This window comes from Synechococcus sp. PCC 7335 (assembly GCF_000155595.1).
GTDB lineage: Bacteria > Cyanobacteriota > Cyanobacteriia > Phormidesmidales > Phormidesmidaceae > Phormidesmis.
In genome coordinates this window covers 3,567,612-3,682,954 of sequence record NZ_DS989904.1, presented here as the reverse complement: position 1 = coordinate 3,682,954, position 115,343 = coordinate 3,567,612, and the positions used below count along the sequence as shown (strand labels likewise).

Genomic DNA, 115,343 nt, shown 5'->3' with positions numbered 1-115,343 from the left:
TCAGCGGTGGAATTGATGCCGACTAGCATGTCATCTCCGCCTTCAGCGCTGGCTGCTTTTACCACCAGTTCTTCTAGATGGTCTAATACATAGTCGCGATCGCTCTCTCGCCAGCATAGATAGGTCGGCACGTTTGGCAGCAGCGGCTCCTCATCTAGGTAAAAGCGAATCATCTCTGGCACATAGGCATAGATCACCTTGTCGTCGCCGATACCAGCACCGATCGCATTTGCGATCGCCAGCTTCCCTTGCCGACACAGATCTATTAAGGTAGCCGTACTATCGGGATAGTCCTCTCCTAAATCCAGGTCGGCAAACATTTCAGTATCACCTCGCCGATATATTGCATCCAACCGCTGAGAACCCTTATCAGTGCGATAGCAAAGATATCCCTCTGACATAGTCACATCGTCTGGGACAATCAACGCAATACCCATCTGCTCGGCTAGAAGCTGATGCTCAAAGTAGGCAGAGCTATGAGCGCCAGGCGTCAACACAGCCATATGACTATTGAATTCAGGACTATGAGAATCAGACGTCATCAGATCCATCACCGATCTAAGTTGTTGAGCGTAGTCTGCTACCGGCCTAGGATCAAACGCTGCCATCAGCTCTGGCAGCACTCGCTCCATCGCCAGACGATTTTTTAGCACATAGGCAATACCAGAAGGAACGCGCAAATTATCTTCTAGTACATACCAGTTGCCGTCACTATTGCGAACTAAATCGATGCCGCTGATATGACACCAGATACCTTGAGGCGGCTTCATTCCCATACACTCAGGCCGAAACCGTAGAGCTGACTCAATTACGTCGCGAGGAATCACACCCTCATGGATAATGCGCTGATCGCCATACACATCGGCACAAAACATATTCAGCGCCGTGACGCGCTGCGTTAGACCAGCAGTCAAACGTTGCCACTCCTCAGCAGTAATGACTCGGGGTACAGGATCGAAAGGCAGTACCCGCTCTTCGTCATCAAGGCTAAAAGTTGCCCCTAACTCTTCAAGAACAGCTTCTAGCTTGGCCTTTATTTGGCTCATATTCTGAGATGGCAGCGATTGAAACCACTCCAAGATAGGCGCTAAATCTGGGCGAAGTTTCCCTGCTGCAACAAAGTATTCGTCATAAAGATCTTGAGGGTCGTAGGTATCGAAGTTCATTTCGAGAAGACACTAGGTAGTGTAAAATAGTGACAAGTTAGCATAGCGCTCAATGGCTGACTATTTCTGTATTGTGGTCGTATTAACTGACAGCAAGCGTTGTCTTTATCAGTGTCTGTCTGGCGAGTTCATAAGCACTAATCTCATAAGCACTAACTAAGAGCGAAAAGGTAGCATTCAATTATGAATATAAGATGAATATAAGACTCTTTTCTCAAGCGATTGGATCAGGTTTAGCAATAGTAGCTGTGTGTGGATCGGTTCCGTTTGAGGCGATCGCAAGATCAACCGCACAGCCAGAATTAACCTCCGCCATAACCCCTTTGTCTAGCTCAAAACGTGTTCGTATCAGTCAGCTAGCACAAACTCCAGAAGCTGAAGATGAGGTAACGAATCTACCTGAAGGCACACTACCAGAAGGTACATTAGTCTTCTCTCAGACTCCTGATATTGCAGTGCGAGTGTACACTCTAGACGGACAGCCTCGCCTCAATCTATACAACAAGCAAACCGGCATCACAGAGCTACGTGGCGTTCCAGCTACGGCTGAATCTACGGCATCTGGCACCACGTATCGCTATGCCGGAGAACTTACAGTAGAAATTGCGATCGCCCAGTCAGGCGAACAGATTATCACCATCAATGGCCAACCTCAACAGAAGGGAGAAACCGTTACAGGTACAGTTTCATACCTGCCTCGCATTGCTCTACCGCCAGATGCTGTTGTAGAGGTCAGCTTAGTAGAGATCGGCCAGCCAAATGAGCCAGTCAGCAGCCTCGCCTCTACACAAATTCTTTCTGGTGGACGGCAGGTTCCTTTCTCCTTTGAGCTACCCTACGATCTAGAACAAATTGACCCCTCGCTCTCCTATGGACTTAGCGCTAAGATCACAGTAGACAACACTCTACAGTTTGCCACTACGTCCGATCTTCCAGTAATTACCAATGGCAATCCTACCGAAGTTGCCGTGCAAGTTGAGCAAGTTGATAGCACGGAGGTAGTTTCTGAAGAAGGTACATTGATAGGAACGGTATGGCAGCTACAGCAGATTTCTTATAATAACGACGAACTTTTAGAAACCACTTCGCCTAGCAACTATACACTTGAGTTTCTGGAAGACGGACAGGTTGCTATTCGTGCCGATTGCAATCAAGTGAAGGGACGTTTTACTACCGAAGGCAGCAGCCTGTCTATCGAGCTAGGAGCCAGTACGCTAGCAATTTGTCCGCCAGAATCAATCGATCAAAGATACCTTCAAGCCCTGCAAGGGGGTGTTATCTACTTCTTTCAAGAGGGTGATCTATTTATTGATATCAAGTATGATACCGGTACCATGCGGTTCTCTCCAGCAGTCTGAGCCATAAAATAGTTCTAGAGTAGGTAGACTGAGTGAGTAGATTTTCTTCTCACGGCTCTGTTTACTGGGTGTCAAAAACCCGCTACAACAGTCCAGAGATGCCGCGACCTAGCCAGTAGAAGGCAAAAACAATAGTTGTTTCAATTAGATAGGTTGCGCCTAGTGCTTGATAGAAGTTGCGAAGAGGAAATCGGTGATCGCTAGAAGATAAGTCACGCTGTACTAGCTCTTTCCAAACGGTCCATTTGTTGTTGATGTATGCCGCTGTAAATAGCATGCCTAAGAATAAAACAGTCCACTGGGGAAATTGACTAAACCCACAGGCGATCGCAGTTATCAACAAACAAAACCCCAATAGATACCCTAATATCTTTTGAACTTTCATAATCTAGTCAAACTGTAGTCTGAGCGAAAATTGAGGTTAGAGCAGAAACGCGCTACTAGCTAAGCTCAGTAGCGCGTCACATTTATTTAGAACAGCTCAAACAGCTGCTTACTTGTTTGGCTGAGGCGTCATCCGTAGATATGGTTTTACTTCAGTCACACCCTTAGGAAACTGCTTTTTAGCATCTTCAGTAGAGATAGAAGGGACAACAACACAGTCACCGCCATCTTGCCAGTTGCCAGGAGTGGCTACCTGATGATAGTCAGTAAGCTGCAACGAATCGATTACTCGCAAAATCTCATCAAAGTTGCGGCCTGTGCTAGCAGGATAAGTGATGGTCAAACGAATTTTTTTATTAGGATCAATCACAAACACAGAGCGCACAGTCAAAGTGTTGCCAGTGCTAGATTCTGGGTGGAGCATACCGTAAAGCGTAGCCACCTTTTTATCGTCATCAGCCAAGATAGGATAGTTGACGCTTGTATTTTGCGTTTCGTCGATATCTTTGATCCAACCCTGATGTGATTCTACGCCGTCTACGCTAAGTGCAATCGTCTTGACATTTCGCTTTTTGAATTCGTCTTGCAAAGAGCCAACCAAGCCAAGCTCAGTTGTGCAAACAGGAGTATAGTCAGCGGGGTGAGAGAAAAGGACAACCCAGCTATCGCCTGCCCACTCGTGAAAGTTAATGTCACCCATAGAGGACTTCTGGGTAAAGTCTGGAGCTACGTCGCCTAGTTGAAGTGTCATGGTCTAAAGTTACCTACTCGATTACCTTGATGTGGTGTTGCTGATTGTCAGCTTTGCATCAGTAATTTTGCCATAATCCCCGGTATTCCGCTCGGAGTTTAGTAGATTTTTTAATATTAACTGTTACACTCGCTATTTCATAGCGGTCGAGCCTACAGTACTCACTCGATAGGCCACCATTCTCAGTAAGCTTACTATCAGTAGACCCACTAAGCTTACTATCAGTAGGCCTACCGGTAGATTGAACACTTCAAAGGCCGGGAATCTTAAGCAAAAGCGCTCCACATATGCTTGGATACTCGAGTAGGTTATGCCAGAAACCACAAACCAAACTACCCGCACACTTACTAATGCATTCGCGAATGCATTAGCGCATCTGAAGAATACGTTGAGACGGTTTTTCAAAAAAGGTAGAAGTGCCGCTAGAGTTACTCGACCAAAAAATGGCCCTACTAGCTCCTCGGCTGCACTATCAGCTGAATCCATCATAGAACTTATTGTTAGAGATACAGCGGCATCGACTGGGCAGAGCTTCTTTGAAGGGCTAGTTCGCAACTTGGCGCAGGCCTTACATGTACGACACTGTTTGCTAACCGAGCTTTTGAGTAATGGTCAGCTTCGAACACTCGCCTTTTGGCAAGATGGGAAAATATCTCCTAATATCACCTATGACCCAACTCCTGGGCCCTGCGGTGTGGTACTAGATAAAGATATCTATTACTGCAAGTACGGTGTACAGAAGCTATTTCCACATCAGCCCGCTTTGCCCTTGCTCGAAGCGGAAAGCTATGTAGGGGTATCGCTGCGAGATCATCATGGCAAGGTTCTAGGAAATATTGCGCTTTTAGATAGTTCTCCGATCCTAGAGCGCAAACTATATGAGGATCTTCTAAAGCTTTTTGCGGCTAGAGCAAGCGCAGAGTTAGAGAGGAAGCGAGCGATTGATGCCCTTCGAAGACTAAATGCAGAGTTAGAGCTACGTGTAGAAAATCGAACTGCAAAGCTAGCCCTACAAACAAAAGAGCTACAAAAGGCATTAGCTAACTTACAACAGACTCAGGCCAGCCTAATTCATAGTGAAAAAATGTCTGCGCTAGGCCAGCTAGTTGGTGGGGTTGCCCATGAACTTAATAATCCAATTTCTTTTATAAAAGGAAATCTAAGTCATGCACAAGAGTATTCTCAGCTGCTATTTGAGTTAGTTGAACTTTATCAAGAGCATTGTAGCCAACACAACATTGAACCTTCAGAAAAAATTCTAGCTAAGTCAAACAGTGTTGATCTTGACTATATTGCTGAAGACATGCCAAAGCTGTATCAGTCTATGGACGTTGGAGTAGATCGGGTTGAGAAGATAGTGCGATCGCTGCGAACGTTTTCTCGATTAGATGAATCAGACTACAAATCAATAGATCTCAATGAGAACATAAGCAGTATTCTGTTGTTGTTTCAAGATAGACTGCGTCGAGAATGTAGCGGAACTGATATCCAAATCATTGAAACCTATGGCGAAATTCCAGATATTACCTGCTATCCAGGGGAGCTCAATCAGGCATTTATGAATCTTTTGTATAATGCGATCGCAGCTGTAGAAGAGAAAGCCGCTTCCTGCAAGGACGGCTTTGACGAGAGCAACAGTCAGAACAATCAGTTTCGAGGAATTGTCCATGTGACGACGAAGCTAGCATCGTCTGACCAGGTGGCTATAGGCATTCGTGATAACGGGGTAGGAATCCCTGAAACAATTAAGAAAGATGTCTTTGATCCTTTCTTTACAACCAAGCCTGTGGGACAAGGAACTGGTTTAGGGCTCTCTACCGCCTATCAGATCATTGCTGAAAAGCATGGTGGAAGGTTAGAGCTTAGCTCATCACTAGGTCAAGGGTCAGAGTTTGTTATTTATATCCCGCTAGTTTCTAGGCAGTGCTAAGTCAGTGGTGAGCGATCGCATCATAGCGCTATTATCAATAGAGCCCCATTTGCATAAAAGCGTCCCACAAAAGACCTATGACAGAAGCACCTAGTAAAATTTTGCTTGTTGATGATGAACCGGGTCTGCGTGAGTCAGTGCAGGCGTATCTTGAGGATAGTGATTTTGAAGTACGAGTTGCCAGCAATGCTCAAGAAGGCTGGGAGCTATTACAGCAGGAAATTCCTAACGTACTGATCTCGGACATTATGATGCCGCAGGTTGACGGCTATCAGTTCCTCAAGCAGGTCAGAGAAGATGCCCGATTTCAGGCTCTGCCCGTAGTGTTTTTGACAGCACGGGGAATGACAAGCGATCGCATTCAAGGCTATCAGGCCGGAGCGGATGCCTATCTTCCCAAGCCTTTCGATCCTGAAGAGCTTGTCGCTATTGTCACTAGCTTGATAGAGCGACGCGCTGCACAAGCCCCAGACGCATCTGCTACGCCAGATATCGCAACAATGGCACGACAAATCGAAGAGATTAAAGCTTTGCTTACCCAACGCGGTAGCATGATTAAGCAAAATAACAGCGGTATTAAGATTGACTTTACTCCTCGCGAGCAAGACGTACTGAACCTAGTAGCCGAAGGGTTAATGAACAAAGAAATTGCCAGCCGCCTCGGGACGACCGTACGTAATGTTGAAAAGTATGTCAGCCGATTATTTGGCAAAACAGGTACGAATAGTCGTACCGAGCTAGTCCGCTATGCCCTAGAAAACGGCCTGGTGACTACTTAAGAGAAGATTGAAGTGCTTCTAGAGCAAGCTATCATCGATTCCTTTCGCTGATAGCTATTTGCTGGTAGCTATAGATGAGAAGAAGAGGAGAAAAGATCGAGAGGGAAATACCCATAGGTGCCATTGATATCCTCTAGTTCTGGTTCAGAAGTGTGATAAGTCACCAGGACTCCGCGAGCATCTCCACTGTAACTGTCTAAATACCAAGCATTCTTAAGCGTATTGAACTTTAGAAACACTGCGCCTGATTGATTCGGCAAATCCACAGAAATAGGCTGACTTAGGGCCGAGACGTATTCTTTTAGGGCGACTTCTGCAAAGGCTATCGTACTAGCGCAAATTCCTAAAGTTTGGTATTCACTCATCTGATTAAGCCATAGTAGATGGGCACAAACGGTTTGACGTTCTTGCTCAGATAGAGCTGTCTGGCTTGAGTCGAGAGTAGCTTTGACGAGCGATCTACGGACGGCTTTCAGTTTGATTGCGATCGCCTCTTTGGACATTCCATACAGCGCTTCTATAGACATAAGGGAGAACCTCTATTGATTTTCTAGCTTACGACAATACGCTAATGGTACCTGTACCTTTATGGCCTAATTGGCGTTTGCTTTTGGGCTCACTAAATATCAGCCACTTAACTACCAGATCATGACCTACTCTCTACGCGTTGCTGATATGCCATCTAGTGAGCGGCCTCGCGAACGTTTGCTGGCATACGGTGCTAAACGCCTATCCGCAGCCGAACTGATCGCAATAATGCTCGGAACAGGCCAGGGCCGTGGAAAGCTTTCAGCGGTTGGACTAGGCCATTTTCTGTTGCAAGAGTTAGGGAAAGAACACCCTGAGGGTGATGGCTTGCCAATACTTAGAAATATCACTGCTGAAGAGCTCATGAAGATTTCTGGTGTAGGACCGGCTAAAGCAGCGACGATTCTCGCTGCGATAGAGCTAGGAAGAAGAGTCTTGCAAAGTCAGCCACCTAGTATGACTGTTGTCGATGATCCTTCTGTTGCAGCCGCCGCGCTTAGCCACGAACTCATGTGGCAGCTGCAGGAGAGATTTGCAGTACTGTTACTAGATGTCAAGCACCGTATCATCGGTAGTAAGGTGATTAGTGTCGGTACGGCAACAGAGACAATTGCTCACCCGAGAGATATTTTCCGTGAAGTCATCAAGCGAGGTGCTACTAGGATTATTGTTGCTCATAATCATCCTTCTGGAAATTTAGAGCCCAGCAGCGAAGATATTGTCTTGACTCGCCAACTGCTCGATGGGGCAAAGCTGCTAGGGATTCCTTTGCTAGATCATCTCATACTAGGAAACGGTGATTGGTCTAGCATTCGACAAAACTGCGATCTGTGGAGTGAGCTAGCTGATTAGATTTCAGTCAAGTAGTACGGTATCGCTTTGTGGCTAGGTAGCAACCCTTACAAAACGGTTGAGTTGCATGTTTTACATTAGGGTATGCGGTTTGTGTGACTAGGGTAGGGGTCCTCTCGAACTTTTCAACAACAGCATAGCCCCCGTTTCATTTGCCCCTATGCGTTTAGAACAGTTGCAGGCTTTCTTGGCGGTTGCCGATACGGGTAGCTTTCAAGCGGCCGCTCGTCAATGTAGTGTGACTCAATCGACAATCAGCCGCCAGGTGCGCTCTATTGAAGAAGATCTGGGCGTACCGCTATTTCATCGAGCGGGACAGGTCAAGCTGACGCTAGCGGGCGATAGCCTAAAGCCTAGGGCGATTCGTATCTGTAAGGAATGGACGCAGGCTCAGCAAGAAATCGAAGACCTTGTGAATGGTAAGCAGACTGAATTGTGTGTTTCAGGCATTCATTCTGTCTGTGCTTACCTGCTGCCGCCGATTGTGACTCAATTTTGTCAGAGCCATCCTAACGTACAGCTACGGATCACTGCACTAGGAAGCGATCGCGCGCTCAAAGTCCTCCGCGATGGCCTAGTCGACATCTCGATTGTCATGCATAATCCGCTACTAACAAGCAACCAAGAAATGGTTGTCACGCCGCTGTATGAAGAGCCTATAGAGCTATTGATGGCCGCTGGACATCCTTTGTCTGAACATGATGTCGTGCCCTGGTCTGAGATTGCTCGTTTTCCGCAAGTGGTGTTTAAAGATGGCTATGGTATGCAGCGCGTTGTGCAAAGTCAGTTTAGAGAGTACGGACAAGAACTCAAGGTTGCCTTAGAGCTTAATACCCTAGACGCGTTTCGTGGGGTCGTTCGTCAAGGGGAACTAATCGCACTTTTGCCACAGTCAGCGCTAACTGAAAGCCGTCACGATCCCGATTTGGTAGTCCGCCCGATTGGGGCACCCGCCCTATCGCGAAAAGTTGTCATGGTCACGACTCATGACCGGCTGATGATTCCACCCATACAACAATTTTGTGAGCTGGTTTCCCAGCAGGTAGCTAAGCGCTTCAGGGACATCGATAAGATGGCTACAGAGAGCGGCCCACACTCTGCTTCTTTGGATGCTGAGCAACCGGCGCTAACTAGCGTTAGGATGCCTGAAGGCAATCGCTTTCTTTCCAAGCTGCCTTCTTAGCCACCTTGCGGACCTTTCTGCCTATGAGCAACCGACTAACGGATGAACAGCATATTTTGTTTAGAGATCTGCTTAAGAAAGTAGGCAGTGGAACTCACACGTCGAAGTCTTTGAGCCGAGAAGAGGCAGCAGATGCGACTGAAATGATGTTGCAACAGGCCGCAACGCCTGCACAGATCGGAGCGTTCATGATTGCCCATCGAATTAAGCGCCCAACTCCTATTGAGCTAGCAGGTATGCTCGATAGCTATGACGCGCTTGGACCTAGGCTGAAGGCAATCGATAGTGTGTATCCAGTCACTGTCTTTTGTAATCCTTATGATGGGCGATCGCGCACCGCTCCAATCAATCCACTCACCGCTCTGATCTTAGTAGCCGCCGATGCGCCGGTTATTCTTCATGGCAGCGGCAGAATGCCTACCAAACACGGTCTACCTTTGATCGAGGTTTTCAATGCAATTGGCCTCGATTGGACAGCTTTATCTACCCTCGAACAGCTACAAACCGTTTTTGCTCAGACAGGATTAGGATTTGTCTATCAGCCTATTTTCTTTCCTTTAGCTGAAGCGTTAGTTGACTATCGCGAGCAAATTGGCAAAAGGCCAACGCTAGCGACTGTTGAAATTATGTGGTCACCTTATAGCGGTCGTCAAAATGTAGTCAGCGGCTACGTTCATCCACCGACTGAAGAAAGAACACAAGTTGCCTTTACTGAGCGAGGGATTAATCTTTTTACAACCGTAAAAGGACTAGAAGGCAGCTGTGATGTGGCTCGCGATCGCACGGCTATCATCAGTCTCAATCAGCTAGAAGCCGGAAAACTAAAAACTGAACGCCTTTTACTTCACCCAAAAGACTATGGCTTTGAGGGTAGCGACCCAGCTATCCCTTCCCTTGAAAGACTATGGCTAGACTATCAAGCCGCGATCGCCGGAAGAACGAATGAGATTAGCTGCTCTGCAATTTGGAACAGCGGCTTTTACCTCTGGCGAGCTAGCCGAGTAAGCAGCATAGAACAAGGGTTTGAGCTAGCAAGGTCAATGCTAGAAAGCGGAGCTGTAGAAGAGAAACTACAACAGATTAAGTTGGCCTTAGATACTCAAACCACTCAGGCGTGCTTGGTTGCGCTTTGAGTTCTTAAGGCGTTTCTAAGCTTCAATCGCGCTGGTCACTAATACCCATCAAATGAGCGCAATCATCAGTATTGACTACCTGATTTTCGGTGTTGGATAGCCGTTATGCCTTCGGCTGCCAGCACGTCTCCAGCATCGACAACTGCATAGACGATATGGTGATCGCCGCAGTCTATATGGCCTTGGACCGTACATTCTAGATACGATAACGCCCCATCTAAAATCAAACAGCCGTTATCGGCGACTCGGTGTTCGACCTGGCTAAAGTCACTGGTTGATTGCGAAACGCTTTGGCTGCTGGGCTGAAAATGCCGTCTGAGCGATCGCCCTTCCTTGAGAAGATTGAGTACAAATGGAGTATCTGGCTGACCTAGGTACTGGGCGGCATCGTTTGAAGCGATCGCCATCATAATACCGGGTGGGCTGAACGTAGCTTGTGATACCCAAGTTACCAGCAGACCGCTATGGTGATCGCCTTGGCGCGTAGTCAGCACGCTGATAGATCCGACAATTCGACCTACTGCCTGCTCGGTACGCCCAGCTTGCACTTCAGTGATAGCCTGTCGAGGGACTTGCTTTTTCTTCTGCTTTCTAAGCTGTTGGGCAAACTGAATGCCAGCTTCAGCGCAAGCCTGTAGCGTTTCCGGTTGAGGACTAAAGCGAACTCGAAGCGTCTCGAAGCCAAGCCGATAGTTATGGTCTCTTAGCTTTTGCTCAAGCATGTCAATGGCTTCTCCGCTCCAACCGTATGAGCCAAATACACCCGCGAGCTTAGTTTTAACCGCTGAGGATAGTACCGTCCCTAGCGCAGTTTGAATCTGCACAGGTGCATGTCCAGCTAGGGTCGGCGAACCAATGATAAAGCCATCGCTCGATTCGACAATGCGAGTGAGTTCTGCTTGTTCAACCGATTCACAGTTGATCAGTTCAACGGCAACATCAGAATGGATGAGGCCTTGAGCGATCGCGCTCGCTAGTGTGGCAGTATTGCCATAGGCCGAAGCGTAGAGCAGAGCTACCTTTAGAGTTTGTTGGCGTTGCTGGTGACACCAGAGCCGGTAGTCATCCTTTAATCGGCTAAGACTATAGCGTACTAGCGAGCCGTGCCCAGGCGCTAAGCACTTGAGTGTGAGCCGATCGATATGATCTAGAGCGGCCTCTACCTGTTTTGTTTGGGTGGCGTGAAGACAGTCAAAATAGTAGCGCCGATCGGCTTCTAGCGATCGCCACTGCTCATCGAATAGTGATTCATCACATATGTGAACGCCAAACAGTTTGTCACTAAAGAGTGTTTGGCTCAGTGGATCATAAGTACACAGTCCATCTGGCCACCGAGGCGTGGGAATCGTGAGAAGCTGCAGGCAGTGCCCCCGGCCCAAGTCTAAATTAAACAACGGTGGCAAGATAGGTTGGATTCGAACCTGCTTCCCATTGGCAACTCCGTTAGGAAACGCCGCTTCAATTGCTTGCGCAGCAGGACGAGAACAGATGATGACCGCTTCAGGCTGTTGCTCTAGCAGAGCCGCTAGCGTGACCATCCGGTTAGGATTGACGTGGCTAACGACAATATAATCGAGTGGCGTTTCTTCTAAATAAGGCTGAATGGCCTGAAGAAAGATAGACGTAAAAGATGCTCCAGGCGGATCGATCAAGGCTGTGCGATCACTTTGGATGAGATAGGCATTAGCGGTAGTACCCTGACGGCGGCTATACTCTACCTCGAATTTGAGTCTTTCCCAAGCACGCGATCTTAGAACAGTTGTCTCTGCCCCGATAGAAGCGATTTGCACATCATGTGCAGGCGATGGAGAAGATTCTGTTGCGAATGATTGAGCTGAAGACGCATGATCTAAGTGTGTTGTAGATGGTGGAGATTGAGCGATTGGTAACAGCATGAAAGTAATCCTTGGGTAGTAGAGCAATCCTGATAGAATGCTTCTGCGCAGTTAGCGGACAGTTAGCAGAAAAGACAGTCAAAAAAAGTTAGCGCATAGATATCCTTGGGGGAAGTCATCTGGTTGTGTGAAGGACTTGATCGCTCGCTAATTCCGAGAGTTTCTAGTCTTTCTGTTTTGGCAAATGGTTGGCTTTAGTCAGTGGTGGTGGGGTTCATGGTAAATGAACCACTAATAATCACTCGATAATCTTGCAACTGGTAATCTTGCAACTTAGTAGTGGTTGCCTGCTTTACGGTGATGAACTGCTGTGAGTCCTTCTCTTTTGGCAACTCGCCCGGCTTGTACGGTGGCATAGACAATCATGTGGTCGCTACATTCATATCGGCAGGTGATATCGCATTCTATATAAGCTAGGGCTTTTGCCAAAATAGGAGCGCCGTTTGTTGCTGGATAGGTTTCTATCCCCTCAAATCGATCTGCGCCTGGTGCAAACCGCTTGAGAAAGTGTTTCATCAGCGGTTGATAGTGGCCTTCTTCTAGAATATTGAGTACGAAGTGATCGCCACTTTGTAAGATGGATTCAATTGCTCGATCTTTGGCAACAGATATGGCAATCCCCAAAGGTTCAAAACTAGCCTGCATGACCCAAGATGCAAGTAAAGCACCAGAGACATCGCCCTTTTGGGCAGTCACAATGTAGAGACCGCCGCTGAGCCGTCCTAAGGCTCTGTTCAAATTGGAGTCAATTTGTTTGCTTCGTCTGATTGTTTTGTCTCTCGTTAGCTGATGGGCCAAATCAACGCCAGCTTCGCTACAGATTTGATCGGTCACTTCGTTGGGGATCTGCTTGATGACGATAGGGGTAAAGGCTTCTTTTAGGCCTATCGCCTGGAGTTGATTGCGCAGGGGATAGATAGGTTCATCACGGCCGCCGCCTGTCTCGAACAGACCAACAGATTGGTTTTGACTTACAGAAGTTAACAACGTGCTTAAAGCAGGATGCATGGCAACGCCTTGTTCTTGCTGAGGCGGCATACCTATCACGATACCATTGGCACTATTCGCTAAGGCTCGCACTTCATGAGCATCAGCAACAGACATTTCAACAAGCTCTACATCAACGCCCGCTTTGGTAATGCCCTCAGCGATCACTTTGACGATGCGATCGCTATGCCCATAGTCTTCCATATAGAACAGTGCAACAAATGTCTCAGCTTTAGCTTGATTCTCACTCCAACTACGATACTGTTCGACCCACGCTTCTCGATGGTGTTTTAGCAAAGGGCCATGTCCAGTCGCAATCAGATCAACAGGGAACTTAGCAATTCGCTTAAGCGCCATCAGCACCGAGCGAGCATTTGGACCCATGAGACAATCATAGTAATATTGAAAATCTTCCTGGAGTAGATGAGGCGACTCATCTAGAAGCATATCGTCGCAATAGTGCATTCCAAATACGTCGCAGGTGTAGAGCACACGAGTTAGTGAATCATAAGTGAAAATAGTATCCGGCCAATGCAAGTTTGGCGCAGATACAAACGACAGCTCATGCCCTTTTCCTAAATCTAATGTATGACCGCTCTTGACCACCAACGTATTGAAGGGCTGGTGAATCATGTTCGTCAGAAACTGAATGGCTACTTTAGAGCCTACAACAACAATGTGAGGTGCCCAAGCCAAGATATCTTCAATCAGGCCGCTGTGATCTGGCTCGGTATGATTCACAATTAGGTAGGTAAGTGCTTGCGGATCAACATTTCGGAGAATGTACTCCACATACTGCTGGCGAAACTTGCTATGGGAAGTGTCAACCAGTGCAGTCTTTTCACCACGAATAAGAAAAGAGTTGTAAGTCGTGCCGTTTTTGAGTTCAAACTCGATATCGAATCTGTTTCGATCCCAGTCAAGACAACGTAAGGCTGTTGTATCGGCAGCAATCTCAGCAGTCTGAAGCGTGAGGCGTGGACAAGACGGGACTGGATGCAATGTAAGCGAATCGGAGGTATCAAGACGAGAGGTATCAACTAATGCAACCATCAAACTTCTCTCCTACATACGGGATTACCGTTTAGTTATCGATGAACTTATCTTGTCGTAGGTTAAGAGATATGTAAAATTCCAATTGCATAATGCATTCATAACTTTAGCCTATGAGTTATCGTTAAAAGAATAAGCTTAGTTGATTGACTTAACTAGTTTCGCAGCTTTACCGTCATTTTCTTTGCAACCTTCTCTCAATTCTTTTTGAGCTGTTCCGATGCTTAACTAAGTCGTATCTGTTCAGGGGCAAAATTCCGAAGTGTGTCCTGATATGAGTGACTTGTTTTTACGATCTTCTCTCACTATGATTGAGCTGCGATCATCTTTTGAACATAGCTTTTGTAGAGTTGATTGGGACACACTCACCGGCTATAACCGTTACAGAGCAACAAACAACTTTATCCTTGCGCCATGCAACGAGCAAGAGAATGCTCATCTCGGCAAAGTAAACACGCATTCTTGCTTCGCTAAAACATCTGTCACAACAACAAAGAAGGCTTGCTATAACAACAGAAAAGGCCAAAATCCTCAAGGTGGGAGAATTCTAGCCTTGCGCTCTATATTATATGACAACTGATTGGAAGAGTATTCGAATGCAATTAAATAGTAAAACGCTGATTGTTTGAAATACATCCACTAGCAATCATAGCTTCGGCACTCAAGTGCCTCGGGATTTTCGGCGCAGTAGTCGTCAAAAGAAGCCTGACATGACGGGATAGGTAAACGTGATTTGGCAGTCTCTAGCTCCTCCACCGTCTCCCAAGCGATCGCTACTTCAGTACTATAGTAACCATGCATTTCAGTCAGACGGCGGGCGTGTTCTAAAGCGGCTTTCAGACGGTTCTCGAAAGTAGATACAGGGATGCGAGGCTGTAGTTCAACAGTTGGAAGCGTTGTTTGCGCAATAGCAACAGTGTTCATAGCAGTCACCTAGCTAAAAGATATACTCGAAACTATTGACAGTCTATACATAACAAAACTAGATGGCAATATCCAAAGCATATAAGTTTAGTCTATCTATCATTAGTTTTCCTTAACCGATAGTTTTCAATAAAGGTAGGTATACGGATAGACAAGATGATGAGCGGTTCATTCCAACTCAATTACTCGCCGATACTTGCTAGTCTTTTTTGATTTCTGGCACGATATCAGGACGTTCATTACCTTCCCATCCGGTGGGACGCTTGGAGTTGTACCACGCGACCGATCCAATTCCTACGGCTGCTATGAATCCAACAACACCTACAATGTTTAAAAACAAAGAATAAGGCACACCACCTGTAGCCTCAGCTACTCCTTCTTGCATCAGTAGATACATAGTCCGACTCCCGAATAACGAAAATTAGCAGTCTCTACCATACCAGTTCTGCCAACCTGTAGGCTGTCGCCTTGGATCTACAGGCAGTTTTTGAATGATTTCTGTCAGAATTTCGCCTGATTCGACTAGACGAGGACCTGGCCGATTGAAGTATTGATTGCCATCTGTTATGTATACGTCTTGAGATTTGACGGCCTTTAGCTGCTGCCAGTAAGCGTGCTTGGACATCTCCTCAGTGGCCTTGCGGGTTTGGAGAAGATCGTAGCCACAGGGCAAAACGATAATGATATCTGGGTTGGCGGCGAGAAGATCCTCCCAGCTTATCCAGTTGGAATGCTGGCCTGCTTTGCCAAGGCAGTCTGAACCGCCCGCTATGCCGACAAGTTCTGGAACCCAATTACCCGCAGCCATCAGCGGAGCAGTCCACTCGATACAAGCTACCGTCGGTAAGGTCTCTTCGAGTGAAGGCTCTAGTTTGATTGCAGACAAACGCTCTTTTAGCTGAGCGATAGTTTGCTCGGCGGCGGCTCTCCTTTCAGAGGAACTATTGAGTGCAGAAGCGACTCGTGTCATGTCTGTCCACAGGTCTGCAAGTCGTTCAGGCTGTAGCGAGACGATCTGAATTGGCGAACCTGCTTCCCTATTTTTTGATTCGACAAGTTCCATAACAGCTTGCTCTACATCGCTAAGGCTAACGGCACAGACTTCGCATTGGGCTTGGGTAATAATATGGGTGGGGCGCAGCTTCGCAAGAACTTCTGTTTTAACTCTGTAGACGCTGAGTGCTGAGCTGAGTAGATCAGTAACGCGCCGATGAATTTCGCCACTAGTCCCGACAGGATCGAATTTAGGTTCGGTGCAGACCGGCAGCGCTTGTACGCTAGAAGGATAATCACATTCATGCGATCGCCCAACCAAACAATCTTCGTAGCCTAGTGCCGCAACAATCTCTGTAGCGCTTGGGATCAAAGACACGATACGTAAATCAGTGCGGCTCATACTTGTCTTATTGTTTGTGTATTATCAACGTTTAGAAATGATACCGCTACCTAAGGTAGCTTTCTGGTGCTTCTTTATCGATATGAGTTGGTGCGTTCCACATCAGTTCACCTCTACTGACTAGAAGAATGAAGAATCCATTGCTTATGCCTATGTTTGCAGCGCTAGAAGTATTGCATTTGACAGCGGCAGTGCTTAGCTTCAGCATACTTCTAAACTTTGGTTCTCCAAACTTTTGTCCTATACATAGGCGACGTGCAAAACCTTCCTATTTGTGTCTGAGCCTGATGAATTCGTAAGGTAGACCTCAATTGCGTCAATGCTTTAGGGCGAGAGCTTGAACGCTTCAATCAACAGGGGCAAACGCGATGCAAAGTAGGTTACAGAACACAGACCAACTATCCAGTTCTCTAGCCGAGACGATGTTATAGGACTAGCGTGAAACGTTAGCGGTTTCGTCAGCAAACCAGCCTTTCTGCGATTGTTGGCGATCGCCTCGTAAAAGCGTGTCCCCACGTTCATTACAGGTTGCCATCTCAGAATAGGCGCTACCACTTGAAAGACGGGAGACAGGCTGCATATGTATGCGATCGCTTCAAACTTAAAGTGGCGCTTCTGCTGCCAGTCAACCACCACCCAAGAGTTGTAGCTTTCCATATCTGCGCAGATAGAAGGATCACTTTGCGCGGTGGCCAGTGGCGCACTAGGCAAAACCAAGAGCGTCCGCAGAACGTGAACAACCTTCTTGCAAAATCCGCAATCCGCATCGTAGTAGATTGATATTCCTTGCCGCGCTGGGTTGCTGACGTACTCCGCCAAAGCTTCCCAAAAGGAATAGGGAAGATAGATTGTCCAAAGGGCGATCGCCAACAGGTGCAATACTGTTGGCTGACCCAAGGCTAAGATCGCGATCACGTGGATACAAACGAACACCGCGACTAAGACAGAACGATGGGAGTTCAGACGCAGAGAAATCAGCACAAACAAAGGCGACAAAAGTCCTATAACCCAGAGTAGGCTACGGATGTTCCCAACTGCTCCAGGTTCTGTGGTCTCAACAAGTGTTGACCAAAACAGCGCTTTAGGTAGCCAATAGTTGAGGCTGTGCTGAACCATAAGCACGACCGTAGCACCAGAAACAATGGCGGGGGGCAGTAAAACTTTTGCTGTATTCATAGCGCTGTCGAGCGAATACGCCGCTCCCAACGGTAAGAAGCAGCTCCAGAACAAAATCGGCAACAGGACTCCACTAATCAACCCGAACTGCCCAACGCCCAGGAGAGTAGCTAGACCGCAGGCGAGAAAACAAAGAACCGACACCAGCCTAGTGCGGTAGCCCACTAGTAGCAGCAGCCCCAGAACGCTGACCAATAACGCTAAGAGACCGTTCAAAAAGGGCGAAGTTTGAAGTGCGATTATCGATGAGTCGGCGTCACTTTTCTCGGTGAATACTGCTAGAACAATCGTCAGCGCCATAATTCCTCTGAAAAGGGCTAGCGACTTAAGAGCAACACTGAAACGCTTGAGGAAATAACGCATAGCTGTAGTAATAAGACAGGAAGAGTGATATCTTCTATAGAAAACCGTAAGCAGCGTGGGTAACTTTTTCTATATCCTGCACTCTAAGCAGCATCGTAATTGAAGCGTAAGGTAAGTGCAAGGAAAAAACCCACCTCAAAAATGAGTCTATGGCAGTTTCGTTGTCACAGCCTTCATAACAGTCAAGTCATCGCATCACTTAGTTTTTGTAGGGTTTGATGCCTCTCAACGCGACCAACCCTCCTGCTTTGAAGAACATCGCCGAAGGCATTCCTTTCAGCTCAAATCGTTTGGCCACTGTCTGTCTTCTGCCCCCTCTCTACTACCTGCTGCACCTTCACTAGCGGCTCAGAAGCATAGCGCAGACCCGCTTCCCTACACTCTGTCTGTTTCAACTACAAAGGGTAGGTCCCTGCAGTAGCACAGCACCTACCCTTTGTAGGTCTTCGTCGCTTAGCGATCGCCTGCCGCTCTTCTCTAGCAGATCTCCCATCAGCTGACGGGTCACTAGAAAGCCAGTCTCGCGTTCACTCCTACCTTCGCACTTCGCTGCATACCGCTTATATTTCAAAAATTCCTTGTAGACCCGTGCGTTCTATCAAATCCACGTTAAAACGAAGTAGCTTTGAGCATAAAAGATGTAAAATTCCCGTAAAGTGACTGTCCAGATCTAAGTAATCCCTCGCAGATCATTTAAGTTCAAAGGCACAGCTGCTTCGATGCATATACGGAGCCTCACGACATTTCCTGAGTCACAGCTCTCCCTTTAATTGAACAGAGCAGATAAGCTGGTGCAGCGAGTCATAAAAAATGAAACGTTTACTCGATTAAATTCAAGCTGCAAATCCCGTGATATAAGAGAATCTTAGTGCTAACCTCTGTCGACCATAGCGTTTCATTGTTTTGTATTTACTGTAATAGCTTGAATAAAAGTAGTTTAGGAATTAGCGTGATCGCGTTTTGGCGAAGGATACGCTATCGAGTCGAGAGCTTTTGGTATAGGAATTCAGCCTCATGAAATTCAGGGACTCCCGCTATTTTTTCTTGTTCTCATCAGCCTTATGCGCATGCCTTTGGATAGCATACGAAAGATTGATAAATCAGACCGCTATATTTTCCATGGGCATCTTCTTCGCTTTTGGCTTTGGTCTGATTGGCTGGATTCTAGTAGATCCTCGGTTCTCTAAGCGTTTCGTTGGCGAAGCGTCGGCTGAGTCTCTAGCAATTATCAGGATTATTTCATGCATTAGTTTGCTCATCAACGTTCTGTGGATCATTGATATCCCTTCTACAGCATATCTTCCAGAGATGATGATTCAAAGAACGGGCATGATGCACTATTTGAACAGCATTCCTGGATTCACTGAAGCCACTAGGAATGTTGTATTTTTGACCGCATTAAAATGGATAACCGTCTTGCTCTCATGTATGGGAGTAGTGGGTTGGAAAACGCGCTATGTGATCCCGCTGTGTACAATCCTAAGCATTTTGATTGGCGGTATTAATCGCCAATATTTTTACTTCTACCATCAAGGGCTGCTGGTATCCTATATGTTGCTTATTCTTTCCTTCACGCCCTGTAGTGACGCATTATCGGTAGATCGACTAAACGAGATATCAGAAGGCAAACCCGCTTTAGATCCAGGGCGCACATCCGATACTTACGGTTGGTCTCGATACGCCTGCTGGTCTTTGGTAGCGGTGGCATATTTAGCTTCTGGCGCTAGCAAACTATGGATTAGCGGGCTGCTATGGCTAGACCCGGTCAACCTGAGAGGGATGATGTACGGCTGCACGCTGCAGAGATGTAATAACTTCGACTGGGACATATCTTTGAGATATGGACCTCACATGCACGATGCGCTATTTACACTCTTTGGCATAGTTGGCTCAATCGGAGAAATTGCCTTTGTGCTTGTGCTTTTCTCTAAAAGAGCGAGGCAGTTCCTGCCTTTGCTGATGGTAGGCTTACATTTAGGAATATTCGTGTTTCAAAATATCCTATTTGTCGAGTTTATTTTGTTTCAGCTCATCTTCTATGACTACACCGAGCTGAAACAATGGATGAAAGCTAGCTTTACTAGCAGCAAAGAAGCTGACCTTAAAAGGTCAACGAGTATGCAAGGAATGGCTACGTCCCCGTCGAGCTCAAGGTTGTTTGCGCAGCTACCACAGGCGCCAAGCGCTTCAACCAGGAAATCGCAAGATGGCGGCGTTCGGCTCAATTCTGAGCAGGTGGGCAGAACGAAACGAATAGATGACTCATTTGAAACGTTTGCTGTAGATGAACTGGCTCATCAGCAGAAATCTAGAAAGAATTCAACGAGCAATTTTCGATTTCCGCTGATAATAGCAACCTTAGCGATGATCACTGCAACTTGCTGGTACTACAGCATCAAACCTTACCCTTTAAGTTCGTTTCATCTGTTTTCCTACCGCGATCTGTCAGGGGTGGTCACATACGACAAAATCTATGCGGATGTCTCTTCTGGTAGCACCGCTAGAATCTATCCTGAGAAAATAATACCCGCTCAGTTTGTCGCTTCTTATAGAAGAATTACAAGTACCTGTTTCCCAGATAACCTAGACGATGCAGATAGTCTGGATTACTGCCGAGAGTACTTTCAGGCAGTAGGTTCTGTATATAATTCCAAAGCTCACGATGGTAGCCGAATCGAGAGAATCAAGGTTCAAAGGTGGAGGTGGGATTTCTTATCTAATCCTTTAGATGACGACTATGGTGAATATGTAAATAGCCGAAGTATCGAAATTCAATAACAACCTTCAACTTAGAGATCTTAATAGGTAAGACGTACACGCTTCCTTTGCTATTCAACGCTTACGTCTTTATCTTTGTTTTCTTTCAATAGGGTTGTTTTGCAAAAATGCATTCCATTGCGCCCATAGGTTAATAGCATCCTCAGAATCTTTGGCGTAGCGGCATAATTGAGAGGAGAGCGGTAGAGTTTTCTCTTCACGGTTACTTTTTGCAACAGAACCGTTTTTAATTCCATCGATTGGATGACAGTCTGATCCTCCCTTATGAAAATCAAGCGGCTATTGATTATTGGGCTAATTTTGGTAGGTATTTACGCTCGCTGTGCCAATTTGAGTGAGAAAGTTTATTCCGTTGACGAAGTTAGGGGCCTGATGCGAGCCTCTGGCTACGCAGAATCAGCGCTGGTTGAGACCCTCTACACCGGTGAAATTATTACTGCCAGTCGCCTACAGCAGTACCAAACGCCCAGCGTCGAAAGTTCTTTGGGCGATGCTCTTGGTGCCTTTACTAACAACCCTGAACATCCACCACTGTATTATCTGTTGATGCGGTTTTGTCTGCAGTTGTTTCAGGTGCCGGTCGCTGCTCGCTGGCTGGCCGTAGGGCTTGGTTTGCTAGTATTGCCGGCTATCTACTGGCTGTGTTTGGAGCTGTTCGGGTCAGCTGCGGTGGGCTGGAGCGCGATCGCCATAGTTGCCGTTTCGCCGTTTCATGTGCTCATAGCTCAAGAGGCGCGTCAGTATACGCTTTGGGCACTACTCGCAGTGATTTCAAGCGCACTTTTGCTGCGATCGCTGCGGCAAAATCGTTGGGGACAGTGGTTAGCCTACGGCGCGGTAGGAGCTCTGGGCATGTATTCCCACTTGTTTTTTCTCTGGGTGCTGCTGACACACGGACTCTACGTATTACTCGTCGAGCACCGCCTGACTCAAAGGTTCCTGCGCTATTTAACGGTATCGGTCGGAATCGGCATTGCCTTTTTGCCTTGGGTATGGGTGGTAGCTACGCGGCTCTCTCGACTGGAGGAAACAACTCGCTGGGCCAGCAGCTACCAAACCAACTTACTTAGTCGCGCTGAGTCTTGGCTGCACAACCTGGGCATTGGCTTTGTCGATTTTGACTGGCCAGGTAGTTTCATTGATCCGCTCTCTTATCTACTGCTAGCAGGTGTTGCTTATAGTACTTACCAGCTATGCCGTCACACGCCCAGGCGAGTATGGCTGTTTGTGGTGCTCATGATGGCTGTAAGTAGCCTGGCGCAGGTTGTCCCCGATGTTCTCAATGGCGGTAGGCGATCAATGCTGCCACGCTATTCACTGACAGCGTATTTGGGTATAGAGCTAGCGGTAGCCTATGCGATCGCTCAAGTCTTTGGTTCTCGAAAGAGTGAAGGGTACAGATTTACCGGGTCGGCAATTCGCGTTAGAAAAAGCTACACAGACTGGCTTCTGTTGCGAAAAGCCAGTGCCATCCTACTGCTGCTAGGCGGTGTCCTTTCAAGCTTGCTAATCACACAGTCCCTTGGTTGGAGAAAGGGCGTCGCCGCCGCCGCAAATTTAGACATTGCGACCCAAATCAATCAGGTCGATCAAGTCGTTGTCACCGACGTTAAGTACTTTTATGTGCTGTCCTTAAGCTACCTGGTTTCTCCCGATACTCGCTTCATCGCGATCAACCATGAGCCGCCATCATCCAACTATGCGACAATGCTAAATCAGATTGAGCCAGGCGGTAGCTTTTTTGTCTATTCACCTTCCGAAGCGCTGGTAGAATTTATGCAGACAGCAGAAAATTTGAAGATCGATCTAACCGCTGACCAAGCCAACACAAATCTCCGAGGCCAGCTCTTTCGAGCCCAGTACTTACCAAGTACCTCCAGTCTCGTGCGGTAGTTCTCTAACCAAGCTATTTGATATTTCAACAACTCACTATATTTTGAAAGTGAGTCTTAGCTACGCCCCTATAGCGAGAACTTCGCAGGCCGCAGCTGGTAACACCTTGAGCAATCATGCTCTCGATACCAGCACGGTGACGATAGCGTTCTGTGACCTTCAATGGATTTGCTCAGCTTACCAACTTTCCAGGGCTTCTGGAGTTCGCCAACAGTGTTAGATAGACTAGTGATCAAGAATAGACCTGCTTGCGGGTCTGCCCTTTGATTGAAGCGCTAGGGAGATAGTTTTTAATGGTACAGACTTCACTGACACCAGCTGCGGCGAGTGCTGAAACAGCTTTTACCCTTAAGTTTGAGCAAGTGGGTATCCATGACGTTCCTATTGTGGGTGGGAAGAATGCTTCTTTAGGGGAGATGATTCAGCAGCTATCTTCCCAAGGCGTCCGCGTACCAACTGGGTTTGCCACAACGGCTGATGCGTACGACTATTTTATTAAAGAAGGCGATATAGAAGAAAAGATGCGATCGCATCTAGACACATTAGACACCGAAGATATTCAGGCGCTCAGTAACTGTGGTCAAGCTGTTAGAGATCTCATCCTAGAAACCCCTTTTCCCCTAAAGCTAGAAGCCGCTATAACAGCAGCCTATCTAGAGCTATGTGAACAAACTGGTCAGCCTACTTTAGATGTGGCTGTTCGATCGAGTGCTACTGCTGAAGATCTGCCAGATGCGAGCTTTGCCGGACAGCAAGAAACCTATCTCAACATTCACGGTGTCAAAGGCGTTCTAGATGCCTGTCATAAGTGCTTCGCCTCTCTATTTACCAATCGAGCAATCTCCTATCGAGTCACACAAGGCTTTGATCATTTCTCTGTTTCGCTTTCTGTAGGTGTTCAACAGATGGTGCGATCCGATCTGGCAACATCAGGCGTTATGTTCTCAATCGACACCGAAACCGGCTTCAAAGATGCAGCTTTGATCACAGCGGCCTATGGCCTAGGTGAAAATGTCGTACAGGGAACGATCACCCCTGACGAATATATGGTGTTTAAACCAATGCTGCAGCAGGGCTATCGCCCTATTCTGAAAAAACAGCTCGGTAGCAAAGCGCTGAAGATGGTCTATGACAGCGGTGGAAACAAGCTGGTTAAAAATGTTGCTGTAGAAGAGCGTGATCGCAATCGATATGCACTTAGCGACGACGAAGTTCTGATCTTAGCTAGATGGGCCTGCACTATTGAAGCGCATTATTCGCAGGTGCATAGCGTGCTTACCCCGATGGATATTGAGTGGGCCAAAGATGGCATCACTGGAGAGCTATTTATCGTACAAGCGAGGCCCGAAACAGTTCAATCTCAAAAATCTGCCTCTGTCTTACGCAGATACCGACTTCAAACAGACCCGCGCCAGATAGACAAAACCAAGCTAGCCCCCATCGCTGTCGGTCAAGCCGTCGGTGAAATGATTGGACAAGGTCCCGCTCGAATTATTCACTCATCTGCCAACATTGTTGATTTTCAGCCGGGGGAAGTGCTGGTGACTCAACGCACCGATCCAGACTGGGAGCCGATCATGAAGCAAGCCAGCGCTATCGTCACCGATCAGGGTGGTCGAACCTGTCATGCAGCGATCATCGCTCGTGAAATGGGCATTCCTGCTATCGTTGGCTGTGGTGATGCCACCCAGACGATTACGCCAAACCAAACGATTACAGTCACTTGCGCTGAAGGGGAAGTTGGCAAAGTCTATGACACGCTTATTCCATTCGAGGTAGAAGAAATTGCCATTGATAATCTGCCGCCTACCCGCACTAAGATCTTGATGAACGTGGGCAATCCAGAAGAAGCCTTTCGGTTAGCGGCGATTCCTTGTGACGGGGTAGGGCTGGCCCGGTTAGAGTTTATCATTGCCAATCATATTGAGGTTCATCCCCTAGCGCTGCTGCACTTTGATCAGCTAACCAATGAGCAAGATAGAAGAGCGATCACCAAGCGAACAGAGTTGTATAACCGCAAAGCTGACTACTTTGTCGAACGTTTGACTCACGGAATTGCGACTATCGCTGCGGCCTTCTATCCTAATCCTGTTGTAATTCGGCTTTCAGACTTCAAGAGCAATGAATACGCCAACCTATTAGGTGGAAAAGACTTTGAACCCACAGAAGAGAATCCAATGATCGGCTGGCGCGGCGCCGCTCGCTATACCGATCCTAGTTATCGCGAAGCCTTCGCCCTTGAGTGTTTAGCTCTCAAACGGGTAAGAGATCAGATGGGGTTGACTAACGTAATTCCGATGGTCCCTTTTTGTCGAACGCCTGAAGAAGGTCGAGCTGTACTTAATGAGATGGCCAGTCACGGTCTAGTCAAAGGAGAAAATGATCTCCAGGTCTACGTGATGTGCGAGATTCCAAACAACGTCATCTTAGTTGAAGAGTTTGCTAAAATCTTTGACGGCTTTTCGATTGGTTCTAACGATCTCACCCAGCTAACGCTGGGTCTAGATCGTGATTCCGCGCTAATTGCCCATCTGTTTGATGAGCGCAGCGCTGGGGTGAAGAAAATTGTCAGTATGGCAATTGACGGCGCGAAACGCTCTAGTCGTAAAATTGGCCTATGTGGTCAGGCACCGAGTGACTATCCTGAGTTTGCTCAGTTCTTGGTAGAAGAAGGTATTGACTCTATTAGCCTAAATCCTGACTCAGTGATTAAGACAACTTTGGCGATCGCAGAAATAGAACGTGCAATGTCTGTTGAAGCACCCTAAAGAACAATACATTACTAGATTGAGTAGTGGCAGCAGTTTGAAGAGGGCTTTTGGGGGCCTAGACTGCCTTGCTCTATCGATGTCAACTGATGTTCAACTCAGATAGAGACGCTTGTCACCAAAATAAAAGCCACAGCAATTAGCTCTCTTGAGGAATCCAAACCGAGACTGACCCTGCTAAACATCTAAAGTTGGCCCAGCCGTCTTCGTTAGTAGTAATAGGCTCGTCTATATGCTCAGTCAAGTCAACATAAGTTGTGTTGGGCCGTCCTACTTCCATCCACTTTGTTCCTTCCTCACCAGTACTCAAGACGACTGCCAGACCGCCGGGAAACTCGTCTGTACCTAAGCGTGTCCATCCGATAGTATTGGCGTGGTCAAAGTAGTCATACTGGTCGCCATAAGCGTATTTTTGTCGCGCTTGTAGAAACTTGTCTATAAGCCATTGGTGGCTATCCATCCAAATTTCGTATTCGTTCCCATCTTTTCCACTATCTTTGTAGTGGGCTCCATAGTAGTCAGCATAAAAAACACAGGGATAGCCATCGCGACGCATTAGAATCAGTGCATAAGCTAAGGGCTTGAACCAGGGCTCTACCACAGATTCTAAGGACTGCAACGGTTGAGAATCATGGTTTTCAACTAGTGTGACCGCTAAGGTCGGTTGGTCTTTGACTAAGGTTCCATCAAAAATAGTACGCATGTCATAGTTATTGCCTGTTTTGCTCGCTTCGGTGAAGTTGTAGTGCAAAGGCGCGTCGAACAGCGCAACATCGCCACCAGTCACATCAATAAAGTGGTGCAGCGCTTCAATATGCGATGACCAGTACTCACCTACAGCGAAGAGCCTTCTGCCGCTGTATCGGCGAGTGTTCTGAAGCCAGTCGGGAAAGAAACCTGCTTGCACATGTTTGACCGCATCAAAGCGAAAACCATCTACGTCTGTGGTATCAACTATCCATTCACCCCAGCGCATCATATCATCACGAATTTCGGGATGGTTGAAGTCAACATCACAACCCATCAGGTAGTCGAAGCCCCCTTTTTCCATGTCGACTTCAGTGTCGAACGTTTTTCCTTCAAAAAGAAATATCGCCTCAAAGTCTCCTTGCTCATAAGCGTTGTAATCCGCCGCGTTGAAGTGCCACCAGTGAAGCTCTAGCGCTGAGTACTTGCCTTGCCTACCTGGAAAGTTAAAATGAGTCCAAGACTTGATCGTAACTTCATCTCCAATTGGCTGTTGGCGGTTGCTAGGGGAGTAAGGGGTAGCTCTAAACTCTTCTTCAGCGTCGCCGCCAAGTCGATGATTAAGAACAACATCGGCATAAACCTGGATTCCAGCTTGCTTAGCCGTTTTAATGGCGTTGATATACTCATCTTTCGTACCATATTTAGTACGAATAGAACCCTTTTGATCAAACTCGCCTAAGTCATACATATCGTAGACACCATAGCCTACGTCATATCCACCCGCAGTGCCTTTGTATGCCGGCGGCAACCACACTGAAGTGATACCTGCTGCCGCTAATGCTTCGGCTTTATCGGCTAGCTCATCCCACAGTGTTCCATCTGGTTCGTTGTACCAGTGGAAATATTGCATCATCACGCCATTGGGTGCAGACATATTTTTCGTCCACGATAGTGGAGTAGAGGAAAAAGTGGGGGCATATCAATCATCGGCATAACAAAGATTAAATTCAATACGCCTAGGGGAATATCTTAAATTTTGTAAAGACTCCTACCCATCACTATGTGCCGTTTCGAAGCATCGTTTTACCGTACACGGGTATTACGGCGTTGAAAGTTTAATCAATAGTTTGATCGATATAGGATCGCTCCTTTCAAGAATTACGTTTGTATGTGAACGAACTAAAGCTTTTATGCACACGGTTGGTTACAGTGCTTTTGATGACGCATAGGGGTAGAATTTGTGTCTTGTTTTACTACTCTGACTCTATCTCTTGGAAGAGACGATGTTCTCTATCGCTACCTTATGATATTGAAAGCTTTAGAAGAGAACGCTTTTTGCATGCTGGTTGCTTACTCGCGATAGAGGACTTAGGTGATAGAGTTTAGGTCATAGGGAGCCCGCAAGCTCAAGAGTAATTCGCTACTAATGTTGCCTTGATTTGTTTAGCTCCTTACTATCCTTAATACACATACAAATACGCCTACAGTTTTGGAGCGATCGCCCGACTAAACACTTTTCACTTTCATTCAACCATTTCCATTCAACCATTCTCAGTAATTAAGAGAAGATAGTTCCATGATTAAACGTGTATTGGTTTCACTACGTGTCTGTGCAAAACACCTTACTTTTCTTTCTATCGGTTTGATTATGCTGATAGGTCTAATGCAACCTGCTGCCAAAGCTGCACCGTTGATATCAGATGAATCTACGCAGGTGTCAGCTCCAGATGAACTTGAAGCGATGCGGGCCCAGCGTAGAGCTGCCCAAAGCAAGGCCTCTATGGAGGCGAACGATGAAGTTCAGGCAGACTCTTTAGGGGAAGTGCTTAACGAGAAGCTGAATCTAGAAGAGATTGCTGAAGAGAACGTTGCTGTTGATAACGCTCCTGAGCTACCTGATCGCACGACTGTTAGCAAGTAGTTTGATTTTCTTGGTTAAATATTGTTTGGCTGTGAATATTACGTTCTACTATTGTCAGGTTGTGCCACTACTTATTGTTTAGATAATGTCTAGTCGCTTACAGCAGTCTGCGGCGTTCAGCCTTGACAGAACGTCTGTACTAAAAGCTAGAATTGGCGATATAGTAATGGCTACTGTAGGTGGAGGTGAGTCACCCATGAGTATGCAGCTAGACACTATCAGGTCTTCGTTTTAGATATTGCTCGTGCTAAGCATTTCTATCAAGATGCACTCGGATTAAGTCTAGAAGTAGACAGCGCACAAGAAGGTTTTCTGGTGTTGCGTTCAGCGGATGTTTCCATCGTTGTTGAAAATTCAGAAGTGTCAGACGACACGACTGGCGAGTTGTTAGTGGGTAGTTTTACAAGGTTGTCCTTTACAGTTGAAAATATTTCTGAGAGTCATAACAAACTGACTCGCTCAGAAGTAGAGTTCCTCGACCCACCTGAGAAGCAGCCGTGGGGCGGCACTATTGCATCGTTCAAAGACCCAGACGGCAACACCTTGACGCTTGTACAGTCGTGGTCTAGTTGTGCCCGATGCAACTATCAAAGTCCATCTGAGGCAACGAAGATTCGAGATGACTTGGCCGCCTGAGAGGTTATTCGCGCTTAAGTAAATAGGTCATAATAGGTTGTGTCTTGCAGTCGGTTGAACACAGCTTTCATGGAAACTACGAAATTGCTTACCCTCCCCGACAAGCGACAGTTAGCTTACGCGGAGTTTGGAAAGCCTAGTGGACATCCAGTTTTGTACTTCCATGGAGGGCTGTCCTGTCGGTTAGAACCCTTATTGTGGGGAGACGAAACCATAAAGCGATCCGGCTTATATCTCATTGCGCCTGATCGCCCAGGCATAGGAAGATCTGACCCACAACCTAATCGAAGCTTCTCTGACTATGTGAAAGACGTAGAATTCCTCGCAGGTGCCTTAGGTTGGAACAAATTCTCTACACTAGGTGTTTCTGGCGGTGGTGGGTATGGCGTAGCCTGTGCCGCCAAGATTCCTAATCGGCTTCATACTGTCGTCATGGCTTCAGGTGCATGGCAAGCGGACGCAATCAAGCATTTTCCAATAGCTCAGCGCTTAGCTTGGAGGCTGGCGCAAAGATTTCCTTTGATCAACCTGTTAACACTTAAACTGGAATTACAGTCTCTGAATGATTCTGCAGAACGCCGCTTGGCGAAGATGAAAAAGCGGGTTTCTCCAGTGGACTATGACTTTGTAGAATCACAAAATCGCGTAGAAACGGTGCGTCAGATGTCGGCTGAGTCGATGTGTCAGGGATTGAAAGGTGTCGCTTGGGATACTCAGCTCTACTTAAAAGAGTGGGATTTCAATGTAGATAAGATTCAGATGCCATTGACGTTCTTACACGGCGAACAAGATATTACGATTCCGATTGCAGTGGCAAAACAAGTCGCTGCGAGCTTGCCGACAGCCCAACTCACAACCTATCCGGCAGAGGGGCATCTGACCTTAATCGCGAATCAGTTTGAGACAATCGCCAGTAAGTTGATTGTCAAGTAACGACGCTTAGCTCATTAGAGCTTTTGAGAATCCTTCTTTGGGACATTTAAAGAGACTTATGTTTAGAGGGGGCTAGAAAGGTCTAAATTTTGCGACCTACAGATGTGCTGCATAAAACTTTCAAAACGAGTGGAACTTTACTTGTGTAGAAAAGTTGGTCGCTGCTTACATAATAGGAGAACTTCTTACCTATATCAGTGCTTAGTCGCGGTGACAGATTATGACCTCTTTCCGAACATCCGCGTTCGTTTTGGGATGTGTAGCGGCGCTAACTTGGGGCCTAACAGGTACATTCATCAAGCTGCTGCCCGGTTTCACAACGCTTGAAGTCCTTTCTATTCGCGTGCTAAGCGCGTTCGTATCCACTCTTGTAGTTTTTGTCTTTTATCCCTCGTTGTTGTCAACTGCTATACAGCTCATTCGCAGGCCGACCGGATTATTGCTATCTAGTCTGATGGTGTTCTACTACTTGTTCGCAGTACGAGCCTTTCAACTAGCGCCTGTCGGTGATGTAACCCTTGTCGTGGGACTCTCGCCCATCCTGGGTCTCATCATCAAAGCGGTCTTAGGCAAAGGAATAGTACGCACGGAAATAGTCGGCGTCTCTATCTCATTTATCGGATTACTATTGTTTATCTATCCGAAAGTGACAGGCCTTGGAGAAGAACAATCAATTTACCTAACAGGACTCTTCTTTGCTTTACTAGCAGCCTGCGTATCGCTTGGGTATGCAGCTTTGTTCAAACACTATTCTAGCTTAAACAAAAGCATAGACCCAGTTGCAGTATCTTGCGCGACGTTCGCGATTGGGTCTATGATAATTGCACCGATTACGGTAGCTAGCTCGCATCTGTTTCTTCTAGAGGTCGTCTCGGACAGTCGGGTTGCCGCCATATCATTAGGATTAGGTATTATAGCGACCGCTGTTCCGACTTTCTGCTACAGCTATGCTGCTAAGTACCTTTCTCCCATATTGACAACAGCACTAAATTTGGTTACGCCTGTCTCTGCTGCAGCAATTGCATTTATCCTATTGCAAGAAACAATACCGCTGCTCAGCATATTTGGTGCAGTTCTTATCTTTGTAGGTATTTTTCTACTCTCTACTGCGAAACCTGCTGTCTCCCAACAGTCAGAGCGTCTTTAAGGATATGCAGCTTAAAGACTGTACCTCGCTCCTTGGTTTTCAAAGGTACTCGGAGTTACAAACTGAGCAAAGATGAGCGATATCTGCAGTTAGCACTTTAAATTCGTACTGCAAGCGTTTTCCTATATCAGAATTATTTGTTGAACGTACGTTGCTTGCTGATACTATGCAAGAGACATACGCCTTTTAGAAAAGTCTACGTAGTGGTGTACGTCATTATCGGATTACGCACTGGTTTGTCCCTATGCCTTGCCCCATGCCTTGATAGTGTCTTCTTGAGCTGCCCTTCCTATGTCTGATACGCCCGACTCTGCGCCCCAAGAGCAGGCCCCACGTCCTCATTCTTCTCATCGCTTTCGAAAAACGCTCCTGACGATTGCAGGGGGGATGGGAGTCGTTGCCGTAGCAGGTGCAGTGGTCATTGCAGTTTGGGGCAATCGGATTGTGACTGCGTTGCTTCTACCTCGCGTAACGGCATCTGTCGATGAGGCAATTAACCGTCCAACTGAACTAGGAGACGTCACAGGACTGACTTTTTGGGGAGTGCGGCTAGGAAAGTCTGTGATTCCGCCCACAGAAACGGACCTATCTTCGATTACGGTAGACGAAATTGAGGTCAAAATCGGACTGCGATCGCTAATCCTACAGCAAATCGCCAAATCAGAGATCGTGTTAGTGCGGCCTGATATCTCTTTAGTTCAATCAGAAGACGGCACCTGGACTGATTTTGAGCTGCCAGAATCCGAGGAGGCAGAATCGAGAATCAAATCAGAGATTCAATCGATTAAGATTGAGGACGCTAGCGTCACGGCTGTTCCTTTCATCGATCCAGATCTGCCAGCGATCGTGCCACGTGAGATTGTCCAGGTGCGCGATACCGATGTGCTAGTTGAATTTTTCGGAGAAGGTGCCAAAGAATTCACTTTTGATGCCGCCGGAGAGCTCGACTCTGGCGATTTTGCGCTCAACGGCAACGGTAATCTCAATACTCAAACGGTTAAAGCCGCAGTGCGAGCTGACGATGTTCCGGTGACGGGCGTCAATATCTTTTTGCCTGATTCACTTGGGCTAGTCTCAGGTGAGCTAGACGGCAATCTGACGTTGTTGACCGCTCTGGTAGACGGTGGTCTTGACGAATCCGTGACTGACATCAAAGGCGTTGCTTCTTTGCAAAACGGAGAGTTTCTAGCCAGTCAACTGTCGGCGCCTGTTGAAGACATTCGTAGCCAGCTTGTCTTCAAAGGGCAAAGCGTCACCGTAGAAGATACGAGCCTAGAGCTAGATGGCGTGAGTGCGATCGCAACGGGTGATGTCGATTGGGAAGAAGGCTATGACCTCCGAGCGCAAATTCCGGCGGTTACCCTAGACAATGTGCAGAGGCTGGGTAATTTTGATTTACCGGTAGCTGCAAACGGTACGTTTGAACTTGATGTGCAGGTAACTGGAGAGATAGACGAGCCGCAGGCACAAGGTCAGCTAGCCAGCTTAGCGCCTTTGCAAGTAGACCGGCTAGATCTACAGGCGGCAACGGCTAACTTTGAGGTAACGCGATCGCAATTTGACCTTAATGAACTTCGGCTGCTGCCCCAGGTGGGTGGACTTGTGGTTGCTAGCGGACAGCTTGATCTATCCGATCTAGACAATCTGAGCTTTGCCTTAGAGGCCGAAGCAGACAATTTGCCCGCAGACACACTCGCCCAGATTTACGATGTCACGGTTCCAGAAGATCTGACTATTGGCTCTGTGAGCGCTGATATTCAGGCCGCCGGTAATTTAGACTCGCCTATAGCAACCGCTCAATTTCAGCTTTCAGACTCTGACTTTCCAGCTACCGGAGAAGTTGCGCTAGTAGACAATACGCTAGTGCTAGACAACACGCTAGTGCAGGTGAGTGGCGGGACACTGAACGCTGCTGCGGTTCTAGATTTGGACAGTCTTCTCTTTGAGCTAGATGCTCAAGCAACGAACATTGCGACAGACGCCCTTGCTCAAACCTACGGCTTTACTACACCAGAAGATCTTGTCATTGGCAACTTGAGCGCCGATATCAAGGCAGGCGGAGAGCTGCGATCGCCCACTGCATTCGCTGAGTTTCAGCTTTCTGAGTCCGACTTTCCAGGGACTGGGGAAGTTGCTTTTGCAAACAACATTTTGCAGCTGGACAACACTCAACTGCGAGTGGCTGAAGGTACACTGAGCGCCACTGCTCTTTTAGACCTAGACAGCCGCAATTTCCAGGCCGATGTAGCTACGCAGCGTATTCCGATTCAACAATTCACCACTCAAGCTCAAGGGCTATTAAATGCGAATGTTTCAGCTTCTGGAAACTTAGATGCGCTTGATGTTGGCAGTATTGAAGTCGTTGGAGAAGCCGCGATCACTAATGCTCAGCTTCAACTCACTGACACTAGCGAGCCTCTACTAGCGCAGGGCGACTGGACTACGGCTTTTGCACTTCAAGGAAACAGCCTTGCTATCGATTACTTTACTGCGCCTGGAGTTTACGCAGACGGTACCATTGGCATCGATCTCGACCAGCCTAATCCCATTGGAGATCTCAATCTATCTGTAGCGCTTGAGTCAGTTAACCTTCGTCCGTTCAACAGCTTTGCTCCTCAAACTGTCAGCGACTATGCCCAGGTGGATGGACGTGCTAGCTTTGAAGGTCAAGTGCTAGGAACGCTGCCTGATCCGCAAATTGTTGGCGACGCTAGGTTAAACAATTTTGCGCTTAACGATCTACTGTTTGAGCCACTTAGTGGGCCAGTTGCGTTCTCTCTTTCAGAAGGAGGCCGAGTCAATCTACAAGGAACAGAAGATCGTCTTCAGCTAGCGGTGGGGGGCTCCCCTGAAGCAGACCTGCTCGATCGGCCAATCTCTTTTGAAGTACGAAATTCAGGGTTTATTGCACAAGGGTCTGGAGAAAATAGTCAGTTCCAAGCTAGCTTGCTCCAGCTACCTTTAGAACTATTGGATATCCAACCAGCCGTACAGTATGGCTTTGGAACGATAGCTGGCCGCTTGGATGCTAGGGTGGAAGCCAACTTGAGTGACTTAAACAATCCCATTGTGTCAGGCGAGCTGGCGATCGCCGATCCTTCACTTCGTCCTGTTGATGCTGATCAACTTACCGCTAGTTTTGCCTACGCTAACGACACCGTCACGATAGAGCGAGGAGAACTTCTCTTTGATGAGAGTCAATACCTACTCGCTGGTAGCGCTAATCTCCCAAACTCTAGTCGAGATGATATTGAGTATGAAGGTGCGCTAACAGTCGCTAAAGGACGAATTGAAGATCTCGTTCCAATTATTGAAGCAGTTGACTTTAGCGCTTTTGGTTTGCCTGATCCTTCTGGACCACTGGGATCGGCCGCTGATCTCACCACAGTCTCTGTAGGATTGCCTGATGCCAGTTTGTTGGAGAAGCTAGAAAGTTTTGTTGCTTTCTTAGAAGAAAATCCTCCTGAAGAAAGTGAACCAGGTGACTTGGTACTCGCTGATATAGATGAACTGACTGGAGAATTTACGGGTTCTATCGAGGTCGCTGGTAGAACATCTGAACCCTCTAATCTCTTCGCCGACTTTGATATTCAAGGCAGCGATTGGGAATGGGGCCAATATACACAAGACAACAGCTTCTCAATTGCCGGGGATATTCAACAAGGTAGCGTTGATATTATTGCCAATGTTGACTCAGCCGAAACTCAAGTTGATCTAACTGCTAATGGTAATCTAGAACAGCTTGATGGGCAGCTAGTTGCCCAGAATGTTCCAGTAGAGCTAGTAGAGATCGTTTATCCCTTGCCTGCCGAGGTGGTAGGCACGCTAGATACAGTGACCACCTTTGGTGGTAGTCTTTCAAATCCTGCTGTAGTTAGCCAAATAACCGTTACAGAAGCGCAAGTAAACGGCTACGCGATTGACCGAATAGGGGCGAATCTCGACTATCGCAATGCAGTTCTGAACCTAGAGAGTGAGGTTGCGGTTTTGCCTGTGAAAGGCCAGGTGGAGGACCAAACGGAAGCTCAGATAGAAGATGGGGCGATCGCTCAGCTCAGTCAGCTTTTTGACGGTTTCGGTAGCAATCCTGTCACCATAGAAGGCAGGGTGCCGTACGCTTTCTCTTTTATGGATGTGGCTCCCTCTACTGAGCAAATAGATCTAAAGGCGGTTGTTCCCAGCGAGAATTTTGCTCTGCTGAATGCCCTAACAGATGATCAGGTCCGTTGGGAAGGAGGGGAAGGTGAGATTGTTGTACAGGTTGGGGGTAGCGTGGCTCAACCGCTTGTAGCCGGAGAGGCAACTATCAGAAACGGCGTTGTTGTTAGTGAGTTGGTAGGCGATCCGATTACCAGCATCAATGGGGATGTTCTATTTAATCTTGAACGAGTCGACATTCAACAGTTCCAAGCCCAGTTAAATAATGGTCGCATAGTTGCAGACGGAGCGCTACCGCTGCTGCTATCAGGCGAATCAATTCTTTCTTCTCAGATATCTGCTTCAGCAAGAACTCCTCAAGTTACTCGGCAGATCGCCCAAATAGGTCCCCAATTGGCCACACAGCTAAAACAGATAGAACAGTCAAATCAACCAGATACTAACGGCATAGTAATTTCCTTAGAAGATCTCCCTATTGACTATAAGGACATTTTGCAAGCTGATCTTCAAGGACAGATTTTGATTTCGGATGCTGTTTTAGAACCGACTATCAGTGGCGCTTTAGAAGTTGACAACGGAGAAGTCCAAGCTAATCAGCTACTGAGAGAAGCAAGTGGCTCTAGTCTGCCTACTGAAGAAGAACTAGAGGAAATCAATCCATATCGAGCTGAGTATTTAGGGATTGATCCACTTGAAGTACAACCGGATGAAGTGCCGCCAGGAATTTCAGACAATATTGTTATCCAAGACTTTACCTTGGCGTTTGGCGATCGCCTATCAATCATCGGTCAGCCTTTCTATAACATCACTGCTACCGGTGGACTCACCGTAAACGGCACTCTCAACAACCTACAGCCAGATGGGGTAGTTGAGCTAAGAACCGGCTGGATCAATCTCTTCTCGACCCAGTTTCGCTTAGACAGGAACGCGGCGAATACAGCAACATTTACACCTGAAGGTGGCCTTGATCCGTTTCTAGATGTCGTTATGCTAGCGAGGGTTCAAGAGACCGATATCACCAATACGCCTGTGGTTGCAGGTGGCTTTCTCAGTGCGGATATCAATGAGACCCCGATTGAAACTACAGGTAACGTTCAATACATTAGTGTCAGAGCCGAAGCTACAGGACCTGCTAGCGAAATTGATGAAAATCTTGTTCTTACTAGCGATCCTTCCCGTAGGGAGGGTGAGCTGCTAGCGCTCTTGGGCAGTGACTTGTTTACTGGCTTAACCTCTGCGTCATACCTCCAGGTCGCAGAGTTCGTTGGTGCGGGTCGTCTATCTACCTTTGGTGATCGTGTCGCAGACGCAGTTGGTCTACAGTCTTTTAGAGTCTTTCCCACTACTGATACCGGAGAAGATAGCACTGCCGACATTGGCATTGGCGTAGAAGCGACAGCAGCTATTGGCGAACGATTTAACATTGATTTCTTACAAGTTTTGAATAGCAGTAATGCGCCGCAGCTAGGTGTACAGTACGAATTTACAGATAGCTTACGAATCAGAGGCGCGTCTAACCTGGACGTAGAAGATACTGACTTTGAACTGGAATACAGGATTAGATTCTAAGCATTCAGTACAAATTGATCTGCAGTTGTGGAGCTGATAAGACAGCACAGTTCAGTTCCCGCTGCACAAGCAATAAGGTGTAGAATGGCTCTCTTCCCAGAAGTATTCTCAAAGGTATAGTTGGTGATAGATACAGCTTGCTCGTACTAACTTCAATCTTCGCAAAAATTGAAGTTAGGTCTTTTCGCTAGCTGCACAGTAGCATAACGCTGAAACGAATCCGACTCCCTCTTGATAACTAAGATTCTTGTTGCATAGTCTAAGTGAAACGTACAACAGGCGTTGGGTCTCTTTGTAGCCTTCGTTCTCTGGTATTAGAGATTTTGCTGAGAGTCTACAAAACCACAGTGAGGCTTTATACAAAAGCCAGCGAATACACGAATCTAGAAGAGCCTCAAAATAGCCAGAATGATGACATGTGATGGAGCGCATTTTCATGATTGGCGTATTAGCATTCTGCATAGGAACTATTTCTGCATTGCTTTGGTGGTATTCAGAATCCGTTAAGCAGATAAAGAAGCGGAAGGAACGGCGTATAGATGCTAATAGAAAAGATAGGAATTATAGACCACGACGTAGCATCAAACCTAAGTCACCATGGTTAAGTCGTGCAGCTAAAGACATGAAACGATTGCCTGGGTTTAATCGTCTCAACGGGCTCACTCGAAATGTAGAAACAACTCAGCGGATGATTGAATATGTTGCTATGAGACATCCAGAGAAAGATCAGCAGTGGTGCATTGAGAAAGCAATTTACGACCTTGAACGCGATCGCATGGCCCGCTAACCAATTACCCAGCTTAGCGAATGAGATTGAAAGTACGGCTGTGCTTTTGAGGTTGAAAAGATCTCAAGGCCCTCTTATGGATTGAAACGAAACCTAGATACACTAGAGAATAAGACGTTTCAACAGAAACATTCTTTAGTAGGCGCTGTTCGATGTTTCCTTTCACATGCTCTATTACTCTACTGCCGGTAAGCCAAAGAACCCGCCTCTTCTACTTCTTCATGGGTTTTTAGGCAACTGCCTCGACTTCTCACAAATTCTGCCTTCTCTCTCAGCTCACTTCTACTGCATCACACCTGATCTTCCCGGCCACGGTGATACATACACTGAACCAGGCCACTACACCTTTCCCCACATTGCCCAAGCCTTGCTAGATCTACTAGATCATCTCGACGTGCCTAAGACGCATCTACTTGGATATTCTATGGGAGGAAGATTAGCGCTTTATTTTGCCTGCGAGTTCTCAGATCATGTTGAAAAAGTCGTTCTAGAATCTACCTCCCCCGGCCTCAAAACTGCTGCGGAAAGGATGCGTAGACAGCAACAGGATGACCTTGTTGCACAGCGCCTACTTAAAACATCTCTGTCAAACTTTCTAGACCAGTGGTACAACAATTCGCTATTCACCGATCTAAAACAGCACCCTGATCTCTATACTGCTATGCTCCAGCGGCGTCTGTCTAATCGACCAGAAGAGGCGGCTAGGGCGCTGTGTGGATTAAGCGTAGGACGCCAATCTCCTTTGTGGGAAAAATTAGCCTCGTTAGAGAGTCCTTTGCTATTCGTAGTAGGAGAACTCGACCTAAAATTTGTCGCTATCGGCAAAGAGATACTTAAAACCTGCCAGCAAAATCGACGACAAGTGACGCTATCAGTTTTTGCACAGTGTGGACACAACGTTCATCTAGTTGCACCCGATGCATACACTGATGCTGTTATCAGATTCCTAAGTAGGACCATCTAGCAACATGTATTCAAATACCTTGATAATATACGGTTTACTATCTGCGACTAATCACCATCACTGTTGTTAGGTGGTGCAGCTCCTGTGCCGCCTAGTAGATATTGAGCCTGCAGACGACTATTCCTCTCTACAAAGTGGTGTTGCGAAAGTGGTGATCGCATCCCCTTTTCAGTCAGAATATTCCTCAACGGACAATAACGGAAATAACGGATATTATCTATGTTTGCCTGGCTTACAGCGCTTACGGTCGCCCAGACTGCGCCTTCTCAACCCCATTTAGCGACTAGCCCTCAAGTTGGTAGTCCTACCCCCACCCTGATTACACAAACACCAACGCCAGAGGAACTTGTGGTCGAGCAGTCCGTCAGACCGTTACCCGGCGCTCTAGATAACGTCTCTGTTTTTAATAGCAACAGCCCTGAGCTAGTCGAAGAACCAGGCATTCTACTATCTACCTTTCCATCAACAGGTATGGCTGTGCCAGAAGCTCACTTGAACTTTCCGTTCAGTGGACGGTTCGATGTCTTCGCCCACCACGTTTATAAGGCGCTAGATTACGACGAAGAAAATCCTGAACTTCTAGATAGCTTATACGTTGGCATACTCGTAAATAATCCTGGGACGGTGCCTATAACTGTGCGAGTAAACTCAGGAGCGAGCTACCTCAGTCAGCCGGACGCGCCTTTCGTTCAGCTACCGGATTTTGTACCTTTTAGTCCTCTAAATCCAGTCTATGCTGGCCCAGGTAGCCGAGTAGCCGCAGATATGCTTCAAGAGCGCCTGCAAGATGTTTTTCCAAATGTGATGACCATTCCGCCGGGTGAAAGTCGGATGCTTTTGAATCAGCCAATTCCGATTCGAGAGCTAGAGCTACCGATCAATGGCCGTTCAACGCTAGCTCGTCTAGAGAGTGATGGACCCGTTTATGTAGCGAGTATGGCTCAATTTGCCGTTGTAGAAGAAAGTGCGGATGGCAGTGTAGTTGAAAGTGCACCAACACTAACGTCCTGGGAAGCTTTGTTGAAAGAGAGTGGACTCGCCGGACCCCGGGATCTTGCTCCTGCTCCCTTACCTTTAGCGGAAGGCGATCGCTTGATCTATGGCCGCGTAGCAGGCGTCTCCCAAGGCTCAGAATGGAAGGCAACACTCACAGATGATCCCACGACAAATCAGCTCACTATTCCTTCAGCCGGTGAAGCCTTTTCATATGGCATTAGCCTACTGTACGCTGGGACAATGGGTACTACCCAAAATCAAAGTGCCGAAATGCTGGTGCGCTACCCTGATACTGCTTATCAAAGTCACGGGAACTATGGCGTACGCTACAACCTTACGCTTCCCCTACAAAATCCAACAGATCAAACTCAAACGGTCACGGTTGCGCTTGAGACCCCAATCAAAGAAGATATGCTCAGTGAAGACGGACTACGTTTTTTTGAGCCTTTACCCGTCCAGACCTTTTTCAGGGGCCCTGTACAGGTTCGCTATCAGAATGATCGCGGGCTCCCAGTCATTCGTAACATCCATCTTGTGATGAAACGTGGCCAGCAAGGTATTCCCTTAGCTACGCTTACCCTACCGCCGATGGCCACACGCACGCTCGATGTCGACTTGATCTACCCAGCCGATTCCACTCCACCGCAGATTCTGACAGTAAAAACTGAGCCTTGATCTTACCCAGTCGGAATCACTATGACCACTGAAGCTATTATTATTCTGACAGTGGGTGTCGCTTCCTTCATCCGAGGGGTTTCTGGCTTTGGCGCAGCGCTGATCATTATGCCTGTGCTATCTGGACTAACTAGTATCTATGTTGCAGCTCCGTTAGTCGCTATTCTAGGACTGACTATCGATACGCTGCTGTGTTTTTATTACCGACGCTCTTTCGATTGGGGGTTAGTCGCTAAGCTGTGGATAGGATCTATCCTCGGAATTCCCCTCGGCTTCGTGATGCTGCGTTTCATTCCAGGTAATTGGATGCTCTTGGCGCTAGGGCTAATGATTGTGGTCTATGCCATCTATGCTTTGTTTGACCCGGCAATGCCTATACTACAGTCGCAGCGATGGATGTATGGCACAGGATTCTTGTGTGGAGCGTTAGGTAGCAGCTACAACATACCTGGACCACCTATTATCCTTTACGGCAACAGTCAGCGATGGGGACAAGAAAAATTCAAGAGCAATCTTAGTGTCTTTTTTTGGGGAAATGCTGTCTTCGTCGTACTTGGGCATATTGTTCAAAACCGCTTGACTGAGACAGTGTTTCAACAGTATATGATTGCCATACCTAGCATGATCATAGGATTATTCTCCGGAATAATCCTGTCCAGGTTCTTTAACCCGCTGGTATTTAGAAGAGTTGTTCTAGTTATTTTGATCCTTGTCGGCATTCGACTCTTCGTTCTAGGGTTGCAGTCTTAGCGACTGTTGGACTGTGTGGGGTCCTTATCTCGCTAGAGTTTAGCATGTCTTTAAAGGCGCTGATTTTGAGTAATACTCGCTGCTCAAGTTGAGTCATCATCGATGGCCTGACCTATTAATTTTGTCGATTTCGAAGTGAAGGACTTTTCGACGATAGAGATTAGGTTATATACGACTAGAAGAGTCAGTCGACCAAGAGAGTCAGTGTACTGACCAAAAAAAATTTATCGATCCATCACGTTTTGTTTTGGATAGAACGCTATTGGAGCCGATATTTGTACTTTTTAGCACAAAAAGAATCTGCCTCCTCGTCAGAATAGTCGAAGTAAGAAAAAGAATCAGGGTCGTAGGATATGTTTTTTCGCCAACGGCTAGTGCCTTCAAGATTTTCTTGGTTTAGTTAACTGCCAAATCATGCCGTAAAGAATTATCACCGTGCATAGGAGTAGAACATGCAACAGATCAGGCGTTTTCTCAATCGACGTAGGTTTCTCTCAGCGACTACTGGATTGGCTGTTTGTTCATTAGTATTAACAATCGGCTGCTCACAAAATATGGACACGGCTACTGAGACAGAAGCTGCTTCCGATGGTGAAGTTGCCGCAGCGCCTTCCAGCGATATGCCAAAGGTCAAAGTGGGCTTTCAAACCGGAGACATCAACAATATTACGATGGTCGCTGCCGAAGAAGGCTACTTTGAAGAGGTTGGTCTGGATGTCGAGATGAGCCCTTATTCCTCGGGTGGCGCGATGGTCCCCGCGCTTGCTGCGGGAGAGGTAGATATTACTTGGTTCTTTCCTTTTCCTTCATTGACGGCATTCGCTACAGGTGTGGATCTTGAAGTTGTTCTGTTAGATCACGCTCCCCTAACCGCAGAGCGCTTGATTGCTAGCGAGTCAATCCCTGATATGAAGGCACTCAGCGGTAAAACTATAGGGGTTACCATTGGTACCTCCGGGCACCATTCTCTCTTGGCAGCGCTCGATCAAGCAGGTATTTCTCAAGATGATGTTACGCTTGTGAACTTAAAGCCGTCAGAAATGGCGGCGGCCTTCTCGGCTAAGCAAATTGACGCCGCTTGGACTTGGGAACCCGCTGCTGGAAAGCTCAATGAGCTAGGTGGTACAGATATCGCTACGGCTAAGTCAGTTGGCGCTTATGCGGTGGCACTATGGGGAGTGCGGAAGGAATTTGCGGAAGAAAATCCGGAGGTGATGCAGAAGTTTATGGAAGCCTGGGACTTGGCCCAAAAAGACTATCTTGCTGACACCAAGGCTGGACAGCAGTGGGAAGCTAAGCGGCTAAACCTGACGCCAGAAGAATTTGGAGCAATGGTCGATCGACAGGGTTCAACGGTAATTCCTATAGAAGATCAGCTCTCGGATCAGTGGCTTGGGCAGCCCGGCGAACCCGAGTCAACAGATCTCTATAAGGCCTACGAAGAATACGCGACTTTCCTTGTCGAGCAAGGTCGGTTGGATAGTGTACCAGAAGATCTATCTCCCCTAATCAACTCTTCCTACATCGCTGAATATCTTGAGACAAAGTGATATGACTCGATCGATCTCTAGGTCTTTGACAGATATTCAACAAACTGAGTCAACCGAGCAAGCTATGTCTCTAGAAGAGATTATTGGCTTAGACCGGGTGACGTTCGGCTACAGCCGAAAGCGGTTGGTATTACAAGATCTTACCCTGAGTATACAGCGGGGGGAGTTCTTGAGCCTATTAGGACCATCAGGCTGTGGAAAGTCCACTATATTAAACCTGATTGCTGGGTTTTATAAGCCGCTAGCTGGTTTGGTAACGCATGGTGGCAACCCTGTTAGGGGACCCTCGGAAGAAAGAGGGGTTGTGTTTCAAGGAAATGCACTGTTCGATTGGATGACAGTAGAACAGAATATTGCCTTTGGCTTTCGGTTTCAGCCGTTGCCAAAGCTAGAAAAGCAGCAAAAGGTGAAAACGATTATTGATCTAGTAGGACTACGAGGCGCTGAGCGTAAGTACCCCTACCAGCTCTCAGGAGGAATGCGCCAGCGGGTGGCCGTAGCGCGATCAATGGTAGTGCAACCGGAGATCTTGCTGATGGATGAGCCGTTTGCAGCGGTGGATGTACAGACCCGCGAGGGCTTGCAGGAAGAGCTATTGAGGCTGCATGAGCAGGTGGCGGGAGCAATCTTATTTGTAACGCACAGCATTGAAGAAGCGGTGTTTTTGAGCGATCGCATTATCATCCTAGACCGTAACCTGGGCGGTATTTACGATGAAACCGTTGTGCAGCTGCCAGAACCTCGCTATGCCCCAATGAACCGAGTCTCCGATGCTTTTAATCAGTATCGAACGGATCTGTATCTAAAGATGAAGGCCATCAGCTAAGGAGATCTCTCTATGCAGTTGAAAGCGTCAAAACAGGTCGCTCATGACGTGCCTGATTTTAAGGGGAGAGATCTTCAAACTCAAGCACTCAGAGAAAAAGGACTGTTGTTTTGTATAGGCATTGCCATGCCTGTTCTAATTCTCATTTTGTGGGAAACGACTACCCGGCAGGGATGGATTGATGAGCTATTTCTACCAAGCATTTCGGGAATTGTGACTGAGTTTTTTGCGATCGCAAATAAGGGCTATGCTGGCACTCCGCTTATCGCCCACGTGCTGGCCAGCTTGCGCCGCGTATTCACAGCCTTTGGCATTGGCAGCATCGTTGGGCTACTCCTAGGTCTATTGATGGGCTATTACAAATATATTCGTGCCGCCTTTTATGTAGCCACTGAGATATTGCGGCCCATTCCTCCTCTCGCTTTTATCACCTTGTTTATTCTCTGGTTTGGTATTGGTGAAGTTTCCAAAGTCTTAATTATTCTCTATGCTGGCGCTCTGATTGTTATGCTCAATACCATGGAGGGGGTGCGAGCTTGTCCTAAGGAGAAGATTCTCGCTGCTAGAACTCTGGGCGCAAACGATCTCGCCATCTTTGCCTACGTAATTTTTCCTGCCGCGCTGCCATACATTTTCACAGGGATGCGGGTTGCCCTCTCGGTAGACTTCGGCATTTTAGTCGCAGCCGAACTGCTCGCGGGAGATTTAGGCATGGGCTACATCATTCAAGATGCCAGCACCTTTTTTAACGTAGAAGCGCTGTTTGTTGGCATTTTGATGATTGCCTTTTTTGGTGTGGTGTCTGACTTTTTGCTCAGAATAATCTCTGCTCGCGTTGTTCACTGGCAGGGTTAATCCACTCTTTCTATTTCTATTCGCACAGCTACTCACGCAGCTTTTATTTATACATTCACCAGAGTAAGCCATATGGTACAGACCCTCTCTAATCCCGCCGAGATCAATACTTTAGAAGAACAGATTCTCTCAGAGATCACGGCTGAGAAATGTATTCAACTGATTAAAGACCTCGTACCGACAGGACAACCAGGCTGTGGAAACTCAATTGATCCAGAAGCTCCAATGGCTCACGAAGAGGATATCTCTAAGCAGGTAGGAAACCTGTTGAAGGCTTACGGATTGGATGTAGAGTGGGTAGCTGCCATTGAGGGACGACCTAATGTTGTTGGACGTTGGAATGATGGTCTGCCGGGGCCTTCACTTATTTTCAACGATCACTTAGACACCTATCCCTCTTGTGATCCGCGAGAGTGGCATATGTCTGGTCATAATCCTTATAATGCCACCCTGCATGGCAACCATCTCTACGGTCGCGGCACCTCTGATACCCGAGGAAATATGACTTGCCAGCTGATTGCAGTTGAACTGTTGCGCAAAGCTGGGGTAAAAATCAACGGAGAGCTGATTTGCGCCTATACGGTAGATGAAGAGCGCCATGGCAAAGCTGGCTCGATGCATCTATTGAATGAGTACGGTTTAACAGCTGACTATGAGGTGACGGCTGAGCCGACGTCTTGGACGAATGAGGATGAGTGGGGGATTGGGATTGCGTTGGCTCATTCAGGGCTATGCGTGGTGGATATTGAGATGACAGGCGTGCGATCGCATATCTGGCGACCCGATGAAGGCATCAACCCGATTCTCCACATGGCCCAGCTGATCGAAACTCTGAGAAACACTCCTTTCACCCACGAGCCGCCTGAAATTTATGGGCCGACGCAGCCCAGCATCTGCCCGGTGAGTATTCAGGCAGGCAAAGTTGGAGAGGGACAGTTCACGCCCCCCTCTTGCAAAGCCAGGGTGTGGGTAATTGGTTTAGTCCCTGGAATGACCTACGACTCCATCATGGCAGATATGCAAAAAGTGATTGACGATATGAAGTCAGCAGATCCAACTGTGCAGGTCACCATTACTCAAGTAGAAGGAGAGACTTTTGTGCCTGCCTATAAGGAGGTGTCGAAAGAGGCTGCTCATGTACAGGCCCTCTCACGCGCCTATCAAAAGATTCTCGGAAAAGAGCCGGTGCTCTATCGTAAAAACGCCTACTGCGACACGCTGCGATTTGCCCATAGCGGCATTCCTTCCATTACCTTTGGCCCGGGTGAAGATGGTTGGACTCCAGTAAATGAGTATATTGACATCGAAAAAGTGGTTGCTGCCACAAAAATCTATGCGCTGTTTTTACTGGACTTTTTCAAAGTAGAGAGCTAGCTAGTAGGCACTCAAAAAGATCTCTCAGAATTTCCTTTGATCACGCACCTATAAGTACCCTGGTTTCGCCGGGGTATTTTCTTTGAAATTATGCTTCCTTCCCACATTACAATTCCAGCTCGGCCCTATCCTATTGCCCTTAGCCTAGAACATACGGCCCTACTGGTGATTGACATGCAAAATGACTTTTGCACCCCTGGCGGCTGGGCCGATCTTAAAGGCTTCGACGTGAGGGAAACCCAACAACCTATTCGGCCGTTGAAAGCCCTACTAGCAGCTTTACGACAAACGCCCATAACGATTATCCATACGAGAGAAGGTCATCGTCCAGACTTAAGTGATTGCCCACCTCACAAGCTGGATCGCTCGAAACGACAAAAAGCAGAGATTGGCAGCGAAGGGATGATGGGTCGGCTATTGACGAGAGGCTCAAAAAGTCATGACTTTGTCGATGAGTTGCAGCCGTTACCGGATGAGATTGTGTTGGATAAACCAGGAAAAGGAGCTTTTGTTGCGACAGACTTAGATTTAATCTTGCGACAGCGAAACATTCGGCAATTAGTGCTCACGGGCGTGACGACTGAGTGCTGTGTGCACACAACCCTACGTACAGCCAACGACTTAGGCTACGAGTGCTTACTTTTGGAAGATTGCTGTGCCTCTTTGAACCCAGAATTTCATCGTATATCGGTAGAAATGACTCAGACAATCTTTGGCTGGGTGAGTGTCTCTACGAAGCTTTTGCAGGCGATAGACTTCTAGATGTTCGTCCTATTCTGGTGAGCGTTCTGTTGAAAGATGCACCGGATGGTAGAACCATGAATTCAGTAGAGGCAAGCAGGTTTCTCTTTTTAATAACTTTTTCAACAGAGTCACAAACTGTAGCAACGATAGCTACAGATACGATCTCTCCTCTGATATTAAACAGAAACTAGTGTTATTCCCGGTGAGATTGGAGCAGGTGTGATGACGAAGAATTGGAAGCTGCCCTGGCTTGGTTTTGCTTTGGCCTTGCTGGTGGTGTTTGTGGGCGCAACGGCTGTTCGTAGTCAAATTCCCCAACCCTTAGTCATAGAGCGGACGGGTGAGTTTTGTGTGGATGATCCAGCATGTTTCAACCGCTTCCATCCCGATATTCCGCCTGCGGCTACTGCTCAGCCGGGCCAACCGATTGTATTGGGCACCCGTGATGCCTTTGACGGAGCATTTAACCTAGCGTCCACGCCAGAAGATGTGGTTGCCGCTGATTTGTCGTTAGTGCATCCCATGACCGGACCAGTCTATATTGAAGGCGCTAAGCGAGGGGATGTGCTCGCGGTGACGCTCGAAGACATCGAGCCCGACCCCTATGGCTATACGGTGATTGCGCCTGGATTCGGGTTTCTGCGTGATTTGTTTCCCGATCCATACATTGCAAACTGGAGCCTTGATCGCAGCGTTGCGGTCTCAGAAGAGATCCCTCAAGTAGAGATTCCGTTTGCCCCTTTCTCTGGGTCAATGGGGGTACTGCCTGGCGATCCTGAGTTAGCAACCTTCCTAACCCGCGAGGCTGAACTCGCAGAAGTGGGTGGGATTTCGTTAACGCCGCTTCCGACTGGGGCTTTGCCCGCTGATCTCTGTGGCCCCGAAGGAGCTGACAAAGATCGCTGTATTCGGACGATTCCCCCGCGTGAAAATGGCGGAAATATGGACGTGAAGCAAATGCAGGTAGGAACGACGATTCTGTTTCCCTGCTTTGTTGATGGCTGTGGGCTATTTGCTGGGGATGTACACTATGCCCAAGGCGACGGAGAAGTCTCGGGGACTGCTATTGAGATGGGTGCAACAGTCACCGTGTCGACCGAGATTCGTGAAGGGCTGGGCGCGCAAGTCAAATCTCCCCAGTTTGAAGGTGGTGACCAGCTAAAGGCGTTGGCACCCGAGAAGTTTTATGCAACGACAGGGATTCCGATTAAGAAAGCGGGTGAAATTCCGCCTTATCATACCTATCTGAACAGTGAGGTGCTAGAGCCTTTGAGTAACCTATCAGAAGATCTGACATTGGCCGCACGAAATGCGCTGATCGATATGGTGGATTATCTTGTAGAAAACCATGGACTGACTCGTGAGCAAGCCTATGTGGTAGCTAGCGTGGCAGCAGACTTACGGATTGGGCAGCTCGTAGACGTTCCTAATTACCTGGTGTCTGCAATCATTCCGTTGACTATCTTTCCTGAGTCAACTGTCTCCCAGAATGGTTCTCAGAACAATTTCCAGAGTAATACAGAGGTAGCCGTTCGGTGAAGCGTCGTGATTATTTGAAGGGTATGGGTGCGATCGCATTATTCCCGCTGGGCCATACCCCCTTTCCCCAGTGGAAAGTGTATCGAAAGCTGCACCTGTTTATTGTGGTCAATCGAGACGACACCGTAGCCTATAATCTTGGACAGGCGATCGCTCACACTCTTGCCGAGGAGATTCCTGAGTCTAGAGCTATGGTGACCCGCGCTCGTAATCCACTGCGGCTGGCCAGTTTGATCAGTACACAGCAGCTCGACGTCGCCCTTCTACCTAAAACAGAATTAACCGCTTGGCGAACTCACCAATATCCCTATGATCAGCTGCAGTCTACAGACTTGAAAGAACTGTTCGAGGTAGAAGACTATGTTTTGATCAGCCGTAATGACTTTCGTGCGGAACACGCGGCCTGGATTCGGGAAACATTAAAAGCGCATTTATAGCCAGGTGCCCGTAATCAAATAGTCTTATGATTAAACAGTTTTTCAGCACGTTATTCGTACCATAACGTTTTCGAGATAAGGAATATGTTCTTGAAGCTGAAGGTTGACCGCTTCGGCGATCGCCTGTCCTTCTTTCACAGAAAGATTCTCAGCAATAACTACATCAAGTTCTGCGTAAAGCCGATGACCTAGCCATCTAGCTCGAATGGCTTCTACTGATCTGATATCAGTCACATGCTCAGTCAAGTGGCGAAGGGTGTCAACGAGCTCAGGTTCAACACCATCGAGCAGGCGAGTAAAGATAGTTTGTCCTGATTCCCACACAATCTTAAGCAACAAACCTGTAATCACCAAACCAACTAGCGGATCAGCCCAGGAATACCCTGCCCAAACGCCGATTGCACTCACTAGTACAGCTAAGCTGACTAAACCGTCTGCTAAAGCGTGCTGCCCATCAGCAACTAACGCTGCGCTATTAATCTCGCGACCCACACGCGTGCGAAAGATGGCGACAGTCTCATTGCCAACGAAGCCGATGAGAGCAGCCATTGCCAATGCGCCTATATGGTGAATGGGCTGGGGATGGTAAAAGCGATTGATAGATTCATAGGCAGTAATCAAGGCACTCAGCAAAATGACGCCCACAACGGCTACGCCTGCTAGGTCTTCGACTCGTCCATAGCCGTAAGCAAATCGCTTGGTTGGCTTACGTCGTCCTAGGATGAATGCCACGCCTAATGGTAAGGCAGTCATGGCATCACCTACATTGTGAATCAGGTCAGCTAAGAGCGCGACGCTACCCGACAGCCAGAATACACCCGCCTGCGCGATCGCCGTTACGGTGAGGCAAATGAGTGACACTTTCACGGCCCAAAGCCCCCGTTCTGAGGTGGCAATGGCAGGATCAATTGTGCCATGGGTATGAGTATCTTCTCCAGGCTGATGAACATGATGATGCGAATGGGTAAGAGATTTGGGAATAGAGAGTTGCTTCATAGGTGCCATATTCGATCAACACAGGGTATGTCCGACTTGAATTCCAGGGCATAGCTCATTATCTCAACATGTTCCTACACTGAACTGTCGCGGATCGAACACGAATTACGTTCATTAAAAATTACTAGATCAAGGCTGAACTTTCGCTAGATGTGGAGGCTTATGAGTTTCTTAGAAGTGTTCTAGAGTTGAGTCGCTTAACCCTTGGATTACGCTTGGAGCGAATTGACAAAATTCAACATATCATCGTTACTTCTGTAGATATGTTTCAACATACGCAGAGAACTCTCCAGTGATCGGAGCAAGATAGCTAGGGTTTTTCTGTTAGTCGGCAAGTGAAATGTATTGTAGTTAACTGTTTGTTTCTAAGAAAATAGGTACTCTCAGTTTACTAAGGGAGACCATGTAAAATTAACTATTCTCACTTTGGACAGCTTGTTTGAAAGAGTTGAAGTTTGAGAGTTCCTAAAAGTGTGAGTCAAATAGAGATGGTGATGTCATCGCAGTGCTTTAGAGCTTCCTCAATATGGTGATGTCAGCCCGGCACTTAGCTTATCTTCAAGAATCACAGCCCGGGTTTTCTGGTTTAGACATTACAGTGACTGGCTTGACAAAGTATCTGGGTGGTCAGGTTCTATACAAGGACTTTAACCTAGAGATTGCCAGCGGAAAAATCACCTGCATCTTTGGTCCAAATGGGTGCGGTAAGTCGACGCTGATTAATATGATTGCTGGGCTGATGCCGATAGATTCAGGCCAGCTACGCTTTGGAGGGAAAGCGCGATCGCAGACTAAAATTGGCTATGTGTTTCAAAACTATCGCGATGCGCTCTTTCCTTGGCTTATGGCTATCAAGAACATCGAGTATCCGCTTTTAAGCGCAGGATTTTCCCGATTGCAGCGAAAGACAAGAGTAGAAGAACTGATCGCTCAGTTTGACGTTCAATTTGATCTATCTCGGTATCCTTACGAACTCTCAGGCGGTCAGCAACAGCTCGTTTCAATTATGAGAGCACTGGCCACTCGGCCCAATATTCTCTTTTTAGATGAACCCTTTTCCGCCTTAGACTACGAAGCAACGCTCGCCATTCGCGACCAGCTCCAGGCGGTATTTGCCACTACTGGGGTCACCATCGTTATGATCTCTCACGACTTAGAAGAAGCCGTCTACCTAGCCGATCATATTTTGTTGTTGACTAAGCGCCCGACTCGCTTGGCCGAGCGAGTTACCTTTGAAGCTAAGCGTCCTCGTACACTACAGACACTCTCGGATCCAAGTTTTGTGAAAACAAAAGCACATAGCTTAGAAGTGTTTCGTCGAGAGGCCGGTTAGTGTGAAACCTCTTCAAAAGGCGTATCCTTATTGGTCAAAGATTTCTCCCGTCCTAGCGGCGAATACAGGGACGCTGATTTTTATTGTAATCTGGTGGATAATCACAGCCTTAGAACTAGTCAAGCCGGTGCTGCTACCTAGCCCCATCGCAACTTTTTTAGCGCTTTGGAATGGCTTCGTAGGAGGCGATCTCTTAGTTGACTTTTGGTTGACGCTTTACCGCACTCTCTATGCCTTTGCTATTGCTGCTATCTTAGGTGTTCCTGTTGGCATTTTGCTAGGTGCCAACGAGCGACTGTATAAATCTTTCGAGTTCTTAATCGACTTTTTTCGATCTACGCCTGCAACAGCCATGTTTCCACTGTTCTTGGTGGTGTTTGGCATTGGTGACTTTTCCAAAGTTGCCGTGGCTGCCTTTGCCGGGGCCCTCGTCATCTTTTTTAATGTTGCCTATGGAGTGATGAACACTCGCAAAACGCGTATTATGGCAGCTAAGGTGATGGGCGTACCGAAATGGCGCGTTTTTATCGATGTCATTTTTTTTGAGACTCTACCCCAAACCTTCATTGGGTTACGGACGGCTATTTCCCTGACACTAGTTGTCATTATTGTGGCAGAGATGTTTGTGGGTTCTACAAACGGTATGGGACAGCGCATTATTGACGCGCAGCAGGTTTTTGACATGTCTGGAATGTATGCCTCAATTATTGCAACAGGTGTCATGGGCTATGGATTAAACCAGTTCTTTTTATTAACCGAAAACAAGTTCATCCATTGGAAAGGAAAATAGGTCTATGGATAAGTTCTCTTTGAGTCGGCGTAAGTTTGTTAAGTATGGAGCGCTCACGGTTGGTGCAGGTGCGGTTTCAGCTTGTGGTGGCAATCCATCAAATACAGCCACTCCTGACACTGCGAGCGATGTGTCGGCCGAAAGTGGCAGTAGCCCTGAGCTGATTGTCAGGAAAGAAAAGGTGGTAGCCTCGTGGCTTCCAATTATGCAAACAACAGCTTACTACGTTGCCTTGAAGCAAGGTTTGTTCGAACAAGCTGGGATCGAAGTTGAGTCTGTGAAGTTTGAAAATCCCAATCAAATTATTGATTCGTTAGTCTCGGAGCGTGCCGATTTTGGGCCACCTGGCACGGCCGCTGGTATCGCCGTGCTTGCGGAGGCGAGAACACCTGGCACGTTTAAGGTATTTGGCTTACAGGGCGGCGGCATCAAAAGTAGCTTAATCAACGATGGACTCATCGTTATCCCAGATTCAACCATTACCTCGTTTAAAGACCTTGAGGGTAAAAAAGTAGGTACCATTCCCGGGATTCAGTGGGAGACCATTCTCTCCTATGTTCTGAAGCAGAACGGACTAGAGCCCGGTAATAACGTCACGATTGAACAAATGGCCGTTGGACTGCATCTACCCTCCGTGGTTTCTGGCGCTGTAGACGCGACCCTTTCACTAGAGCCTATTGGGTCGATTGCAGAAGCCACAGATCAAGGTAAACGAGCCATGACCAATCCTGTCTCAATGTTTATCTCAGATCCGTTCTATTCTGGGGCTGCTGTACTGACCTCTAAGTTTTTGACCGACCGCCCTGAAGTAGCCAAAAAAGTGGTACAGGTGATCGACGAGGCGACTAGAATTGCTAACGAAGATTTTGACAGCGTTCGACCTATTATTTCAGAATTTACTGCCCTTGAGTCTGAGCAAGCGGCTTATGTCGCCCAGCCACTTCTTAAGCGGTTTGACGATCTCGATGAGACCGATTTAGATTCCTATCAAAAATTTATTAATGTCTTCGTTGATGAAGAGGTGCTAGATAAAGAGATGGTTGCCAAAGAGCTAGTACTAGATAAGTCAGAACTCATTTAGGATGCAGCTGAAAGAGTAGCCTGTGAAAGTTACCTAATTTTTTGAACGTATGTGCTGATCTTAGAAGCCTATGCAAGAAGTTCCGCCAAAAGCCTACCATCGTCATATCCCTCATCATGTTAATGACAGCTCAGAAATTCCACACTCTGAAAAGGAGGTTAGCTTTTTTGAGAAGCAAATTGTCTGCATACATCACCTACTGATTTCGAAGGGATATTTACCTAGCTTAGATGCTATCCGTCGCGCTGCCGAAGAAGTAGATGGACTGTCCGATGCTCAGCAGTCCTCAGCAGAGAACCCTGTCTTCTTTCCTAACTTTTTAAAGGGTCGCTTGCCTGAGTACGGGGAAAGGCGAGTACTCGCTGTTGAGAAAGTGTTTTGTGAGATGGGTTTTATTACCCGTGAGGAGCTACAACAGACGCCAGATGAGATTGCGCCGGACGAGACTAGAAGCGATCACACTAAAATATGGTCAGGCAGTAACTTGCTAGACAATGACTTTCCAATAGGCCGCTACTCACCCCATATCGACAAAAAGGCATATCCAAAACCCAGATACAGCCCAGGTGATTCAGTCCAGGTTGCGCCTTATCCAAAACCAGGTCACATCAGAGTACCTGCCTATCTGCTCGGAAAACGTGGCAAAATAGTCAGCTTTCAAGACATGTTTTCTAATCCAGAGGATGTTGCTCATTTGAGATCAACGGTGGTTCGTCTTCCGCTTTATTTAGTAGAGTTTGAGATGACAGAAGTGTGGGGCGATCGCTGTTCCCAAAAAAGTCTTAGAGATAAAGTTAGAGCGGAGATATACGAGTCCTGGTTGTCTTCACTAACCTAGTAAAACACCACTTTTCTAGAGCATCTACTTTTAGACACTGTACATTTTATCCGTTATGACTAACCTTCACGAACATAACCAGGCATCACCTAGCGACTCAGAGGATCTGGGTACACATGACCACAGCCATGACCCCATTGATGACAATGAAGCATACTGGGCTCAAAAGACTCAAACCATCCAGAAGCTTTTAGAACAAAAAGGATTTTTCACTGCTGCTGAAGTCAGACGCGAGATTGAGCGACAGGACTCAGTAACGCCTATGCTGGGAGCGCGTTTAGTTGCTCGTGCCTGGGTAGATCCTGACTTCAAGCAGCGTTTGCTAGCAGATGGCAAAGCAGCTTGTCAAGAGATGAATATCGATACGGTAGAAATTAAACGACTTCAAGTCGTTGAAAATACGCCACAAGTGCATCACGTCGTGGTGTGTACACTTTGCTCTTGCTATCCAAGAGCAATTTTGGGCTACCACCCTCCCTCCTGGTATAAAAGCACTGCCTATCGTAACAGAGTTGTCGTCGATCCTCGTGGAGTGCTAGAAGAAGAGTTTGGCACAATTATTCCAAAGACTGTTGAAGTAAGGGTGATGGATAGTACGGCAGATACTCGCTATTTGGTTATTCCGCTTAGACCGCAAGGTACCGAAAGTTGGTCCGAGACAGACTTAATTTCACTAATCAATCGCGACAGTATGATTGGTGTATCCTTTACCAAAAGTCCAGAACAGCTCACATCGAAACCGTGATTTTGGGAGCGTAGCATGAGGTAGATCTGTCAATTTGTCTGCCAGTTCAATAAATCGCCTGGATAGCATCATATCGAATGCATTGTAACCACAAGAGAGAATACTTTTGAACTTTTAATGTTGCGTTCATTTTTGACAAAGCCTGCCAATTCGAATGCCCTCATCCCTGGCCCTTCTCCCCCAGAAGATGGTAGATCTAGTGAAAAAGCAGTCCTCATTCGTAGGGCTGTTGAATGTTAGTCTATTGAACCGGCAAAGAAAATTCGATAATCTCTACGCCGCGAGCGCTGAAAGAGTTATCAAATTTTTTATTGATAACTTCAATCTCTCTTGCCAGATTAGAATTGCTAGAAAGTCCTACATTTACCAGCCGGTTCTCAATCGATACAGGCTGAAGCTCAAAGAGAGAGAGTCAGCGCTACCATACTCTTCGATGCTAAGGACTTCTTCAAGAGCATCTAGCTTTTTGGCTTCTAGTACCTGAGCAGACATTACCAAAGCACCTAACCCTATGTAAAGTAATCCTGTAGGACAAACACACTTGAAGGTTTCATAACAGTTACACTTTCTATTGTTTATTTTCATTATGAAACCTTCGCCGTAAAATAGAACGCTCTTATCAAAAGGACTTAACAAGCGTTTTAGCTTGACGAGCACACATACGACAAGATACCCCACAGAAGTGGTTTGCTCTAAACCTCCGACCTTTGCTATAGCTGTTGTTCAAAAGCTTGTAGGCTCTCTTGGCGAATCAAGTCGAAGCAGTCTTTTTTCAGCGCTGAAAACGTTGGATCGACTAGAAGATCGCTTGTTCTAGGGCGCGGTAGTGAAATTTTAATGTTTTTTAGGATTTGGCCTGGATTGGCGCTCATAACAACCACGCGATCGCCCAAGAAAATTGCCTCATCAATATCATGCGTCACAAAAACAACCGTAGTTTTAAGCTCTGACCACAGCGTCAACAAATTCTCTTGCATCATAAATCGGGTTTGTGCATCTAGAGCGCCAAAGGGCTCGTCCATCAGCAGTACCCTGGGAGAGTTCGCTAACGCTCGGGCGATCGCCACTCGCTGCTGCATACCTCCAGAAAGCATCATCGGATAGCGCTTGGCAAACTTGGCAAGCCCCACCATTTGTAAAAGATCTTGAGCAATTTTATGGGCGTTCACTTTGGGCTTACCTGCCATACGTGGCCCGTGAGCGACGTTTCCCAAAACTGTTTTCCAGGGAAACAGGGAAGGCTGCTGAAAAACCATACCGCGATCACCTCCTGGCTCTTCGATCACGTACCCATCAACTGCGACAGTCCCCTGACTCGGCGTAATAAAGCCAGCAATAGTATTTAGCACAGTCGATTTACCGCAGCCAGAAGGTCCGATCAAGCACACAAACTCACCTGCAGGAACGTCTAAAGAAAACTGGTCAATGGCTAGAAAGCTATGCTTACCTTCACCAAACACAACAGACAACTTCTCTATCGAGATATAACCCAGTAGACAGTTCGACGATGAACCCTGTGCTGAGAGACTGTGCGATGAAAGATTGTATGACGAAAGACTGTGCGATGAACTCATTATGTCCACCAGACGAGCTTTTTTGAAACCGCATCAAAGCCCTTATCGGCAATAGCTGAAATCAACCCGAGAATAATCAGCCCCCCCAAACTCTTCCCAACCTGCAAGTTCTGCTGAGAGATATCAATCCGGTAGGCAATACCCGAGAAAGTCCCTGCCAGTTCAGCCGCCACCAGGGTATAAAAAGAGATACTAATAGATGTTCTAAGGCCGACAAAAATATAGGGCAGTGAGCCCGGTAGCAATATCTGTGGAAGCATTTGCTTTTCGGGTGTGCCCAGGCACTGAGCAGCTCGAATGAGGTTTTTATCAACGCGCTGTACACCCAAATGAGCTGCTATCCACACCGTAAAAAATACGCCCCAAAATACCAAAAACCATTTGCCTAGCTCCGAAAGACCAAACCACAAAATGACAATAGGTACAAAAGCAATGGGCGGAATCGGACGCAGGAGCTGAAAGACAGGGGTGAGGAGGTTTGCAACCAACTGATATTGCCCGGTTAGGACGCCGACAAAAACGCCAGCGATCGCACCAGACATAAAGCCAACGACCACCCTTGAAAGGCTCATGGCAATATCTATTAGCATAGTGCCTTCTTTGGCCCAACCGACAAGTGCGATCGCCACCAGCGTCGGTGGTGGAAACAATACCGGATTGACCATGCCAGAACGAGAGACAATCTCCCATCCTCCTAAGAAGAGTGGAATCGATAGAGATAAGGCCCAACGATTTAAAGCGGCCTGTTGCTTGGTAATACCGGCCATGTTTCTACCCTATCAGACGATTTCAAGTCCAGTGATTAAAGTCCAGTGATTTTCACCCGCTCAGGTGCGACTGCCTTAAGTGGTTCTGGGTAAATAATGCTCTTAAAATCTGGCATGTCGGTAACGCCATCTGGGTGATTTCCACTTTCAAGCCGCCAGGCAGCATGAGTATCCAAAATATCGAGTACCTTTTGGTCGAGTACAACTTCATAGATGTAGTCATCCCAAATGGGAGCCAGGTCTTCTCGCTTCATATCAACGGCGTCAGCCACAACGGTAATCGCATCTTCTCGGTTGGCTTTCATCCACTCTTCTGCATCAATCAAAGCCTGCATAAACTTCTCAGCAACAACAGGATTGTCATCAAGATAATCGGTTGTTGTTACAATGTTGAAAGTCTCTGAATAAATACCAGCAGTATCTAGCTGCGTGACTTTATCGCCCAATGTTTTTTGCCCATTGCTAATGTGTGGCTCCCAGGTGTTGTAGGCATCGATACTGCCAGAAGTAAGCGCTGCCAGCATCTCCTGCGGACGTAGGTTCATAAGGGTCACATCGTCAGGGCTTACGCCAGCTTCCTTGAGCAAGGCCATTGTGTATACTTCCCCACCAGTACCAGCCGTAAATCCAATCCGCTTTCCTTTGAGATCGGCTAGGGTGGAGACATCCGCGCTGGCATCGGTGAGCGTTTTAAGATCGGAATACTCCATACGCGCCAAGAAGGCGATAGGCTGCTGTGCCATCGTTGCTGCAGTAGTTGGTGCTTCAGCAGTCGTTGCGATATCAGCGGCACCGCCCATCACGGTTTCTAGACATTGCTTTCCAGAAGTAAAGTTGCTGACTTCTACATCCAGACCTCGTTTATCAAAAAAGCCCTGTTCTTTGGCGACGATAGCGACACCAGAGATTGGGGAAAGGTTTTGGGCCAAGCGAAGAGAAATTGGGTCCGAAGTAGGCTCGGCAGCAACATCGCCGGTTGTGGCATCAGCCTCTGGGGTAGGTACACCACTTGTATTGGAAGTACAGCTTCCTAGGCTAGCAGTCACGCTTGCGCTCAAGCTAGCACCAAGCAACAGCTTGTGAAATTGTCTTCTAGAGAGCGTCATGATGCGTAGTTCCTCACAAGGTAAGCACCCGCAATTGAAATGTCGCAATTGGAGGGGCTAGAACAAGATTCGAAGCATGCAAAGCAACAACCTCTGAATTTATTAGCTCTTCACTGGTTGCTGGTGATGTTATTGAATCAAGGCTGACTCAAATTCTCTGTAGCTATAGATACGAGAAAGCTCTCTAAAACAGAAACGTAGTATCAATAGTTTCTTTGAGTCTAGAAAAAATATTAATTGATAGCGTTACGCACGACGATAACAATGGAAACTACCCACGCCGTTTACTTATCACAGCCAAGCCAACGCCACCTAAAATCATTACAGATGCCATTAATAGGCTGCTGTGAGCCTCGACCTAGCAACGAATAAAATCCCCAGGTAATCCCAGCCACAACCATCAGAGCAGCTCCAAGGATTGGCGGGGCCTCCAACCCTGGAGAGACAAGATAAACTAAGCCTGCCATTGCTAAGGCGAGTCCTACCCATTCAAAGGAAGTAGGCTTCTTTCCCTGTTTTCGCGCCACTAAAATCATGGTGATTTGTACCGTGCCAAATAGGATGAGTGCGCCAGTGCCTGCGGCCAGCTATAGGTAAGAGAAAGAGAATGCGATCGCATACAAAAACAACATCACCGCCGCTGTCCAATTTCCCTTCGCTAGGCTAGGTTTTTTTGGGTGGGTGAGCGCCGTAATCGCGAGTAGCATAGTGGCACCTGACAGTAGCCGAATAGTGCTGAAACTGGCAGCATCAATCGCTCCTTCGCCCAGCGCCATACGAGTCAGTAGCGAATTAGCCGCAAATGCAACAAGGGTAGCCCCGGTCAAAAGTGAAGTTTTGACAGCAGACAGGGGAGTTTCCATAGTGTCTCTTTTTTCTACGGCATGTTACTTTAGCAGGTCTTGCGCTAGCAGATCTTCGCCAGATAACTTCAAGAGCACATTTTTGCATCGCTACACTTCAGAAGATAGCTGTGGGAGCTTGAAAGCACCCGCTGGTGGTGACAGCAAGCAAAATGACAAAAGCCTATCAACATTCGCTGTAGCATGTCAGAGTAGATACAGCAAAAGACTGATTATGAGCAGCCAGGACAACTATACTCCTCCTAAAGTGTGGCAGTGGAAAACCGAAAGTGGCGGTACTTGGGCCAGCATCAATCGACCCATCGCAGGCCCAACCCACGATAAGAAATTGCCTATCGGGAAGCATCCTTTCCAGCTGTACTCCATGGGCACACCTAATGGTCAAAAAGTCACTATCTTGTTTGAAGAGCTGTTGGCTCTGGGGGAGACAGAAGCTGAATATGACGCTCACTTAATTAAAATCAGCGACGGCGATCAGTTCAGCAGTGGGTTCGTCAAAGTCAACCCTAATTCAAAAATTCCGGCACTCGTCGACCGTTCAACGCCTACACCAATTCGTGTGTTTGAATCAGGTTCTATCTTGCTCTATCTTGCAGAAAAATTTGGTCACTTCATCCCGACAGCCCTTCCATCTCGCACCGAGTGTTTATCTTGGCTATTCTGGCAGATGGGTTCAGCACCATATGTAGGTGGTGGCTTTGGTCACTTTTACAGCTACGCGCCGAACAAGATTAAATACTGCATCGACCGCTTTACCATGGAGACAAAGCGTCAGCTCGACGTGCTAAATCGTCAGCTAGAGACACATCAGTTTGTTGCAGGCGACAACTACACAATCGCCGATATCGCCATCTGGCCCTGGTAAGGCGGTTTGGTTCATAGCAATGCTTACGATGCCGCGGAGTTTCTTGATGTGGGCGCTTACACACAGGTTATGCGCTGGGCTAAAGAAATTGCCAAACGCCCAGCTGTAAAGCGCGGTCGCATGGTCAACCGAACCTGGGGTACTTTGGCAGATCAATTACATGAACGCCATGATGCTAGCGACTTCGAGCATCGCACACAAGATAAAATCATAAACTTATTAGATTCAGACCCTGCTTCGTAGACCTGATTACCATTGGCCCTACGGTCAGGTTTCAAAATCACCTACATTTGGATAGGCAGTGTAAAAGAGGTTGCACCTAAGTGATGATTCTGGTCATGGTTGCTAGCACAACGAAAAGCCTTGCCCAGCTCGACTAGATACGGTTCACTGTAGGGCCGCGCAATTAAAGTAAGGCCCGACGGAAGTCTGTTAGATTGGCGTCTGTTGGGTAGCGCACTTTCCCAGGGGAGAGGCAACGCCAACGCACACAAGTCCAACAAGTTCACGAAGTTCGTATAGTATCCTAAATTAGCATTCAGCCTTAGTGGCTCTGCCTCCACCTCATCAATTCGATAAATCGTTCCCGTCGTCGGCACTACCAAGAAATCAATCTCATCCCAAAGCGGCTGACTCTTTCGCTTTATTGCTTCTACAGCATACAGTCCTTCAAAAGCTTCTACGGCGGTAATTTTCTTTGCCTTCGAGAGAATCTTACGAGTGGTTGGGAAAACAGCTTCTGGCATAGTTTCAACAAAGCTACCGACAGAAGCATAGCGCTCTGCGACCCAAGGTCCGTTAAACAACAGATCATTCGCTTCTAGAAATGGAGCATAGTCAATTTCCTGGCAGATGCCGCCCATCTTAGTGAGTGTTGCGATCGCCCCTTCATAGAGCCTATCCACATCCTCATTCCCAAAAAACTCTCGCTGTGATGATCGAGGTACCCCAAACCGAAAGGGCTGCTTAGGCTTGTATTCTCTCAGCCGTGGCGGCGGTTCATCCATCGGACGAGAGAAGGAATGAGCAGGGTCATAGCTGAGAGCCGTCTCAAAAACAGTCTGAGCATCTTCAGACGTCAACGTAAAGATAGAGATACAGTCCAGTGTTTTACAGGCCTCCACCGTATAGGCCGTGCTCAAAAGTCCCTTCGTGGGTTTGAGCCCGACGATGTTGTTAAACCCGGCAGGTACCCGGCCAGAACCGCCCGTATCCGTGCCAAGGGAAAAGGAAACTAAACCAACGGCGACGGATAACGCCGAGCCGGAGCTAGAACCCCCAGGAATGTAGTCTTTTGAAAAAGCATTGTGAGGCGCTGTATAGCCAGTACGAATACCAACAAGGCCTGTCGCGAACTGATCGAGATTGGTTTTACCGATGAGAATAGCACCCGCATCCAACAGATTTTGGACAGCGGGATTGGTGTGGGTGGCAGTGTAGACAAAGCCCGGACAGCCTGCCGAGGTAGGAAGCCCAGCAACGTCGATACAGTCTTTGATACTGAAGGGAATACCCCAAAGGGGAAAGGCTTTGTCGGTGTTGTTCTCCAGAGAAAGGACGCGCGAACGTAAGTTTTCTTCTGGTAACTTATAAATCCAAATGCCATCATCCCCACGAGCCTTCAACTCAGCGATAATCACTTCGACCACATCTCGTGGAGAAAGCATGCCCTGCTTATACTGTTGTTGCAAGTTTGAGATAGTAAGCGGAATTTCCAAATCGTGCAGTCTGCTCATACTGACGTCTCACTTACAGCGTTTGACCACTTAGTTAATGTAAAGCAAAAAGGTGTTGTTTAGGCCTAGTGCAATCAATCAAACAGCTCATACCTCTCATTAGGCCTATGTTCAGCGCTCTGACCTATGAATCCTCCGCCACACGTTCAAAACTGCTACCTGCTGAGGCATTATAGTCACTATCCTACTAATTGGATTTCCTTGAATAGGCGATCGGTTTGAACAGCCACCTCAGCAGAGGTCTTTAGCTAGTAGCGATCACTCTACAGGATCATTAGAGTTACTGAGATCTAAGATAGTGAAAAGATGGATTGACGAATCGTATTGACTAACATATCGGCCTCTGCGTGAGTAATCACCAGCGGCGGACTGATAATGAGAACATTCGTAAAGCCTGGAATTGTGTTGGTGTTACGGCCAATCATTACCCGCTGATCCAAACAATTCTTCACAACTGCAGCGATACTGGCATCGTCTAAAGGTGTTTTACTCTTTTTATCAGTTACTAGCTCAATACCTAATAACAATCCCTTTCCACGAACATCTCCTACATTTGGATGTTCCAACAGCTCACTTAGTCGGCTCAGCAAATATTGACCTATCTCAGCTGCACGCTCCGCTAACCCTTCACGCTCAACAATTTCAATATTACGCAGCCCCACTGCTGTAGAGACCGGTGTTCCTCCATAGGTGCTGATATGCCGAAAGTGGCGATCGCTCTTTTGTCCTGGCTGAGGTTCATCTAGAAAAGCTTCAAAGATATGCTGTTTGACAACAGTTGCTGATAGCGGCATATATCCGCTTGTTAGCCCCTTAGCAAACGTAATAATGTCAGGCTCTACGCCCCAGTGGTGATGGCCAAACATCCGCCCCGTGCGGCCAAAACCATTCACCACTTCATCGTAGATTAAAAGAATGCCTGTGCGATCACAAATCTCTCTAACCCCACGCAGATATCCATCCGGTGGCACAATCACTCCACCGCCAGAAATAATCGGCTCTACAATCACTGCCGCAATTGACTCTTCGCCCTCATAGCGGATTGTCATTTCTAGCTCTTGCAACAGTTTAACCGTATAGTCTTCTTCTAAGAGACCATCGCCAAACCGATAGTAATAAGGAGGGTTCACATGCATAAATCCTGGCACTAGCGGCTCGTACTTTAGCTTCCGCTCTGCCTGGGCCGTAGCGCTCAGCGCTCCCATAGAGTTGCCATGATACCCCCGATAGCGAGAGATAAATTTATATCTTGGCCCCGATCCAGCGGGCGCGATCTGAGCGTGATACTGTCTTGCAACTTTAAAGGCTGTTTCATTCGCCTCAGAACCACTGGTCGAAAAGAACACTTTTCCTTCGTAGCCCAGCAGCTCTAACAACTTATGAGCCAGACGAATTCCTGGCTCATGGCTCATCGTCATCAATGAATAAGACAAATTCAGCATTTGCTCATAGGCGACATCTGCTAGTTCCTGACGTCCATAGCCAATATTTACACACCATGCACCAGAGACCGCATCGAAATATTCATCGCCCCTGTTATCGGTGATGTAGCAGCCAGCTCCACTTTTTATACATTTAGGCGGCTTCTGGGCAAATGGTTTGTGCTGCGAAAGCGCATGCCAAAGCGAGCCTGAATCCATCTTTTCGAGCGTCGCTGTATCTAGTTCTCCTTTCACTGAGCTTTTTTGCTTTGAGCTGTCACCTCTCGAATTTACTTTCTCTGACTCTGCTGTCTGTTTTGCACTAAAATCTGTAACCATTAGGAAAAAGTCTCTAATAAAGACTCACTAGGATGTTCTTAAAATCTTGGTATATTCTGAAGCTTATACAAAATTGATGTTTGCAACAGTAACGGCTCCAATACAATCAATATGTATCTCCGACTACGATTCAACCCGTCGATCAATCAGTGTCCCAGAAGATTGATCCGTGGGGATAATGTATAGCTCGCTTATATTCACATGCGCCGGGCGCGAAATCGCAAACAGAATAGAATCAGCGATATCGTCAGGTGTTAGGGCCTTCATTCCCCGATAGACATTTTTGGCCCTATCCGTATCACCTTTAAATCGCACGTTGCTAAACTCTGTTTCGACTAAACCTGGCTCGATGTTTGTTACTCGAATCGGTGTCCCTAGCAAATCTATCTTCAGCCCTTCAGAGAGTACCTTCACAGCTGATTTAGTCGCACAGTAAACGCTACCACCAGGGTAAGTATACCTAGCTGCAATCGAACCGATATTAACCACGTGGCCTGCCTGTCGCTCTACCATTCCAGGTACGACCGCTCGGGTCATATACAACAAGCCCTTTACGTTAGTATCGATCATTTCCTCCCAGTCTTGTAGCACACCGCTTTGCTGCGGATCTAAGCCTCGACTTAGACCGGCATTGTTGATGAGTACATCAATTTCTTTCCACGGTTTTGGCAGTCCCTCGATTGAGACGCTCACATCTTCTGCGTTTTGCACATCTAAAGGTAGCAGCAACGTTTGGGTTTCGTAGGATTGTTCTAGATCGTCCGCTAACGCTTGAAGTTTCTCCTTTCGCCGTGCAGATAAGATTAACCTTGCCCCGTAAGCGCCTAGCTGCTGGGCACAGGCTGCGCCAATACCGCTGCTAGCTCCTGTGATCAACACAGTTCGATTCGACAGATCAAATGACATAGGCAACTCCTAAACCGAAGAAGATAAGGCGTAATTAACTACACAGAAGTACGAGAGAGTGCGTAACTATCTAGATACGCCAAAAGTGCTTGTCGAAAAGGCATTAGATTTTTGTACTTTTGCATATCAGGATGAAGTAATCGCACCGCGTCGGCTAGCTGCCTAGCAACTTCAGGGCTTTTGATAACTTGAGTTAGCGGATAAACATAAGTTCGAATAGTGAATAAGACGCCCCTACTGATCGGCAGTCGACGCAGCGTTTGACGCTCCACCCGTAGCCATAGCTTTTCCTCAATGTTCTCGATCGTAATAGATGGATCAAACTCAGTGGCGTGCTTTTCCTGGGTAAGGTGCAATTCTGGCGAATCGACAATGCTCCAGTTGAATCGGATGCCAGGATACTCTTTTCGCAAGCTGTCGAATACGTGATTGACAGGGCGAGCAAGCTTGTTGGTATAGCCAGGAACTCGGTGATGGATTTGGCTGATAGGTTGAGATAGCTTCTCTTTAAGTTTCCAGCGCAGTGGAAAGCAAACTGAAGCTGCCGCCAGCTGATAACCGGCCTTTGTCGGTAGCATCAGACACAGATCTTCTTGTACTAACCTAGCGGCTAGGTCTAGTGGCACCAGCGAAAAGTCTGAAAAGTGCCAAGTTTGTTTGGTTCTGATGTTAGTTATCGTCGAAGGGGCGATCGCTTCTCCCTTCGCTTGCCTATCACCCATTATCTGATAAACATCAGGAAAATGTTGTACTAGGTGTTCTGTTAGTAGATCCAAACATTCTTGCTGAGCAGCTTGCGACTCAACACTTGAGACGAACACGTCTTCATAGCGATGGGCTAGCAACCACGCCTTATACCTTAGCTGAGAAACAAAATCTTTGTCGATTTCGATCCAATCTTCTATATTCAGTGGCCGTAACCCCATTGCTGGACGTCCCTTCGTCCCCACAAATGGAAGATACATAGGTATATTTCCAGCAACTAAGATCTATCTATTGTTCTATTAGTAAATCTGCTCAATTAGTAAATTCAAAAAGGTTGATGGCGCATCACTACGATGCTAGGCGTTGCTGAATAGCAGTATGAATTTGAACTGTACTGCTGGAGATATCCAAAGCTTCTAGAATTCAGTTCATACCCTGAATCAGCAACGCCCGATGCTAGCTCATGCTATAGGGAGAACCTACGCCGTTCCACTTAAGCAAATGCTTGTGCAGCCGTCCCTCTTTGATGTGTAGTCGAGAGGGGCTGTAGCCTAAACCCAAAGGTGATAACTGTAGAGAGGCCGATAGCATCGTAATAATTCCTGCAGGTGAGTTTGCTACTCAACTCCAAGAGTAGGAAAGTATCTGGTAGATTTCTGTATATCTACTTACATTCTGCTTGCAAGTCTTTCATACGAACAGAATCTTCTCAAGATAACTGGATGTCTAATAGTTCTCTTATCCATGAATGTCCATGAATCGCAGCTCTCTCTTACCTATCATTCAGCGTTATAGAACGTGATTGATGAATTGATAGGCTGTAGCTCAGTACCAGGATAGTAGAACTGCAAAATCTGCTGATAAGAATATCCTTTCTCTCCAAGGTTGTAAGAACCTGTCTGACTCATGCCGACGCCATGGCCAAAACCACCACCAACGAAGCGAAAACCAGCTAGAATCGGTGCTTGTTTATTTTGCTCTTCACTGACTAACTCACGGCCAGTTTGCTTATGGTCAGTGTGATTATTCACAGCTTGTTCAAGCTCAGCAGCTACGGGATTAGGTGTGCTTTCTTCTATAACAGATGAGTCTAGGGCATCCAACTTGCCAGAGGTCTGCGAAGACGCTTCAGCTTTAGGCAGCTCCATGATTGGCTCTACATAAAACAACAAACTCCGGAGAGGAACAAGTGCCTTCACTGCTTCGTCTTTAATTAGATCAAAGGATCCTATATCTGTTTCTACGCTCAGCCTTTGGACTCGCCCAGAAGGCGCACGTTCGACGACGGTAAGATTGGTAAGTTTATTGAAGTTAGCTAGCGGATGCTGTCTATCCGATAGGTACTTTCTTAAAGTCTCTCCAATGACCTCGACAGAGGCTTCCCGGACCCATCGAAAAGCCTCCCAACCTTCTTCATTAAAGCCACTTTGGAGAGAAATGAATGCGCGAAAATTTGTTTCGTTTGATAAAGGACGCTCTGCTAAGTTCCACTTTGGCTGAAGGGAGTCGATCACCGGAGTAAGGTAAGGGCGATCTTCTCCGTTCCACACGTCAGTAAACCTAGCAGTGACGCCGCCCGTAGTCGAAGAATAGAGGGCATCGACAAGTTCGTTGTTGTAGGTCAAAACTTGTCCAGCGGTGGCGGCGATCGCCTGATCGCTTCTAGGACTCGTTTGCGCTAAGCCAAAATACACCTGACACTGCGTATCGGCGCAAATCTCATAATCATCGATGGCAAACCGACGAAGATTTCGCAGCGCATAGGTTCGTGCGAGTACTGCTTGAGCTTCGATTGAGGCTTTCGGTGCGCTAGGACCAATTTCGTGAGGAACCACACCCCGCAGATACAACTCTATAGGTACCTGGTTGACTAGCGTATAGTTCCCATAAGAGTTAGGCTGGAGCTTCATATCGCCTGCGAACAGATCGCGAAGCTGTCCGGCATCTTTCCCTAACTGAATTCGACGGTTGGCGCTGGTAATCGAAAACTCGTCTCGAGCATATCTAAAACCATCTGCAATAAAAGCTACTTTGGGCACTTCTGTGACGACTTGGCTATCGATAAAGGCGTTGGGATAGCCAGATGCGTGCAGATTCTCGATCAACAGTCGACGCAATAGCGGTGAGCTGTAGTCTGCTCTTTTTGCCCAGACCTGCCAAGCACCAGGCTGGGCAATTTCAGCGTTAATACCTGCTGCCTGCCAACGCTTAGCACTGTCCTCGGCACTCTCGAAGCTGCGGTGGGTGCTAAGGACTACCCACTCTTGAAGAACGGGCGTAGGTAAAGGCTGCATCGCCGTTTCGATCTCAAGTCGCTCGGTGGTGATAGTCTGAGGTTCGCTACCTGTTTTGAAGCTGACGGTTAGCTGGTCGCCGGCAAGGGGGGCTAGTATTAGTTTGTCAGTTTTGTTCTCACCAAAGCGCTGTACGATACCAACTTTGATTTCAGGGTCTTGGACCAGCGTATTGTCAACCGAGAGGTCAGCTGACTCGACCGACGACTGACTCAACGACTGAGCAGGAACAGGTTGAGCCATGATCGTATCCGCGATGACCATCACCCCACAAAACGTGCCAGCGCTCAGTCCAACTATCAAGCGATGAGCCCAACGATGCATAGCAATTCTCATATCAACCAAAATCTACGATCCCTATACATTATTCAACCCGATACTGGTTAAAACCACTCCGAATGCCTTTGATTTTGTATTTTTTTGTTCTTTATCAGACCTAGTTCCCAATCTCTATTGGTATAGCTATTCAATAATCGCGTAGTCATCGCTATTCCTCAGTCTGCCTGATCTACAATGCCATCCACTTCGACCCAAATTCCCCAAGTTTTAAGAGCGCTGATGCAGGCCGCAGGTATTGATAGCTATCGTATGCTAGCTGAGCGGGCCAAGGTTTCACGCTGGCAGATTCAGCAACTAAGAAACGGCCATATTCGAAAAATGCGGCTAGCAAACATAATTCAGATCTCAGAAGCTTTGGGAATTAGCTTTGCTGAGCTATACACTCGTTTTGAGCCTAATCAGTCGAAACATCACTCAAAACACTCAGTGGAACCCTTGGTGGAAGGTCCAGTTGAAGCTACCGAAACTAACACGATTCAAATAGCTGCCCTACAAACGCTAGAAAGTTGGCTCGTTCAGTGGCCTACTATCGCCAAACGTGCCCAGGATCGGCCTGAGCTTTCAGCTGCAAAGATTTTGCCTTTTGTACGTCCTGTTGAGCAACTCATGACTGAGTGGGGTGTAGAACCGATTGCTGCGGTCGATTGCCAGGTTGCTTACAATCCCACCTATCATCAGCTTGTAGCAGGGCATGCCGAACCTGGTGATCTCGTTCGCGTCACCCATACTGGCGCTGTTCACCACGGCAAGTTGCTTCACCGGGCGAAGGTCAAGCTACTATAGCTTTGGTCACTTAGCTTATAGCATAGTCATTGGCTATAGCCCTTATGTTTCAACAGGCTAAGTGACTCGCAATGCACGAATGCATCCGCACATTGCTATAGGTGAAAGTAGCTGATGGCGACTTTCACTTCGCGACAATAGATTTACTAGTCTAAGCTGTTACAAGCGTAATCACGGTTAGCTCTGGACTGCACATAAATCGGCCTGGGAAGTATGTTCCCAGACCTCGATTGACGTATAGCCAATTGTTTTCGACTTGGTGAAGTCCTCGGCACCATTCCCAATTACGAGCAACCTGGAAGCAGCGATCGCTTAGGAAAGGCACCCGGTTGCGAATGATACTTGGCACCCAGTGTCTGATTCGTTCCCATACCTGGGGACCAGGTCCTAGTCCTGGTAGATATACCTGTCCACCATGGGTGTGGCCGGATAGCTGTAGATCTACGCGATATTTCGACAGAGGCTCGGCTGTGTCAGGATTGTGAGAGAGAACCAAGCGAGGCGTTGTAGGCGGAATTTGGTCCAAAATGCTAGTGTCGAATTCTCCAGACCACAGATCGGCGAAACCAACTACCGGAAAATCTTCGCCAAAAGGCGTAGCAATTGCGTTCCACAGCACAGAAATATTACCCCTTTCTAACACTTGGGTAACCGTTTCTTTGGCACCGGGTACTGATATATCGTGATTGCCTAATACTGCAATGGTGCCGTACTGACTGGGCAGTGCTTTGATGCGGCGAACTAATTCGTGAATAGGATCAGGTGATCGGGTAACGAAGTCTCCGGTCAGCGTAATTAGATCGGGCTCGATATCTTCTACTTTGGCAATCGTTTTGGCTAGTAGCTGATCGGAGAGTCGCAGGCCATCAAAATGAAAGTCTGAAAGCTGGACAATCACGATACCGCTTAGTCTGGCCGGCAGATCTCGAATAGGAATCGTGTGCGCATCTACAGAAAGTGCGCCTGACAGAAGCCTGTGCATAAGCTTATAGGTAGAAAGCTGGGGGTTCTCTATAGCGCAGTTTCCTTACTATAACGTTTGTCTGTCCGGTACGTACCTGTGTGCTTGTAGACATAGAAAAGTAAGCATACACTCTTCCTTTCTCTTGGTAGGCATTCCCTATCGCCGGACGACGTCGCCGGTTCCTACCGCTGCGGGAAGAGTTGCTCTTTGCTCTGTAATGGTTTTAGCCGACGAGAATGTCCTAAGTAGCTCGTCGAGAGCGATAGTACAGCCCTACTCACTAAAGCTAGAGGCGACTAGCATCGTACCAATGCCCATATCCGAAAAGATTTCGAGTAGGAGTGAATGCGGCATTCGACCATCGAGTATGTGAGCAGCACGAACACCTTGAGCAAGCGATCGCACACAGCAATTCACCTTAGGAATCATGCCACCTGCAACTGTGCCATCGGCGATTAAGTTCCTAGCCTGCTGAATATCTAGCTGATTGAACAACGTAGTCGGATCGTGAAAGTCTTTCATGATGCCCGGCGTATCTGTAAGTAAAATTAGCTTTTCTGCGCTCAAGGCTGCTGCTAGCTCGCCAGCAACGGTATCGGCATTGATGTTGTATGCCTGCCCTGATAGATCAGCAGCGACGCTAGAAATAACCGGAATGTAGTCCGCTTTAACGAGCGATCGCACTAGGTCAGGCTGTACGTGGCTCACATCCCCGACAAAGCCAACCCCTTCGGCCATGGACTGAGGCCGGGCTGTCACCAGATTGCCGTCCTTACCGCACAGCCCGACCGCTTTCCCGCCTGCCTGGTTGATCAAAGACACTAGCTCCTTGTTGACCCGGCCAACTAGAACCATCTCCACCACGTCCATTGTCTTCGCATCAGTAACGCGCAGACCGTCTTTGAACTGAGGTTCAATGCTTAACTTCGTGAGCCAAGTATTAATTTCAGGGCCACCGCCATGCACAATCACTGGGCGAATACCGACGCTGGCCATAAAAACGACATCGCGAATGACACTTGCCTTAAGGCTGCTGTCTTTCATCGCTGCGCCGCCATATTTCACGACAATAGTCCGGCCATGAAATTGCTGAATGTAAGGGAGTGCTTCGCTAAGGATGCGAACGCGCAGGGCCTCGTTTTCGGGGGGTTGGGTACTCGGATCGAAGGGCATAGGAGTAAGCGCCTAGAAGGATGATAGTAAGAAGGCTACGATAGACTATGGACTAGGTGGTTCAAGTATCGAAGGAGACCGGCTTAATGGAGGGTTGATTAATCTGGATCTGGTCAACGGCAAGCTTCGGATCGGGTCGGATATTGGCTTGAATAGCGTTCAGAATGCGATCGCATGTTCTACCTACCGATTTACCTTCGTATCCAATACGGATATCGGCTTGAGCATAGAGATCTCTGCGTTCTGCTATTAGGCCCGCTAGCCTATCAGATAAGTTCGTATCCTTGATCAATGGACGAGAGTCCTTGATCAATGGACGAGAGCTGTCACCGGAGAGCCTAGCCACCAATATAGGAATAGGCACATCAAGCCAGATGATAATGCCGTGGTGTAGATAGCTCCAGTTCATCTGCTCGATGATGACACCGCCGCCTGTCGCCACTACCAAGTTTGTATAGGTCGAAACTTGGGAGAGAACTTGCGTTTCTAACTGCCGAAACACAGATTCACCAGCACTTGCAAATAGCTCGCTAACGGTTTGATTTGCCGACTGTTCGATCAGCGCATCAGTATCTACAAATCCATATCCCAGCCGGTTTGCGAGCTTTCGTCCAATCGTGGTCTTACCAGCACCCATCATGCCAATCAAATATAGATTGGTTTTCTTCAGGTCGGCTTTTAGTTGGGTGACTCGAAGATTGCTAATTTTAGACTTACTGAGTTTGGGCTGACCCGTTTTAGAGGGTCGGTTGGGCTGCGTAGCTGAAGTCGGGTGAATCATGACCTTGAAGAAGCATGTTTTATTATGGCACCTCAGCGGGAACGGTCGATTAGCGCCAACCAAAGCTGACGTTCGCCACCAGGCGCACTATAAAACAATAAATCAATCAAAAGTCGCAAGGATAGCTGGGTAAGCGCTTCGGTTTTTAACGTAGGTGCGGCCATGCGATCGCTATACATATTGCTGAAGTTATCTAAATAATCTCCCAAAATTGCCGCTCGGTGAGGCGGTTCTCCAGCAGCGCTTAAGGCTTCTAGGCGAGCAACTGCCTCACGTACTCGATGGTGATGGGCTTTAGCTAGATGACAGACCACCAGCACGAGTGCTCGGGCCTCCTCAACATCTAGCTTCTTGCGCCCTTGGCCTTTACGTAGTGGACTTGACTGGCGCAATCGCCACAGCCCCACTCGATCAGTGAGTATTTCTGATAGCTGTAGATCTTCAGCTGCTGCTAGCACCGCATCAGATCCAATATCCGTTAGCGCCTCAATCGCAATCAGCACTAAATCCAGCTGGGCTTTAATACTACCAAGCTGAAGAGCTAGAACGTCTGTTGCAGGCGAGGGCGCATCCACAGCAATCAACATGAACCAAAAGACTACGGCAATTGTGCCATAGCGAAGTCCCCTTCTATGACAACAGGATTTTATGACAGCAGGACTAGCTATCTATCAAACAATGACAGGTCCAAAGCATCACTATGACGAACAGACTTGCTGTCCCCACCGCAATCGCTGACTCGTCCGCTGGGAGGTTGGGCTCTGTGCTCCATTGATACAGACAAACGGTTCAACCCTCCAGGACTGGGCGCCAGTAGATTGACTCTCGAGCAGCAGTCCAAATATTTTCTCTTCTTGTAAACTACTGGAGCCAAAGAAAACTGCTCCCACGCTTGAGCAGCTCTCAATTAAGTCGCTAGATAACCGTTCAAGGAATTGAGGCGAGAGAAAAAATGACATGGTCGACGCACCGCTGAGCGATAGATACACACCATATGGCCGGCTGTTCGGAGTCGTTTCATATAGTCGGCTTAGCTGCAAAGAACTGACTAGAGCGCTGACCGCTCCGCTTGCTTCGATTTCTTCAGTAGCAGCCGAAACAGCGCTAATGCAGGTCTGTGAACTTCCTGGTAGAGCTGCTGCTGTCAACGTTCTCACTAAACTTTCTCGGTCCTCTTCGACATCTATCCTAATGCTGTATTGTCCTAGGCTACCTGATTCATAGCTATTAGCTAGCACAGTATAGGTTCCCGTACTAGGCAGGCGGACTACAAGCCTAGAATCATCGTTGGTACGGCTAATATCATCGTTCTCGCTGAGTCTTTCTCCTGCTGGGTCTAATAAAATCAGATACGGATCAAAGTCTTCGCTTTCAAGATAGATAGTTACGTACTCTCCACTTCTACCCGCAAAATCATACCGGTCGTAGAAACTGCCGTCGTCTAGCCTTGGATCTACATTGCTTAATGCTCCTCTAGCACTCAGGGGATTGCTAAGACCAGTGGGTTGAGCAAGCGCACTACTAGCCATTAAGCCGAAGAAGGCTGCCGTCGTTGCTATAGCTGTCCACAGCGTCATACTCCAACCCTTTCCTAACACTGTATCTGACGGTTGTTGTCTGCTTACCTTATGGATTAATGATGCACTTCTTAACCGATTTTCAATCACTTGTTCCATTCAAACCTAGATGTTCTAGGCTTACTTGCCCACCCCTTACTATTGCATCAGCACGAACCCGTATGACACTTCAGCCCAGCTAACTTGACCGTTTGCTTATCTATGCCTTTGCATGGCCATCTAATCTTGATAGAAATTTAACTATCAAAGAACTATCAGACGCCTAGTCTTGAAGCTTAGTTTGAGAACGACCGCCAACGTAGGTTAATCAAGTCAGTGCATAGGAGCAACCAGCTTATCTTGGGCAGACTCAGCTAAGTTGTTCAGGGGCTAAATGAATCAGGTATGAAATTAAGGCGTTAGAAAAATTGCCTAAAGTCTTCATCTTGCTCGCTGAGCTGAGCCCAGATAGCATCCTGGTGCTTGAACCAGCTCACAAGCTTTTTACAGGCAGGTCTTTCTGTCGCGTAGTGGCCAGCATCAATGAGTACGAGATCTTGATCTCGACCTGCTTGAAACTGATGGAACTTACAGTCTGAGGTTAAGTAGGCTTGCGCTCCGGTTTTCGTAACCGCATCGATATAGCTAGCACCAGAACCGCCTAATACGGCTACTTTTTGGATAGTTTTCTGTAAGTCAGCAGGAGAATATAGCAAACGGGGAGGGGCTAGTATAGATTGAATTTTTTCTAGCAGCTGTTGGAGTGTCTGAGCTGCTGGTAGGGTGCCAACTCTACCATAACCCCTATCCTGATCTTGGTCGGGCGCGGTGGGAACTATTGGCGCGATCGCACTCAACTCAAGCTGTTGAGCAAGCACGTCAGCGGTACCTCCGGCTACTTGATCAAAATTGGTATGAGCTGTGTAGACACCAATTTTATGTTTGATTGCTAGTCGGACCATATCGCCGATACTATCGTCCGCAATCACTGACGTGAGCCCACCGAAAATTAGCGGGTGATGGGCAAAGATAAGATTGACTGGCAATCCTTTAGCTTTTAGCGCGATCGCCTCGTGCATCACTGCTAGCGTCGGCGTTAAGCACACAAGGATTCCAGCCGGCTCTCGCAGTATTCCTGGCTCTACTTGCCAACCACAGTTGTCCCATTTTTCCTGCCAGAGAGGGTTCGCCCACTGCTCAAAGGCGCTAATCACATTACCAATAGTCATCTGTGGATTGAAATCGTTTTCACAACACGTGTCTACATCTTCAACATACCAGCCTTCTTATCGGTTACTTTCTTAGGTGAGCTAATTAGTAATCAATACGACTACAAACCTTAGAAACGGCTAGAATCCTATTTGTTAAACGACGACTACTTAATCTGAGCGCTTAATTTTATCCGAAGAGCCACCGAGTGTCCGTTGTTTGTGTTGGCTATCAGTAGTCTAGCTACTGCGTCTATCTGGCTCTCGCGACTGTTACAAACGATCGGTTAAATCAAAGATAGTCATTTTCCGGACTCATAATTTTGCATTTATAATTTTTGCACTTAATTTTTACGCTTGTAGAGAGGCACACTAGTGAGCAGTCCCACCAGATAGCATGTTGAGCAGCCTATGAGACGATTAAACTTTTTTGGGAAGCGGCTATTTTATAGTTGTGATCTCTCTTCTTCTACAGGAGACAAGAAGAACCCAACATCTATTGCGTACGCTAGTAAGCATCCTTGAGCGGGCACGTTATGGCTGTCAAACAAAACATAGGACACATGGAAGCCGTACCGACCTCAGTATGCTCGGCTCATCTTCAATAGGCACTCATAGATAGATATTAAGGATGCAAGAGAAATTGAAAGTGCTTGTCGTTGATGACGAGCCAGACAATCTAGATCTGCTACATCGAACGTTTCGTCGAGAGTTTCAGGTTTTTAAGGCTGCTAGCGGGGCTGAAGCGCTTGATATCCTAGACGCTAAAGGTGAGATGGCTGTCATTATCTCTGATCAGCGAATGCCGAAGATGAACGGCACAGAGTTCTTTAGCCATACTGTAGAGCGCTTTCCCGATACCATCCGAATTGTGCTAACCGGCTATACGGACGTAGAAGACTTAGTTTCAGCCATCAACGCTGGAAAAGTTTTCAAGTATATCACCAAGCCTTGGAAACCACAAGTCCTAAAGGAAACAGTTACTCAAGCAGCTCAAACCTATCAGCTGGTTAAACGTCGCACTCTTGCGCTTAGTAGGGCACTTAGGCAGGAATCTCTCAGCAATAAAATCATGACGGCTGTGCGTAGTTCTCTCGACTACAGTAGTACTTTACAATCAGTTGTCAGCGCTCTAGGCCAGGCGGCTACAGCGGACTTCTCGATGCTCTATCCTATAGAACTCACCCCAGAACCTGCGCAGATAGAGCATATGGGAGTAGAGTTACCAGAGGCTAACCCATTTGAACAAGACGGTTCTGAGCAAGACAGTTTTAAGCAAGATGGTCTGACTCCGTTTATCTACTATCGCGATGCCGATTCTAAGCAGCTAGCAGCATCTCTTCCTAAGGGGGTGCTTGCTAAGGGGGTGCTTGCTTGTAGCCAAGATCTACAACTTCCATCTACGATTGGTGATAAAACAGCGACAGATATTTTCTCCGAAAAACTAGAAATAGAGAAAAAGGTTTTTACTTGCATAGTTGTTCCTTTCATAGAGAAAGACACTCTATTAGCAAGCGTTTGTCTGTATAAAGAAACGCAGAACTTTCAGTGGTTAGAAGAGGCGACAGAGCTGCTAACCCACATCACTGACCAGGTAACGCTAGCAATTTCTCATGCTAAGCTATACCAGCAGATTCAGCGTCAGTCGACGAAAATGCTGGCAGAACTAGAGGTTGCTAGACAGATTCAAAGTAACCTTTTAAGTCAGCGCTGGCCAGAGACGCCGGGTTTGAAGATTCAGGCGCGCTGCCAACCCGCTAGAGAAGTTGGCGGAGATTTTTTTGAAGTATTTGTTCATCCTCAAGGAGATATCTGGTTAGCTGTAGGCGATGTCTCTGGCAAGGGCGTTCCGGCAGCACTATTTATGTCGAGTGCAATTTCAGTATTGCGTCGAGAGCTATCTCAGGAAGTATCACCTGAGCCAGATAGTGTAATGAGAAATTTAAACTACACTCTGTCGAATGATCTAATTAGCAGCAATTGCTTTATTACTATGGCGCTGGTTCGCTATAGTGCAAAGACAGGTCAGCTAATGTACGCTAATGCCGGCCATGTATACCCTCTAGTTTGGCCCCACCAGAGACTGGTTGCGCAGCGTGAAAAGGATGAGTTAGCCAACGCGATAGAACCGACCTACTTAAGTGTTCGAGGAGTGCCGCTGGGAATTTTGCCAAACTGGAAAGCGGAGGCTGGCGAGCTCACTCTTTCAGAAGGGGATATCGTTCTATTAACTAGTGATGGTATTACAGAGGCAACGGTGCCTAAGACAGAAGGCGATGGGAGACGCATGTTAGCTCAAGAAGGACTCTGGCGGTTTCTACAGCGGCAGCCCGCTGATCTTGACCTAGATGTCTTACTTTCGTATGTTCATCCTCTAGAAGGTGAGCAAGAGGACGATCAAACTATCTTGTCGCTGGAGGTGACATCATGTTGAAGACCGAGCTGACCGTCCCTAGCGATCTACGGTTTATGGAGGTAGTGGAGCACTGGTTGCTTGAGTCTTTGTGGCTAAGAATTGATCGCAACGATGTGGACTGGACCGAGGTAAAAATGCGGCTGCGCTTAGTCGTGGTGGAGGTTTATTCTAATATTGTTCGCCATGCTCACAGCGAGCGACCAGAGCTGCCAGTACTCATCCGCATCGAGCTAGATGAGAAAAATAACCTTTTGCTAGAGGTATGGGATCAGGGCAAGGGATTCCAGTTGAATGATTACGAAGCACCTTCGCCTTCTGACTTTCAAGAGGGTGGCTATGGGTGGTTAATTCTTAATCAAATTATGGATAACGTAGAGTATCAGCTTCAGGCGGGTGGCGATCGCAACTGTTTGAAGCTCGAAAAAGACCTGGCCGCTACTAAGAGAAATAGGTTCCGTTAAGAGCATCGGTCAAGATAGAATCAGAGTTGGTCTCCAGGACACTATCTGTGCAAACCCGCCTTGAGTTCGGATGAAGATTAGGTGGGTCTTTTCTTGCTTAGAAGACTCAGTCTAAATATGGCAATCTGCACTTGGCTGATAAGCATATTCAAACGCTACAGTCCTTATCCTATAGAGCTATTCCTATAAAGCTAATTGTTTGAGCTAAGTGCTTGGCAAACAGCAGTAGGCCTGCTGCTGTTTGCCAATAACTAAAACGATTAGGTTAAACCAATCAGATAGTGCGGTCGGCGTACAGTGCGATGACATCATCCGGCTTAACTACCACCACAGAAGGTGCAGTTGTTCTACCGACTAAAACGCCCGCTGCAGCTCCTCCAGCGACCTCCCATATATCGGGTCTGCCAAAAACTTCACCTAGTACATAGCCGCCAACTGCGCCAATTGCCGCATCGCCTAAGACCGCACCTGTTGAGGTTTGCCTAGGGTCTTTGCGCTCAGTCAACAAGTCGGAACGGGCGCTAATACTAAAAATCTGGTTGTCAATTTCAATGGCATTGGCTACGTATACAAGCCCGCCGTCTGAAGGTTCGAATCGACCACGGATTAACGTGCCAATCGGCAGCTGCCGTCCATTTAAGCTAGAGACGTTTTTAAGCACTAAATCATAGTCGTGCGCTTCTCTTTTATCGAGATACAAGGTCTCATCACGCCTCAGCTTGGTATCTAGTACGGACTGCTGCGAAGTCTGGTTAGGTGTTTGCGCTGTCGCCGTTGGCCGCGTGCTGGGCTGAGCTGTGGTCGAACGCTGGGATGAAAATACCTGAGCATTCGCGCTCATAGATAAAGGGCTAACGCCTAAGATTAGCAAGGCAAATAGTCCGCTCAGGGCAAAAGGTGAAGCTTTAGAGCGTACAGGCGTTAATCCTGATTGAAGTGGTTGGGAAGTCAGTCGTTGGAGTAGGGAGTTCATTTGCAACTTTCCTTCAGATAAACGCTAGTAAATATGGGCCAGCACAGCGCATGAGTCACCTGATGTTGCCTTCAGTTTCTGTTGATAACTTTGATCAATATAGCCCGAATAGATTGTCAATGGCCATCTGTACACGCATCTGAACGCTAATCAACAGATCTGGCTGTAAGCCCGCCAAGATGCCACCGGCGAAACCAAACAAATGCCCTTCCCAAGAAACGCTAAGCGCCCGGGAATCCGGTAGCATTGCGCGAAGCTGCGATCCGTACAGCACAAATACAATACTAGCTAGGCCAACTGTCCATAGAGTCGGTACGACATAACTACCCACTAATAAGAATCCAATATAGCCAAAGATCAGTCCACTTGCGCCTAGATGGATCGCCTCTCGGCCAAATAGCCAGGTGCCTAGCCCGCCTGCTAATAGGATAATGACTGTAACAGTATAGAAGTTGCTAGCATCCTGAAGCCTTTCTTGCAATAGAACTAACCCGCCTAGCACGACAAAAGGCAGTGTGTTTGCTAGCAAGTGGTGAATGTCTCTATGTAAAAGCGGCGCAAAGGCAATACCTAGGAGTCCAACAGCTTGACGAGGCCTAATCCCTAATAACCGACCAAGACCACCGGCTAATACCCAGTTCACTAGGCTGACCAACCAGGCCAGTAATAGGCTGTTACGCAGCTCCTCCAACTTGTCGCTCCAAACTGGGTCTCTAGAATAAAGGGTAAACGCGATAACGATTAAAACGAGATAAATAGCTAAAACTGGCGACCTAGATTTGAACACACCGATTGTCCAGATATTTCTGAAGGGTTGTGGGACAATGTAAACCGGTATAGGCAGGTTTTGCCAGATCTACAAAACACTAGATCGACCACCCGGATGAGATTATGGAAAACGGCATGAAGATGAATAAAGTGGCAGCTTTGTTGGTAGCAATCTCTATTGGCTTGATAGGACTGTTAGGATTTGCGGCGCCGAGCTGGGCCTATTTGCAAGAAGATGTTGACATGCTGATGAACGATAATGAGTGCCCGGTCTGCATTTTGAACGAGGCCGATTTGGTTGGCGCTCAGCTCAACCATGCCAATCTAAAAGTCGCTTCTTTAACGGGTGCGAATCTAACAGGCGCAGATCTCAGTGAGACCAACCTCATGCTTTCTGAGCTGATTGGTACTAATCTAACTAATGCCAGTTTGGCAGGTGCACAGATGAATGGCGCTCAGCTTAAAGACGCAGTGCTAAAAGGTGCAGACCTGAGCGGAGCAAATCTGACCCAAGCCAATTTAGAAGATGCTAATTTTGTGGGTGCCAAGCTGATCAATACCGAAATGACAGCGGCAGTGGTGGGTGTTGCTAACTTTACAGATGCAGACCTAACGGGCGCTAATTTGCGAGCAGTAAACCGCAGCCGAGCGATTTTCTGTCATACGACTATGCCAGATGGCGATGAAGAAAATAGAGATTGTGATTAGCATAGAAGTAGCTAACCATTGAGTAGAACGAGTGAGTAGAACAAGAACCTATGCCTAAGTTGTCTAAGTCGGGTGCGATCACTTCACAGTCAATCAGCCAATCAGCCAACCAGCCAGCCAGCCGGCCAGATAGCCAGCCAGTTTCGACTGAAAATCAGCTCAGAACAGCGCGTGGCTTTTCGCTATTTCGACGGTTGGAGTGGGTGTTAGACCCGGTGAGCTATCTAGAGCGAACCAAGGTAGATACTCCTGACTTTTTTGAAGAAGACACGCTGGGCTTTGGTGCTGGGCCAACGGTGATCACCTCGCACCCAGAGGCGATGCAGTATATCTTGACACGCGATCGCACCACGTTTAGTGCCCCGGGAGATTTCAATCGAATTCTTTCGCCTTTTCTAGGTACTCAGTCGGTAATTATGCTTAGCGGAGAGCAGCATAAGGTTAGACGACAGCTGATGACGCCGGCTTTTCATGGGGAGAGGCTGACAGTATATGGGCAGCTGATCTGCGATCTCACCAAAGAATTGCTTGAAGCACAACCAAAGTATCAACCTTTATCTATTCGCACCCTTACTCAGAAAATCTCATTACAGGTTATCTCTCAGATCGTTTTTGGCTTTACAGACGGTCCGCGTTCGAAGGAAATCATGGAGACGCTATGCGAAACAGTCGATAGCGTCGGTTCGCCAGCATCGGCCGCATTATTGTTCTTCACCTGGCTACAAAAGGACCTAGGGCCGTGGAGTCCGTGGGGAAAGTTTTTGCGTAAGCGACAAAGAATAGATAACCTGGTCTACGCAGAGATCCGCGATCGCGCTGCTGAAATTAAAAAAGACGGTGGTAGCGCCAATAGTAAGCGTAGTGATATTCTCTCAATGCTGATGGCTAGTCGCACCGAAGATGGCGAAGCGTTGAGCGAGCAAGAGCTTCGAGATGAGCTGATGGCGCTGCTGTTCGCTGGGCATGAAACCACAGCAACGGCGATGGCCTGGGCAATGTATTGGATTCACCAGCTACCAGCGGTAAAAGAGAAGCTGCTAGCTGAGCTAGCTGGACTGGGCCCAAAGGCTGATCCGATGGCGATCGCCCAGCTTCCCTACCTAAGCGCTGTATGCAAAGAGACCTTGAGACGCTCTCCGGTAGCGATGTTTACCTTCCCGCGGACAGCGGAAGCGCCAGTTAACATTGTGGGCTATTCTTTCCCCAAAGGAACCACTTTCTTAGGCTGTATATTTTTGACTCACCAGCGAGAAGATCTCTACCCTGACCCAAAGGCATTTCGACCAGAGCGTTTTCTAGAGCGAAAGTTTTCTCCCTACGAATTCATTCCTTTTGGAGCCGGGTCTAGGCGCTGTGTGGGGGAAGCACTGGCGCAGTACGAAATGAAACTTGCTGTGGCTACGATGGTGGCAAACTATCAGTTTGAGCTGGCAGACGAGCGCCCTGAGAAACCTGTTCGCAGAGGAGTGACTCTAGCGCCAGAAAGAGGCGTGCGTATGGTCGTGACAGGAACTCGTCAATAGATAACCTAGAAGACCACAATAACTTAGAAGACCACTTAGATAGATGGACCCTGAGGTGGAAAACAGGTAGAACGAGTTAGAACAAAGTAGGTGAACTTCATAGCCATGGCTACATTATTTGATCGCAGTCATTGGGGCCAGATCCGACTCACGGGTGCAGACCGAGTGAGATTTTTGCACAATCAAACTACAAACAGTATTGAACAGCTTTCGGCCAATGAAGGCTGTCATACTGTGTTTGTAACCTCAACTGGACGGACAATCGATCTATCTACGGTCTATGCTTTTGAGGATTCTCTACTGGTGATAGTGTCTCCAGGCATGGAAAAAAAGCTGTATGACTGGATGGATAAATATATTTTCTTTTCAGATAAAGTGACGCTAGTAGATGAAAGTAGCCAAACTTTCTTATTTACCGTAGTTGGGGAAGGCTGCGATGAGTTAGCGCGTACACTAGGTGCACCTAGCTTAGTGGGTAAACGCGCCTTTACTCACCAAGCGATCGCTGACGACAACCTACAGCAGGCTAGCTCAGGAGACTCTGGTACGCAAGAATCTAGCACACCAGATGATATTCGCATGGCCTGTGACGTTGAGCTAGCAATCCCAGGATATACGCTCTGGGGTCCTATTGAAAAAGCAGACGCTACGCAGCAGGCAATTCTATCTACAGGCATCACCGTTGGAACACAAGCAGAGTGGGAAAGTTTGCGTATTCAACAGGGACGTCCAACGCCTCATAAGGAACTTACCGATGATGACAATCCTTTAGAAGCAGGGCTTTGGCACAGTGTCTCTTTTGAAAAGGGCTGCTACATTGGTCAAGAAACAATTGCTCGTCTTAACACTTACAAAGGCGTCAAAAAAAGACTGTGGGGTCTAGCGATTGACCGCTCTGTTCTAGAAGGTTCAGACATTGCATTAGATGGGAAAATAGTGGGTAAACTTACCAGCTTGACTAACACCGAAGCTGGTTTCTTTGGCTTAGGCTATATCCGAACCAAAGCAGGCGGTGAGGGACTAGATGTAGAAATAGCGGGCGCGAAGGCTAAAGTGATGCCAGTTCCCTTCATTCAGCATGAGTACTACCAGAACGATCAATCAGCTAGTTGAGTTGGCGACTTCGATAGGTCCGATGATAAGAAACTATCGAGAAGAACAAGGTATAACCGTTGGTCTGTTGAAGGTGCGCTAAGACCAGTGGCCTCACGCGTCTGACGAACCTATACTTCGTCTTTATAAAAGCGATAGAACAAGTACTCGTCTTTAAAGCTGTGTTCATCTTTCACGTGGTGAAAAACACCTCGCTCGACTAACAGTTGACCTAGCCTGACAGCTTCTTTACGGGTAGCCTTTTGCGTTCTGACAATCCAGGTAACCGCTTCGCTGCCTACGAAACACTGACGATAATGCGTTAGCCGAAACCTGCGATCGCTAATGTTCAATCCATTAGGTCCTAGCATCTGTTCAACTAGCCGATCAACTTCTGTTGTGGCAACGCCTTTATGGCCCTTCAAGATAGCGGAATACTTAGTAACTTTTGCTATGATATCGGCTGGGAAAGTGCCTGGCTTAGGTATTGAGTTGGTTTGTTGTAATGTTTGCTCTATTGAAGGTTTGACCAGATCTTCTTTCGATGTTTGCTCTGATAGTTGATCTGGTAAATGTACAGCTATACCTGCTGGCTTAGTGCCTGCCGTGTCTAAGCCTACCGTGTCTAGCTTTTCCGAAGATTGTCTCTGTGCGGTATCGGCTAGATCTTGCAGCTGAAGGGTAGATAAAGAAGCTTCCTTAGAGATTCGTAGATTAAGATCGCGCTGGGGAAATGGAACTTTGATTTGGTAGCGCCTAAAGTTAGCCTCTAAAAGGTAATAAACATCACTTTTGACATCGAACTGATCTCTTGGATCGCGTATCCATAACAACAAACTAAAGTTAAGTGAACTCTCTCCAAACTCTGTAAACCTTAGCTGAGGTCGAGGATAGCGCAGTACTTCAGAGTGAGCACGGGCCGCTTCTAATGTCGCCCTATGAACATGTTCAATCACCGAGCCATAGGCAACAGATAGCGGTAGGTGGATTCGAGAAACTGGTTGTCCGTGGCTCCAATTAACAACTCTGTTTTGCACTAGCTCGTTGTTTGGCATGATGATAGAGAAGCCATCTACCGTCTGTAACTCCGTACTGCGGATGCCAATTCTTTCTATGCTGCCGAATATACCGCCCACGTCAATCAAGTCGCCTACCTGCACGGGACGTTCAATCAATAGAATCCAGCCGCTAATGAAATTGTTGACAATATCTTGTAGGCCAAACCCTAAACCTACGCCCAGCACACTGGCGAAAATAGCCAAAGCGCTAAGATCAATTCCCCATGCCTGCAGCAGAATAAACAGCCCTAATCCCATGAGCGCAAACTGCATGACTGTAGCGATCGCATCTTGTACGCCGCGTTCAGCGATTGTCGTCTGCAAAAAGCGCACCTTCACAATCGCAATCAGTCCGCGCACAGCAATCCACAACATCACTACGAGCACGATTAGTTTGGTGATGTCGATCAGTGAATAGTCCTGGTTACCAGTAGTTAGTAGGCTGCTATTGAAGACATTTTTTAAAAAATGAATCGTATTGTACCGAGCGGTGCGAGCCATAGGCAGCAATTCGCACACATACACCAAAAATGACAACACGATAGCGCCTTGCAAACAGGCCAAACCAGACTGAATCCACCGTTGTTTGTAAGCTGCTTGCTTTGAACGTTTGGCCCAGCGCCACAGCCGTCTACGTAGCTTGCGTACCAAGACATATAGAGTAAGTCCACCTATAAAGGCCACTGCGATTTGCCAGACGACCGCGCGAGCATAGCTAGAAGAGCGCTCTTGCTGTGCCTGAGCTAGCGCCGAGCGTAATTGGTTTGCCCAATCTCTGGCCTGTTCTTGGCGGGTAACGCCCATCCTGAAATCGCCCTCAGTCACAGTTAGCAGATGAGCGTTGTTCACTCGGATAGTACTTAGCTGATGGCGTTCGACCACACTGATGCGGATGCGCCGATCGAAAGGAGTGGTCTGCAGCGCCATTTGTAAGTCACTGTTAACGCTCTCAGCGCGTCTTTGAGCTGTAAAGCCAGGAATACTGCCTAGGCGAAATAGCACACGGCCATCAACAACGATGTCAGCAGCGGGCATCTCGACCGACTGAGTAGTAGATTGACCAAGTCCAGGTTGTAGCAGCATGCCCTGGCTAAACAACAAGAAAAGAACGATGATCAAGCAAGTCTTTAACCGTCTTATTGGGCTAGAGCGCCTATCCAGACGAAGAAACAGCTTCTTGATAGGCAGTTCTACACGCAGCATCAATAGCAGTTTTCCTTAGAAGATGCATTCGATTTTAGCGCTATTGCTGTGAGTTGCTTTCAGAAAAGGGATGAGAATAATCGGAAAGGCCGGTGAGAAAACGATAAAGCATCCTAAAGATTTCTCTTATTCACAGATACTTTCTAAGTCAATGCTTATGGCTTTATCATCTTTTTGCTGGCCACGGCACTAATACTTAGAGGCGAAAGAAGAGGCGAAACACCAGAGCTTTGCTTACTGCGACTGCTCAAACTCCTAATAACTCGTTCCTAAACGTGGAAGAACTATGCCTAACATGCTGACAAAGCGGTCAATCGGAAGAATAAAATTCTCTAGCAGCTTTGCTATTGTGATTGCAACTGTGGCCTATTCACCTACGCTCCGAGCCGAGCCAGAACTACCCGTGCTTCAGCCTGCGCCGAGTCACTCAGTGATTCAAGCTCAGTCCCCATCTTCTACCTCGACTGGAGATATGACGCTTGAGCGCCTAGCTACTGTTTTAAGAGAAACCGATAGCGAAGTGCAGGGCGCTAATGGACAGTGGCAACTTACAGTTGGCGATCGCCCGGTCGTGGTGCTAGCCGATGCCAGCCGTGATCGCATGCGAATTATTGCACCTGTTGTGGCGGTGAGCGAGCTGAGTCCTCAGAGTGTCCAAAACATTCTACTTGCCAACTTTCACACCTCTCTAGATGCCCGCTATGCGATCTCTGACGATACGCTTGTCTCTGTATTCGTGCATCCGCTAAGGTCGCTTGAGGAAGACTATTTACGCTCGGCGATTAGTCAAGTAGCGACTCTTGCAGACACCTTCGGTACAACTTACTCTAGCGGCGGCTTAGGCTTTGGTCCTGGTAGTGAATCTTCTAGACAAGAGCTTCATCAGCCGGGGTCAAGCGAAGTAGAAACCATAAGAATATAAAATTACAAAACATAAAATAAGTCACAGAATATACATTTAAAGAGATAGAACAGTGTTTCATCCCGGTTGCCTGTTCTATCTCACTTCACTCTAATCGGCTTTGGCTAGTCGATTAATCCCTGTTGCCTAGCTGCTTTTTCTATCTGAACGCGCAAGTCTTTATCTGGATCATCATGTACATTTAGTACATCTTGAATACAGAGCCAGTAGCTACGAACAGTTCTAGCACTTACTCCCAACTGATGAGCGATCGCCTTATCTGAAAGCCCTTCTTGATACTTGAGCCGAAGGACAGCTACCCACTTCTCATTGACTTGAGGGCGTGATCGCACATCTTGTGGTAGGTAGATCGAGCCGCTTAAAGCGAGTTCTGCTAGCTTTAAGACATCCCCTACCGGCTTAGATTTACTCGCAGCTGCAAATCCAGCCTTGTACTGATAGATCTCTGCCTTCATGCGGACCAAAGGCTTGATACTTTCGCCTAGCACTAAGATACTCGTAGCATGTTCTGTCTTCATTGCTGTTCTTACTAGGCTAACGCCAGTTTTACAGCGAGCAGTTTCGCCAAGCTGTTCTGGCAGTTCTAAATCCAAAATTGCCAAATCAATCCGATGCTGTCTGACTTTTGCGACCGCCGTTTTCTGATCCTGAGCAGCTATGAGCGTTGCTTTTGGATAAGACGCTCTTAACATCGAGATCAGACACTGCATGACCGCATCATGATCGTCTACAACTAGGAATGTCGGTGAGTGCGTTGAATTATCTGAATCATGTGCTAACGACTGAGCTGAATCTGATACTAGTAATCGCCAGTTGATTCGGTCAGACGACATGTTATGCCCCAGAAAGTTTCTATCCGATGGTAGAGAAATTAGGGCTAACAACAAACCTGTGAGCGGATGAGTCTTTACAGCCGACTTTCAGGCGAGATAAATGCTGATCGATTGGCCAGCTTACATACTTAACTTTTGATCAGGTTCGGTTACTATGAGCGCCTGCCTGTCGCCAATATTGTAAGTAACTTGCTATGTAAACATAGGCTATGGATATGAGAAAAGAGACGTAAAGAGAGAATTAATGATATGAACCCGTAGGGCAAACCGCGGCTGGTATTTCGCACAAGGGCCAGGGATGGAACCCTAGAGATTCATGGCTTAAGCTTCCATGTGTAGAATTCTCACTGTTCGTTCAGTTTTTGGTTTGAACAGTCAGCTATTGTTGGATCAATGAAAACAACAAATCAACTTAGACTTGTTTTTGTTAGAACTGTTGCACTCAATAGGTTTAGCGATGAGTATAAAGAAAGAAAATGAATCAGCCTTCGAAGAGCAGACTTCGGCAGGTCGAGATCCGTCTGAGCAGCTCTCACCGGAGCAACTAGATCAAGTAGCAGGCGGTAATCACGCTGCGAGTGAAGATAACGCCGAACCTGCTGAAGAGACAGGTGAGAAAAACTTCTTTAAGTACAAAAAGAAGAAATTCTTCGGTTTTGGTCATGGTCATGGTCACGGCCATCATCACTAGATGAGCGGTTGGAAATTTCATTCCGACACAGCATTACTAATTCAAAGGGGGTCGATTCTTAGCGTTGGCCTCTTTGTTTTTATCTCGAATGATTATCAGAAAGCTACGTACAAGGACCGCTATCTCTAGATTTCACTGCGTAGTTACAAGGTAGTTCAAGGGAATCATCCTTGTACATTGCTATAGTCGGCATGACCCCTAATCTACTTGTCGATTATGTTCAAAGCCTCCAAATACTACAACTTGTTGCAGCAGCTTGAAAATTTCTTTTCGACAGCTAATTCGTCGAGTCTGCTTACTAAACCAATAGATCCTAACGTTTTGAAATCTCAACTTTCTTTGGATTTACCAAATGAGGGTAAACCTGTAGAAGAACTGCGAACGGAGATTACTAGCTATTTGAATAACGCGCTGAAGACAGCTCATCCTAGCTATTTTAATCAGCTGTGGGGCGGTTTCAACTCAGCCTGTTTCATGGGTGATATGCTTGCGAGTGCGACAAATACCTCGATGTATACCTACGAGGTGGCGCCGGCTGCTACTTTAATCGAGCAGGCGCTAGTTACTAAGATGTCTGGCATCTTAGGGTTTAAGAGTGCCGATGGGCAGTTTACAACCGGAGGGAGTAACGGAAATTTGATGGCGATGGCGATCGCTCGCCATCATGTTCTACCGACTGTTAAGCAGGACGGTATGACCAGCGGCCCCAAACTAGTTGCTTTTGTCTCTAGAGAGGCGCACTATTCTTTTGATAAAGCTGCTCATATATTGGGATTAGGAACAGAGCAGCTATGGAAAGTTCCTGTAGACAGCGATGGCAGAATGAAGCCGGAGGCATTATCTGAGCTAGTAGATAGAGCGCGTGTACAAGGCTCTATTCCTTTCTTTGTTGCCGGAACTGCTGGAACAACTGTAAGAGGTGCCTTCGATCCGTTTGAAGAGATTAGCGCGATCGCCCACCAGGAAAACCTGTGGTTTCATATCGATGGAGCTTGGGGTGCTAGCGTATCGCTGAGCGCTACTCATCGACAGCTAATGGCTGGGGCAAACCAAGCAGACTCTCTGGTGTGGGACGCACACAAAATGATGGGGATGACGCTGATGTGTTCTTTGCTGTTGGTCAAGCAGCGTGGTCAAATGTTAAGGACTTTCTCTACTGCAGGCACCGACTATCTATTCCACGATGAAGTCTCTGCTGGGGAAGTGCCTACAGAATCATCAACATCATCAACAGAATTGCCCATAGAAGAACTACCAACAGACTTTGGCCCTGCAACTATGCACTGCGGTCGGCGTGTGGATGCACTCAAGCTTTGGCTAGCCTGGCGGCACCTAGGCGATCGCGGCTGGGAAAGGCTAATCGACAGCTACTTTGAGCTGGCTCAGCGAGCAGAAACTATCATCGATAAGCATCCTTCGCTGGAGCTAGTGTCTTCGAGACAGTCGGTGAACCTATGCTTTCGGTATCTACCTCAGAACAAACAGCAGGCCGATGAGCTGACGCTGAAAGTGCGACAGGCGCTGTGGGAAACCGGAACTGCGATGGTGAACTACGCTCAAGTAGAAGGCAAAACGGTTTTTCGTTTGGTCATTTGCAACAATCAAACCCGCTCTGAGGACATCGAGCGTTTTTTCGAGGCTTTAGTAGCGATCGCCCGGCGGTTAGAGCAGGAGATGTGCTGATGGACACGCTTGATCTAGACTTTCTTTTTCATCAGCTCCTATGCTATAGGGATAAAACAAAAGACAATATGAGTCTTGGTTCCTGGCTACAGTGCCAAATGAAAGGCAGGTCCTTTCCAAGCTTGCATCATCTTCCCTTTCGTCCAAATACCTACACTCGCAACTGTATTGCCAAAGAAGCCCTAGAAGATTGCAATAGCTGCGATCAGCGGTTTGAGGCTTTGATTTTATGCTGGGACAAACAAGTCAAAACGCGCATTCACGGGCACCCTGCCTTTTCGTTCTATCATGTTGTCAGTGGCGTTTTTGAGATAGATACCTTCTCTTGTACTTCGCAAAGCAAACTACAGTTGGAGGATACACAAACATTCTTACCTGCTGATACGACTTGGTTTTCCGGTCAGGCTGGACGCTATGATAACTGGATTCATAGCGTTAGATGTTTAGAAGCCGGGCTGACCTTTCACATATATTCTGAAGATGCTCAAAAAGGGATAGTACTATGAATGTGCAAATCCGCGACGTGATCGCAATGCACTCTACTCCAGTAAGTGGGCTGTTTAGTCGCAATAAGTAGACCTAGAAAAGACCTAGAAAGGATCAAACCGCTCCGTTACGATCCGATCCGCATTGGCTTCCACATAGTCCCAGATCAAAGCGCAAACGGATCTCTTCTTACCAATATTGCAGTTTTCATGGAGATCTACGTACGGTAGGAAGTTGTATTCGTTGAAAGCACCCCCTACCTCAGTTAGCGGACGAGTGATATCTGTTGTAATCACATCAAAACCTAGCGTTAATGTCTTGAACCGATGAGAGAAGGCAACACAGTCTTCGGCAATGCTTTTATGCAGTTGATCACTGCAGTCTATGTAGTCTGATCCTGTAGAAGCCGTAATCTTCTCCTGTAAGTAGAACACTTCACCTTCTAGGAGCACTGTCTCAAGTGAATAGCCAGCTGACTCTAGTCGCTGGCGGCTAGTACGATCAAATACTAGCTTGTGAATTGTAGTATGCGTCTCGTAGCGATCGCCTCTGCCTGGCTCTTGATTACGTAAGTGAAATAGCTCGCGAATTGTTCGCCGACCATCGCCCACAACGTTCGCAGGTCGTCTTTCTACGCAGCCTGCATACTGATGGTTGATCACCAGCACGCGGTAATCACGACCTGAAATATGAGACTCTAGCTTAATCACATCGCCACTGGCTTCAATGGTCGCTGCTGCTTGCTGAAGCTGTTCAGGTGTTTTTAGATTAGGAAATACATTTTGGCTGAGCGATCCAGACTCTGGTTTAGCAACGATAGGAGAAGGTAAGTCATCTGGAATATCTACCGCCGATTTGAACGTCCCGTAGGAGATAGGAACCGCTAGTCCTTGCTGAGCAAGGAGCGACAGTTTGTGAGACTTTAGCTGTTCAGCATCGTAATCTTGATATCGAATGCGAAAGGAAAAGTGACCTGGATATATCTTGTAGATAAATCCTTTTCCTGCTCGTTCGGCTAGAAATGTTCTATCTTCTAAGCTAACAACTTTAAACTTGAATCCACGCTGCGCGCCTGCTTGCATAACTGTCCAGATGCGCTTAGTCACATGGCGGTAGCTGATTTCGTTTTGGCTTGGCGAATCTTTAGTGGTGATTGTCTTGGGTAGAATAAAGGTGCCAGTCTCAACTGTTGCAGCTTGAGATAGCTTTTTCGCAGTTTGGGTAGCTGCATGCAGGTTGGTTGATAGTGGCTCGTTTCGCAGCATTTCTAAAAGGGCAATAGAGTTTTCTACTAGCACTTTGGCCGCTTTATTTACAGAGACAGCGTGCTTTCCCTCAGCTTCAATAAAGTCTGCTTCGGTGTCTATGGGTCGAAACCAAGTAACCCAATTGTGGGGTGGATGAATGCATCCTAGCCGACTAAAATCCTGACAGGTGTGAGCGATCGCGCCGCCTTGTCCACAGCTGTCTTGATCGCCGACTGCTACCAAACCAAAAACCTTGCCATACAAGATGGGTTGTCCTGTCGCGGCATCTACCTGAGCTGAAAGCGTTCCATAAAGGCGCTCAATCAATCGCTGACATTCTGAGGTTCTATTTCCCCATATCAGTGGCGTTCCGAGAATTAAGATATCTGCTTGCTGAATCTGCGATAAAACCTGGGGAAAATCATCGCCTGTACCCTCATCTAAGGTGGTTCCTGAGAGAATCTGTAGATCTGCGGTTCTAAGCGATCTTATCTGACAACCCTGCTGACAATAGAAGTGAGCAACACATCGCCACAAAGCATCCGTGTTGCTCACTTCGGGAGATTGTTTTAGGGTGCAGTTAATAAAAAGAACGCTTGGGTAAGTCATTGTGTTCGCGGCGCAGCTATAACCATTGACTTAGCTATTTAGCGGCTATCCAACAGATGTTTGATGATGCGCTTGATGAAGTCGTATCAACGCTACCAAGCGCAACTCACCGTTGTATGAGAATTTGCTGATTACACAGCGACCAGCAGATAAAAAGAGTTAGTTTAGGGCGTTCTTCGAATTCTTTAGGTGTTCTCTAAGCCTTTTGTACCAGAATCCTCATGTTGGTGGTGTCTTGTAGAAGCTAGAGATAGCAATCTAGAGCCTTACACTACCCTGCGCTAGCGCTTGTGAAACGACTAATGAAACTACTGAGCATATGTGATCCTACTCGTTATGGCAGTCCACCGCTGGATGTGCCCACCTTCTACCAAAGGCTCTCACAAGATGAAAGCGTGTCTTTTTACCATCTACCTTCACCTAGAGTGACTTCCACGGCAATTTCTGAAGTCCTTTCTGAGGGTGGACGTGAAATGCCTTCAAAAGACAGCTTTGAATCATTACCCATAGAGCACCCGTATATTCCGGCGATCTCAGTTGCTGGCGCGCTGACCTACCCTGACTTTCTATCGATAGGAAACGAGCCTGCTAGACCAATAGCGCTAGCCGATGTTGACCTGGTTTTTTGCCGTACGCTCAAGCCTTTTCCGCCCAGTTATTTAAGCCGTTTGACCGAATGGGAAAAGTACACTCGGTTTGTCAACAGCCCAACGGGTAAGCAGACGCAGATGAGAGCTGAGTTTTTGTTAGAGACGGCTGAAGGCTACATTCCAGATGCCATCGCTACTGATAAGTATGACCAAGCGATCGCCTTCTTCGAGCAGCATAAAACTATTGTTGCCAAGCAGTCCAATAGCTGCGGCGGGCGCGGCGTCTTCAAAATCTGGTACCAAGCAGGCGTGTTTTATGTTGATAACGTGCTTAGTGGAACCCATCGATTCCCGACATTCGCTCACGTCATGAGCTTTCTCCAACAGGGGCAAATAGAGCCGCTCCAGTTCTGTCGATATTTGCATCGGACAGACGAGGGAGACAAGCGAGTTGTTGTTGTAGATGGTGAAATCTATGGCAGCTACTTACGCCGCTCAAAGAGCGGTCACTGGGTCAACAACGTCAGCCGAGATGGCGAATGCACACTGGCTGAGATTACAGAAGATGAAATCGCTGCCATTCGCCATACCGTCGGCCGCTATCAGGCGCTAGGACTGCACACGTTAGGCTATGACTTTTTGATGGACGACGAGGGTACCTGGCGAATTAGCGAAATTAATGCAGGTAATATCGGCGGCTTCGCACGCCTAGAGCTACTGACCGGTGAGCCTGTGATGAAGCGCTTGACAGATTGGTTAAAGGCATTCTCACAGCGCCCCTTACTCACGACAGCCGCGCCTCAGCGAAACTGCCAAGACAACCTCCAGTTTGCATAGGTTACTTATCCACCTGTTACTTTTCTATCTATTGCTTGTTCCTCCCTTCAGCTATCCACCGAATCATCACTATAACTATGACTATCGCAATTCTCTCGCCTTCACCGACTACTACGATTGATGTCTATCCTATGAGGCTACAAAGGCTGATTCGCCAACTACAAGAAGCATCCCTGCTTACACCAGCACAGATTAAAGCAATTGTTCTAGACGCCAACATTTCCACAGAAGATTTGCTACCTTGGGCGGATTTTGATCACCCAGCTGCCGATAGCTACGGACGTCGGCTAGTGTTCCACGGTGGCCACTTCGAGATCATGGTGATGAGCTGGGTTCCAGGTGATTTCAGCGCTATTCATGATCACGGAGCGACAGAATGGGGAGCTGTTCAATGCTTTGGCGCAGCAGAGCATTTGATCTATCGGTTAGAGACTAATTCTGGGGAGGCAGAGGATATTCGACTAGCGGTAGGGTACTCTGAGGGTAGGAGGCTGAGTCAGCCGGAAGTCGCTCCCTATTCCCCTGGTATGGTTCGAGAAGTCAACCACAGCCTCATCCATCAGATGGGAAATGCTAGCGACCAGGCGTTTTTGAGTCTCCACGTTTATGGTCGTCTAGAGAACGCCCAAAACATTACAGGAAATGCCAAAGTCTTTGATTTATTTGAGCAGACCATTCAGCACACGGATGGAGGCGTGTTCTTTTGCTTGCCAGAAGATCAAATTAACTGCCGCCTTTGTGGACTTAGTGCTCATTTGGAAACAACTATGATGCAGCACCGCTTAATGCGCGATCGCATTATCCGCATTATCGAGGCACCCGAGACAACACGCCGGCAGCGACAGTTCCTAGCTCGCAAATTAGCGGTACTCTCTACAGAAATAAATGCGATCAGTGCATAGCCTATAGTCTTCTATCGAGTCATCGCTATTCCTATCTAGCACTCTTTCTCGAAAACAGGTTGGACAAAGGTACAGCGCTAACGCCGTGCAGCACAATGCTAAAAAGCACAGTTAAAACAACACAGGCAATCAGTTCATCCTCACCTGGAATGGGAAATTCTTCTAGCACCAGTAGGACAAACAAAATAGACGCCAGTCCTCTAGGACCAAACCATCCCAGAAATAGTTTCTCATAGCTACTAAGCTTCATTCCGATCAGCGCTAGCCAGATAGCAGCCACTCGAACGACGCTCAAAAATGAGATAGCCAGTGTCAGCGTTCGCCAGCTAGCATGCGTCAACCCAATCGGTGCTAGAAGAGAGCCAAAGACTAAAAAAGTCAGCATGGTCAGGAGTTGGCCTTCACTCTCCATAAACTCATTAATGAACATAGGCGGTGCGGGTAGCGTATTGCCAAATGTGAGTCCGCCTACAAAAGCCGCAATAAAACCATTCCCGCCAATTAGTTCAGCGCTGTAGTAAGCGATAAAGGCAGTTGCTAGGAAATAGAGTCCTTGTTCGGCCATTGTCACTGTTTTACGGCTCACCGCCAGATCTAGTAGCTTTGCTGAAAGATAGCCGACAACAATTCCAGCTACTGGCCCTAAAATGAGCTGCAAGCAGGTAAACAAAGCAATATTTTCAGGTACTCCTTCACCTTGGGCTCCGCTAGTAGCAGCGGACATAATTGCCGCAATCAGCACAATTGGCAGCGCTATCCCGTCATTGAGCCCACTTTCAACGTTGATGCTCTGACTAATCCGTTTGGGTACGGCTGGGCTGGTCACCACGCTTTGTCCTAAGGCTGCGTCGGTCGGCGTGAGGATAGCTGAGAGTAGAAAGGCAAGTGCCCAAGGTTGATCGGGGGATACCCATCTAGCAATAATCGTGCCAAACAAAATAGATAGCGGCATGCCAATTAATAGCATGCGCTCAGGAATGGCAATGCTACTTCTTAACGATGCTAGGTTTACCCGTGATGCATCAGCGAACAAAACCAGTATCAGGGTAATTTCAGTGATCAGATGAACTTCCTGACGACCGGTTTCCATCGAGACTATCTGTGCGCCGATCTGACCTAGTAATAGGCCAAATCCTGTGAACACCATCGGCAGAGAAAGGATGGAACTCGCAAGTTTCCTAGAGATGAGCGCGTAGGTGGCGATCGCCAACAAAACGACTAGAATCACCGGCGGTGTCAGCATATAGAGCACCCTTTGTAAGTTGACAAGCGATACCTCCAGCGTTGGCTGTCAGATCAACAAAAATAGAGGAATGAAGAATAGATGAATGGCTTTCCTTGCCAGACTCTAGAAGCAAGCCTACATCGATCCTAAGCGGGCTGCGTAGAGTGCCGCCCCAATTAATCCTACTTTAGGATTGAGCACGACATGAATAGGCACCTTCTTCAATAGTGTACTCACCCGTCCTTTGTTCAAAAAAGCCTCTAAGAAATCTCCTTTTTTCATTAGCGGTAAAATCTTCGCCGCAATTCCGCCTGTGATATACAGCCCACCATAGGGTAGAATCTTCAGTGCTAGATTCCCTGCTTCCGAGCCGTATAGCTGAACAAACATTTCTAGCGCTCGTTCACAGAGAATATCTTTTTTGTCTGTGTTATCTTCACCTGTGTTAGTGGAGACATCCTGTGAGAGCATCGCATGTTTAGAGATAGCTGCAGCTGGGCTCTGGGGATGAGTATGAGTCTCTTTGCCTTTCCTCCAAGCATCAAAAGCTGCTGAAACTTCCTCTGATTCAGGTGCTAGCTTCACTTCGTCGCGCAAATACTGATAGATAGACACAATTCCAATGCCAGAGACTACTCGCTCAATTGATACATGTGATAGGCGATCGCGCTTTTGAAGATATTGGCATAGTCCATACTCCTCTGAGGTTTGAGGGGCGAAATCCGCGTGACCGCCTTCCCCTGGAAACACCTCGTAGCAGCCGTTCTCTGGAATTAGAAACCCTTCGCCCAATCCGGTTCCGGCACCGATGACTGCGATTGGATATTTGGGGTGAGGCACTGCTGTCTGTAGTGTCGATAGCTCTGATGGCTCTAGACCTAGCACACCATAGCCATTTGCCTCAAAGTCATTGAGTAGCGCAACGGTTGGGATGTTTAATTTTGTTTCTAACAGGTCTGCATTAAGTGACCATCCTAAATTAGTCAGCTCGGAACGCCGCTCGACGACTGGACCCGCAATGCCAAAGCAGGCAACTTTGATAGAGGGAGCACTTCCTAGTTGTGTGCCAGCTTCTACAAGGAATTCTTCTACCATGAGGTGCAGATCCGAAAAGCTAGCGCTGACGTAGGTTTTCTCGTAGAGCGCGTCAACGGGTAAAGACTGGGACTGAAGCTTGATAGGAGGCGAGAATTCTACGAGGCGTAGAATCGTTTTGGTACCACCAACGTCACCTGCTAGAAGTATTGGCATAGGTCTAAAGAAGAGTTTAAGAGGTTCAATTCGACGCTATCAAGTCTCGATTAACTCTCCCTGAGAAAATAAGGAGAGATCTGAGTAGCAGCTTTGCAGCGCAGGCTACATAGCCGTTCTAGTCACGTTACGATTGTAGAACTTTTGAGCGGACTATCAGCGCTATCTCATCCTCGCTGCTACAAAGTTCGCTACACTTTGCAGTTGAGTCATTTGCTACTGCGCCTCTAGCCAAACTTAGCCAAACAATATGAGCGAAAAACTAGCTAGTCCAAGCCCTCCGAAAAGCCGTTCGAGCCTACAGCTCATGCTAGTGGCTTCAAGAGCCCTATCGGCTTCTCGACCTGCGTTGATTTCTCTACTGATTGCAGGCGGTGCTGAGTTAGGGGGTGTGGCTCATCCAATCTCATTCTGTAATGTGCTTTTTATTGGTAACTTCTGCGCGGCCCTCGTAGTTGGGTTTTGGTTTGGGTTTGGTAGTATTGTAGAAGATCTCAAGCGTACAGAGACAAAAGTGATTGTTGGTTTGTTGATCAATGGCTGTTTAGCAACACTGCTCTCTGCTTTGATCTTTCTGGGGCTTAGAGAGACATCTGTTACGAATGCTGTTCTGTTAGGACGACTTGGCCCTGTTTTGTTTGCTCTAGCTGGGGCGATCGCGCTCGGCAAGTCAATTCAGCGATTAGAGTGGCTGGGTTTTTCATTGATAGCAGGTGGGGTAGTCGCAATTATACTTGCGACCAATGGCTTTGATCTCAATCGAGGTGACGCGCTCATTCTACTTTCTACAATTGTCTTTGCCGTCTCTGCACTGATTAACCATGTCATGATTGCTAGAGCCGCCTCGCTGCGCTTAGTCGTCTTTTCTCGCAATTTTATCTCTTCGATTATTTTCTTCTTCATTGCCATGAAGCTTTTCGGACCTATGCACTTTGCCGACGCTTTTAGCGGCAGCTTATGGGTACTCATGGCAGTGTATGCGCTAGTCGTAATTGTCTGCGCTCAGTTTCTTTGGTATGCCTCTACCAACAATCTTGATTCTAGAACGATTGGTAGGTTGACAGTACTTTCTCCCGTATTTGGAGTTACCTATGCCTTTCTCCTCAACGGGGAACGTCCTTCTACCATTCAGACTATAACCCTAGTAGTCGTTATCATAGGGGTGATGGTTGCTAGCTTTGGTAACAAAAGAGACACTACTTCTAAGCTAGAGATGAGGTCACAAGCTTCTGAAGACGTAGCCTCAGCTCCTTAAGGGCTATCACGAATTTATCTACATTTGATACTATCCAGATTTGATACTTAGTGAGTCTTCAAGATTCACTGAGATAGGTATAGCGTTCCATTCCTGCTTTGTAGTTGTCCATTAGTTTGCGAGCTTCTTCTATAGTAATTTGACCTTGACTGAGCGCCTGTTCAGAGCGACGGCGAATCTGTTCGATCATGTCTTTAGGGTTATATTGCACCTGTCGAAGAACTTCGTTAGTGGTGCTGCCGCGTACGACATGCTCGATGGTGTAGCCCTGCTGAGTCTTAGCCTTTGAGGCTAGATGGATGTGAACAGTGTTGATATTGCCAAACAGGTTATGAAGGTTGCCTAGGGTTTCTTGGTATGCGCCGACTAGGAACATCCCGAGATAGTAGGGTTCATCGGTCCTGACTGGGTGAAGTTCTAGAATTTCTTTGATTCCTTTTTGGCTGATGAAGCGATCGATCTTGCCATCGCTGTCGCAGGTGAGATCGGCTAGAGTGGCGTGTTTTGTCGGTTCTTCGTTGAGCCGGTGAATCGGTAAGATAGGAAAGAGCTGACCGATAGCCCATGAATCTAGGGCGGCTTTGAAAAGAGAGAGATTTAGATAGTAGATAGAGGCCATGCTTTTCTCAAGATGTTCTAGCTCTTCTGGAACATAATCTTGTTGGTAGAGCAGCGCAGCCACTTTTTTACAACAGCCCCAGTACAGTCTTTCAACGCGGGCACGTTCGGCTAGATGCAGATAGTTGAGATTGAACAAACTAGCGGCTTCTTTTTTGAATTGAACCGCATCATTGAACGCTTCTTGATAGTTGTCAGCATTGACGGTGGTGTACACATCCCAAAGTTCGCGAATGAGGTTATGTTCACCGTCTTGATAAGGAGCGGGGTCTTCGGGAATGGCCTCGCTGGTGCCTAGAACATCGAATATGAGCACGGACTGATGTGAGGCGATCGCCCGTCCACTTTCACTTACCAGGGTCGGCATCGGCAGTTCTCTAGCGACACAAGCATCCTTCACATGAGCCACCACGTCGTTTGCATAGTTCTGGATACTGTAATTCTTCGAGCCCTGAGAACTGGTTTTAGAGCCGTCGTAGTCTACGCCCAAACCGCCACCCACATCGAGATAGCCCATGGGAGCACCTAAGCTAACAAGCTCTACATAGATTTGACAGGCTTCACGCATCGCGTCTTTGATGACGCTAATCGCATTTACCTGAGAGCCAATATGAAAGTGTAAAAGCTGCAAGCTATCTAGCATGTCGGCTGCTTTTAGCTTTTCAACCACGGTGATAATTTCAGGTATGGTTAAGCCAAATTTGGCACGATCACCTGCGCTCGTGCCCCAACGCCCTGATCCTTTGGCGGCAAGTTTGGCGCGTACGCCTAGATTAGGCTGAATGCCAAGGCGCTTTGCAGTAGCGATCGCCACTGCCACCTCTTCTACCTGCTCTAATACAATGATTGGCTTTTGCCCCAGCCGCTGGCCGAGCATAGCCGTTTCAATGTAGGATTCGTCTTTATAGCCATTACAGATAATCAGTGCCCCCGGCGTATTTAAGCTGGCCAGCGCAATCATCAGCTCGGGTTTGGTTCCAGCTTCTAGGCCAAACTGAAACGCCTTGCCAAAACGAACGAGATCTTCAACAATATGCCGCTGTTGATTGCATTTAACCGGGAAAACGCCCTGATAAACCCCCTCATAGCTGTAACGGGCGATCGCTTTGGCAAAGCAAGCGTTGATTCGCTCTAGCCGATCTTCTAAGATCTCTGAAAACCGGATCAGCACAGGGAGTTGAAAGTCTCTTTGCTTCAGTCCTTCAATCAGCTGCTTAAGATCCAAAGAGCCACCACGATCGCCCCTTGGAGATACGGTAATGTTGCCTCTGGCGTTGATTGAAAAGTATGGCTCGCCCCATCCTCTGATTCGATAGAGCTCTTCACTATCTTCAATAGTCCACCGAGCTGTGGATGCTGCTTGATGCGCTTCGCCAATTTGCTTATCAACTGGCTCATTAACTTGCTCATCAACTTGGCGACTAGGGTTCGATTCGGCGTCAGGGTTAGCATTCGAATTAATGCCAGAGGTATAGGTTAGGCTCACAGAAACGGACTCTCCCTCGAACTTTTTTGACGGTGGTTGTCGAATATGGTATCCCGCCTTTGCGAATAAAGGGCACCCAGAGATCAAGCAATCTTGGTGTAAAGAGGATTTTCGCCCGGCGACGATAGTTAGCTGAGCTGAACGACGACTTGATCGTCTAACAGGGTTTCGCTGGTCAGCAAGTCTTCTACGGTCATTCGCAAAAACCGTTCGGTATCAACATTGAACAACACTCTGATGCGATCGCTTCCTGGAAAACCAGGTGGTGTTAGCTCTGCAATTTTCCGCCCGCTCCCAGTATCGTTCAGCGCTTGTACTTCAGGGGTTTTCCCCTCTACGGTCGTTTGGCGAGTAACGAGCTGATTGCCCTCAAAATACACCTCTGTACGCAGAGGAGCCGAGTCACCCAGCTCACCTAGAATGAGTTCGATACTGGGCTGCTTTTCACTAGAGGCCCCTAAGAAAAACTCGATTGGCTCAGTTGTAGGGTAGGGCTGACCACGCTGAATAATCGGGTGCCAGCTATGAGTATTCTGACGGCGGTCCCAGTAGCGAATGCCATAACTGTGATGTAAGAAGTCCTCAAGTTCAATCGTTTGCAGCCTGAGAGCACCTTGAGCAACCGCCTCGAACGGACGGTCGCCTTTGATTTTCTCTACTCCAAAGTGCCCTGCGGCCCAAGATTGAACCGCTGGAATTTGAGCACTCCCGCCTACTAGCAGCACGGCATCGACATCATCTGCGCTTAGATTTTGTCTTTGAGCCTGCTGGAAAACCTGATCTAACCGAGTATCTAGCCGTTCGAAAAAGCCTTTTTTACTCAGAATATCTTCTAGGCGATCACATGTTAGCGACAGTTCGTAACTTTCTAAGGTTTCCTCATCAAAGTAAGCTTCCTCAGCTGTCTGACTAGAAGAGAGCGCGATCTTCAGCTTCTCAACTAGTCGCAGTGTCAACGGAGTCAGCGGCAGCGATTGGGTATTTGCAAAGTGTTCTGCTAGCCACCGATCAATATCCGCACCGCCCAAGTTTTCCCCAGCCTTTGCAAGTACGCGGACTGTTTTAGGAGCTGTCTGGTTTGCGGGCTGAGGCGATCGCGATTGATTCCCCCACTTTAGGAAAAAGCCTGTAGGCTTTTCATTTGAGAAGGTCGGCTGAATGAGTGAAAGATCTAGCGTGCCACCGCCAAAATCGATGACAAGCAGCGTTCGCTGCGCAGGGCTGATCTGATAACCCAGCGCAGCCGCGGTAGGCTCGTCAATTAATCTAACTTGATCGATCTCTAGTGACTGACACACGCTACCTAGCCAGTTTCGGTAAGACTCAAAGCTGTCTACAGGAACCGTAAATATGACTGAATCAAAACTGGGATCTTGTTGCCTTAGCGATTCGATGACGCTGCGCAAAAACCAGCTACCTATTGTTTCAAAAGAAAGGATGTATCCGTCTATTTCGGGAATAAAGCCTTGAACGGGTGTGCCGATACCGCGTTTGAAATTGCGGAAAAAACGAGGGTCGCTAGATAGGTCTAGGCCGCGATCGCGCACTGCTTTTCCTGCAATTAGTTTTACTTCCTCTAGTGCCATCGCCGCTTGCGCTATATATAGCAGGCTAGGTACCAGCGGCGGATTGCCTTGCTGCTGTATTGATAGACCTGGCAGCACCATCGTTTCAGGCGACTGGTTTTCTGCATTCCAGCGAGCGATGACGGTATTAGTCGTCCCAAAATCAATGGCGTACATGATCAAAAAACACTCAACAAAAGACTTGCTAACACTGCATTCTCTACCAAAGCACTTTCTAGAGCGATACGACTAACGACAGCCCGATCAAGCCTCCTATGCAGAGTCCTACCAAGCTGGTCACGAGCACTATTGTGACGCTTCGCCAGTATTGAGCTCCCACTACCAAGCTCGCTCCTAGCTGAGCCATGACGGTTGCGATCACCGCTGTGAGTACTACCGATAAGGATGTCAGTAGCCCTAATCCTATCAGGGCCCATCTCAAACTGACCTCATCTAAGTTTTGATCGCTGCCGATATAGTTGAAAGCAACTGAGAGCGCAACGACTAGCAATAGTCCGCCTAGATAAGAGAGCACACCAACTCGATGCTTTCGCCCTGAGCTTTTTGAAAAGTCAAAGGAAGGCGTTAGCCCCATAGCCAGTGATGGAATGGCGATCGCAGTTGCTAGCCAAACCCAAGGGGGTGGTTCTGGTGTTAACAAGACTAAACCGACTGTTATGTAGAGCAAGCACAGCAGTATGATCTGTGCCCATGGCGTCAGCGATTGACCAGCTCGTCTACGCCTGGTTGCTCTAGACGGTTTAGCTCTAGATGATCTAGCTCTAGGTGATTTAGAGTTAGATGAACGTGGCGGCGGTGGGCTTGATCCGTTCATGAAAGCATCAAGATAGTTTAGAGCAGTATACCGGGGGAAAGTGCGTGCCCGATGATGATTATAATCTTCCGAGCTACCATTCTTCGCTAGTCAACGACCTATCTATACCGAAACAATTTGGCAATAAAGAGGGTTTCCACTAATTTGGAACCCCTCTGAAGCAAAGTGATCAAAGCTGCCGGCTGAGGTGGCTCGACTAAGCCTACCGGAGAGGGCTATAGAAAGGTCTGCTGGACGTAGTTTTCGACCGCATCAAATTCATTTGGATTCAATGCGCGATTGTAGATAAATGCACCAGCAACGCTCATGGGCGTTTCACCACCGTCTAGGTTTTGGCCAATCAGCAGCCTTTCAACGACTGTGTTGTAAGTCTTGTTACCAGAGTCAATCTCCGCTCCGTTTAAATAGTGTTCGAACACGGTGCCATCGTATACTACGGCATGAGAGACAAAGCCGCGCTGCTTGCTATCAGGATTGATGACACCGTCGATGTCAGTACGCTGGTCGTTTGTTCTTCCCCAGCCTTGAACTGTAAGGTTATCGTTATTACCGTCTAGCGTCAGACCAAAAGCTTGGTTCTCATCGGCTTTGCCGTAGGTAAGTCCAGCGTATTCTCCGTTGGTAACGTTTTCGTAGTCTACGACAAAGAACATTGTTCGAGGATCGCTCCCACCTGCAAACCCTTTCAATGCTCCTTCACGAAAGAGATAATCACCTTTGCCATCAAACGTAACGGCAGACTGACCAGAGGGCGTTGCGTTTTCGACTAGCTGTGGATCGCCTGCTGCAGACAAGTCGTTGGCAAAGCTAGACTGGTCAATCCATCCAGTCACGGTTGTGCCATCTAAACCAATTTTGGTAAAGGCTTCTACCTGGAACACTAAACCGTCCGTAACCGGTAGCTGGTTAGAGGTCCCTACCTGGATAGGAAGGGTAGTAGAGGTGACTGGATCAGCTTTGCCATCCGAGATAGTGAAAGAAGCATTGTAGGTTCCCTCACTTGTGTAAGTATGTGTAATCTCAATTCCACCCTTGTCGTCGGGGCTACCAGAAGTCTGCGAGCCGTCGCCAAAGTCGAGCGTATAGGTCAGTGTATCCACTGCGTCATCCGCATCAGCGACGACGGCTGTGAAGGTTACCTGGTCATTAGGCTCAGCGAACGCGATGTCTGAACTAACAGACTCGAAGGTAGGCGCGCTATTGAAGCTGCCAGCTGTGATAGTTATGGGCTGACTTAGTGCTGAGCTAGTTCCATCTTCGACGCGCAGCGTAGCATTGTAAGTACCTTCGGCTGTGTACCGATGATCGACTGAGATCTCACCGGTAGTCGGGTCAGGCGAACCGTCGACGACCGTACCATCGCCAAAGTTAATGCTGTAGGTCAAGCTGCTAAGTGGTGTGTCATTGTCGTTGACGGTTGCAGCAAAGACAATATCGAGCGGCAGGGTTGTACCAGTAAGGTCGTTTGGATCACCTTGATCGTCAGTTACGCTAGAAGAGATAACGAAGGGTGCCATATTGTCGTTGCCAAAAGTAATGCGCTGTACCTGCCCGCCGTCAGCCTCGTAGTTGATGTAGTACAGTGCCCCGTCAATCCCTTCTTCTAGGAAGACTATGTTTGGGGTTTCGCCAGGAATACCTTCACTAGGTTTAAAGTCATAGATATCTTCAACCTGATCGCCCGTAGCATTCAAATCGAGGAACTTAATGTAGTTGTCTTTGAAGTTGCCGAAGAAGTAGACCCCATCGAACTCTTCGGGGAACATATCGCCTCGGTAGACGAAGCCACCAGTCAAAGACGCATGCGGAAAGTCGTAGATTGGCGCAGAAAAGTAGTCGCCAGTGCTCGGGTCTGCTAGGTCAGTATCGGGTTGTGGAAACTCAACCGGGTTGAACGGCGACTTATCCGGGTTGTATAGAACGGCGTTGTTGACACCTTCATAGAAGTTCCAACCATAGAAAGCGCCGGCCTGGTCGAGTGAAGCGACGTGGATATCGTCTGTTGATCGATTTCGATTGCCGCCGACCTCACCGATGTAGAATTTGCCGTACTCTTCGTCCCAATCAGCTCGGAACGGATTGCGTAGTCCATAAGCCCAGATATACTTGTTTGGATCATATGGCTGTCCGTCCGCGGCCAGACTAGGGTAAGGTCCATCAATCGTGCCATCAACGTAAGGGTTAGCCGGCCAGCCGTCTGTACCGTCTGGAATAGAGCCATCGCGGTTGACGCGGATGATCTTACCGCTGGTGCTTTCTAGGTCAAGCGGCCAGTCATCATCCGGGCCGCCTTCGCCACCGTTAGAAGTGTTGAACTTGTCTGAGCTAGTCAGCCAGAGCTTCCCATCTGGTCCAAAGTCCAGACCGCCGCCGTAGTGACAGCAAGAGACATACCCATCCACATCGGTCCAAAGGATGGTCTCACTGTTGGCATCGGCCTGACTAGAGAGTTCGCCAGAGAGCTCGTTATGCTCAAAGCTAGCAATCACCGCTCGGTTGGTGTTACCTGAGCGCGTGTAGAAAAGATAGATTTCATTATTACCACTAGCTGGATCGGGGTCAAAGTCTGGAGGAATAGCTATCTCTAGCAGACCGCGCTCATTTCCAGAATTGACGATGTTGGAGATGTCTAGATAGAGAGACTTTTGCCCAGAGTTAGGATCGGCAATGAAGATTTGCCCACCTTTTTCTAGCAGTAGCATACGGTTGTCGGGCAGAAAGCCAAGGGCGATGGGCGCAGCCAGTCCGCCAGTTATCACTTGTTCGTTAACAAACCCATCCAAATTAAAATCAACCATCAGGAACCGTAATGTGTAGATATTACTCAAATAAGATTTCAAGCATCTGAAAGACTAACCACCCACGAGGTGTAAGTACTCCTACAAGTACTCTTGATGTTGTAGGCTGATGTATAAGACAGCTCTGCTCTATTCGTGAAGGTCTTAATAGCTCTCTCAGCGAGAGATTCACATTTGTAGAATGCTATTCCTGAAAATCTTCCATTAATTTAAATGGTCATGACAAACAAAAGGAGAGATAACTTCTACTAGCGAACTGATGTAGCCCATTCGTATTAAATAGCGCTTTCTCTCTCGCTATCGCCTACCACCTTAACGATTTCTTTACTAGTAATCTACGGTAAGGTACAGGGCTGAAGCGAATTGTCTTTCTTGTACGAACTACCCTACACCACAAAAAACAAATCAGAATCCAAAAATATATTATCCCCAATAACAACTTTTATGCAACCTCTGTCAAACTATGCAAAACAGAGGATGAATGCGATTTCTGCAATCTTGTTATGCTTTTTTCAAAAGTTCTGCTTGAAAATTTATTCAGCAGACAACTATGCTAGGAAATAGCTATCTCAATTACTTCAGGCTGCGAAACTCATCTTTAGAATGTTGTGTAAGATACATTCGTTTAACGTTGTGGAGAGCGGAATAGGTGTTGTCGCTCTTCGATGAGCCTTGAAAAAATGATCCTTGAAAAAGAGTGGCCGAGACAACATAAACTTGTTGCTTGATAGCCAAAAACTCTTACAAGGTTTTAGTACTTACGGCGTTTTGAGCCTCAAAGTCGTTCAGGCGAATGAGTCTTATTTTGCTTTCGTAGCATCCGTCAGGTTGGATAGGACAGTCATGTCTGTTAAAACAAACATAAAGCAACGGCTAACCTAACGAGCATAGTAAGAGCGCATCTTTAACTTTGCTATAGAATGTAATGGGCGCTGACAAATTCTCATTTTGCCTTAAGTCCAAGTGATTGACACATTAAAAAGAGCTTCCAATTTCTGGAAGCTCTCTGAGGGTAGGCGATTGAGACGGTACGCTAATTAGCTAAGGCTATAGAAAGGTCTGCTGAATGTAGTTTTCGACCGCGTCGAATTCATTTGTATTCAATGCGCGATTGTAGATGAATGCACCGGCAACACTCATCGGCGTCTCACCGCCGTCGAGATTTTGACCAATCAGTAGCTTTTCAACGACTGTGTTGTAAGTCTTATTACCAGAGGCAATCTCTACGCCGTTGACATAGTGTCTGAAGGTCGTCCCATCAAACACGACTGCATGAGAGACAAAGCCGCGTTGCTGACCACTATTAGGATCGACGACACCATTAATGTCAGTAGCCCGATCGTTTGTTCTTCCCCAGCCTTGGATCGTGAAATTATCTTTATTCCCGTTCAAGGTCAGACCAAAAGCTTGGTTATCAGCAGCTTTGCCATAGACAAGGCCAGCATATTCACGATTAGTGACATTCTCATAATCCACTACGAAGAACATCGTCCGCGGAGCATTACCGCTAGAAAGCCCTTGCAGATCTGTTGCAGGTGTCTGTTCTCTAAAGAGATAGTCTCCATCACCATCTAGCGCAACGGCAGGCTGACCAGACGGTGTCGCACTCTCGATTAGCTGCGGATTACCTGCTGCTTGCAGGCTGTTATTAAAGCCAGATTGATCAATCCACTCGGTGACCCTCGTGCCATCAATACCGATTTTAGTGAAGGCTTCTACCTGGAATACTAAACCGTTGGTCACTGGTAGCTGGCTGGAGATACCGATTTGGATGACGATAGTATTGGAGGATACAGGAGCAGCTTTGCCATCTGAGATAGTGAAGAAGGCATTGTAGGTGCCCTCACTCGTGTAGGTATGTGTGACCTCGATTTCGCCATTGTTATTAGGGCTACCCGTACTGTTCGGTGTGCCATCACCGAAGTCGAGCGTGTAGGTGAGCGTATTAGCTGGGTCATCTGCATCAGCCACAGTAGCTGTGAAAGTCACCTGGTCACCGGGGTCACCAAATGCGATATCCGAGCTAGCAGATTGAAACTCAGGCGCACTGTTAGCGCTACCGACAGTAACGGTAATTGGCTCAGCTAGGGTGGAGAGGGTGCCATCACTGACGCTAAGTGTGGCGTTGTAGGTGCCTTCGGCTGTGTATTGATGATTGACTGAAATCTCACCCGTAGCAGGGTTAGGAGATCCGGTCGCGGCTGGCGTACCGTCCCCAAAGTTGATGCTGTAGGTCAAATCACCAAGCGGAGTGTCGCTATCGGCCACAGTTGCCGCGTAGGTGATATTCAGTGGTGCCGCTGGGCCAGCTTGATCATCGGGAGCCCCTTGGTCGTCAGTAATGCTAAATGACTGAATGGAGGGGGCACTGAGGCCGCCAAAGGTAATACGCTGCACTTGGCCGCCGTTGGCTGCATAGTTGATGTAGTACAGTGCTCCGTCAATCCCTTCTTCAAGGAAGACGATATTCGGAGTGTCCCCAGGAATGTCACCGCTGGGTTTGAAGTCATATACGCCTTCAACCTGGTCGCCCGTGGCGTTCAGATCTAGAAACTTTATGTATCCGTCTTCAAAGTTGCCATAGAAGTAGACACCCTTGAAATCTTCTGGAAACATATCGCCTCGGTAGACAAAGCCACCTGTCAAAGACGAATGCGGAATGTCAAAGATTGGCGCCGAGTAGTAGTCGCCGTTACTGGGATCGGCTAGGTCAGTATCTGGCTGTGGAAACTCAGCTGGATTAAATGGCGACTTGGCTGGATTGTAAAGCAGAGCGCTGTTGACTCCTTCGTAGAAGTTCCAACCATAGAAGGCACCAGGCTGCTCGAGAGAAGCTACATGGACATCGTCCGTTGACCGATTTCGGTTACCGCCAACTTCACCAATATAGAACTTGCCATATTCCTCGTCCCAAGAGGCCCGAAAGGGGTTACGTAGACCATAGGCCCAGATAGAAGGATGTGGCTCATATGGCTGCCCGTCTGCTGCTAAGGCAGGGTAGGGGCCAGCAATCGTACCGTTGATATAAGGGTTAGCGGGCCAGCCATCTGTGCCATCTGGGATAGAGCCATCGCGACTGATGCGTATGATCTTACCGCTGGTGTTCTCTAGGTTGAGTGGCCAGTCGTCGTCGGGGCCACCTTCTCCACCGTTAGAGGTATTGAACTTATCTGAGCTAGTTAGCCAAATCTTTCCATCGGGGCCAAAATCTAGCCCGCCGCCGTAGTGGCAGCAGGAGACATAACCATCTGTGTCGGTCCAGAGGATAGTCTCACTGTTAGCATTCGCTCTACTAGAGAGCCCACCCGAAAGCTCGTTATGCTCGAAGCTAGCAATCACGGCGCGGTTGGTATTACTGGAGCGCGTGTAGAAGAGATAGATCAGATTCCTACCGCTTGCCGAGCCGGGCTCAAAGTCTGGAGGAATGGCTATCTCTAGCAAACCACGCTCTTGACCTGAATTGACAATGTTAGAGATGTTTAAATAGAGAGACTTTTGCCCAGAGTTAGGGTCGGCGATTAGGACCTGTCCGCTCTTCTCTATCAAGAGCATACGGTTATCAGGTAGGAAAGTGAGAGCGATCGGTGCAGTCAGACCGCTGGTAATCACTTCTTCATTGACAAATCCACTCAAGTTAAAGTTGGCCATCAGAATTTCCCAAGTTGTAAGTATTGCTTAAGCGAGGTTTCAAACGTCCCAAGACCACGACAAGAAAGGCTATGAGTAATCTAACGAATACCCTAGAGGTCTCGGTTGAACGTCGAAAGTGTTCTGGTTTTAGAAGTCACTTGAATTAGGTAGTAACCTGCTTAAATTCAAAGTGACAGCGTGTCTCTTCAGAGAAATTCCTTTTGAATTCATCAATCTTTAAATATCAAACATTAAAGACCGAAAATTCCATTGTTACAGGAAAAAGAGGCCTATAACGTAAGCATGTAAAACGCTTGGTAAAGAGGGGTTATCTCTGAGGACTGATTGATATGATCTATTCATATCAGGTAAATCTCTTTCTTTTCATCACCCACTCGGGTACCCTTTGCGATTTTTCTTAGAAAGAATCTGTGCCGATCTATAGAATCAGTTACTTAGCTGTGTGTACGTAATCGTAGAACCACCACAATCCCTACTTTTGCTGTCTATGAATATCCTCGTTCGTCCCCAGCGGATATGTTTCCGAGGAAGAGAACCTAGCGGCGTCCCCTAACGTGAGAGCTCATACTAGTCCAAACTCTTTGACAGCGGGCATAAAGTTTTTGTTCTCATGGCTAGGTCTACTCAACTTAATCAGAGCAAATCGCTGTAGCTCAGTAAGTTCAGTCCACTGCTTTAATGTCAATGGTATCCCTTGCTGAGCAAATCTGTTACGAACTTGCTCTGGTATGGTCGATAGATCCATCCACGGTGGCTGCGGTTGGACAGCTAGTGTCTTAGCAGGCACACCAGTTTGAGCCGTAATTAGCGCCTGCAGTTTCTCTCTATAGAGCTGAGCTTCGTCTTCGGATTGACAGGGCCAATCCACCAGTGCCTGTCGTTCAGCTTGAGTAAAATGATTCCAATGTTCTAGCTTGAGTTTGACGCCACAGGTATCCAGATGGTGGCGTACAACCATCGGAATGCATCGCAGCGACCCAACAAAATCTTGCTCAAATTCAAAAAAAGGCGATGCCATAGACTCGATCTAAAGAGATAGGTTGTGAGAGATATCTTTTGTTGCATCTATTGAGTTGGCTAGGATAATGAATGCTTCCAAAAGCCATGAGAGGTAACTGTGGAGGTGGCTGACAAAGTAAGAACCTTGACTTAGCTATATAAAACAATTGGCTATCAGTAGTCTAGCAAGATGATGAAGCGAACGGGAATGTTACCGTCTGTTAAAACCTGAGCCATGGCGATCGCACCGCGCATCTCAGTCATTACTTGTAAACTGTGCTCTTTATACCCACGTGCTACTTGCTCAACACCTGCCTTGAATTCAGCCAATTTCAAGCAGGCGGTCACATAATAGGCTAGCCCTTTCAGCCGAGACTTCACTCGCTCGCTACAGTCTTCTGGAAGAGGTGGAAAGTTATTCGCTTTGCGTTGCGACGCTGGCCAGCTTGGATTTTCCCACAGTAAAAAATGGTTCAAGCGGGCGTCGCCACAGGTAGGAAGCTGTGAAAGCGATCGCCATCTTGAGCCATCATGAGCCTCTAGAATCACTGTTCGATATGTAACCATTGGGTATAGCCATTGAAAGATCGCACCTGGCAGGCTCATCTTACCTTGTGCAGATTGTAAGGCGAATCATCCTAATGCACGACCCCTTTGCTATACACGGTTCCTAGTTGATACAGTCCCTGCTACGCCGCTCGCTTCGCCTTCTGCAAACGAATGGTCTGAAGTGCTAGCTCCTCCGTCAGCATCTCTTCATAAATCTGGGGCAATAGCGGTGACATACTATTATCTTCGATGCCATAGCCCAAACTTGTCCACGTTCCAGAAAGCGCCTTTAGCACCGTATCTATGTTTCCTGCCCGTAGCTGGGCCGAGATGTCTATATTCCAAGCGCTTGTATCTGATAGCCAACCGTATACGACCTCGTCCTGATAGGTCGGCTCAAAGCTGGGCTGCTCCCAAACTTCATACCAAGCAGGACGATTTGGGTGATAGTTTCGAGCCTCGCGCTCCCAAGTAGTAGTCAGAAACTGATATCGCCCTGCTGCTGTTGTACAGTTTCCCTGATTGGGGCCATTTACAATCCTCACGCACTTATCGGGATGCACACTCAGATCTTTGCTCCTTTGGCCGCCGTATAGCAACCGATAGGGATCGCCTGTATTCGATTCTCCGGCTGAAATGGTTCTCATCAGTGCCCGTAGATAAGGATCGCCTCCCTCCATTTCTAAAGGTAGGGGCGAAGCGACCCAGTTTGTCGAGCCTAACAACTCTAATGGTTGGGGAGGCTTTGACCACATATACAGTGTCCAACCTACTCCTAGGACTATCAGCATCGCGGTCACAACCGACCTATGATTACCTTGATAAGGTCGACGGGGCTGTCTTACTTTCATATTCTCGTGAGATTTGTCAGAGTTCTTGTGAGGTTTGTTAGAGTTGTTGTGAGGCTTGTCAGAAAGCAAATTCAAATCAAACTTCTAGAGGCAGCATAGATGGAGACAGCACAGAGGAAAGTAGGCATTCAAGCTCTAGAAACAGCTCTACAGACATTCAATACCTTTTACAGAAACTACCTATGACTTAATGTGCAAAGCTTAGGCACACAGTTCTCTATCCTACAGGCTGACTTACTCTAATTCCGTACAAAATTTTTGAGCCCTCTTGATACTTCGCTATGTCATCTATTGAATCAAACGAGCGCCTAATGATTTTTCTGATTTGCGTTGTTCCGTTCGCTGCTCTACTCTATTGTGCGCTGGTAATTGGTTCGCTGCTTTCTATCCCCTTTGTCAAAAGTCACTCACTCATTTTTGGAGGTATTTTTGCTTTGACTCCGCTGGTAATCGGAGCAAGCCTTTGGGTGGGGCCGTTTAGAAAATAGATAGCATCGCTATTTTTCTACCTTCTTGGGCGATCGCATCGGATGCTCAATCTATTCACCTCCAGCGTCTGTACCTAGAGTTGCCATTCCACAAGACGGACTACATTTCCTAGTACTCTGTGCTTTAGTAGAGAACGGTTTCGCCACTGCCGTAAGCTAATCTGTTTACTTTGTGCAAAGCCTTTCTCAAACGCTTGTTCTATCTTTTCTATGAGCAAAGCGGAGTCGGTGACAATATCTAGCTCATCATTGTGTAGAAAGCTTCGGTAGTCGATGTTTGTGCTGCCCGTATTTGCCCAGTGATTATCCAAAAGCAACATCTTGGCATGCAGCATACTAGGCTGATACTCGAATATCTTTATGCCTGCCCTTAGTAGCGAGCCGTAGACTTCGTACGAGGCGTAATAGACTGGCTTCTTATCACTGCGATCGCTCGTCGTCAGAATGCGGACGTCTACCCCAGCTTTTTTCGCAGTAATCAGTATCTGCCGAGTACTTTTATTCGGCAGAAAATAAGGACTTGATAGCCACACTCGTTTCTGTGCACAAGCTACTAGCGTCTGCTTCAAAACTTCAACCGAAGAGTCGCGATAGTTAGGTTTGGTCCCAGGTGTTACTAGAATCGTACTCGATTCTTTTTTGTCATTACTCAATCTCTTTGTGCTTGGCAACGGATCTGCATCTACGACAGGACAGATTCGATCCATATTAATGATGGTAACTCCTGGTTCTAACTTCCCTGTTTTTTCATCTTCTCTTTTAATTCTATGGCCCTGCCAATGGAGCTGAAACGTTGCTGATAAAACGCTTACTACTTCCCCTACTAGCATCATCTCAATATCTAGCCAGGGCTTTGTGTCATCGCTTTTTTCAATACCGTCCCATAGATCAGAAATCCCTGAGCCACCGATAAGCGCTTGCTCATTGTCAATGATTAATAGCTTGCGGTGAGTGCGTCCAGCGAAATTAGCCGGTGCTCGCCAGTCGAATGGGTTAAAAAAGACAATCTGGACGCCCGCTGAACGTAGATGCTGCCAATATCTTCTAGGCAAAGATCGCGTACCAAAGGTATCGACTAGGAGCTGTACGCTAACGCCTTCGATTGCTTTTCGGGCGATCTCCTCGGCAAAATCGTTAGTGCGTTTGCCCGGCGTCATCATGAATGTCTCAAACTGAATGCTGTGACGTGCTCGCCTGATAGCCTCTATTCTTGCTTGCTGAATTTCTGCGGCGGTATCCCAAAAATCAACCACCTGTCCGTGAGTGGCTAGAGATTCTGTGAGACTTTTGAGGATAAGGGGAAATTGAGGATGCTGTGGGGCGATCGCTTGCCTAACGTAAAAAAGAGGACGCCACCGAAAAGCGCCACGAATATATAATCCGACTAAGAGGGTAGCTACCGCTGCGATCGCTATCAAAAGCAGCCAAAGCAAGATATTGATGACTAGACCCATCTTTATTAGTACCTACGAATCTCGGTTGCTATCTGACTTAGTGTTCACTACGTTATGTCAGCGTTTTCAAAAACTTCTCTTTGAAGGGAAGGATATGACAAGCACTGATCACACATTAAGAGAGGCTGCTAGTAAATAGAAGGCTGCTAGCTACTCAGCTCTGTTTGACAAAAACTGTAGCCTTTGGTACAGATGCAAGCTATGTACATAATTTCTATGTTTTCGCCTAAATGTCAAGACTACCCTCAATATTGTGCCCTCAGATAGTCTTTTGCATAGATGAAGACTGAGTAAATTTAAACACGCCAAGCTTGGAGCTAAGATATTTTGCCAAACCTTATAGAAGCTATTTCCAAAGCTACGAATCAAGCCAATCGCTTGTGGGATAAGGCCATACTGAGCATAGAAGGTAAGTTGGGTATCCGAGATCCGCTACGTATAATGCCCTACAAAGGGTATGGCACCCTAAATCGAGTACACATCAAAGGTAGAGTCTTAGAGAAAGAAGGTATCCGACCACTTGATGCAGATGCCAGTATCGCTAAGAACGTCACTAATATGTACCGGCGGTTTGACAGTGATGAGGTTCCCCATGCCATACTCAAAGTCTGTATCGGCGATTGTCAAACGACAGTTAAAGCTAACGGCGAAGGTTTTTTTGAGGCAGATCTATCGCTAGAATCTTCATTCAGCGCAGACCATCTTAGCGAGGCGGATCTATGGCGTAACGTTCATATAGAACTATTAGAGCCACCACCTAGAAAGCAAAAAGTCGTCATGACAGAAGGCGAAGTGATTCTAGTTACGCCCAGTGCACAGTTTGGTGTGATCAGCGACATTGACGATACGGTAGTGTATACAGCTGCTGACGATCCTTTAAAGATGGTTCGAATCGCCTACTTAGGAAATGCTCAGAGTCGTCGGCCGTTTTCAGGTGTAGCTTCTTTATACCGGGCGCTTCAGAAAGGGAACAATACCGATAATAGTTTTTCGGGAAACCCAATCTTTTACGTATCTAGCAGCCCTTGGAATATGTATGACTTGTTCGACAAGTTCATGGGTGCTAATGATATTCCAAAGGGGCCAATCTTACTAAGAGATATCGAACTATCGCCTGCTAACTTGACATCTTTCACCCACGAAGAACATAAGCGAGAGCAAATCGAACCGCTTCTAGCACGCTTTTCTAACCTACCCTTTATTCTATTTGGAGATAGCGGACAAAAGGATACGGAAATATACGCACAGCTTGTCAAAGATTATCCAGGAAGAATTTTAGCTGTATACATTCGAGATGCTATCCCTAATGATCGGGCTCGCCATCAGGAAATAGACAAAGTTGCACAAGAGATTCGCCAATCAGGGGTCGACTTCTTACTGTTTTCAGAAACGACTGAAGCAGCGCGGCATGCTGCGCTGCGAGGCTGGATTGCGGAAGGTGAAACTATTGATGCAGAGTAGCTATTGTCCCTACCGAATTCATCAGGACAAAAGATAGTCTGAAAGTCTCAAGTGATTGGATAAAGAGGAACATTTGTTCAGAAAGAAAGGGTATAACAGACAATCCGTTATACCCTTATCTACACTAGTAACTATAGTTTTTCACTTGTCCTACCAGTTAACTTAATTACCACAAAGCACGAGGACTGCTTGAAAAGTCTGTTGTTTCGACTACTTCCTCTTGAACAGTGGTTTCACTATCAACAGTCGTTTCCATATCAACATCGACTGCCTCTGTTTCCATATCAATGTCCTCTTCGGTTGACTGGCCGACTGATTCTACTTCAGTATCCATCATCTCAGTTTCGGTGACTTCTACTTCAGTATCCATCACCTCAGTTTCGGTGACTTCTACTTCTTCAGTTTCGACAGCTTCACTATCATCAACTTCAACTGCATCCATCTCAACGGATTCGGTAACGTCTGTATCATCAGACATTTCCTGGGCACTGACTGATTGAGGAACCAACAGAACCAACCCTGCAATAGAGAGAAGGGAAGCAGAAACTGCGAGTGTTTTATTGAACAACGTCTGCATACTATTTCTATCTTCTTGTAGAAGGTTTGTGAACGACAAATGGATCTACTGTGCTCACAAGATAAAATTACGGGTGAGCCAAGCTAGGACAACGTTTACATAAGATACTTACCTTAAGCCTCTACCTAAAGCGGTGTCTGCCTCTAAGAAAGCCAGAGGAAAACGAGCCAATCAAAGCTTTTTATACCCCATAAGATAGATATTTCCTTCCTTTTATGAAGTCATTCGATAGAGAAGGTATGTTCGAATCACCTACTATTAAAGTATAGTATTAGAGTGACACCGTATAAAAGCATACGTGACTTAGAACAAATTACTATTGATTGCTATTGTGAAACCCTTTTAGTGAAAAAAGTACGGGTTAGTGAAAAAAGTACGGGGAGAGAGTGAAAGATGCTAACGGTAGATTAATACAAATAATACTATCGATTATAATGGTGTCTAAATGCAGGATCATTACTCATTACAGCCTACATAGTTCTTTAAAGCTAGCTTCACTAAAACTCATGTATATCAGGCAAGAAAACTCTTCGAATAGGCCTTGGGCACTCACTGTTGGAACGCTAGTATGCGGAACGTTTTCTTTTTTAGTGATGTTGGAAGCTGCCTTTGCCGAAGCGAAGGTTGTACAAACATTCACGAAGCAGACGCCAGATAGTCTTGTACAAGACTTATCGAAGCAATTGGCACTAGATGAGCTATTACAGACCATTCCTTCTCGTCAGTCGGTACCTACGTCAGTATCCGGAGAAAGCGTACCGCCAGCAACTGCTGAGAGTAATGAAGCAACAGAAAAAGAGACAATTAGTTTGTTACTTCGCTTGGGATAAAAGAGAGTATATGTTTATCAAGGAGATACTGTGAAAATCAGTTATCCAGTCGCTATCGGTCGCGCTGGATGGGAGACACCGACCGGAAAGTTTGAAGTGTTCCACCAAGTTACTGATCCTGGCTGGACCAATCCAATCACCTCTGAGGTAGTCCCGCCTGGGCCTTACAATCCCTTAGGCGATCGCTGGATTGCCTTTTGGACAGACGGTACCAACTCGATCGGCTTTCACGGCACGCCTAATCGAGAATCCGTAGGAACCGCTGCCTCTCATGGCTGCGTTCGCATGTACAACGAAGATGTTCGTCAGCTATATGAGATGGTCGAAGTGGGAACGGTAGTGACAGTTGTGCCTTAGGGATACGGCTCGGAAGATATATTTTGAGATAAGACTTATAGGCCAAAGAGAAGAGAAATAGTGCATTGAGCGATCGCTTTGCTGCCTGCTTCATCGGTTCGTCCGTAGGCGTGCCCCATTGCTGCGATTTCTTGGACTTCTACTAACGCCTCTGATTTTTCTTCCTCACTCGCCTATCTTGCAAGATAGAACTGCACAACAGAGCCTAGTTAAGCTTGTTTTCACTTTCCCAGCAGACGTGAGCAGTAGCAGTCTTACGTAATTGTGTCAGGATCGATTCCTTGCGATCTCAAGTACGCGGCCAGCCGATCTGCTCTTTGCCTTTCCGCCTCCGCTCTTTGCCTTTCTGTTTCTGCTTTTTGCCTTTCTGCACTAATGTCAATCTGCATATCCGCAATTATCTGCTCTGATAGCGGATACGCCTTCCCTTGGGCGTCGTGCCACAGCAGCACCTCCTGCTCGATGCCACCAACTACTTGCCGACCTCTACCAATACCGATACCAATCTCAGGCATCCAGTACGGCTCACCAATTTTCAGCCGATAGCCGTCTTCCTCCAGTCTGTAAACTTCAAAGGGCTGATGCTGATGTCGTTGCCAATACTCAGGGTTGTACAGCACGTAATACAGCACACCGAGCTGAGCATAGAGGGCCATCTTCTCGTCGTATTCATCGTCGTAGCGATGAGAAACCATCTCTAAGACAAAAGTCGGCACCGTTCCATTCTCTTCCCAAACGGCATAGCTTTTACGAGACTTTCCGTTTTTCTTGCGCTCAACCCCCAGACTTAAAAAGGCATCAGGTACAACGGGTACCTTAGGACTAATGCCAGTCGTGTGATACACCGCCATATCTACCGCAAAAAACCAATCCATCCGCGTCGACCACAAGCTTGCAAGCGATAGCAGCAGCAGATTAGGCAGTAGATTTTGATCTTCATTATCCACAGGCGTATCATCCGAACAGGGGAGATCTTCAGTGCTAGGAAGTGTGTCAAGCGGTTGGGAAACCATAGTAGTAGGGCTCTGATAGCAACAAAACACTAATAGCAGTATTCTAACGTTTTGTAGCTAGACGCCA

General features: G+C 47.4%; 95 protein-coding genes and 2 pseudogenes (1 of these 97 only partly in view). 48 read left to right on the top strand and 49 right to left on the bottom strand.

Features of this window, described 5'->3' with window-relative positions; genetic code table 11:
* On the bottom strand, positions 1-1,166 hold the 5' portion of the coding sequence (locus tag S7335_RS15555) for a circularly permuted type 2 ATP-grasp protein (RefSeq protein WP_006454976.1). The gene continues 265 nt to the left of window position 1, outside the view; the window shows 1,166 of its 1,431 coding nt (coding positions 1-1,166); its start codon is at positions 1,164-1,166; its stop codon lies off the left edge, out of view.
* A 323-nt stretch (positions 1,167-1,489) separates the two neighbouring features.
* On the opposite strand from S7335_RS15555, the gene S7335_RS26100 reads away from it, so the two are divergent.
* A complete protein-coding gene (locus S7335_RS26100; RefSeq protein WP_198011379.1) occupies positions 1,490-2,524 on the top strand; it encodes a YbaY family lipoprotein in 1,035 nt (344 codons plus the stop codon).
* Positions 2,525-2,606: 82 nt separating this feature from the next.
* On the opposite strand, the gene S7335_RS15545 is transcribed toward S7335_RS26100, so the two are convergent.
* The gene (locus tag S7335_RS15545) at positions 2,607-2,909 is read right to left on the bottom strand and encodes a hypothetical protein (RefSeq protein ID WP_006454176.1); all 303 of its coding nucleotides are present in this window, start codon (positions 2,907-2,909) and stop codon (positions 2,607-2,609) included.
* Positions 2,910-3,017: 108 nt separating this feature from the next.
* Complete coding sequence (locus tag S7335_RS15540; RefSeq protein ID WP_006455474.1) at positions 3,018-3,659, bottom strand: peroxiredoxin; 642 nt, start codon at positions 3,657-3,659, stop codon at positions 3,018-3,020.
* 310 nt (positions 3,660-3,969) lie between these two features.
* Here S7335_RS15540 and S7335_RS15535 point away from each other — a divergent pair, with 310 nt between their 5' ends.
* Both S7335_RS15535 and S7335_RS15530 read left to right on the top strand, forming a co-directional pair.
* A complete protein-coding gene (locus tag S7335_RS15535) occupies positions 3,970-5,589 on the top strand; it encodes an ATP-binding protein (protein WP_006454291.1) in 1,620 nt (539 codons plus the stop codon).
* A 77-nt stretch (positions 5,590-5,666) separates the two neighbouring features.
* Complete coding sequence (locus S7335_RS15530) at positions 5,667-6,368, top strand: response regulator transcription factor (RefSeq protein ID WP_006455181.1); 702 nt, start codon at positions 5,667-5,669, stop codon at positions 6,366-6,368.
* Between the two features lie 68 nt (positions 6,369-6,436).
* Here S7335_RS15530 and S7335_RS15525 read toward each other — a convergent pair whose 3' ends face one another.
* Entirely contained in the window at positions 6,437-6,895 is a 459-nt protein-coding gene (locus S7335_RS15525) for a DUF1824 family protein (protein WP_006453407.1), read from the bottom strand.
* 121 nt (positions 6,896-7,016) lie between these two features.
* On the opposite strand from S7335_RS15525, the gene radC reads away from it, so the two are divergent.
* The 3 genes from radC to S7335_RS15510 all read left to right on the top strand — a co-directional run bounded on the left by radC (position 7,017) and on the right by S7335_RS15510 (position 10,064).
* Entirely contained in the window at positions 7,017-7,748 is a 732-nt protein-coding gene (radC, locus tag S7335_RS15520) for a DNA repair protein RadC (RefSeq protein WP_038016350.1), read from the top strand.
* Positions 7,749-7,908: 160 nt separating this feature from the next.
* A complete protein-coding gene (locus tag S7335_RS15515; RefSeq protein ID WP_006457205.1) occupies positions 7,909-8,931 on the top strand; it encodes a LysR family transcriptional regulator in 1,023 nt (340 codons plus the stop codon).
* A 23-nt stretch (positions 8,932-8,954) separates the two neighbouring features.
* A complete protein-coding gene (locus S7335_RS15510; RefSeq protein ID WP_006455516.1) occupies positions 8,955-10,064 on the top strand; it encodes an anthranilate phosphoribosyltransferase family protein in 1,110 nt (369 codons plus the stop codon).
* 65 nt (positions 10,065-10,129) lie between these two features.
* Here the strand turns inward: S7335_RS15510 and S7335_RS15505 are convergent, their stop codons facing one another.
* The 7 genes from S7335_RS15505 to S7335_RS27895 all read right to left on the bottom strand — a co-directional run bounded on the left by S7335_RS15505 (position 10,130) and on the right by S7335_RS27895 (position 18,429).
* Positions 10,130-11,959 (bottom strand): diflavin flavoprotein, encoded by a 1,830-nt coding sequence (locus S7335_RS15505; RefSeq protein WP_006453573.1) that lies wholly within the window; start codon positions 11,957-11,959, stop codon positions 10,130-10,132.
* Between the two features lie 273 nt (positions 11,960-12,232).
* A complete protein-coding gene (locus tag S7335_RS15500) occupies positions 12,233-13,999 on the bottom strand; it encodes a diflavin flavoprotein (RefSeq protein WP_006456929.1) in 1,767 nt (588 codons plus the stop codon).
* Between the two features lie 639 nt (positions 14,000-14,638).
* Positions 14,639-14,923 carry a Calvin cycle protein CP12 gene (locus S7335_RS15495; protein ID WP_006456620.1) on the bottom strand — a complete coding sequence of 95 codons (285 nt, stop codon included), beginning with the start codon at positions 14,921-14,923 and terminating at the stop codon, positions 14,639-14,641.
* Between the two features lie 199 nt (positions 14,924-15,122).
* Complete coding sequence (psb35, locus tag S7335_RS15490) at positions 15,123-15,320, bottom strand: photosystem II assembly protein Psb35 (RefSeq protein WP_006454685.1); 198 nt, start codon at positions 15,318-15,320, stop codon at positions 15,123-15,125.
* A gap of 24 nt (positions 15,321-15,344) precedes the next feature.
* On the bottom strand, positions 15,345-16,319 hold the full coding sequence (locus tag S7335_RS15485) for a cobalamin-binding protein (protein ID WP_006454344.1): 975 nt from the start codon (positions 16,317-16,319) through the stop codon (positions 15,345-15,347).
* Positions 16,320-16,643: 324 nt separating this feature from the next.
* Entirely contained in the window at positions 16,644-17,795 is a 1,152-nt protein-coding gene (locus tag S7335_RS15480) for a DCC1-like thiol-disulfide oxidoreductase family protein (RefSeq protein ID WP_006456885.1), read from the bottom strand.
* Between the two features lie 454 nt (positions 17,796-18,249).
* Positions 18,250-18,429 (bottom strand): hypothetical protein, encoded by a 180-nt coding sequence (locus S7335_RS27895; RefSeq protein WP_157620282.1) that lies wholly within the window; start codon positions 18,427-18,429, stop codon positions 18,250-18,252.
* A 548-nt stretch (positions 18,430-18,977) separates the two neighbouring features.
* On the opposite strand from S7335_RS27895, the gene S7335_RS15475 reads away from it, so the two are divergent.
* Entirely contained in the window at positions 18,978-20,636 is a 1,659-nt protein-coding gene (locus tag S7335_RS15475) for a hypothetical protein (RefSeq protein ID WP_038016348.1), read from the top strand.
* Positions 20,637-20,900: 264 nt separating this feature from the next.
* A complete protein-coding gene (locus tag S7335_RS15465) occupies positions 20,901-22,529 on the top strand; it encodes a glycosyltransferase family 39 protein (protein ID WP_006454044.1) in 1,629 nt (542 codons plus the stop codon).
* Between the two features lie 25 nt (positions 22,530-22,554).
* On the opposite strand, the gene S7335_RS29515 is transcribed toward S7335_RS15465, so the two are convergent.
* The gene (locus S7335_RS29515; RefSeq protein ID WP_083785092.1) at positions 22,555-22,692 is read right to left on the bottom strand and encodes a transposase; all 138 of its coding nucleotides are present in this window, start codon (positions 22,690-22,692) and stop codon (positions 22,555-22,557) included.
* Between the two features lie 130 nt (positions 22,693-22,822).
* On the opposite strand from S7335_RS29515, the gene ppsA reads away from it, so the two are divergent.
* A complete protein-coding gene (gene ppsA / locus S7335_RS15460; protein ID WP_006455314.1) occupies positions 22,823-25,297 on the top strand; it encodes a phosphoenolpyruvate synthase in 2,475 nt (824 codons plus the stop codon).
* Positions 25,298-25,436: 139 nt separating this feature from the next.
* Here ppsA and S7335_RS15455 read toward each other — a convergent pair whose 3' ends face one another.
* Positions 25,437-26,921 (bottom strand): alpha-amylase, encoded by a 1,485-nt coding sequence (locus S7335_RS15455; RefSeq protein ID WP_006456090.1) that lies wholly within the window; start codon positions 26,919-26,921, stop codon positions 25,437-25,439.
* A 642-nt stretch (positions 26,922-27,563) separates the two neighbouring features.
* Between S7335_RS15455 and S7335_RS15450 the strand changes: the two genes are divergently transcribed.
* From S7335_RS15450 to S7335_RS15375, 16 genes and pseudogenes are all read left to right on the top strand, one after another.
* Entirely contained in the window at positions 27,564-27,908 is a 345-nt protein-coding gene (locus S7335_RS15450; RefSeq protein WP_038016346.1) for a hypothetical protein, read from the top strand.
* Positions 27,909-28,133: 225 nt separating this feature from the next.
* A pseudogene (locus S7335_RS26095) lies at positions 28,134-28,544 on the top strand (VOC family protein); the annotation flags it as partial.
* A gap of 69 nt (positions 28,545-28,613) precedes the next feature.
* Positions 28,614-29,477: an alpha/beta fold hydrolase gene (locus S7335_RS26090; protein ID WP_050765905.1), complete on the top strand. Its 864-nt coding sequence runs from the start codon at positions 28,614-28,616 to the stop codon at positions 29,475-29,477.
* A gap of 220 nt (positions 29,478-29,697) precedes the next feature.
* Entirely contained in the window at positions 29,698-30,624 is a 927-nt protein-coding gene (locus tag S7335_RS15435) for a DMT family transporter (protein ID WP_006453479.1), read from the top strand.
* A gap of 291 nt (positions 30,625-30,915) precedes the next feature.
* A complete protein-coding gene (locus tag S7335_RS15430; protein ID WP_006455912.1) occupies positions 30,916-36,351 on the top strand; it encodes a translocation/assembly module TamB domain-containing protein in 5,436 nt (1,811 codons plus the stop codon).
* A gap of 622 nt (positions 36,352-36,973) precedes the next feature.
* Positions 36,974-37,138 (top strand): hypothetical protein, encoded by a 165-nt coding sequence (locus tag S7335_RS27890; RefSeq protein ID WP_006453628.1) that lies wholly within the window; start codon positions 36,974-36,976, stop codon positions 37,136-37,138.
* Positions 37,139-37,304: 166 nt separating this feature from the next.
* Positions 37,305-38,102 carry a 2-succinyl-6-hydroxy-2,4-cyclohexadiene-1-carboxylate synthase gene (menH, locus tag S7335_RS15420; protein ID WP_006456706.1) on the top strand — a complete coding sequence of 266 codons (798 nt, stop codon included), beginning with the start codon at positions 37,305-37,307 and terminating at the stop codon, positions 38,100-38,102.
* A 219-nt stretch (positions 38,103-38,321) separates the two neighbouring features.
* Entirely contained in the window at positions 38,322-39,773 is a 1,452-nt protein-coding gene (locus S7335_RS15415) for a DUF3370 domain-containing protein (protein WP_006453957.1), read from the top strand.
* A gap of 21 nt (positions 39,774-39,794) precedes the next feature.
* On the top strand, positions 39,795-40,523 hold the full coding sequence (locus S7335_RS15410; RefSeq protein ID WP_006455858.1) for a sulfite exporter TauE/SafE family protein: 729 nt from the start codon (positions 39,795-39,797) through the stop codon (positions 40,521-40,523).
* A 452-nt stretch (positions 40,524-40,975) separates the two neighbouring features.
* Entirely contained in the window at positions 40,976-42,073 is a 1,098-nt protein-coding gene (locus S7335_RS15405; RefSeq protein ID WP_006457260.1) for an aliphatic sulfonate ABC transporter substrate-binding protein, read from the top strand.
* A gap of 1 nt (position 42,074) precedes the next feature.
* Positions 42,075-42,899, top strand: a complete 825-nt coding sequence (locus S7335_RS15400) for an ABC transporter ATP-binding protein (RefSeq protein WP_006456933.1) — start codon at positions 42,075-42,077, stop codon at positions 42,897-42,899.
* 12 nt (positions 42,900-42,911) lie between these two features.
* Entirely contained in the window at positions 42,912-43,754 is an 843-nt protein-coding gene (locus tag S7335_RS15395) for an ABC transporter permease (RefSeq protein ID WP_006457123.1), read from the top strand.
* A 72-nt stretch (positions 43,755-43,826) separates the two neighbouring features.
* Positions 43,827-45,128, top strand: a complete 1,302-nt coding sequence (locus tag S7335_RS15390) for a M20 family metallopeptidase (RefSeq protein ID WP_006455993.1) — start codon at positions 43,827-43,829, stop codon at positions 45,126-45,128.
* A gap of 90 nt (positions 45,129-45,218) precedes the next feature.
* A complete protein-coding gene (locus S7335_RS15385; protein ID WP_006454721.1) occupies positions 45,219-45,890 on the top strand; it encodes a cysteine hydrolase family protein in 672 nt (223 codons plus the stop codon).
* A gap of 204 nt (positions 45,891-46,094) precedes the next feature.
* Complete coding sequence (locus tag S7335_RS15380) at positions 46,095-47,411, top strand: acetamidase/formamidase family protein (RefSeq protein ID WP_006457087.1); 1,317 nt, start codon at positions 46,095-46,097, stop codon at positions 47,409-47,411.
* Complete coding sequence (locus S7335_RS15375; RefSeq protein ID WP_006453960.1) at positions 47,408-47,848, top strand: hypothetical protein; 441 nt, start codon at positions 47,408-47,410, stop codon at positions 47,846-47,848. Before S7335_RS15380 ends, S7335_RS15375 begins: the two co-directional genes overlap by 4 nt.
* Before the next feature lie 42 nt (positions 47,849-47,890).
* On the opposite strand, the gene S7335_RS15370 is transcribed toward S7335_RS15375, so the two are convergent.
* Entirely contained in the window at positions 47,891-48,844 is a 954-nt protein-coding gene (locus tag S7335_RS15370; RefSeq protein ID WP_157620281.1) for a cation diffusion facilitator family transporter, read from the bottom strand.
* A gap of 526 nt (positions 48,845-49,370) precedes the next feature.
* On the opposite strand from S7335_RS15370, the gene S7335_RS15365 reads away from it, so the two are divergent.
* From S7335_RS15365 to S7335_RS15345, 5 genes are all read left to right on the top strand, one after another.
* On the top strand, positions 49,371-50,177 hold the full coding sequence (locus tag S7335_RS15365) for an ABC transporter ATP-binding protein (protein ID WP_006455182.1): 807 nt from the start codon (positions 49,371-49,373) through the stop codon (positions 50,175-50,177).
* A 1-nt stretch (position 50,178) separates the two neighbouring features.
* Positions 50,179-50,967 (top strand): ABC transporter permease, encoded by a 789-nt coding sequence (locus tag S7335_RS15360; RefSeq protein ID WP_006453594.1) that lies wholly within the window; start codon positions 50,179-50,181, stop codon positions 50,965-50,967.
* A gap of 4 nt (positions 50,968-50,971) precedes the next feature.
* Positions 50,972-52,048 (top strand): ABC transporter substrate-binding protein, encoded by a 1,077-nt coding sequence (locus S7335_RS15355; protein ID WP_006457148.1) that lies wholly within the window; start codon positions 50,972-50,974, stop codon positions 52,046-52,048.
* A gap of 70 nt (positions 52,049-52,118) precedes the next feature.
* Entirely contained in the window at positions 52,119-52,886 is a 768-nt protein-coding gene (locus S7335_RS27350; RefSeq protein WP_006456417.1) for an SH3-like domain-containing protein, read from the top strand.
* 55 nt (positions 52,887-52,941) lie between these two features.
* The gene (locus S7335_RS15345) at positions 52,942-53,631 is read left to right on the top strand and encodes a nitrile hydratase subunit alpha (RefSeq protein WP_006455192.1); all 690 of its coding nucleotides are present in this window, start codon (positions 52,942-52,944) and stop codon (positions 53,629-53,631) included.
* Positions 53,632-53,994: 363 nt separating this feature from the next.
* On the opposite strand, the gene S7335_RS29210 is transcribed toward S7335_RS15345, so the two are convergent.
* The 6 genes from S7335_RS29210 to S7335_RS26075 form a co-directional block, all read right to left on the bottom strand.
* On the bottom strand, positions 53,995-54,123 hold the full coding sequence (locus tag S7335_RS29210) for a hypothetical protein (protein ID WP_006456699.1): 129 nt from the start codon (positions 54,121-54,123) through the stop codon (positions 53,995-53,997).
* A gap of 218 nt (positions 54,124-54,341) precedes the next feature.
* A complete protein-coding gene (locus S7335_RS15340; protein WP_006457053.1) occupies positions 54,342-55,091 on the bottom strand; it encodes an ABC transporter ATP-binding protein in 750 nt (249 codons plus the stop codon).
* A gap of 113 nt (positions 55,092-55,204) precedes the next feature.
* Positions 55,205-55,972 (bottom strand): ABC transporter permease, encoded by a 768-nt coding sequence (locus S7335_RS15335; protein ID WP_006456745.1) that lies wholly within the window; start codon positions 55,970-55,972, stop codon positions 55,205-55,207.
* Between the two features lie 35 nt (positions 55,973-56,007).
* Positions 56,008-57,078 carry an NrtA/SsuA/CpmA family ABC transporter substrate-binding protein gene (locus tag S7335_RS15330; RefSeq protein WP_006457700.1) on the bottom strand — a complete coding sequence of 357 codons (1,071 nt, stop codon included), beginning with the start codon at positions 57,076-57,078 and terminating at the stop codon, positions 56,008-56,010.
* A gap of 284 nt (positions 57,079-57,362) precedes the next feature.
* A complete protein-coding gene (locus S7335_RS26080) occupies positions 57,363-57,614 on the bottom strand; it encodes a hypothetical protein (RefSeq protein WP_006454948.1) in 252 nt (83 codons plus the stop codon).
* A 51-nt stretch (positions 57,615-57,665) separates the two neighbouring features.
* The gene (locus S7335_RS26075; protein WP_006455494.1) at positions 57,666-57,941 is read right to left on the bottom strand and encodes a hypothetical protein; all 276 of its coding nucleotides are present in this window, start codon (positions 57,939-57,941) and stop codon (positions 57,666-57,668) included.
* Between the two features lie 214 nt (positions 57,942-58,155).
* Here S7335_RS26075 and yghU point away from each other — a divergent pair, with 214 nt between their 5' ends.
* A complete protein-coding gene (gene yghU / locus S7335_RS15320) occupies positions 58,156-58,806 on the top strand; it encodes a glutathione-dependent disulfide-bond oxidoreductase (RefSeq protein WP_227500012.1) in 651 nt (216 codons plus the stop codon).
* Between the two features lie 284 nt (positions 58,807-59,090).
* On the opposite strand, the gene atzF is transcribed toward yghU, so the two are convergent.
* The 5 genes from atzF to S7335_RS15295 all read right to left on the bottom strand — a co-directional run bounded on the left by atzF (position 59,091) and on the right by S7335_RS15295 (position 66,531).
* On the bottom strand, positions 59,091-60,542 hold the full coding sequence (gene atzF / locus S7335_RS15315) for an allophanate hydrolase (protein WP_006454317.1): 1,452 nt from the start codon (positions 60,540-60,542) through the stop codon (positions 59,091-59,093).
* 290 nt (positions 60,543-60,832) lie between these two features.
* Entirely contained in the window at positions 60,833-62,302 is a 1,470-nt protein-coding gene (locus S7335_RS15310) for an aminotransferase (protein ID WP_006455995.1), read from the bottom strand.
* A gap of 123 nt (positions 62,303-62,425) precedes the next feature.
* Positions 62,426-63,208, bottom strand: a complete 783-nt coding sequence (locus S7335_RS15305) for an SDR family oxidoreductase (protein WP_006454557.1) — start codon at positions 63,206-63,208, stop codon at positions 62,426-62,428.
* Positions 63,209-63,246: 38 nt separating this feature from the next.
* A complete protein-coding gene (locus S7335_RS15300; protein WP_006455219.1) occupies positions 63,247-64,173 on the bottom strand; it encodes a DUF3445 domain-containing protein in 927 nt (308 codons plus the stop codon).
* Between the two features lie 519 nt (positions 64,174-64,692).
* Entirely contained in the window at positions 64,693-66,531 is a 1,839-nt protein-coding gene (locus tag S7335_RS15295) for a SpoIID/LytB domain-containing protein (protein WP_006455016.1), read from the bottom strand.
* 189 nt (positions 66,532-66,720) lie between these two features.
* On the opposite strand from S7335_RS15295, the gene S7335_RS15290 reads away from it, so the two are divergent.
* On the top strand, positions 66,721-67,329 hold the full coding sequence (locus tag S7335_RS15290) for a helix-turn-helix transcriptional regulator (protein WP_038016335.1): 609 nt from the start codon (positions 66,721-66,723) through the stop codon (positions 67,327-67,329).
* 151 nt (positions 67,330-67,480) lie between these two features.
* Here S7335_RS15290 and S7335_RS15285 read toward each other — a convergent pair whose 3' ends face one another.
* The 6 genes from S7335_RS15285 to S7335_RS15260 form a co-directional block, all read right to left on the bottom strand.
* A complete protein-coding gene (locus S7335_RS15285) occupies positions 67,481-68,311 on the bottom strand; it encodes a metallophosphoesterase (RefSeq protein WP_006456269.1) in 831 nt (276 codons plus the stop codon).
* A gap of 255 nt (positions 68,312-68,566) precedes the next feature.
* Complete coding sequence (gene argB, locus S7335_RS15280; protein WP_006455177.1) at positions 68,567-69,466, bottom strand: acetylglutamate kinase; 900 nt, start codon at positions 69,464-69,466, stop codon at positions 68,567-68,569.
* Between the two features lie 61 nt (positions 69,467-69,527).
* Entirely contained in the window at positions 69,528-70,106 is a 579-nt protein-coding gene (locus S7335_RS15275) for a shikimate kinase (protein ID WP_071777001.1), read from the bottom strand.
* A gap of 173 nt (positions 70,107-70,279) precedes the next feature.
* Entirely contained in the window at positions 70,280-70,834 is a 555-nt protein-coding gene (locus S7335_RS15270) for a DUF3038 domain-containing protein (RefSeq protein WP_006456790.1), read from the bottom strand.
* A gap of 111 nt (positions 70,835-70,945) precedes the next feature.
* Positions 70,946-71,824: a PPC domain-containing protein gene (locus tag S7335_RS26070; protein WP_006453642.1), complete on the bottom strand. Its 879-nt coding sequence runs from the start codon at positions 71,822-71,824 to the stop codon at positions 70,946-70,948.
* Between the two features lie 398 nt (positions 71,825-72,222).
* Positions 72,223-73,032, bottom strand: a complete 810-nt coding sequence (locus S7335_RS15260) for a Nif3-like dinuclear metal center hexameric protein (protein ID WP_006453543.1) — start codon at positions 73,030-73,032, stop codon at positions 72,223-72,225.
* Positions 73,033-73,642: 610 nt separating this feature from the next.
* On the opposite strand from S7335_RS15260, the gene S7335_RS15255 reads away from it, so the two are divergent.
* A complete protein-coding gene (locus S7335_RS15255) occupies positions 73,643-75,445 on the top strand; it encodes a SpoIIE family protein phosphatase (protein WP_038016333.1) in 1,803 nt (600 codons plus the stop codon).
* A complete protein-coding gene (locus S7335_RS15250; RefSeq protein WP_006457222.1) occupies positions 75,439-75,888 on the top strand; it encodes an anti-sigma regulatory factor in 450 nt (149 codons plus the stop codon). Before S7335_RS15255 ends, S7335_RS15250 begins: the two co-directional genes overlap by 7 nt.
* Before the next feature lie 274 nt (positions 75,889-76,162).
* On the opposite strand, the gene S7335_RS26065 is transcribed toward S7335_RS15250, so the two are convergent.
* Together S7335_RS26065 and S7335_RS15240 are read right to left on the bottom strand one after the other, a co-directional pair.
* A complete protein-coding gene (locus S7335_RS26065; protein WP_006456360.1) occupies positions 76,163-76,861 on the bottom strand; it encodes a hypothetical protein in 699 nt (232 codons plus the stop codon).
* Between the two features lie 94 nt (positions 76,862-76,955).
* Positions 76,956-77,648 (bottom strand): rhomboid family intramembrane serine protease, encoded by a 693-nt coding sequence (locus S7335_RS15240; protein ID WP_227500011.1) that lies wholly within the window; start codon positions 77,646-77,648, stop codon positions 76,956-76,958.
* Positions 77,649-77,764: 116 nt separating this feature from the next.
* Here S7335_RS15240 and S7335_RS15235 point away from each other — a divergent pair, with 116 nt between their 5' ends.
* The 3 genes from S7335_RS15235 (at position 77,765) to S7335_RS15225 (ending at position 80,973) form a co-directional block, all read left to right on the top strand.
* Entirely contained in the window at positions 77,765-78,337 is a 573-nt protein-coding gene (locus S7335_RS15235) for a pentapeptide repeat-containing protein (RefSeq protein ID WP_227500010.1), read from the top strand.
* Between the two features lie 50 nt (positions 78,338-78,387).
* Positions 78,388-79,860 (top strand): cytochrome P450, encoded by a 1,473-nt coding sequence (locus tag S7335_RS15230; protein WP_006456673.1) that lies wholly within the window; start codon positions 78,388-78,390, stop codon positions 79,858-79,860.
* A gap of 105 nt (positions 79,861-79,965) precedes the next feature.
* Entirely contained in the window at positions 79,966-80,973 is a 1,008-nt protein-coding gene (locus tag S7335_RS15225; RefSeq protein ID WP_038016330.1) for a folate-binding protein YgfZ, read from the top strand.
* Between the two features lie 110 nt (positions 80,974-81,083).
* On the opposite strand, the gene S7335_RS15220 is transcribed toward S7335_RS15225, so the two are convergent.
* Positions 81,084-83,093, bottom strand: coding sequence for a mechanosensitive ion channel domain-containing protein (locus tag S7335_RS15220; RefSeq protein WP_227500009.1), 2,010 nt, complete (start codon positions 83,091-83,093; stop codon positions 81,084-81,086).
* 469 nt (positions 83,094-83,562) lie between these two features.
* Between S7335_RS15220 and S7335_RS15215 the strand changes: the two genes are divergently transcribed.
* Positions 83,563-84,135 (top strand): YbjN domain-containing protein, encoded by a 573-nt coding sequence (locus tag S7335_RS15215; protein WP_227500008.1) that lies wholly within the window; start codon positions 83,563-83,565, stop codon positions 84,133-84,135.
* Positions 84,136-84,239: 104 nt separating this feature from the next.
* Here the strand turns inward: S7335_RS15215 and S7335_RS15210 are convergent, their stop codons facing one another.
* Entirely contained in the window at positions 84,240-84,968 is a 729-nt protein-coding gene (locus S7335_RS15210; protein WP_006454300.1) for a response regulator transcription factor, read from the bottom strand.
* 457 nt (positions 84,969-85,425) lie between these two features.
* Here S7335_RS15210 and S7335_RS15205 point away from each other — a divergent pair, with 457 nt between their 5' ends.
* The 3 genes from S7335_RS15205 to S7335_RS15195 all read left to right on the top strand — a co-directional run bounded on the left by S7335_RS15205 (position 85,426) and on the right by S7335_RS15195 (position 87,848).
* Positions 85,426-85,659: a hypothetical protein gene (locus S7335_RS15205; RefSeq protein WP_038016327.1), complete on the top strand. Its 234-nt coding sequence runs from the start codon at positions 85,426-85,428 to the stop codon at positions 85,657-85,659.
* A gap of 216 nt (positions 85,660-85,875) precedes the next feature.
* Positions 85,876-87,342: an aminotransferase class V-fold PLP-dependent enzyme gene (locus tag S7335_RS15200; protein WP_006454033.1), complete on the top strand. Its 1,467-nt coding sequence runs from the start codon at positions 85,876-85,878 to the stop codon at positions 87,340-87,342.
* A gap of 68 nt (positions 87,343-87,410) precedes the next feature.
* Positions 87,411-87,848 carry a hypothetical protein gene (locus S7335_RS15195; RefSeq protein WP_157620275.1) on the top strand — a complete coding sequence of 146 codons (438 nt, stop codon included), beginning with the start codon at positions 87,411-87,413 and terminating at the stop codon, positions 87,846-87,848.
* Between the two features lie 84 nt (positions 87,849-87,932).
* Here the strand turns inward: S7335_RS15195 and S7335_RS15190 are convergent, their stop codons facing one another.
* Positions 87,933-89,684: an NAD(P)H-dependent oxidoreductase gene (locus tag S7335_RS15190; RefSeq protein WP_006455461.1), complete on the bottom strand. Its 1,752-nt coding sequence runs from the start codon at positions 89,682-89,684 to the stop codon at positions 87,933-87,935.
* 302 nt (positions 89,685-89,986) lie between these two features.
* Between S7335_RS15190 and S7335_RS15185 the strand changes: the two genes are divergently transcribed.
* Together S7335_RS15185 and S7335_RS15180 are read left to right on the top strand one after the other, a co-directional pair.
* Complete coding sequence (locus S7335_RS15185; protein ID WP_050765904.1) at positions 89,987-91,111, top strand: RimK family alpha-L-glutamate ligase; 1,125 nt, start codon at positions 89,987-89,989, stop codon at positions 91,109-91,111.
* A 77-nt stretch (positions 91,112-91,188) separates the two neighbouring features.
* On the top strand, positions 91,189-92,013 hold the full coding sequence (locus S7335_RS15180; RefSeq protein WP_157620273.1) for a cysteine dioxygenase family protein: 825 nt from the start codon (positions 91,189-91,191) through the stop codon (positions 92,011-92,013).
* A gap of 31 nt (positions 92,014-92,044) precedes the next feature.
* On the opposite strand, the gene S7335_RS15175 is transcribed toward S7335_RS15180, so the two are convergent.
* Positions 92,045-93,256, bottom strand: a complete 1,212-nt coding sequence (locus S7335_RS15175) for a sodium:proton antiporter (RefSeq protein ID WP_006455592.1) — start codon at positions 93,254-93,256, stop codon at positions 92,045-92,047.
* A gap of 117 nt (positions 93,257-93,373) precedes the next feature.
* Positions 93,374-94,489, bottom strand: a complete 1,116-nt coding sequence (locus tag S7335_RS15170; protein ID WP_006453558.1) for a glucokinase — start codon at positions 94,487-94,489, stop codon at positions 93,374-93,376.
* Between the two features lie 250 nt (positions 94,490-94,739).
* Here S7335_RS15170 and S7335_RS15165 point away from each other — a divergent pair, with 250 nt between their 5' ends.
* Positions 94,740-95,744 carry a DMT family transporter gene (locus S7335_RS15165; RefSeq protein WP_006456931.1) on the top strand — a complete coding sequence of 335 codons (1,005 nt, stop codon included), beginning with the start codon at positions 94,740-94,742 and terminating at the stop codon, positions 95,742-95,744.
* Positions 95,745-95,802: 58 nt separating this feature from the next.
* Here S7335_RS15165 and speA read toward each other — a convergent pair whose 3' ends face one another.
* The 8 genes from speA to S7335_RS15125 all read right to left on the bottom strand — a co-directional run bounded on the left by speA (position 95,803) and on the right by S7335_RS15125 (position 109,000).
* Positions 95,803-97,740 (bottom strand): biosynthetic arginine decarboxylase, encoded by a 1,938-nt coding sequence (gene speA / locus S7335_RS15160; protein ID WP_227500065.1) that lies wholly within the window; start codon positions 97,738-97,740, stop codon positions 95,803-95,805.
* 236 nt (positions 97,741-97,976) lie between these two features.
* Positions 97,977-99,590, bottom strand: coding sequence for an Hsp70 family protein (locus tag S7335_RS15155; protein WP_006453529.1), 1,614 nt, complete (start codon positions 99,588-99,590; stop codon positions 97,977-97,979).
* 58 nt (positions 99,591-99,648) lie between these two features.
* The gene (locus S7335_RS27880) at positions 99,649-100,248 is read right to left on the bottom strand and encodes a hypothetical protein (protein ID WP_006453753.1); all 600 of its coding nucleotides are present in this window, start codon (positions 100,246-100,248) and stop codon (positions 99,649-99,651) included.
* Positions 100,249-100,463: 215 nt separating this feature from the next.
* Positions 100,464-103,046, bottom strand: coding sequence for a PQQ-dependent sugar dehydrogenase (locus S7335_RS15145; protein WP_006454480.1), 2,583 nt, complete (start codon positions 103,044-103,046; stop codon positions 100,464-100,466).
* A gap of 1,047 nt (positions 103,047-104,093) precedes the next feature.
* On the bottom strand, positions 104,094-106,694 hold the full coding sequence (locus tag S7335_RS15140) for a PQQ-dependent sugar dehydrogenase (protein WP_006455785.1): 2,601 nt from the start codon (positions 106,692-106,694) through the stop codon (positions 104,094-104,096).
* A 565-nt stretch (positions 106,695-107,259) separates the two neighbouring features.
* The gene (locus S7335_RS15135; RefSeq protein WP_006454241.1) at positions 107,260-107,715 is read right to left on the bottom strand and encodes a nitrate reductase associated protein; all 456 of its coding nucleotides are present in this window, start codon (positions 107,713-107,715) and stop codon (positions 107,260-107,262) included.
* 155 nt (positions 107,716-107,870) lie between these two features.
* Positions 107,871-108,263 (bottom strand): hypothetical protein, encoded by a 393-nt coding sequence (locus S7335_RS15130; protein ID WP_157620271.1) that lies wholly within the window; start codon positions 108,261-108,263, stop codon positions 107,871-107,873.
* 122 nt (positions 108,264-108,385) lie between these two features.
* Positions 108,386-109,000, bottom strand: coding sequence for a glycoside hydrolase family protein (locus S7335_RS15125; protein ID WP_227500007.1), 615 nt, complete (start codon positions 108,998-109,000; stop codon positions 108,386-108,388).
* 377 nt (positions 109,001-109,377) lie between these two features.
* Between S7335_RS15125 and S7335_RS15120 the strand changes: the two genes are divergently transcribed.
* A complete protein-coding gene (locus S7335_RS15120; protein ID WP_006457719.1) occupies positions 109,378-109,584 on the top strand; it encodes a hypothetical protein in 207 nt (68 codons plus the stop codon).
* A gap of 74 nt (positions 109,585-109,658) precedes the next feature.
* Here the strand turns inward: S7335_RS15120 and S7335_RS15115 are convergent, their stop codons facing one another.
* The gene (locus tag S7335_RS15115; protein WP_006456816.1) at positions 109,659-111,038 is read right to left on the bottom strand and encodes a phosphatidylserine/phosphatidylglycerophosphate/cardiolipin synthase family protein; all 1,380 of its coding nucleotides are present in this window, start codon (positions 111,036-111,038) and stop codon (positions 109,659-109,661) included.
* Between the two features lie 327 nt (positions 111,039-111,365).
* On the opposite strand from S7335_RS15115, the gene S7335_RS15110 reads away from it, so the two are divergent.
* Positions 111,366-112,499: an App1 family protein gene (locus tag S7335_RS15110; RefSeq protein WP_006457677.1), complete on the top strand. Its 1,134-nt coding sequence runs from the start codon at positions 111,366-111,368 to the stop codon at positions 112,497-112,499.
* Positions 112,500-112,665: 166 nt separating this feature from the next.
* Here the strand turns inward: S7335_RS15110 and S7335_RS15105 are convergent, their stop codons facing one another.
* Positions 112,666-113,076 (bottom strand): hypothetical protein, encoded by a 411-nt coding sequence (locus S7335_RS15105; protein WP_006456058.1) that lies wholly within the window; start codon positions 113,074-113,076, stop codon positions 112,666-112,668.
* Positions 113,077-113,669: 593 nt separating this feature from the next.
* On the opposite strand from S7335_RS15105, the gene S7335_RS28460 reads away from it, so the two are divergent.
* Both S7335_RS28460 and S7335_RS28455 read left to right on the top strand, forming a co-directional pair.
* Positions 113,670-113,906: a hypothetical protein gene (locus S7335_RS28460; RefSeq protein WP_006455084.1), complete on the top strand. Its 237-nt coding sequence runs from the start codon at positions 113,670-113,672 to the stop codon at positions 113,904-113,906.
* A gap of 15 nt (positions 113,907-113,921) precedes the next feature.
* Positions 113,922-114,263, top strand: a pseudogene (locus S7335_RS28455) (L,D-transpeptidase); the annotation flags it as partial.
* 254 nt (positions 114,264-114,517) lie between these two features.
* On the opposite strand, the gene S7335_RS15090 reads toward S7335_RS28455, so the two are convergent.
* Positions 114,518-115,276 (bottom strand): Uma2 family endonuclease, encoded by a 759-nt coding sequence (locus tag S7335_RS15090; protein ID WP_006457395.1) that lies wholly within the window; start codon positions 115,274-115,276, stop codon positions 114,518-114,520.
* Positions 115,277-115,343 lie beyond the last annotated feature (67 nt).

What these genes read in the sequence shown, in the direction of transcription:
- S7335_RS15365 (WP_006455182.1), top strand. Translation starts at nt 49,371, where the DNA reads ATGGTGATGTCAGCCCGGCACTTAGCTTATCTTCAAGAATCACAGCCC.
- S7335_RS15260 (WP_006453543.1), bottom strand. Translation starts at nt 73,032, where the DNA reads ATGACTATTGGTAATGTGATTAGCGCCTTTGAGCAGTGGGCGAACCCT.
- menH (WP_006456706.1), top strand. Translation starts at nt 37,305, where the DNA reads ATGCTCTATTACTCTACTGCCGGTAAGCCAAAGAACCCGCCTCTTCTA.
- S7335_RS15190 (WP_006455461.1), bottom strand. Translation starts at nt 89,684, where the DNA reads ATGACTTACCCAAGCGTTCTTTTTATTAACTGCACCCTAAAACAATCT.
- S7335_RS15355 (WP_006457148.1), top strand. Translation starts at nt 50,972, where the DNA reads ATGGATAAGTTCTCTTTGAGTCGGCGTAAGTTTGTTAAGTATGGAGCG.
- S7335_RS15535 (WP_006454291.1), top strand. Translation starts at nt 3,970, where the DNA reads ATGCCAGAAACCACAAACCAAACTACCCGCACACTTACTAATGCATTC.
- S7335_RS26090 (WP_050765905.1), top strand. Translation starts at nt 28,614, where the DNA reads ATGGAAACTACGAAATTGCTTACCCTCCCCGACAAGCGACAGTTAGCT.
- yghU (WP_227500012.1), top strand. Translation starts at nt 58,156, where the DNA reads ATGAGCAGCCAGGACAACTATACTCCTCCTAAAGTGTGGCAGTGGAAA.
- S7335_RS15235 (WP_227500010.1), top strand. Translation starts at nt 77,765, where the DNA reads ATGAAGATGAATAAAGTGGCAGCTTTGTTGGTAGCAATCTCTATTGGC.
- S7335_RS15380 (WP_006457087.1), top strand. Translation starts at nt 46,095, where the DNA reads ATGACGAAGAATTGGAAGCTGCCCTGGCTTGGTTTTGCTTTGGCCTTG.
- S7335_RS15105 (WP_006456058.1), bottom strand. Translation starts at nt 113,076, where the DNA reads ATGCAGACGTTGTTCAATAAAACACTCGCAGTTTCTGCTTCCCTTCTC.
- S7335_RS15330 (WP_006457700.1), bottom strand. Translation starts at nt 57,078, where the DNA reads ATGACGCTCTCTAGAAGACAATTTCACAAGCTGTTGCTTGGTGCTAGC.
- S7335_RS15220 (WP_227500009.1), bottom strand. Translation starts at nt 83,093, where the DNA reads ATGCTGCTACAACCTGGACTTGGTCAATCTACTACTCAGTCGGTCGAG.
- S7335_RS26080 (WP_006454948.1), bottom strand. Translation starts at nt 57,614, where the DNA reads ATGATTTTAGTGGCGCGAAAACAGGGAAAGAAGCCTACTTCCTTTGAA.
- S7335_RS28460 (WP_006455084.1), top strand. Translation starts at nt 113,670, where the DNA reads ATGTTGGAAGCTGCCTTTGCCGAAGCGAAGGTTGTACAAACATTCACG.
- S7335_RS15255 (WP_038016333.1), top strand. Translation starts at nt 73,643, where the DNA reads ATGCAAGAGAAATTGAAAGTGCTTGTCGTTGATGACGAGCCAGACAAT.
- S7335_RS27880 (WP_006453753.1), bottom strand. Translation starts at nt 100,248, where the DNA reads ATGAACGGATCAAGCCCACCGCCGCCACGTTCATCTAACTCTAAATCA.
- S7335_RS15400 (WP_006456933.1), top strand. Translation starts at nt 42,075, where the DNA reads ATGACTCGATCGATCTCTAGGTCTTTGACAGATATTCAACAAACTGAG.
- S7335_RS15335 (WP_006456745.1), bottom strand. Translation starts at nt 55,972, where the DNA reads ATGGCCGGTATTACCAAGCAACAGGCCGCTTTAAATCGTTGGGCCTTA.
- S7335_RS15475 (WP_038016348.1), top strand. Translation starts at nt 18,978, where the DNA reads ATGGGCATCTTCTTCGCTTTTGGCTTTGGTCTGATTGGCTGGATTCTA.
- S7335_RS15545 (WP_006454176.1), bottom strand. Translation starts at nt 2,909, where the DNA reads ATGAAAGTTCAAAAGATATTAGGGTATCTATTGGGGTTTTGTTTGTTG.
- S7335_RS15390 (WP_006455993.1), top strand. Translation starts at nt 43,827, where the DNA reads ATGGTACAGACCCTCTCTAATCCCGCCGAGATCAATACTTTAGAAGAA.
- psb35 (WP_006454685.1), bottom strand. Translation starts at nt 15,320, where the DNA reads ATGTATCTACTGATGCAAGAAGGAGTAGCTGAGGCTACAGGTGGTGTG.
- S7335_RS15305 (WP_006454557.1), bottom strand. Translation starts at nt 63,208, where the DNA reads ATGTCATTTGATCTGTCGAATCGAACTGTGTTGATCACAGGAGCTAGC.
- S7335_RS15135 (WP_006454241.1), bottom strand. Translation starts at nt 107,715, where the DNA reads ATGGCATCGCCTTTTTTTGAATTTGAGCAAGATTTTGTTGGGTCGCTG.
- S7335_RS15285 (WP_006456269.1), bottom strand. Translation starts at nt 68,311, where the DNA reads ATGCACAGGCTTCTGTCAGGCGCACTTTCTGTAGATGCGCACACGATT.
- S7335_RS15090 (WP_006457395.1), bottom strand. Translation starts at nt 115,276, where the DNA reads ATGGTTTCCCAACCGCTTGACACACTTCCTAGCACTGAAGATCTCCCC.
- S7335_RS15140 (WP_006455785.1), bottom strand. Translation starts at nt 106,694, where the DNA reads ATGGCCAACTTTAACTTGAGTGGATTTGTCAATGAAGAAGTGATTACC.
- S7335_RS15115 (WP_006456816.1), bottom strand. Translation starts at nt 111,038, where the DNA reads ATGGGTCTAGTCATCAATATCTTGCTTTGGCTGCTTTTGATAGCGATC.
- S7335_RS15450 (WP_038016346.1), top strand. Translation starts at nt 27,564, where the DNA reads ATGATTAAACGTGTATTGGTTTCACTACGTGTCTGTGCAAAACACCTT.
- S7335_RS15435 (WP_006453479.1), top strand. Translation starts at nt 29,698, where the DNA reads ATGACCTCTTTCCGAACATCCGCGTTCGTTTTGGGATGTGTAGCGGCG.
- atzF (WP_006454317.1), bottom strand. Translation starts at nt 60,542, where the DNA reads ATGAGCAGACTGCACGATTTGGAAATTCCGCTTACTATCTCAAACTTG.
- S7335_RS15430 (WP_006455912.1), top strand. Translation starts at nt 30,916, where the DNA reads ATGTCTGATACGCCCGACTCTGCGCCCCAAGAGCAGGCCCCACGTCCT.
- S7335_RS15130 (WP_157620271.1), bottom strand. Translation starts at nt 108,263, where the DNA reads ATGGTTACATATCGAACAGTGATTCTAGAGGCTCATGATGGCTCAAGA.
- S7335_RS27350 (WP_006456417.1), top strand. Translation starts at nt 52,119, where the DNA reads ATGCAAGAAGTTCCGCCAAAAGCCTACCATCGTCATATCCCTCATCAT.
- S7335_RS15170 (WP_006453558.1), bottom strand. Translation starts at nt 94,489, where the DNA reads ATGCCAATACTTCTAGCAGGTGACGTTGGTGGTACCAAAACGATTCTA.
- S7335_RS26065 (WP_006456360.1), bottom strand. Translation starts at nt 76,861, where the DNA reads ATGAACTCCCTACTCCAACGACTGACTTCCCAACCACTTCAATCAGGA.
- S7335_RS15385 (WP_006454721.1), top strand. Translation starts at nt 45,219, where the DNA reads ATGCTTCCTTCCCACATTACAATTCCAGCTCGGCCCTATCCTATTGCC.
- S7335_RS15250 (WP_006457222.1), top strand. Translation starts at nt 75,439, where the DNA reads ATGTTGAAGACCGAGCTGACCGTCCCTAGCGATCTACGGTTTATGGAG.
- S7335_RS15485 (WP_006454344.1), bottom strand. Translation starts at nt 16,319, where the DNA reads ATGAGCCGCACTGATTTACGTATCGTGTCTTTGATCCCAAGCGCTACA.
- S7335_RS15270 (WP_006456790.1), bottom strand. Translation starts at nt 70,834, where the DNA reads ATGTTGATTGCTGTGGATGCGCCCTCGCCTGCAACAGACGTTCTAGCT.
- S7335_RS15500 (WP_006456929.1), bottom strand. Translation starts at nt 13,999, where the DNA reads ATGGTTGCATTAGTTGATACCTCTCGTCTTGATACCTCCGATTCGCTT.
- S7335_RS27890 (WP_006453628.1), top strand. Translation starts at nt 36,974, where the DNA reads ATGAAACGATTGCCTGGGTTTAATCGTCTCAACGGGCTCACTCGAAAT.
- S7335_RS15180 (WP_157620273.1), top strand. Translation starts at nt 91,189, where the DNA reads ATGACTATCGCAATTCTCTCGCCTTCACCGACTACTACGATTGATGTC.
- S7335_RS15145 (WP_006454480.1), bottom strand. Translation starts at nt 103,046, where the DNA reads ATGGTTGATTTTAATTTGGATGGGTTTGTTAACGAACAAGTGATAACT.
- S7335_RS15415 (WP_006453957.1), top strand. Translation starts at nt 38,322, where the DNA reads ATGTTTGCCTGGCTTACAGCGCTTACGGTCGCCCAGACTGCGCCTTCT.
- S7335_RS29210 (WP_006456699.1), bottom strand. Translation starts at nt 54,123, where the DNA reads ATGTCTGCTCAGGTACTAGAAGCCAAAAAGCTAGATGCTCTTGAAGAA.
- S7335_RS15455 (WP_006456090.1), bottom strand. Translation starts at nt 26,921, where the DNA reads ATGTCTGCACCCAATGGCGTGATGATGCAATATTTCCACTGGTACAAC.
- S7335_RS15275 (WP_071777001.1), bottom strand. Translation starts at nt 70,106, where the DNA reads ATGATGGGTGCTGGTAAGACCACGATTGGACGAAAGCTCGCAAACCGG.
- ppsA (WP_006455314.1), top strand. Translation starts at nt 22,823, where the DNA reads ATGGTACAGACTTCACTGACACCAGCTGCGGCGAGTGCTGAAACAGCT.
- S7335_RS15165 (WP_006456931.1), top strand. Translation starts at nt 94,740, where the DNA reads ATGAGCGAAAAACTAGCTAGTCCAAGCCCTCCGAAAAGCCGTTCGAGC.
- S7335_RS15495 (WP_006456620.1), bottom strand. Translation starts at nt 14,923, where the DNA reads ATGAACACTGTTGCTATTGCGCAAACAACGCTTCCAACTGTTGAACTA.
- S7335_RS26075 (WP_006455494.1), bottom strand. Translation starts at nt 57,941, where the DNA reads ATGGAAACTCCCCTGTCTGCTGTCAAAACTTCACTTTTGACCGGGGCT.
- S7335_RS15185 (WP_050765904.1), top strand. Translation starts at nt 89,987, where the DNA reads ATGAAACTACTGAGCATATGTGATCCTACTCGTTATGGCAGTCCACCG.
- S7335_RS15155 (WP_006453529.1), bottom strand. Translation starts at nt 99,590, where the DNA reads ATGTACGCCATTGATTTTGGGACGACTAATACCGTCATCGCTCGCTGG.
- S7335_RS15395 (WP_006457123.1), top strand. Translation starts at nt 42,912, where the DNA reads ATGCAGTTGAAAGCGTCAAAACAGGTCGCTCATGACGTGCCTGATTTT.
- S7335_RS15405 (WP_006457260.1), top strand. Translation starts at nt 40,976, where the DNA reads ATGCAACAGATCAGGCGTTTTCTCAATCGACGTAGGTTTCTCTCAGCG.
- argB (WP_006455177.1), bottom strand. Translation starts at nt 69,466, where the DNA reads ATGCCCTTCGATCCGAGTACCCAACCCCCCGAAAACGAGGCCCTGCGC.
- S7335_RS15410 (WP_006455858.1), top strand. Translation starts at nt 39,795, where the DNA reads ATGACCACTGAAGCTATTATTATTCTGACAGTGGGTGTCGCTTCCTTC.
- S7335_RS15205 (WP_038016327.1), top strand. Translation starts at nt 85,426, where the DNA reads ATGAGTATAAAGAAAGAAAATGAATCAGCCTTCGAAGAGCAGACTTCG.
- S7335_RS15515 (WP_006457205.1), top strand. Translation starts at nt 7,909, where the DNA reads ATGCGTTTAGAACAGTTGCAGGCTTTCTTGGCGGTTGCCGATACGGGT.
- S7335_RS15310 (WP_006455995.1), bottom strand. Translation starts at nt 62,302, where the DNA reads ATGGTTACAGATTTTAGTGCAAAACAGACAGCAGAGTCAGAGAAAGTA.
- S7335_RS15290 (WP_038016335.1), top strand. Translation starts at nt 66,721, where the DNA reads ATGCCATCCACTTCGACCCAAATTCCCCAAGTTTTAAGAGCGCTGATG.
- radC (WP_038016350.1), top strand. Translation starts at nt 7,017, where the DNA reads ATGACCTACTCTCTACGCGTTGCTGATATGCCATCTAGTGAGCGGCCT.
- S7335_RS15225 (WP_038016330.1), top strand. Translation starts at nt 79,966, where the DNA reads ATGGCTACATTATTTGATCGCAGTCATTGGGGCCAGATCCGACTCACG.
- S7335_RS15345 (WP_006455192.1), top strand. Translation starts at nt 52,942, where the DNA reads ATGACTAACCTTCACGAACATAACCAGGCATCACCTAGCGACTCAGAG.
- S7335_RS15195 (WP_157620275.1), top strand. Translation starts at nt 87,411, where the DNA reads ATGAGTCTTGGTTCCTGGCTACAGTGCCAAATGAAAGGCAGGTCCTTT.
- S7335_RS15505 (WP_006453573.1), bottom strand. Translation starts at nt 11,959, where the DNA reads ATGCTGTTACCAATCGCTCAATCTCCACCATCTACAACACACTTAGAT.
- S7335_RS15300 (WP_006455219.1), bottom strand. Translation starts at nt 64,173, where the DNA reads ATGTATCTTCCATTTGTGGGGACGAAGGGACGTCCAGCAATGGGGTTA.
- S7335_RS15175 (WP_006455592.1), bottom strand. Translation starts at nt 93,256, where the DNA reads ATGCTGACACCGCCGGTGATTCTAGTCGTTTTGTTGGCGATCGCCACC.
- S7335_RS15525 (WP_006453407.1), bottom strand. Translation starts at nt 6,895, where the DNA reads ATGTCTATAGAAGCGCTGTATGGAATGTCCAAAGAGGCGATCGCAATC.
- S7335_RS15230 (WP_006456673.1), top strand. Translation starts at nt 78,388, where the DNA reads ATGCCTAAGTTGTCTAAGTCGGGTGCGATCACTTCACAGTCAATCAGC.
- S7335_RS15200 (WP_006454033.1), top strand. Translation starts at nt 85,876, where the DNA reads ATGTTCAAAGCCTCCAAATACTACAACTTGTTGCAGCAGCTTGAAAAT.
- S7335_RS15125 (WP_227500007.1), bottom strand. Translation starts at nt 109,000, where the DNA reads ATGTGGTCAAAGCCTCCCCAACCATTAGAGTTGTTAGGCTCGACAAAC.
- S7335_RS15510 (WP_006455516.1), top strand. Translation starts at nt 8,955, where the DNA reads ATGAGCAACCGACTAACGGATGAACAGCATATTTTGTTTAGAGATCTG.
- S7335_RS15120 (WP_006457719.1), top strand. Translation starts at nt 109,378, where the DNA reads ATGTCATCTATTGAATCAAACGAGCGCCTAATGATTTTTCTGATTTGC.
- S7335_RS15210 (WP_006454300.1), bottom strand. Translation starts at nt 84,968, where the DNA reads ATGTCGTCTGACCGAATCAACTGGCGATTACTAGTATCAGATTCAGCT.
- S7335_RS15370 (WP_157620281.1), bottom strand. Translation starts at nt 48,844, where the DNA reads ATGAAGCAACTCTCTATTCCCAAATCTCTTACCCATTCGCATCATCAT.
- S7335_RS15530 (WP_006455181.1), top strand. Translation starts at nt 5,667, where the DNA reads ATGACAGAAGCACCTAGTAAAATTTTGCTTGTTGATGATGAACCGGGT.
- S7335_RS15480 (WP_006456885.1), bottom strand. Translation starts at nt 17,795, where the DNA reads ATGGCGCTGACGATTGTTCTAGCAGTATTCACCGAGAAAAGTGACGCC.
- S7335_RS15295 (WP_006455016.1), bottom strand. Translation starts at nt 66,531, where the DNA reads ATGCATCGTTGGGCTCATCGCTTGATAGTTGGACTGAGCGCTGGCACG.
- S7335_RS15540 (WP_006455474.1), bottom strand. Translation starts at nt 3,659, where the DNA reads ATGACACTTCAACTAGGCGACGTAGCTCCAGACTTTACCCAGAAGTCC.
- S7335_RS26070 (WP_006453642.1), bottom strand. Translation starts at nt 71,824, where the DNA reads ATGACGCTGTGGACAGCTATAGCAACGACGGCAGCCTTCTTCGGCTTA.
- S7335_RS15465 (WP_006454044.1), top strand. Translation starts at nt 20,901, where the DNA reads ATGAAAATCAAGCGGCTATTGATTATTGGGCTAATTTTGGTAGGTATT.